Raw genomic sequence first — 115,343 nt, 5'->3', positions numbered from 1 at the left:
TCATGCCTTCGCCGACGAGTACGACCATGGAAAAGTCGCTGCGGATATGGACATCATCGGCATGCATTTCGGTTTGGATGCGCTGGACAATGCGCGCTTCTTTTTCCGGGGTCAATTGATGGCTGCGGATGATGACCGATAGATTATCGATGCCTGACGGAATGTGTTCATATGAAATTCCTTCATCTTCCAGAATCTGCAGCAAATTCCGGCCAAAGCCGATTTCGCGGTTCATTAAGTATTTGCTTACGTACAATGTGGAAAATCCGCTGTCAGCTGAAATGCCAGTGACGGGCCGTTTGCTGTAATCGCGTTCTTTGACAATCATCGTGCCAGGGGCGGCAGGGTGATTGGTGTTTTTGATGCATACTGGAACGGATTCCTTGAAGGCGGGCATTAAGGCTTCGTCATGGAAAACGGCGAATCCCGCATAGGAAAGCTCGCGCATTTCCCGGTACGTCATCTTTTCGATTTCGACGGGATTGGCTACGGTATGCGGATTGGCTGCAAAAACGCAATCGACGTCGGTAAAGTTCTCATAGAGTTCCGCTTTCACGGCAGCCGCTAAGATGGAACCGGTGATGTCGGAGCCGCCGCGCTCGAAAGTGCGCAGCGTGCCGTTTTTGGTGAAGCCGAAGAATCCGGGGAATACGCTGACGGCTTCACTGTTTCTGAGAGTGGCAAGGCGCTCGTATGCTTCCGGCAATGCCTGGGCGCGCTTCGGTAAGTCGTTGACGATCAATCCTGCATCACCCGGGTTTACATACTTGGCCTGCAAGCCGGAGGCAGCGAAATAAGCGGCAATCAGTTTCGCGGAATTGTCTTCGCCGCTCGCTTTGATGCGGTCCATATATAATTCCTGATTGCTTTTATCAGCACTCAATCGATTCCAGAGATCGGTTTGGATGGCTCGGATGACAGCGGGATCAAGATTTAACTCTTCAGCGATCTGGGCATACCGCTGTACTACTTTTTCAAGCGGCGCTTCGACCCTTTCACCGGCAAGTGACGCCCTGCCAAGCTCGATAAGAAGGTCGGTAACTTTGGTGTCACCGCTGAACCTTTTGCCGGGAGCTGAAACAACGACAATTTTACGGCTTGGATCGCTTTGGACAATCGCCGCCACTTTTTTGATCTGCTCTGCGCTTGCTACGGAAGTTCCGCCGAATTTACATACTTTCATCTTATCAAGTCCCATCTTTTTCGGAATGGATTAAGGGTTGTTTTAATTTAGATACAATACTATAATGTCTTTATGGGAAAGACAAGTGTTTTTTCACAGTGTACATAATGTAGGGGGAATGGTCAATGAAGAAAGAAATTTCAATCGGCTTGTTGGGGCTAGGAACAGTGGGAGAAGGCGTGGCGAAAATTTTGCATCAGCACCAGCAGGATTTACGCCATAAACTGGGCGCAGAAGCTGCCATCAAAAAAGTCCTGATCAAAAACAGGAAAAAGGAACGGATGGCTGTTCTTGATCCGGCTGTCTTTACGACTGATATTGATGAAATTTTAAACGATTCTTCATTGGATATCATTGTAGAAGTGATGGGTGGAATCGAGGGCGCCAAGGAAGCGATTGAAAAAGCGCTTAAAGCAGGCAAGCAGGTGGTCACAGCCAATAAAGATGTAATGGCGGAATTCGGTCCGGAGCTGTTGAAACTGGCGGATGAACAGAAATGCGATTTATTCTATGAAGCGAGTGTGGCAGGGGGCGTTCCCATCATCCGCACATTGGAAGATGGACTGGCTTCCGACCGGATTACAAGTTTAATGGGAATTGTCAACGGCACGACAAACTTCATCTTAACGAAAATGAAAAAAGAGAATATGACTTACGAAGCGGCATTGGCCGAAGCGACACGGCTGGGATATGCAGAAGCGGATCCTTCGGCGGATGTCGATGGATTAGACGCCGCACGGAAGATGGTCATCTTGTCATCGCTGGCGTTTTCAACAGTTGTCCATTTGGATGATGTGCTGGTACGCGGCATGAAAGAAATACGCGACGGCGATTTGGAGCTTGCGGAAAAATTCGGCTATACGATGAAAATGGTCGGATCTTCAAAGAAGAACGATGAGGGCATCGAAGTGGCAGTAGAACCGATTTTCCTACCTGATTCGCATCCGCTTGCAGCGGTCAATAACGAATTCAATGCCGTATACATACACGGCGACGCTGTCGGCGAAACGATGCTTTACGGACCCGGTGCCGGATCGCTTCCTACAGCGACGTCGGTCGTTTCGGATATTATCGCAGCTTGCCGCAACCTGCAATTAGGAGTCAACGGCAAACGTGCCCACGCCGCTCAGCATGAACGCGTCATCAAACCGGACAACAGCTGCTATGCGAAATATTTTTACCGTTTGCTTGTGAAAGACGAAGTGGGTGTGTTATCCGAGCTGACGTCCATTTACAGCAACAATGATGCAAGCCTGCAATCGGTCATGCAGCATCCGGCAGAAGTCGACGGCAAAGCGGAGATTATTTTATTGACCCATCGGATTTCAAGGCAGCAGCACCTGGATTTACTCCGGAATTTAGAAGGGACGGCGAATATCATCAGCCATTACCGCATCGAAGGGGAGGAAACAGCATGAGATGGCCTGGATTGATTGAACAATATAAAGAATGGCTGCCGGTAACAGAAAAGACACCGGCATTGACGCTTCAGGAAGGACATACGCCCTTGGTCCATTTGGAGAAATTATCGGAACTATGGGGTATCCAGCTGTACGTTAAGCTTGAAGGCGCAAATCCGACGGGTTCGTTCAAGGACCGCGGCATGGTGATGGCAGTGGCCAAAGCGAAAGAAGAAGGGAAGACGGTATTGATCTGTGCATCGACAGGCAATACATCCGCTTCCGCTGCTGCCTACGGGGCGCGGGCAGGCATGCGGACAATCGTTGTCATCCCGGAAGGGCGCATAGCGCTCGGGAAATTGGCACAGGCCAAAATGTACGGCGCAGAAATTTTGGAGATCAAAGGCAATTTCGATGAAGCTCTTCGTATGGTCAGGGAAGTCGGACAGGAAGCGGGCATTGCGCTGGTAAACTCCGTCAATCCGTATCGTCTGGAAGGCCAAAAAACGATTGCGCTCGAAGTGATCGATCAGCTGGACGGGGTGCCGGATGTGTTTGCACTGCCTGTCGGCAATGCCGGCAATATCTCGGCTTCATGGAAAGGGTTCAGTGAATATGCGGCGAGAACGGGTGCGGAACGCCCAACTCTTCTCGGCGTGCAAGCGGCGGGGGCAGCTCCGATCGTCAATAACGAAGTGGTCGATAACCCCGAAACAGTGGCGACAGCAATACGTATCGGGAATCCTGCCAGCTGGCAATTGGCGTTAAACGCATTGGCGGAATCAGAAGGAACTATTTTAGCGGCGACAGATGAAGAAATTCTGGAAGCCTACCAATTGATTGCGGCGACAGAAGGGATTTTCGCGGAACCGGCATCGTGCGCTTCGATTGCAGGCATTAAAAAGCAAGTGGAAAATGGCATGCTTGCTAAAGGTTCAACGGTAGTGGCCGTGTTGACCGGCAATGGCCTGAAAGATCCGGATACGGCGATTTCGGTCAATGAACATAAAGCACTTCTTGTACCGGAAGATATGGAACGCTTTTGGGAGGATTTAAAGAAAGGTGTGAAAGCATGAGTGTGAAGGATTTTTCTGTCATGGTCCCGGCATCCACTGCTAATCTCGGACCGGGATTCGATTCGATCGGCTTAGCACTGGACCTCTGCATGACTGTCCAAGTCACCAAAGCTTCCGCCTGGTCGGTGGAATATTTAACGGAAAGCTATCAATCCTTATCCGGCACATCCGATAATTTGCTCGTCACGACAATTCAATATATAGCAGAGCGCTACGGCAAAGAAATGCCAACAGCAAAACTGGAAGTGACAACCGATATTCCCCTCGGCAGAGGACTTGGCAGCAGTGCATCAGCCATCGCCGCAGGCATCGAAATTGCGGATCGTTTGCTGGCATTGGAATTGTCGATGCAGGAAAAGCTGGTCATCGGCACGGAATTGGAAGGCCATCCGGATAATGTCTCGGCTTCATTGCTTGGTGGATTGACGATTTCCCATTGGGATGGAAAAGAGCTGGCAATCAGCCATATTAAAAACGTGGATATTGCTGCCATCATCCTGGTGCCGCCAGTTGAATTTCTGACTGCCGAGTCCCGAGGCTTATTGCCGCAGGAACTTCCATACACTGCAGCCATCCAAAGCAGTGCGGCGGCCAATGTGTTTTCCGCTTCGGTCGCTGTCGGTGACTGGAAAACCGCTGGCCGGATGATGGAAAACGATCAATTCCATGAGCCTTTCCGAAAAGGCAGATTTCCAGACTTTGACGACATCCGAGCGACCTGCAGAGAACATGGCGCTTATGGCTCGGTAATCAGCGGTGCGGGGCCGTCTTTGTTCATCGCGATTGAACCGGGACAGGAACTCCAGCTGGCATCAGTATTGAAAGAACAATATCCGCATTACGAATGCCTTGTTACCAAACCGGCTCGCAGCGGAACCCGGTTTTGTGAAAAAGTAGTGTGAGTGATGGAACGTGAGTCCGGTATTATACCGGGCTTTTTTTATTGGGCATTAATAAAAATAGACTTCACAATAAAGTGACATATTACCCATGAGTAATACGTTATTTTTTAAAAATGCAGGGTGACTCAGGGGAAAAGTAATGATATGATTATCTTTATTTATTGGAATATTCAGTTTTTTAAGTAGATTTGATTGTGTTAATAGGAAAATATAGAAAGAAGGAGTGCAAAAAATGTTCCCAGTCTGGAAAAGGATTTTCGATGTTTCGGTCTCTTTGGCAATTATTGTCACGTTGGCGCCTATATACCTTCTATTATGTATTTTCATCAAACTGGATTCCCCAGGACCGATTTTATTCAAGCAAAGGCGCATTGGAATCTGGAAAAGAGAATTCCATATTTTAAAGTTCAGGACGATGAAAATCGATGCACCGAAAGATATGCCGACCCACCTGCTGGAGAAACCGGATGCTTACATAACACGTTCAGGTAAATTTCTGCGTAAGACGAGCCTTGATGAGCTGCCTCAATTCCTCAATATCCTGAAAGGGGAGATGAGCCTCATCGGGCCGCGGCCGGCTCTGTGGAATCAGTTCGATCTTATTGAGGAGCGGGATAAGTACCAGGCGAACGACGTGCTGCCGGGTTTGACGGGATTGGCACAGATCAACGGGAGAGACGAACTGCCGATCGAAGTAAAGGCGAAGATTGACGGGGGGTACGTCGAGCACATGAGTACGATGCTGGATTTAAAGATAATGGTGTGGACTACTGTGTACGTATTCAGGAGGGAAGGGGTCAAGGAAGGGGAAAAAGCTGCACCGAAACTATAAACATATAATAATTGGAAAAAGCGCTTAGGCAAGGCTATGATTTTCGGTAGATAGTAATGCGTGAAGAACCTGAAAAATCCAGCAATGGAGCGGGTTCTTCATGCATTTTTGTTTTTTCTTTCAGATAGCCATCATCGTGCAGATGGCTATCTGTCAACTCCATGCTATTTGACTATAATGTTGTTATTCGGTATTCTTAATAACTATATATCAAATAAATCGTTAACAGGAGGCAACATGAAGAAAGCTACAAAAGTCTTTTATATCACATTTGCGCTGGTGATCTTAACGGTCGTTTTCGGTGTTGCCGCACCTGACATTTTCGAAGAAGCCACAGGCAACATAAGATCGTTCATCAATACAGCTTTTGGCTGGTATTATCTCGTGATTATGGCTGTGCTTTTAATACTGGTATTTGTCATCATCGTCAGCCCTTACGGAAAAATCCGTCTCGGCAAAGACCGTGACAGACCGGAATTCTCCACGATTACCTGGATGGCTATGCTGTTTTCAGCCGGAATGGGGATCGGGCTCGTCTTTTACGGTGCATCCGAACCTTTATCGCATTTTGCAAGTCAGCCTGCGACGGCAGAAGCGGGAACAGATGCCGCGTTTAAGGAAGCTCTTCAGCGTTCGTATTACCACTGGGGTATCCACGTTTGGGCTATGTATGGCATCATTGCGTTATCCCTTGCCTTTTTCCAGTTCCGCAAAGGCGAACCTGCGTTAATTTCGTCCACATTGAAACCCATTTTCGGAGACCGCATGAACGGGCCGCTCGGCACATTAGTCGATATTCTGGCTGTTTTCGCAACTGTCTTCGGTGTAGCGACTTCGCTCGGTTTCGGAGCTGCACAGATTAATGGAGGAATCTCCTATTTATTCGGGGTACCGCAAACGGAATGGATGCAATTGGTGATCATCGGCGTCGTCACTTTGCTGTTTATCATTTCCGCCTGGTCCGGATTGAATAAAGGAATCAAGTATTTGTCGAATACCAATATGGTATTGGCCATCACCCTATTGATTCTTGTATTGATTCTCGGTCCGACGATTCTTATTTTGAATATGTTCACCGAAACATTCGGAGGATATCTTCAGAATCTGATAAGCCTGAGTACCCAGTCGGCTCCGCTTAATGCGGAAAACCGCAACTGGCTCGATGGCTGGACGATTTTCTACTGGGCATGGTGGATTTCCTGGGCGCCATTTGTCAGCATGTTTATCGCACGTGTCTCCAAAGGGCGCACCATCCGCGAGTTCCTGATCGGTGTCGTGCTGGTACCGACCATTTTCGGCTCATTTTGGTTTGCCGCTTTCGGTGTAACAGCAGTCGATATTCAGAAAAAAGGCGTGGATTTAACGGCTCTGCCGATTGACCAGACGCTTTTCGGCATGTTCAATGAAATGCCGATGGGAATGCTTCTCTCCATTTTAGCTATTCTGCTGGTCAGCACCTTCTTTATCACATCCGCCGATTCAGCGACTTTCGTGTTGGGAATGCAGTCAACAAACGGTTCGTTATTGCCAAGCAATCAGATCAAAATCCTGTGGGGCGTTGCGCAGTCGTTGGTTGCGGCAATCCTGTTATGGGTTGGCGGACTGGCGGCTGTTCAGAACACGATCATCATAGCGGCGCTGCCGTTTTCGTTTGTCATGATTCTGATGGTCATTGCGTTGTTTAAAGCATTGAAAACAGAATTGGCTTCGATGAAGCTGAAAAAATAACAGAAGATAAAAATGGCCGCATCCGGGTAATTTGGATGCGGCTTTTGTAATGAAATTTTATTCATCATTGTTTTTCACTGCTCAATGGAATGATCGGATTTTTCTCAAAAACCACATAATCTTCACGTTGAAGCTGCGCGATGGTTTCATTGTCCATTAATCCTAAAGCCTCCAGTTCGGATATGCTGACGGCAGCGGGGTAGCTACGACGTTTTAAGTTGCCGAACCTTTTTTTATTGTACAGCCGGTTCATAGAGAGGATGACGTAAAAGACAATGAAGATGGCGAGCCCAAGAATCACCAGATTACGGATATCACTGTTGATTGTATTGAAGGATGCATTGACGATTCGTGTCAGGCTGTTATCGAACCCGAACGTTGCCGACAGGAAAAAGATGACGACAAGCAGGCTGTAGCCCCAGAAAAACAAGGTGAACAGAAGGTCGATGCAGGCGTGGAACCAGGAGCGGTTGCCGACGATCAGGAAGTTTTCTTCTTCATGCCGCGGTCTGGGCTGTGCCATACTGCATAACCTCCTTTCAGACGGGATGAGATGGCGCGCGGAACGGCTGCCATGACGACAGCTGTGTTAACCATCCAGTAAATGGCCGGATACCAGGCTGCCCAGAAATAGTATTTTAGTACAGGGTTGTAGCGGGAATCGATCAGCAGCGCGACAAATAACTGGATCAGACTGATGAATACCAGTGCAAACGAAGTGATGGTGAACCAGATGAGCATCTGTTGAAATGTTTCAGCGGTAAACAGCAGCAGCAAAGTGACGAATAGCCAGCAGAACGCCCAAATGATGCTGATCCATTGTTCAAGGTAGATCAGCCAGATTCTTCGTTGCTTCCAGGTGAACAGGACGCGCCAATGGCGTATAATGACTTCCTGTCCGCCTTGAGCCCAGCGTACAGGCTGTTTCCATATGCCGGACAGGGTTTCGGGTACGAGCATCCAGCAAATGGCGCGTGGTTCATAGCGGACATCCCAGAATTTTTTCTGAAGTTTCCAGCTGACGGCAATATCTTCCGTAATCATATCGCGGTCCCATAGGCCGACGTCGACTAACGCTTTTTTCCGGAATGCCACAACGACTCCGGAGACGGTCATTACTTTCCCGAGCAGACGCTGCGTCCGTTTGATCGCGCCGATAATGGAGGCGTATTCGTCCAATTGCATTCGGCTGAGCAGGTTGTTGCGGTTGCAGATCGCCGGATTGCCGGTAACAGCTCTGAGCCTTTCACCGCATTTAAAGAAATGATTGATCAGATAATAAGGGGCAGTATCGGATAACAGGGCATCCGATTCGACGCAGACGAGATATTCGGAGCGGGACGCGAATAAGCCGACTTGCAGGGCATTCGCTTTGCCGCGGTTTTCCATCAATTGAATGGCTCTTACACTTGGGTGCCGCTCTGATAATTTCTTTATCAGTTCACTCGTCCGGTCTGTCGATCCGTCATTGATCAAAATGATTTCTTTTTTTAGGATATGACAGTCCCGTAAGGTTTCGGACAGTTTCTTCAATCGTTTCTTCTTCGTTATAGCAGGGAACCAATATGCTGATCATCGGCCAGTCGATTTCCTCAAAATTCAATGTATCGTTTTTCTGCTCTTTTGTGCGGATAAAAAGAATCGATCCGGCCATCCAAAAAAATTCATGGATGTCCTCCTGTAAACGTTTCACGTATAGTTTTATCTCTATTACTATACTCGAAAAGTTATGGAAGTATCATTAAAAATTTGATAAGTTTTATAAATAATATGAGATCTTGAATAGAGAGGGTTATCAGGGCGTTTGGGACTGCTCTTCTACCCGGGTCCAGCTAGCATAGAAGAGTTTTTGATCGGAAGAGGACAAAACATGTATATCCTGCAAAAACAGTATGTATGACAAGTTATGGAATAATAGTTATGCGCCGTTAGTAAACGGGAACTTCCTTTTAAAAATTTGTCAGCGAAGTTCCACCCAGCCGTTTTTTAAAGCTTGGACGACAACCTGTGTGCGATCTTTCAGGCCCATTTTCCTTAAGATGGTGGAAACATGGTTCTTGACCGTCTTTATGCTGATATCCAAAGCTTCGCTCAAAGCTTTATTGCTGCAGCCATCTGCCAGGAGTTGCAGAACTTCAGCTTCACGGGCCGTGAGAAGATGATATGGCATTTTGATTTCTGTTTGAATGAAAGCGCCTACATTTTCATCGAGGGCAAGCCTGTTGAACTCAGTCAAAAACTCCTTCGTGATTTTCGGATGGAGATAAATCCCTCCATTGATGACCGTTTTTATGGCATCGGCAATGGAAGCGGAATCCATTGCTTTCAATAGATAGCCGGAAGCTCCCGCTTGAATAGTCTGGGAGACATAGTGGAAGTCATCCAAAACTGTGAAAATTAGTACGACTGACTGCGGAAAGTGCTGAATAAGTTCCCGTACTGCTTCGATTCCATTTTTTCCTGGAAGATTTAACTCGGTTATAACAACATCAGGCTGATGTTCCTTATATAAAGGAAGAAGTTGTTCTCCATTTTCCCCTTCAGCTGCTATATGTATCCTGGAATCTGTTTCCAGGACACGCTTCAGACCTTCGCGAAAAAGAGGATGCGGTTCAATGACTAATACATCGATTTGTCGAACATAATTTGAATTCATTTGTAAGTGGTTCTCCTTTTAATGGTCTATTGACTGAAATTATATGATTACCAATATAAGTATAACACAAAAAAATTTGTATAAATTTGTATGTTTATTGGCGACAGAAAGGTACCTGAATTGTAAGACTATAAATAAAAATGAACAGCCCTGGTCATCCAAGTGATTGTAGCTTAATACACGATGAATTATCAGACATTTCGTTCCATTGTTGCTATACTGTTTAAAATCTTTTAAAAACTGGCTGCAAGAAGGTGATTGGAATGCTGGAAGAATTGATCAGGAAATGGTTGAAGAAGATAAAACAGGAGTGGAAAACGGCTTTTTTAGCAGCGGCGATTTTCGGGTTGCTGACGCATCTGTATATTTTCACAAATTACATGCCGCATCACGATGGCATCCTCAGCATTTATACCCCGCAACAGGGATTTCAGATGGGACGTTTTTTCCTGACACCATTCAGTGGAATCGGCTCTTATTTTGATCTGCCCTGGCTCAACGGTATGCTGTCTGTTTTCTTCTTGGCGTTGACTGCAGTCGCGCTGACGGAACTTTTTCGGTTGCAAAAGACACTATCTATCATTCTGACAGCCGGACTGCTCACCACTTTTCCGGTGATTACTGCCACACTGTCGTACACATTCACAGCTGACGGCTATATGGCGGCTTCGTTTGTGACGGTGCTGGCACTGCTGGTTGCTTCGAAATACAAATACGGGTTTCTGCCGGGCGCATTCTTGCTGTACATGGGCGTCAGTGTCTACCAGGCCAATTTTCCATTCTTGCTGACTGCGGCTACAGTGTTTCTGATCAATGAAATTCTGTCTTACGGCATAAATTCGAGAAAAGTTATAAGTTATATTGCCCGTTTCGGGTTATTGTCTTTAATTGGCATGGGACTGTATTATCTGACATTCAAGCTCTATACGGATGTTTTCTCAGGGGAATTGCTGGAGTACCAAGGCGTGGATGAAGTCGGCAGCAGTTCAGCCGGTGTTCTCGAAATTATCCCGCTGATAAAGGAAGGAATGGTCGAGTATTTCTTCAGGGGCATTCCGGCGGATGTGCCAACGAATCTGTTTGAAGTGCTGAATGTTCTTTTGTTCATTTTAATTGTACTGGCAATCGTGGCAGCGGTGGTCGAAAAACGGATTTACGAAAGCGGCTGGAAGCTGGCCGTTGTGATGGTATTGTTGTTCAGTCTTCCATTCTCGGCGTACAGTCTCTTTTTTATCTCGCCTGATATCTGGTATCATTTTCTGATGATTTTAGCGGTGATTGGATTTTATCTGTTGCCGGTGGTGATTTACGACAAATTAAAAGTTCCTTCAATATTATTAAAAGTCACTTCCTGGAGTACTGTACTCCTCTTTGCCGTCATCATTTTCAATTTTGCCATTATCGCCAATATCTCATATTTGAATATGGAACTGAAATTCGAGAAATCGCAAGCACTGGCGCTGCGAATTCTTGACCGGGTGGAGCAGACAGAAGGGTTCGATGAAGATACGCCGATTGCAGTTTACGGCAGCGTCCCTATTGAATCGGAAATCTCAACTCTCGTCAGCCAGAAAATTCCGCCGCTTACAGGCCCGCTGCAAAGAATCATGTTGCAGGATGCACGGCATTTCCAGTCAATGATGGACAATTTTTTTGGCGTCCCTTATGAATTTATCCTCGATGAAGAGGATCTCCAGGAAATCGTCCAAAGCGCTGCCTATGAAGAAATGGAAGCGTGGCCGGCTGAGTCGTCCGTCCAGATGAGCGACGGTGTGCTGATTATTAAATTGGAAGAGTAATTGATGAGCATGGCATAGCCGAATAGCCGTATCCGGAAACCTCGCAAGGCATATTCTTCGTTAAAGCAAGGGACCAATATGCTGATCATCGGTCAATTGACTTCATCAAAATTCAATGTATCGTTTTTCGGCTCTTTTGTGCGGATAAAAAAAATCGATCCGGCCATCCAAAAAAGCGCCATAATAAACGGGTACCAAAATACAAAAGCAGTTACCAGGCCGTAGGAGCCTGAAAAGAGCTGGGAAAAATTCATGGATGTCCTCCTGCGAAACGTTTCAAGTGATTAATTCAGCTTTATCACTGTACTGAATTAGAAGAAAACATCAAACTTTTTCTTTCAGTAAATCGTGCAAATGCCGGCAATGGGCAGCTGTGGAATTAGATAAAAGGATACTGTTGCATTACTGCCTGGCTAACAGCAGCATGTAGTAAGGTGTACAGTTGTGTTATACTTTTTAATATAAAAATGCAGTATTTAGTATTAAAGGTTTATCAATTGTTTTTAATAAAGAATTGAACTTCAAAAAAGTGCGATGAAAAGGTGATTTTATGCAAGTTAAAAAAGCGATTATACCGGCTGCCGGCTTAGGGACCCGTTTCCTTCCGGCAACAAAAGCCATGCCAAAGGAAATGTTGCCGATAGTCGACAAACCGACTATCCAATACATTGTTGAAGAAGCGATTGCTTCGGGGATTGAAGATATCATTATTGTGACAGGAAAAGGGAAAAGAGCGATTGAGGATCATTTTGACCATGTGTATGAACTTGAAGATGCCTTGTTGAAAAAAGGCAAAATGGATATGCTCGACTCGATTATGAGCACTTCTAAAGTGGAAATCCATTATATTCGGCAAAAGCAGCCGCTCGGACTGGGGCATGCCATTTGGTCGGCCAGAAAGTTTATAGGAAACGAACCGTTTGCTGTTTTATTGGGCGATGACATTGTGGAGAATCCGGAACCCTGCTTAGCTCAATTGATGGGACAGTATGAAAAAATCGGCAACAGCATTATAGGCGTTAAACAAGTGTCTGACGAGGATACACAGCGATATGGAATTATCGATCCCGTGTCCCGAGACGGCAAATTGATGGAAGTCAATAAATTCGTCGAAAAGCCTGCCAAAGGGACAGCTCCTTCGAATTATGCAATCATGGGCCGCTATATTCTGAATCCTGAAATTTTCGATATTTTGGGTGAGCATACAGTAGGAGCAGGTGGAGAAATTCAGTTGACGGATGCTATTCAAAAGTTGAACGAAATCCAGGGAGTTTACGGTTATGAATTTGATGGCCGGCGTTTCGACGTGGGAGAGAAGTTTGGGTTTATTGAAACAACGATTGAATTTGCATTAAAGCGTCCGGAATTGCGGGATCAGTTACTGGAATTATTCGAGCAAAAGTTGAAAGCGGCTTACGAAAGCCGTCGGTTGTAATCAAGGATTAAGCGCTGATGATGGCTAATATTTGATTTTTCTCAAAATGTTGTCAAAAAAATGTAATTAAATACATAAATTTATGATAGTATGATTAATGGTAATGATGATATTATTGTATCTTTGCAGCACACCGGAGGTTAGTTATGGATGGAATCAAGCTTCCATTCTGATAAAACAGCGGCTTCCGGATTAATGCTTCTAGGCCAAAGCTTGATTGGCGTAAAGGCAATGGAAGAGAGGATTCTTGTGAAACTAATTACTATAATGATACCTGCATATAACGAAGAAGAAGTTTTGCACCAATTACATTCGCGTCTGACGGACGTGTTGAGTGAGCTTGTTGGTTACGAATTTGAAATGCTTTTTGTAAATGATGGAAGCCAAGACCGGACATTGCCAATTTTAAAAGGATTGAGAGAAATGGATCCCAGAATATCCTATGTCGATCTATCCCGGAATTTCGGTAAAGAGACGGCTATGCTCGCAGGTTTCGACCATGCAAGAGGGGATGCTCTTATCATTCTGGACGCTGATCTCCAAGACCCGCCGGAACTTATCCCCTTGATGATTGACTTGTGGGAACAGGGATATGACGATGTCTTTGCGAAAAGAAATTCCAGAACGGGAGAGACCTGGTTTAAGAAATGGACTTCCAAAAAGTTTTACCAGATACTTCAGAAGGTCTCTCATATTGATATTGAAGAAGATACGGGGGATTTCCGCCTGCTTGATAAGCGTTGTGTGGAGGCATTGCGGAAAATGCGGGAAACACAGCGTTATACAAAAGGGATGTTCAGCTGGATAGGCTTCAACAAAAAGGAAATCATGTTTGACCGGGATGCACGTGCTGCTGGCACTACTAAGTGGAATTATTCGAAGTTGTTTGATCTGGCAATTGAAGGGATCACTTCATTTACAACTGTTCCGCTGCGCCTTTCTTCTTTCGCCGGGTTTATCGTCTCATTACTGGCATTCCTTTATATTCTTGTAATTGTTTTCAAAACCATTTTCTTTGGAGAAGAAATTACCGGTTATCCATCTACAATGAGCGTCATACTATTTTTGGGTGGTATTCAAATGCTTTCACTCGGAGTGATCGGCGAATATTTAGGACGAATTTTCAATGAAACGAAAAACAGGCCATTGTATTTCGTGAATGATTATAATGGAGAAAGAAAATTTATCAGTTCGCCGGTGGAATCTTCAGAACGTGTAATTGAAAACCGGGATTATGTCCTGTCATCCATAGAAACTTCAGAATTGACAAGAGAATACCAGTTGAATGAAAAAAAATAGAGAAATAGTCAATTATATTATTATGGGTATTTTAACGACCGGAGTAAATATTGTCAGTTATTACGTATTGACTGAAGCCGGGGTTTTGGATTACCGGATTGCCACTGTGATTGCTTGGGCCGTTTCCGTATTATTTGCTTATGTAACAAATAAGAAATATGTTTTTGGGTCCCGAACTTCCGGCTTGAGAGAATTGCTGCATGAAGTCAGCAGCTTCTTTTTCTTTAGAATACTTTCTTTAGGCATAGATTTCATCATGATGATAGTGTTGGTGGAATTGGTCGTGATGGATGACTTCCTCGCAAAAATCATAGCGAATGGGGTAGTCATTGTCTTTAATTATGTAGTAAGCAAACAAATTATTTTTAAAAATTCGGTGTCAGCCAAAAACTGAACCGGCAGCTGAATAATGAATAAGAAATAGCCGCGGCTTTCGAAGGAATATCGAGAGCTGCGGCTATTTTAGTTATTCACTGAATTTGATGACCACTATATCTCCGAACAGCTGAACAGAACTTTCGGCTGGCCAAGGTTCCATGCTTTCAAATGTGTCGCTGGCGGCAATGAGCGCATATTCGTCCTGGCTGGCAGTTTTGTAGTTGACGCCAAACTGGTTTTGCATCATGTAGAAATAATGATATGGAAGCGGAAGAAGATAATTTCCGCTGGATCCGGTCATACTCGGGATGCTTTGTGGAATGATTGTGTCGGTGAGATTGGATTCAAGTGTGTTTCTGCCGAATATCGCCAGTTTATCTGCTTCCTCAAGTCCATTCACCTGCTCAATTCGGTCAATCACCCGGTTCAAAGCGAAAACGGTACTTTCATATTTCAGGTGAAGATTATAATATGAGATATTCGCTATAATGGCGAAGTTAAATACGACGAGCAGGGAAACGATGACAGTGATCCACGAAAAGCTTTTATTGGTAAATGCAGCGAATGAAAACTTATCATATATCAGAATAGGAAGCAGGTAGAAACTGAGCACTGACAGCACCATTAACATATGGTAAATCACATCGGCCGAAACAAAGTATAGACAGTAGGCCGAGAAAGGCAAACTCAATAACATCAGCACCGTCAGTATGGAAAAGGGAAGGCTGCGATAGACTTTGTTTTGATAAAAAGTCAGGGCAGCCCCCGCAATGATCAACAAAACGACAAAGAGGTTCAGTATTTCAAACAGATTTACAGGCATATCCGTGATAAAGCCCCTGAAGAAAAATGTCTTTACCGAGTCGATCAATTCCTGGACTGTGAGGGAAAGGCTTTGCGAACTTTCACCAATGTTATTAAGCCCCTGGTAATTTGATATTTCACCCGCGAACAGGCGGTTATAAAGGTAAAAAGTGATTCCGTACAACCCCATACCGATGACGGCAGTTGCCATAAAGCGGCCCGTGGTGATTAAAAATACTTTTACGGAAACGTTTTTCGTAAGTGCCTCCATTAAAAGGAAGATGGTGGCCAGAGTCAATAGAAATGGCAAGTTCGCCTGATAGACGCCTACACCCATGTAAAATAAGACGGCTCCAGGAATAAATCCATACTTATACTTTTTAGTGACCAAGAGCGCAAGTGCGGTGACGAGTGATCCTGCCATATAACCATCAGCTGTGAACATATAAGAAAACGTGGCGCTGATGGTCGGGAAAGTGACGACCAGGCCGGACACAAGGAAAATGGAAAGGGCTTTTCTGAGCTCAAAGAATTCTGTGAGTATCACGGCAATAAGGGACAGGTAAAAAATCGCCAGGACACCGATGACTACCGGGATGTCAAAATAAGAGCTGATGCCGGCGAAGGGAGATAAAAAGAATCTGCCCAAACTGAATTTCTCCTGAGGGCTGTATGTATTTACTATGCCATCGTGGTTCGGCAAACTATTTGTGAAAACGAATATGTGGGTAAGTAAACCGATGATGAATGCAGTAAAGAATGCAATTTTCCATTCGGGTTTTATCTGGGTCTTCCACTTGTTCAATAAATGTTCAGGCATGTTTTTCTCCTTTTTCTTGGGATGATGTGGGACGTAAGAGTCTATTATACCAGAAAAACTTTGCCGAATAACATACCTGTGACATGTTCAGTGAAAAGTTTATAAATCAGTGGAAGAGCAGAGAACACATGAAATCCTGGTCTATCGTATGCGGAGGCAGGCTGCCTGTCTTCCTGGTAAATGATTTCTTCAAGAGAAGGCAAAAAAAGGAAAGACCCGGCAATGTTGCCGGGTCTTTCCTTATAGAGTTCAAAGTTAAAATGTCCACCGGTTATTCACGGTTGCAATCAGCACCCATTCACCGTTGCTGTTTTTCTCGAATACTATGTTCAGCCTCTGACAGTCCATTTCCTTCGCCGTGAGCTTTGGCAACTTTCCTGAAGCTTTCATAAATCATCGGGACTGTAGACTTTAGAGATTAATCTCCTCGCAGATGCACCATTGGAAAATTCGTTCCAATGGTCCCTGTAACGGTTGATTTTATTGTAGTCAATATAGGGATCTTTGATGTGAGCAATCACTTCTGCAGTTGTTCTGGCAACCGGGCCAGGGAAGAATGAATCATTTATGGACCACAAACCTTGGGTATCGTTGTATGCTTCCAAATCATAGGTAAAGAATATCATTTTCCTTTGCAATAGAGAGAATTCAACAGGGATGGAGGAGTAATCGGTCACTAAAATATCACTGGCGAGTAAAAGGTCATTGATTTGCGGGTAATCGCTTGCCAAAAGTACGCGCGGATGAACAGGGATCCGGGCTGCTTCATGAACAGAGGGATGGATTCGAATCAATAAGACATGGTTGTCATCAACTGAATCGAGAAAAAGCTTTATATCATATTCCATATTCATTTTACGAAGCCCATCTTTCCGGAAAGTCGGAGCATATAATATGACTTTTTTCCCTTTTAGCTGTGGATAACGGGCATATACTCGTTTCAAAGCCTTTTGCTTTAAGTTTTCGTCAAAGTAAAAATCGGTTTGTGGCACTCCTGTATATAGAAAATGCTTTTGGCTTAGATGGAAAGCTTCTGAGAAGATATCCGCCATATGCTGCGAGCCGACCGGTATATATTGGAACTGATTATAGACTTTTTGAAATCTTTTTTTCGCTCTGGCGCTTCTTTGAAAGGTTTCGGGATCGCTCCAGCCGAATTTTTTTACAGCTCCGGCCGCGTGCCATAATTGTACGCATTTTACTTCTTTTTTAAATTGGACAGCTGCCAATGCCCCTACGTAATTATCGATGAAAACGTATTTTGATGTCGCCAGGTGATAAATGGTATGGAGAAAATCTGATAAGTTTACAGTGTCCGTAGAGTAAAAATTTTTTTGGTCGGTAGGTATGACCGAGAAATCCTCTTTGCATTTAGGGCTGTTTATGAACACAAGCGGTTGCGAACTGGATATCGCTAATTCTCTGCCAATATAAAATGCATTATCTCCAAAAGTGGAAAGGAAAACAGTTTTGTTTTTTAAAGGCAATAATTTAAAAAGTGAAAACAGAAACTTGAATACAGCAAGGTATAAAGCAATTAGGATTTCTTTCATCAGCGTTTGTGGTATAAATCTGTTTTTATTTTTGTTGTGGAGATGCCATCAGTCCTTGGCAGGTATATAACTTGGCAATGAGATGATAATTCGTCGAATTTCCCTTCCCAGTCAGAGCCCATGACAAAAATAGCCACCTGGTTATCCCGGATATCCATTTCCTTTTGGGCCCAGTCATTTTCAGGAATAACCTCATCCACATATTTAATGGACTCCAATAACATTTTTCGGTCCTCATAGGAATGGTAAGCAGCCTTTCCTTTTATGAGATTAAATTCATCTGTTGACAGACCGACTATCAGATAGTCACCGAGCTGTTTTGCCCCTTTTAAGATATTTATATGACCATGGTGCAATAAATCGAATGTACCGTAAGTGATGACCTTTTTCATAGATTAACTCACTCCAGTAAACGTTATTTTATTAAATGTAATAAAATGTTGTCATTATATAATATATGTTATCATTTAAAATAGCTAATGAAAATAATAAGCAAAAGAGGAAAAATTATGGTCCTATCCAATGAAATCCAAATTACAACCGAAAATGAGTACGCGATTGAGTTTTCACTGTTTCCGGAGGAAACAGTTTTTCAGGTTGGTTTGGAAGATCTTGTTATTGGGGAAACTTCCGTTATAGGCAGCATAATGAAAGAGGACCAGGTATTATTCCTGAAAGATTTCAGCGCGGAATCCTATACTTTTTATATAAAAAATAATCGGATACTAGCCGGCAGCCTTTCTTATAACTTGAATTTTTTGCCTGGAGCCACCTCTTTTGCGTTCGAATATGAGGCTTATATAAAAGGAATTTCCTTAAAACAAACAAATGAAACCTCAGTTTCTCTTTTTACTTCGGCAGAACAGAAGCTCTACACTTTTAATGACATTGCGGCTTATGAATCTCCTGAACACAGAATTCCAGTAGACTTGGAAATGACCTCTGTAGAATCCCGGTACCTCCTAGCAGGAAAAATAACTTATGGCCAATTCAACACATTCTTGATATATGACTTGTTTAGAAAAGAAATGATCACCCGGAATTTTCGCTTTAATATTCTGTCCAATAAAGCGGGTCTGGACATTAGATTGAAAGGGCCTGAAGTACTTGATGTCTCCTGTAAGGAAGACCGGGCGGCAATTGATTTCATGAAAATAACCGGTAGAGGAGTAAAGGTCTTCGATTTTTATCAATTGGAAGAACATCGCGAAAAACATTTGCTTGCTTCTTTTTCGATTAATGATTTGAAATATTATATTCATAACAAGCAGAATGGCATTTATCTCACAAAAGGAAATGCTTCAAAAATCAGTGGCTATGAGTCAGATTTGAAAGCATTATTCACCAGCAAGCATCTGTTTCTGTATGGAAGAAGTACACATTATGCCTATAAAGCCAGCAATGACTACGACAATTTATATATCGACGGCAGGGAAGAGGCCATTGCAACATTTAAAAGACCTTGGAAAATTAATTTTTTCAGGCGTTTTGGTTTTTTTAAGATTCCGGTTTCGGCAATTGCTGCGGCGGATGAACAACAGCGTGCCCTTTATATTGGAGATGATACCCAGCCCTTGCATCCCTTAAAATTAAATATGGATTACAATAAAGAAAAGATAGTGTCCCTTAAAAAAAGAGAAGGCGATGTGCTTCTTCTTGTTTCCTCAAAACGTGGCAATGTATCCATCGGAACAAGCCTCCATCCGGAAGAATATACCTTGCAAAAGAGGATGCATAACTGGTTCCGCGAATTGAAAAACAATAAAAGAGTGCTGCAACTGTTCAAAATCCTATTCGTATTAATCGGACGTTTACCCAAAACACAAGATATGGTCATCTTTGAAAGTTTTCATGCCAAGCAATACAGTGATAGCCCGCGCGCAATCTATGAGTATATGAAAGAGCATCACCAGGATTATCGTCTGCTGTGGAGCATCGACAAAAGTGCTGAAAACATGTTCAGGGAATTTGGGGTACCTTATCTGCGGCGTTTTACAATTCCTTGGTTTTTTCACTTTCCCCGTGCAAAATACTGGGTGAATAACGTCCGGTTACCGGCGTGGATGCCCAAACCGAAAGACACAGTATACATCCAAACTTGGCATGGAACTCCGCTGAAAAAACTTGGCGTCGATATTGAGGAAATTCATATGCCCGGCACCAATACTAGTGCCTATAAGAGGAATTTTGTTCTGGAAGCACGGAAATGGGATTATCTTGTATCACCTAATACTTATTCGACAGAGATTTTCAGAAGGGCTTTTCGTTATCCAGGCAAGATTATCGAGTCAGGATATCCTCGGAATGATGTGTTGTCCAATCATTCAGAAACCCTTGCCAGTAATTTGAAAAAGAAACTGGGGATACCCGAAGATAAAAAGGTCATGCTTTATGCGCCGACTTGGCGGGATAATGAATTTTATGAAAAAGGGAAATATAAGTTCGAGTTTCAATTCAATTTGGATAATTGGAAAAAAGAATTTGGAGATGAATGGGTTTTATTGTCCAGAATGCATTACTTAGTAGCTGAGAACTTTGATTTTTCTGCTCATGCAGGCACAGTCTATGATGCATCCTCATATCCAGATATCCGGGATCTTTACTTGATCTCAGATTTACTGATAACTGATTACTCCTCCGTGTTTTTTGATTTTGCCGTATTAAATCGGCCGATAATATTCTTTATGTATGATTTCGAACTGTACCGTGATCAATTAAGAGGATTTTATATTAATATTGAAGAAGAAGCACCTGGGCCGATCGTTGAAACGGAAAAAGAACTGTTCTTGGCGATAAACAGCCTGAAGGATTCGAATGTTCAATCGGATTCCAAATTTAGCGGGTTTAAAGGTAAATTTTCTTCATTGGAAGATGGCCATGCTACCGAACGGGTAGTAAAAGCTTTTTTGGAGTAACGTGACAGAAAAAAGAGTGGGTGAGGAACCAGGATGAATTCAATGATGAAAATAATAAGGGAACAACTCCGCTACTTCTATTTGGTAAGAAGGCTGTCTGTCTATGAATTACGGAGTTTGACAAGTGGAAATTATTTGGGGATGGCCTGGGAAATTATTAATCCCGCTATCCAGATAACGATTTACTGGTTTGTTTTCGGATTCGGAATCCGGCAAAGGGAACCTATTGGCGATATTCCTTATTTGCAATGGATGCTTGCCGGAATCCTGGTATGGTTCTTTATTACCCAAGCTGTTATGAAAGGGTCCAAGTCGATTTACAGCAAGATAAAGATGCTGGCCAAGATGAATTTTCCAATGAGTGTCATACCGGGCTATGTAATTTTCGCCCAGTTCTATCCTCATCTGGTTATCCTGGGTCTGGGCATGGTTTTCCTGCAATTTATCGGCTATCCAGTATCCATATACTACATTCAGTTGCCGCTTTATATGCTCAGTCTGCTCGCATTCCTGTTTAGCCTCGTGTTGATAACTTCAACGTTAACAACCATTGTCCGGGATGTCCAAATGCTGCTCCAGTCAATAATGAGAATGCTTCTGTATTTATCTCCGATACTTTGGCCGCCGACACTATTGCCGGAAACGTGGCAGCCTTATATGAAGCTCAATCCTTTTTATTATATAATTGAAGGATACCGCTATTCTTTACTTGGTGAAGGGTGGTATTTTCTTGAGAATCCGGTTTATACTGCGTATTTTGCAGGAGTAATACTGTTGACATTCTTTATCGGTTCTTATCTGCATATTAAATTCAGAAATCAATTTATTGATTTCCTTTAAAATGGGAAGTGATGCAAATGGCAAAGTCAGTGGATGTTCAGCATGTATCGAAACGCTATAAACTTTATAAAAAAAGATCGGAACGCATTCTGGACCTGATCATCCCTGCCAAAGAGTATGGAGAAGAATTTTTTGCGCTGCGGAATATCTCTTTTCAAGTGGATGAAGGAGCGATTGTAGGACTTATCGGTATAAATGGTTCAGGTAAATCGACTTTGGCCAATATAATCGCCGGAGTCATCCCGGCAACGTCCGGCAAAGTAGTAAGCAAAGGAAACGTAGCGCTTATTGCGGTGAATGCAGGACTGGATAATAAATTGACTGGCAGGGAAAATATTGAGTTGAAACTTCTGATGCTGGGTTTTTCAAAACAGGAAATTGAAGAGATGGAAGAAGAAATCATTGAATTTGCCGAAATTGAAAAGTTCATCGACCAGCCTGTAAAAACATATTCCAGTGGGATGAAGTCCCGGTTAGGATTCTCAATTTCCGTGAGAGTGGATCCTGACATTCTGATTATAGATGAAGCACTGTCCGTCGGCGACAAAGCCTTTGCTGAAAAAAGCCTTAATAAAATGATGGAATTTAAGGAAAAAGGAAAAACGATGTTTTTTGTCAGCCATTCCATTTCACAGATGAGGAAGTTTTGTGATGAAATTGCATGGTTGGAATTCGGAACACTTAAAGAGTATGGCAATGCAGACATCATACTTGAAGAGTACGAGAAGTTCCTAGAGGAATATAAAGGAATGTCAAAAAAAGAAAAAACGACTTACCGATATGAAGTACTGCAAAAACATGCTTCTGAAAGAGAAAAAATCCTTTAAACGGCTTTGTTTAAAGGATTTTTTATTCGCTTTTTATATCAACTTTTCCATTAACTCTGGTTGAAGCCAATTGTAACTCTATAAATGCTTGCATATTACGTCACGCTTTGGTTATTTTAAAACCCAGATTGGAGTTGAGCGTCGTATAGAAGTTAAGAAGCCGCTTGTCGATTTGAAGCTGTTCCGGCCGCAGGATATTAATTTTCCGGTAGACATCATAGCGGATAAAAACTTCGAAACTTTTTGTCGGCAATTTGTCGAGTTCTGCGACTTCAATGGAAATGCTGGCGATGCGGCTTTCGTCCGGCTGGAGCGTAAAGGCGTATTCTTCGTTGACGTCCTGGCGGTTCCGGAAGACTAGTTCTTCGACTTTATCGATTTCCTCCCCGAAAATCTGCACGGTGAGGTGATAACTGTCGCCTTCAAAATAACCGCTTTGGTAGATGGCGAGGAGCGGGACCCGGATGTTTTCGGCCAATGTACCTTCAAAAGGCGTCGTTATATAGGGCAGTCCGTCTTTGATGATGTGTTGCTTCTGCTTCGTCTTCTTATTCCAGCGGATGAGATCGATCATTTGCTGGTAATCTTCCTGCAGGAACAATCGATAGACGGTCCGGTTAAACGGGTGGAAGAAGTTATCGGAAATCTCGTAGTCCAGGTCGCTGGCGGTAGCGAGAACTTCCCGGAACTTGTCGAAATAATCTTCCTTGGTTTCGCTTTTCAGGAAATGCTGCCGGTCGAACAGCCGTGTGATGCAGTCGAATTCATAGAGCCGGTTCAAAATCATCTTTTCCTGCTCTTCCGGAAGCTTTTTCTGTTTTACATACTTGATCACCTGGATATTGGTGTCCGTCTTTTCCATAACCGTTGTCTTTGATGTCAATGAACTCTCATTTTCATCGAGCCGATTGGCGTAGTAGGCGACTTTTTTGGTCGTGGAAATGGTCGGGCAATTGATCAGCACATCGATGAAAAATTGCTTGTCCTCCGCAAATTTCAGATGGGGGAAGCGTATATTTTTATCCAGCAGCAACTTCCTTTTCATCATCCGGGCAGTGGGGCCAAGATGCTGGAAGATATGTTTGATCGTAAAAGGGGACACGCTCCGCCTCTCAATAGCCGATTGATGCTCTCCCACAATCTTAAAACCGCCGGACTCCGCTTTCATCGTTCTTCCGGCGACATAATTATCCCCGGTTTCCTTCGCCAAATCGTACAGCGCTTTGACGCCTTCTTCATGGAGCCAGTCATCAGCATCAAGAAACGTCACCCAGTCCGTTTTTGCCAGTTCAATCCCGAGGTTACGGGGAGCGGCGGGGGAACCGGTATTTTTCTTCAGGAAGACAGCTTTGATATTCGGATATTTTGCCGCGTAATCCCAGATGATTTGCCTAGAGCCGTCAGTTGAATGGTCATCGACGATGATGAATTCTATGTTTTTAAAACCGATGGACTGATTGATGACCGACTCGATGGTCTTCTCGAGAAAAGGCTCGGCATTATACACGGGCGTAATTACTGTCACCAGCTTTTTCCCGGCGAAAAATCCTCCTCTATTTTTGATGTAATAACCTTCTTCGTTGTACAGGGTATCCAATTGTTCGATCATGGCGCTCGCTCCTTTGCAGATGGTCTGTCCGGGGCAGTACTTATATAGAATGGATTACCCGATATGCGGTTTTTTAGTCGGAATGGCGGACAGGATTTTCAGCAATAAAGTTCCAAAAAGTAATTTAACTGAATAATCAGATTTAATTGTATCTATTTACATGAATTAGGATTATGATAAAGGCAAAGAGATGAACGGCAAGGGAGGAGGGAAATCAATGGAAGCCACCTTCGGACTGATACCAATGCTGATCGTGTCAATCTTCGCGGTAATTGGCATCCTGTCCTATTTTTTCATGCACCACTGGCCGAATTGAAGCTGAATCGGTAAAAGCCGTGCCGGAAACCAATGGTTTCCGGCACGGCTTTTGTGTTTCCCTTTCGCAATTAAAAAAGACTAGTTTAAATAACTGGACAGGGTTATAATCAATTAAACATAAAAAACAGAAAATTCAGTACACGAATAAAAATATAAGAGAGTAGGATGATGAATATGCATCCCTATCAGAAATATAAAGAGAAGCTGGAAAAAGGACATAGTAAAAGTATGGAAGAAGTGATCCGGGAATTATACATCGAACGTGATGAAGGGCCATCGGTAACAGCACGGGAACTTGGCATTCCCCGGCAAGCCGTCCTGCATTTTATACATGAATACGATCTGCGTAATGAAAAACATGAAAATATGGCTAAACATAATAAGCTTAAACAATAGGTTTATCAACATGCTGCAATTTTAACCATGCTGTATCTGATTGTCATTTTGGACCCTGCAGTGAAAAATGACCCTGATATTAAGGAAGACCCGGCAAATTTAATTGCCGGGTCTTTCTCATTACATTCAATTCACAAACTAAATCGTCCAGCGGTCATTCACAATCGCAATCAGCACCCAATCACCATTGCTATTTTTCTCGAATACCATGTTCAGGCTCTGCCAGTCCATTCCATCGTATTCATCGGTGCCGGGATAGTAGAACTCGACAACAGTCGCCTCAGGATATTTTTGGTGAATCAGCTCCTGTGTCATCGGGTGTTCGCTGCGTCCATAGCGCTCTTTGGCGTTATAGTCTGCTTCCATCAAATACTCATCATAATACTCGGCAGGTGTCAGATTGATCTCAAAACCACTTCCATCTTCGTATCCCCATAAATAATCATTCGAATCATTCATGAAGCCGGGAAGCTGCGCTTTGGTGAAAGTGACACCGCCATTGTCAATGCAGCCGCCAGCGTACGGGCAGAATGTCAATCCTTCCGAGGAGCTGACATATGCGGCAACATCTTCAAAATCTTCGGCCTGCAGTTCTGCCAGAATTTCATTGGCTGTCATCAGCAAGTCTTGTTTTTCAGGAATGAAACTCGGCTCGATGGCCCGTGCCAGAAAAGCCGCAAACTGTGCGCGTGTCACTGCAATGTCCGGACGGAATGTATTGTCAGGATAACCGCGTGCAACACCTTGCTCAGCGAGTCTCGACACGGCATCAAATGCGTAATGCCCTTCATTCATATCCCGGAAGTTATTATCCGCTGCATCCGGGAAGTGGAGGGCGCGGTCCAGCATCGTAACTGTCTGGGCACGTGTCACAGTCCAATCCGGGCGGAAGTAATTGTGCGGGTAGCCTACAATAATCCCTGTATCAACGGCAGAAGCGATGTAACCCGAGAACTCATGGCTGACTGATACATCCCGGAAACCTGGGTCACGTGGCGAGTCATCCAGATTCAATGCACGTCCAATCATCGCGACGGCATGCGACCGGATTACTGGATCGTCTGGCCGGAAGGTGCCATCTGTGTGGCCATTGATGATTCCTTCTTCATGCAGGAACGCAATTTCCAGGGCAAATGGATGGTCACCGGGCACGTCATCAAACAGTACAATCGCTTTGGCAGGAGACGAAAACGAACTGATCATCAGGATGGCAGCTGCGATTAAAGACAAAAACGTCTTCATAATCTATCCCTCCCTGTTTGTTTTCATTTTATCATATCAGTAATCAATAAGTAATAATTAATTATTATTATAAATAAAATATTGACAATTGGGAATGTGGATAATAGGGGAGACATTAAATGTTTGGGCATTTCACCTTTCATTTTAGTAGTAAGGTTTTTGGAATGAAAAAATAATGAAAGTGCTGCAAGAAAAGAGTGAATATACAGAAAACGGGTGCATTATCTGTTGGCAGCTGTTAAAATGGAGGCAACAAATAAATGGAACGGAGGAGATGAAATGACAAAGAAGTGGACAAGTGTGCTGATTGTACTGCTGTCATTGCTGCTGGCTTTCCCTGCTGCCGCCGCCTCGGATTTATCGGAAGACCATCAATTCTATGAGGAAATCACGTATCTGATGGACAGGGGTGTCATCGAGGGCTATCCGGATGAAACGGTTCGGCCAGATGCAGAAGTGACTCGGGCTGAAGCAGTCGTGATGATTGGACAATTGATGGATTTTGATGAAACGCGAAGAGCGACGGAGTTCAGTGACGTACCGGTGAGCCATTACGCCAGCGGCTATATCGCGGAAGCTGCGGAAGCAGGATATGTGCTAGGGGTTGGGAATGATTTATTCAATCCTGAAGCTCCCATTATCCGAGGCGATATGGCGCTGATCATGGAGCGGGTATTTGACCTTGCCCACACGATCGATGTGTCGTTCACGGATGTGCCGCAGGATGCTTACTACGCAGAAGCGATCAGTAAGATTTTGGCGATCAATATCACGAACGGTTATCCCAATAACACATTCCAGCCGCAAGAAGAAGTGACGCGTGGCCAATTTGCAGCTTTCCTTGCACGGGCGCTCGAGCCGGAATTTAAAAATGACGCGGTCATAGAAGGCTCACATCAAAAAGACAAAACCAAAGTCTACACCTACGAAATGGCGGATGGCACAACAGCAATCCACCGCTTTGAAGATGTGCCGGACCGTGGCGATTTGACTTACGGTTATATGTGGACGGTGGAAATGGACGGCACCGACAATGACTATGAATATCTCGAGCTTGAAAACTATGACTTTTTTGCAATCGGCTACCCATATTCCGAACGTGATTTGAGTCTCGTTTACCCAGTTGAAGTCGGCAAAACTTTTACAACCGGATTGGGCGATCAAGCCATCACGCTTGAAATCACGGATGTCAATGTAACCGTGGAAACAGCGTACCAGACTTTCACCAACGCAACAGAAGTGACAAGCCAGGATGACGGTTCCAAATATTACATGGTGGAAGGCTTTGCCTCTGTTAAATCTGTCGATGCCGATGGAGAGGTTCAAAGCGAATTGGTGAGTGTGGAATAGAAGAATATGCAGTCTGATGAAGAAACAGGAAAAAAATAGCTCCTTCAGTATTGGCTTTTGCCGCCGCTGGAGGAGCTGTTTTTATAGCAGTTTAGAAAAACTGCCTCAAATCATTAAACTGTAACTTTTGATTTCTCCAATTCTTTGCCTAGTAGTTTCGCCAGCTCCAGCATACCGAATTTGCCGGCAGCCGCTTCCGCGTCCGAATTGTAATTCGTATTGGTGTTGACGTCGTAAGTGAAAATCTCCCCCGCAGCATTGCGGATAAACTCGATCCCCGCTACGGCAATGTCGTTTTGACGAAGGAACTCTTCATACTTCGCGATGATCGGATCATCAAATCCTTCGACCACCTGGAATTTCGGTGTCTCTTCGGGCTGCTCGCCGACTGGGCAGAACAGGTCGTCGATGCGGCAGGCATCAGCCGGGCACAACTCGAATCCTTCCGAAGTGTCCACTTGTACTGCATAGACGAATTTTCCGCCGACAAATTCACAGCGAGTGATGAACGGCTCCGGCGCCTGGATGTATTCCTGGATCAGCGTGATACCATCGATTGACGGATCAAATTCGCCGCCATCGAGGTATTCCTTGAGCGCATCAATGGAATGGAACAGGCGAACGCCAAGCCCTTTACCGGCACGGTTATGCTTAGTGATAAAAGATGGTGCGTCCAGTTTTTCCGCGGCCGCAATAATCTGTTCACGCCCATTGGCTGCAATGGTTTTCGGCGTGCGGATGCCCGCCGCGTTCAGCGCCATATACTGGTTGACTTTGCTGACTTCAAGGCGCAGCGCGCGCGTGCCGTTAAATACGGTGCGTCCGTGATGCTCGAGCCATGCCAACAGCGAAGCGGCCATTTCCGGTGCATAACGGTGGCCGCGAGTGTGTGACGAAGCACTCATGCGGCTGTAAAATACGCCTTCAGGAGGCGTGTCATTCAAATCGACCAATCCTTCGTTGATAAACCAGTCCTCATAAGGCAACTGGAGTTCATCCAGCCGTTTAAACAAATGCGTTGTCCATTCTTCATTTTCGTGGATTACATATATTTTTTCAGTCATCTAAAAACTCCTTAGTTCGAAAGCGCCTGCAGCGCTTCGCGTTTTTGTTCAACCAGCGGCATCACTTTTTTCGAAAAGCGTTCCATTTCCTCCAGCTGCGGTGAAAACTGCAGCAGCAATAAATCAAGGCCGGCCTCTTCATAAGCGAGGATACGGTCGGCAATCTGTTCCGGTGTTCCAATCAGATTCGGGCGCAAGCCGCGGTTGGACACCGAATAATCCTCCAATTTTACTTGCTGCTCCAGCTGTGATTTACTGACGAAATCGTCATAGCCGACATAGCCGCTCGACTCTTTCATATCCACAATGCGCGCGTATTCCGCAGCGACTTCTTCTTCCGTATCCCGGCATACGACATAAGCCGCCATTCCGAATGACTGAAGCGGCGATTTGCCGGCTGCTTTACGCAAATTCTTCATGTCATCGATTTTCGCCTGGATTTCTTCAACCGTGCCGCCGTGCATTACGTAAGCGTCGCAGCCTTCCACAATCGACTTCTTGCCGCGCGGACTTTCGCCCCCAGCGTACAGAATAGGGTTCGGGCGTTGAACCGGTTTCGGTGAAAGCCGCGCATTCTGGATATCATAGTATTTCCCTTTGAATGAAAACTCGTCTTGCGTCCACATGCCTTTCATTACTTGGAGGAATTCATCCGTCCGTTCGTAGCGTTCGTCATGCTCGGTAAACTGGCCGCCGTATTGGCGCGCTTCTTCCGCCCACCAGGCAGACACGACATTCAGCGTGAAACGGCCATTCGAAATCCGGTCGATATTCGCCGCCATTTTCGCCGTCACCGCCGGGTTATGGAAAGCCGGACGGATTGCCGTCATAATCTCAATCTTCTCCGTCACTGCCGCAAGTCCAGCCGCCGTTGACCAAGCCTCCAGCGAATCAGCTTCCATACCTTTAATATCATTCAAATTCAATTCAGCGATCAGCGTCGTATCATAACCCCATTGTTCAGCCGACTGCACCACTTGTTTCGCATAGTCAAAAGTCGCCGGCATATTCTCATCTTCCACATTGCGCAGCCATCCGCCGAATATCGGCAGCCAAAATCCATATTTCATCTATCATCGATTCCTTCCATAAAGAAATTTTGTTCTCAAATAATTCACTCAATTAGAGTATGAAATCATTATACAATAAAACCTTTTATTCTGACCAGCTAACTTGGTTATAAACTTAAAAAATTTTAGAATATATAGTCTTTGTATATTTATCAAATGTCGGATAGACGGATTTGCATCAATAACTGTGAACTAAACAGAAGTCGACTAAATTTCTTTGAATGTGTAATAGATGATTTAGGTTATAAATGGAAATGAAAAAACTAATTAGTATATTTTGCCCATTTTTAAAATAAGATAAAAGTCTATAATTCTTATATGTAAAAAAAGTATAAAGGACTTAAGTATTGGTATTTTGAAAATGTCAATATTCAGTTAGACTTTTTATCAAATTTACATAAATTCATGACTTATTTAAATAAAGCTTTGAATAATTTAGTTGAATCAATAAAAGTAAAAGTGAAAAAACCCCTTGTGTAAGGAATTCTATATTGCTTATGTCTATGATTATTAAAGCTAGTGGAGGTCAACATATTGAAAATGACAGAGGAAGAAAACGAATTGATTATGAAATTGAAAGGGGAGCAGACACAACTGGATGCTGCATTCTATAAGGATATGTTTGAAGTGATGGTTCAGCATTCACCTGTTAGCATGTATATCTTAAATGACTGGTCTTTCTCGTACGTAAACAAGCATTTTTGTGTACTGACTGGCTATTCAGAAGAGGAAATGCTAAATGATGAAAAGCAGCTGAACAAACTTATCCATCCAGATGACTTATTCATAGTAAAAGATAGAATTCTTAACAGTGAAGAAAACCAAGAGACCTATGCACGTTACCGATTGCGGCTATACAAAAAAGATGGTGAAATGATTTATATTGAGGTTCATTCGAAAAAGATCTTTAAAAATGGACAATCCTTCCTGTTCGGTTCCGTATTTGAAGTGACAGGGGAAGTTATTGCAGACCTCAAGCTTAGGGAGAACCAGGAACGCTTTGAATCCCTTTTTTATAACAATCCTGATGCAGTCTTCACCTTTGACCTGGAAGGCAATTTTACAGATTTAAATCCAGCGTGCGAGGAGCTTACGGGGTATTCCAAACAGGAATTGATGGAGATGAGTTTCTCGCCATTTATCGTACCCGAAGATATGGAAGTTACCCAAGAATATTTTGGGCAAGCAGCAAAAGGGATTCCTAATAATCATGATATTACAATGCTTGATAAAGATGGCAAGCGAAAGAACATTGAAATCACAAAATTCCCAGTGAAACAGGCCGGAGAAATTGTCGGGGTCTATGGCATTGCAAAAGACATTACAGAACGAATTGAACATAAAAAAGTCATGGAGGAACTTATTTTCTTCGATTCACTGACAAAGCTGCCGAATCGAAAGTTATTTGAGGACCGTCTAACACAAATATTAAATTTTTCAGAACTGAACGGAAAGCCGACTGCTGTCCTTTTCCTCGATTTAGACCGCTTCAAGTTCATTAACGATTCATTGGGCCACCATCTGGGAGATGAATTTTTAAAAATTGTTTCAAAAAGATTGTCAGAGAATGTCCGGCTTACAGATACGGTCGGAAGATTTGCCGGAGATGAATTTGCCATTCTGCTGCCGAATACTGGAGAGGAAGAAAGCATTAAAATGGCTGAACGCCTTAACCAAGTACTCGTGGAGCCTTTTGATATAAACGGTCATTCCTTGTCTATTTCGGCAAGCATCGGCATCGCTTTTAGTAAAGGGATTGGAGAAAGTGTCGATGAACTGGTCAAAAAAGCGGATATAGCCATGTATCACACAAAAAAATATGGAAAGAACAGTTTTACCGTTTACTCAGAGGAGCTTGACCAAAACACTGCCTATAAACTGGCAATTGAAGAAGGGCTGAGGTCAGCAATCGACCACCAGGAATTTGTTCTTCATTATCAGCCTATAACAAATTTGAAAACCGGAGAACTTAGTGCAATGGAAGCGTTGATCCGCTGGAATCATCCGGATTTGGGGATGGTGCCACCTGATCAGTTTATACCGGTTTCCGAAGAAAGCGGCCATATCATTTCAATAGGCACTTGGGTTCTACACACCGCCTGTTCACAGAACAAGGCTTGGCAAGAAGAAGGGATACACCCTTTTAAGATTTGTGTGAACATCTCGACAATTCAGCTGCAGCACCCGAATTTTTTACAGACAGTTAAAAAAACACTCGAAGAAACAGGACTGGATGCTGAATGGTTGGAGCTTGAAGTCACAGAAAGCATTTTAATGGAAAATACTGAAACACTTAAAGAAAGTCTGGCGAACTTAAAGTCCTTAGGCATTTCAATATCCATCGATGATTTTGGAACAGGTTACACTTCACTCAGCTATTTAAGACAGTTCTCCTTTAATCGTGTAAAAATCGATCGCAGTTTTATCGGAGATATCAGCCACGATTTAAACGGTAAGGAAATTACATCGACCATCATATCGCTGGCTCATAAATTGAATATGGATGTCACTGCCGAAGGAATTGAAGATGAAATACAATTGACTTATCTAAGGGAAGAGAATTGTGATGGAGGACAAGGTTATTTCTTCAGTCGCCCTTTACCAGTTGAAATGCATAAACTGACTAATACACCCAAGAAATTTTGGTAGTGCCAAACGAAAAATAGCACCCATATATTAGCGTGGTAGTACTGATAGAGTGAATGTACCGATTAAGAGTGGGATTTTCTTATATAATATGCCGTATCCAAAGCCTCTAAGGCTCCCGGGTACGGTTTTTTATGTATTTTATCCCGAGCGGTAAATAGGCATTATTTGTGGGTGACTGTCATATGATTTAGATGTAACCAATTCACAAGTTCTAACGTCTAAACGAATAAAGAGGAGACTTGCCATGAAGAAGCTTTTACTAATATTGCTAGTGTCAGGCGTTCTTTTGCTTATTACTAACCTCGTCTTCTCATTCCATGACTTTAAAGAAGTCCCGGTCCAGCTGGAAGTATCGGTTTATGATTCTGCGAACGATGAATTTGGAGAAGCAGTTTTGATTGATGATCAGGAAGAAATTGAGGATTTTATACAATCAGTCAATAAAGCCGGTCATGAAAATGGTGCGTACGAAGTGACGCGATTTGAAGATTATAAAGTAAGGATGGTTTACAAGGATGGATCAACTGATACTTTAAGATTGTGGCTGAATTTCGGTGACGACTTTGACATGTTTCAAACAGATAAGACAGTTGGAATTTATAAGCTGAAAAACGATGGAGCAAGAGAGGTTATTCGGGAGATATTAGAGTAGCGTCTTGAGATTACCGGTTGCAAAAACAGCATGTTATCCAAAGCCAAAACCCCCACAACACCGCATTTTTTTGATGTTTTTCAATTGACACCAAACTGATTTTGAATATAATTTTTATTGAAAACAGATTACACACAAAAAGGGAGGGATTGGCCAAACGGTTCAGATCAGGATAATCGGAGAGTTGCCGTAGCCAATGGTTTTAAAAACTATTCCAATGGAGGCGAGCCAGCTATGAGAAGATTATTGCCAAGCAAACGCGACGATTTCTTCCCAAGTTTGTTTGAAAGTGGATTTGAGACCGATTTGTTCGACCGGTTCTTCCGGGAATCCCATTACCCAAATGTCGACATCAAGGAAACCGATAATGGGTACGAGATGAAGATGGACGTCCCCGGCTTCTCCAAGGACGACGTGAAAGTCGAGTACCGCGACGGCTATCTGGAAATCGAAGGTACGCGCGAAGAAAATAAAGAATCGAAAGACGAAGACGGCCACTACATCCGCAAAGAGCGGTCATACGGTTCCTTCAAGCGGAGCTTCTACGTAGGCGACATCGACGACGATGCAATTACCGGATCGTTCAAGGACGGCATGCTACAGCTGGAAGTTCCAAAATCGCGTGACGACGAGAAGAAAAAAGGAAAGCAGATCCGGCTGGAGTGAGTGACCGCATGAATAGCGAGTTTTAAAGCTGCACCCGTGTTGTGGGTGCGGCTTTTTGTTTTTAATCGCTTTTTGCCTGCGATAAGCATGTAATTTTTTGGGGGGTGTGAGAGGGTGATTTGGCTTTGGAGTTGGGTGGAGTGGGGAAGTTTTCATCTAATGGATAAACAGGAGAAAGTGGTGATGACTTTTAGTGTTTTTTAAAGCTTTTAATCGCTTTTCGCCTGCGAAAAGCATCAAATTGAGGTTTTGGGTGAGTGTAAGAAGGTGATTTGGCTTTGAAAGGAGGGTTGGAGGCTAATTTTGGGGAGGCGAAATAGCTTGTAGAAATTATTTCAGCGTTCAGGAGAATAATCGGGCGCTCAGGAGAATAATCGGGCGTTCAGGAGAATAATCGGGCGCTCAGGAGAATAATCCGGCGCTCAGGGAAATAATCGGGCGTTCAGCAATTCGGGCATAAAAAAACGCCGTTTTTAGACGGCGATCATGATTATTCTTTTATTCGATATCGTCGTGACTTGGTTTCACCAAACACTTCAAAGTCATACTGAACCAAAATCCTTTTCGCTACATCAGAAGACTCCAACAAACAAAACTCCCTAAATTCTTTATTCGTAACACTGTCATCCACAAACGAAAAATACTCCTGCAGCGCAAAATGATGAGCAGTCGAATTTTTCGCCCCGCAGCGGAGGCACACCCAATTCCGTTTACTGCGCACCACTTGGTATCCCTTGCAACTCGCGCAATAGACGCCTTTTTGCAAGTCGCTATATGCAATTTGATACGTTTCACATAGCGGCCTTCGCACATATGGCGAGTGACTGGCCTCGATTAATCGCTTGATTTTATTGACTTTCAAAGGTGTAGGATCTGGAGGAAGGGAATGAAGGATGTTGTAGAGATAGTCGTTCATCTGATACGTTTTGCAAATCGGCGCGCCGGACGGCTTCGAGTGGAACAGACACTGATTTGCTGTATACACAATCAGTCCCTTCACACGGACATCGATTTTCCGCTTCCTGAGCCAGCGCCTCAAAAACAGTATATTCTTGTTCAGCTGAAACACCGGATTATCCAGAATCAGCCGCTGCCCTTTCGAATCCATGCGAATAAATTCACCCGTCTTCTCATCGAAGTGGAGATCTTCGCTGACATTCTTCGAGTCGAGGATGATTATGCACTTTTCCGTCATTACCAGCCCGTCAAACTGCGTCTTCCAATCGCCGTCTATCAGGCCGATGTCCCATAACGCCGCAAAATTCTCGTCCAGGTGAAACTCCTGAAATTTTTTCCGCATCTTATTTTCCCCACGCTCGCCGGCCGTTTTGCGATGCAGCTGATTTTCGAGGTATTCTTTCCTGGGGTGCTTTTCCGGCGGCCTTGCAATAAAATACTTAATGGCCTGTCCCTGCGGCAAAATTTCAATCGGCTCTTTTATAATCGCCACCTCTTTCTGTCATGTGAATAAATTATAGCATTCCGAAACGATATTATTTAAAAATTCTAAAAATAATTTAGCTGAAGTAAAGCTTGGCTTTTACGCTTTTCGCCAGGGCGAAAAGCATCTATTTGTCACTTTCTTTCAGTATTTGAGTTAGTGGGAGTGGTTTTTTCTCTTTAACCGATAAAATGACGGCGATTTTCCTTTTGAAAAGGGGCGGGGAGGATTAATCAGGCGCTCAGGAAGATAATCAGGCGCTCAAAAAAATAATCGGGCGTTCAAAAAAATAATCGGGCGCTCAGGAAGATAATCGGGCGTTCAAAAAAATAATCGGGCGCTCAGCAAATCCCCCCAAAAAACACACCACAAAAAAACCCCCGCAAGCCGAAGCCCCCGGGGAAAATAACACAACATCACACAAACACACTCTCAAATTCTAAAACAACCCAATAGCTTCACCATCAGGCCCAACATCCATCTTCAACGCCGCCGGCTGCTTCGGCAAGCCGGGCATCGTCATGATGTCGCCCGTCAAACACACTAAAAAGCCCGCGCCAAGTTTCGGCATAATTTCACGGATCGTCACCGTAAAGCCTTCCGGGCGGCCGAGCAGTTTCGGCTGATCGGACAGCGAGTACTGCGTCTTCGCCATGCAGATCGGCAGGGCATCCCAGCCAAATTTCTTCAATTCCACAAGCTGCTTCTGCGCTTTATCGGTCAGTTGAATATCAGCGCCGCCGTAAACTTTCTGCACAATCACACGAAGTTTCTCTTCAACTGAATCGCTTTCCTCATACAGCAGAGAAAAGTCTTTCGGCCGCTCCAATTCCTCTTTCACGAGACCGGCAAGTTCCAGACCGCCGGCGCCGCCTTTTTCCCATACATTCGTCAGCGCAACACGCACGTCAGCCGCCTCACACCACGACATAATCTCCGCAATTTCTTCCTCGCTATCGGCAACAAAACGGTTCAATGCCACCACCGGCTCAACGCCGAACTGGCGAATCGTATCCACATGTTTGGCCAGATTGACCATGCCGCGTCGCACTGCATCCGCATCCGCGCCACCAAGCAACGATTTCTCAACTCCGCCATGCATCTTCAACGCCCGCACCGTCGCCACAATCACGACCGCATCCGGATGGAAGCCGCCTTTGCGCGATTTAATGTGCATGAATTTTTCAGCACCCAGATCCGCGCCGAATCCCGCTTCAGTAACCACAATGTCCGCGAGCCGTCTCGCCGTGTTCGTGGCCATCAGTGAGTTGCATCCGTGCGCGATGTTCGCGAATGGTCCGCCGTGAATGATGGCAGGCGTGCCTTCGATCGTCTGCACCAAATTCGGTTTGAAAGCTTCCTTAAGCAATAAAGTCAACGCCCCCTCAACACCTAGATCACGCACCATAACCGGTATTCTTTCATACGTATAACCAATCACCATGCTTGCCAGACGTTCCTTTAAATCTTCCAGCGACGTCGCGAGGCACAGCACGGCCATAATTTCAGAAGCCACTGTAATATCGAAACCGTCCTGACGAGGGATGCCACCAGACGGTCCACCAAGCCCAATCGTTACTTGGCGAAGCGCGCGGTCGTTAATGTCCAAAGTACGCTTCCAAGTAATTCGCCGCGGATCGATGTTCAAGGAATTGCCTTGATGCAGGTGGTTATCAATAAAAGCCGCCAACGCGTTATTCGCAGACGTGATGGCGTGGATATCGCCGGTGAAATGCAGATTGATGTCTTCCATCGGAAGCACCTGTGCAAATCCGCCACCCGTCGCGCCGCCTTTAACACCCATAACTGGTCCGAGTGAAGGTTCGCGCAAAGCCACAATTACCGATTCGTTCAATTGCTTGAATGCATCAGCAAGTCCGACTGTCACCGTGGATTTCCCTTCGCCCGCAGGTGTCGGGCTGATTGCCGTCACCAGCACGACTTTCCCTAAACCGACAGCCGCCGGCAATGAATTGACATCTATTTTCGCTTTGTATTTTCCGTATAATTCCAGCGCTTCATCCGGAATTCCGGCCCTTTCCGCAATTTCCTGGATGGGCAAAATCTTCGCATCAGCAGCAATCGATAAATCCGTAAACGACATTCATTTTCCCACTTTCATTTTTTATTTATTATAACCATAATGCCTTAACGAAAAGAACACCAGCGCTTTTACCCGAATACAATGAAAAATGGAAATACCCGCTAACCGTTGGCTATTGCCGCCATAAAACGGTATCATAAAATTATCTACAATTAAGATTTTTAAGAAGGGGGCCCACCCATTGCCTTATCAATTACGTAAAAACTTCAAACTGTTCACCTTGAATTCCAACCCCGATTTAGCGCAGGAAATTGCAGATTTGCTCGACGTTAAGTTGGGCAAAAGCTCGATCACCCGTTTCAGTGATGGGGAAGTCCAGATTAATATCGAAGAAAGTGTCCGCGGGGCAGATGTTTATCTGGTCCAGTCGACCTCCCAGCCGGGCAATGAACATGTGATGGAGCTCCTCATCATGATCGATGCGCTGAAGCGTGCATCCGCTAATACCATCAATGTGGTCATTCCTTATTACGGCTATGCGCGGCAGGACCGGAAAGCGAGTTCACGCGAACCGATTACGGCAAAGCTTGTAGCTAATATGCTTGAAAAAGCAGGCGCTACCCACATCATCACACTGGATTTCCATGCGCCTCAGATCCAGGGATTCTTCAATTTGCCGGTCGATCAGCTGCGCGGCGGCAAGATTCTAAAGAAACACTTCGCTGATAAAAAACTGGAAGATGCCATTGTGGTAGCACCGGACAACGGTGGTCTGGGACGGGCACGTAATTTGGCGGATCATCTGAATGTGCCGATTGGCTTTATCGATAAACGCCAGGAAGAGCCTGGTGCACCTGAAACCGTAAATATCGTCGGTGACATCAAAGGCAAGAACGTCATCATCATTGTGGATATCGTCGATACCGCAACAACGATTTCGCTTGCTGCCGATATGCTCGTGGAAAACGGCGCGAAAGCCGTTTACGCCTGCTGCACGCACCCGGTTCTCTCAGGTGAGTCGATTCAGAGCATCGAGGATTCGGCTCTAACCGAGCTTGTAGTCACCAACACCATCGACGTGCCTGAAGAAAAACGCACACCGAAAATTACGATTCTTTCAGTAGCGCCGTTATTGGCGGAAGCGATTGAACACGTCCATAACGAGAAGCCGGTAACGCCTTTATTTGAATAGGTTTTGAAGGCGAAAGGATACAAATGAAATCTGAGGGGACGGTAAAAATCGTTCCCTCATTAAAAAAACACCCTCCGCTAAGCTGTTGGTATTTCCATACCAGCTTCTCAGCAGAGGGTGTTTTGTTATTTCAACTTAACATCAGATCGAATCTAGGTTGGGTGCAATCCGTTTTTTTGAAGCCTGTTCATAGGAATAGGCAAGCTCAACCAGACGCGCTTCGCTGAAGGCTTGCGCCGTGAAAGTTACGCCGACCGGATGGCCGTTGCTTGTGTAACCGGCTGGAACAGTAATTGACGGGTAGCCGGCTTTTGCAGGCATGCCGGCGCCGCGGTTATCCTGGAATAAGAGGGCGTCCAAATTGTATTTGGCTAATGCGGCATCTATGCCTTCGACTTTTGCCGTCCGCAAATCGGTTTCGCGGTGTTCCAGGTATCTTGGGTCGGACGGATCATCACTCATCGACTGTGATTTTTCCAGTTCCGCCTGGCCGAATTTCATGCGGCGCTCCGGATCCTGTTTATTGAATTCGATAACGTCCGCCAAAGTTTTGACAGGGACGTCATCGGACACTGTGCTCAAATAGGCATTGACGCCGCGCTTGAATTCATACCAAAGAACGTCTGATTGGAAAGGCTCTACGGGAATCGTCACTTCTTCGACGGTTGCACCAAGCGATTTCATGAGTTCAATCGCCTGGTCGATGATTGCGCGTTCTTCCGGCTCTTCGTCGTTTAAGAACGATACATCGACGCCAATCCGTGCGCCTTCCAATCCGTCAGTTTTTAAATGAGGCGTGTAATCGGTCAATGCTTTTTCGGCGCTTGCTTGAGTTGCCGGATCGCTCTCGTCGACGCCGGTCAACACACCCAGCATAATCGCCGCATCCGTAACAGTGCGTGCCATGGGACCGGCTGTATCCTGGCTTTCAGAAATCGGGATGATGCCTGAGCGGCTGATGAGGCCGACCGTCGGCTTGATGCCGACGATGGAATTGGCACTGGCAGGGCTTAATATCGAGCCGGAAGTTTCGGTGCCGACACCGACAACCGCAAAATTCGATGCGATGGCTGCACCCGTTCCGGAACTCGAACCGCCGACATCCCCGGCTTTAAATGTGCTGACGCCGTAAGGATTGAGAACCTGGCCGCCAAGTGAGCTGTAGCCGCTCGGCACTTCATGCGCCATAAAATACGCCCATTCGCTCAAATTGACTTTGCCGAGAATGATGGCGCCGGCTTGTCTTAATTGTGCCGCCACAAATGAGTCTTGTCGGGCTAAATTGTTTTCAAGAACGATGGCACCGGCTGTCGTCGGCATGGCGTCCGTCGTTTCGATATTGTCTTTTAAGAGGACCGGAATTCCGTGTAAGGGCCCCTGACCATCCTGTCCGCGCATTTCATCCAGCTCGGCAGCGATTTTCAGTGCGTCGGGATTGAGTGTCAGCACCGAATTGATCTTCGGACCGTTCTTATCGTATTTTTCAATCCGATCGAGATAGCTTTTCACCAGCTCGACTGAAGTGAGGCGGTTTTCCTTGAAAGCCTGCTGAATTTCATTGATTGTCGTTTCGTTTATTTCGAATGTAGTTGTTCCCATCTGCATGCCCCTTTGCTGATTAATAAAATCCTAATGTTAGTGTACACTATTTGGGTTTGTTGGATGCCAGAATATTGTTTGCTTTAAAATGTGCCTTAATTTATTGTGGAAAAGGGTAGTATAAGTATTATAGAAGAAATCCCTGGGCAAGAGGTGGTACATAGATGATCAATGTCATTGGCATTACACACGACAATAAATTAGAGGCGGATGTTCCGCTGGAGCAAGTGGATTTTTCACGGTATCAATGGTTCTGGACGGACTTTGATCAGCCGACGGATAAGGAGCTCCAGCATTTGGCGTATACGTTCAAGTTTCACCCGCTGGCAATCGAGGACTGCATTCACAGGCTGCAGCGGCCGAAACTGGACTATTATGATGACCATACATTTTTTGTTACGCATAATGTGCGGGAAGAAGAGATGGATCTGGTGAAGGAAGAATTGGACTTTTTTGTAGGCGATCAATTTATCGTCACATTCCATTGGCACGCTTCCAAGGAAGTGAAGCAAGTTTGGGACCGGCTGCTGGCTCACCGGAATCTTGATAAATGGAATCCGTTCTACGTGTTTTATGAAGTGTTAGACAAAATCGTCGATAATTATTTTCCGCTGGTATATGAAATCGAAGAAAGCCTGGCGAAAATCGAAGACAATACACAGAATAAATCGATGGACGTGCTCATGACAGAACTATTCGATTCCCGCTCACTGCTGCTCAGTTTGCGGCAGACCGTCAATCCGATGCGCGACCTGCTGTACCGGATGCTGAATTCCCATCATTTAAATGAAATCCAGGACCGCCGAGAATACTTCTCGGATATTTATGACCATCTGCTGAAGCTGTCAGAAATGGTTATGTCGAACCGCGAATTGACGGCGGATATCCGGGACAGTTATCTTTCCCTTAATTCGCATCAGACCAATAACGTCATGAAAGTCCTGACCATCATCACGTCGATTTTCGCGCCGCTCACGTTCATCGCCGGAATCTACGGAATGAATTTCGAGAACATGCCGGAGCTGACGTGGCAATATGGCTACTTTGTCGTATTGGGGATTATGGGGATTGTTGCTGTAGCGATGTTTGGGTGGTTCAGGCGGCTGGGCTGGTTTAAGTAGAGGCGAGCGTTGTGGGTTTATTTCTGGGAATATTATGAAATAAATAACTAATGAGTTATCCCTTCAAAACTGCTTTGCGATGGGGAGTTCGAGCTAGAAATCTCTAATGGTCTTCCGTCAAGAAAGTGGACACGCCTATTTGCTCTTTTTTACTTTCCAAATCGCTACCGCACTTGGTTTGGTCGGACAGTCGATGGCATTGGTTCAAATCGAACCAATGCCCTCAACCGTCATTTTGATCATGAAACGAGTATTTGGGTGTACAAAAAATTGTGCGCTTTCTCGTAATTGTTGGGTGACAGATAACCGAGTGTGGAATGGCGGCGACGTTGATTATAGAAGCTGTCTATATACCAGCCGATGGCTGCTTGCGCTTCGGCACGCGTCTTGTAGCGGGTTCGATAGATCAGTTCTTTCTTTAAACTGGCATGAAAAGATTCAATGCAAGCATTGTCATAAGGATCTCCTTTTCGGCTCATGCTTACTTGAATTTGTTTTGTCCCTAAACATTCGACGTACTCATCAGAACAATATTGAGAGCCCCGATCGGAATGATGAATCAGTGTCTCATCTGGGTTTCTGAGCACCATCGCCTGTTCTAAGGCTCCGAGAGGAAGCTCAGTTTTCATGGTGGCATCCAGACTCCATCCGACGATTTTACGGGAGAAGAGATCCATTACGCTCGCCAGGTAGAGCCAGCCTTCCATCGTCCAGATATAGGTGATATCGGCAACCCAGGCCTTGTTCGGTGCTGCAACTTGGAACTTGCGCTCCAATAAATTCGGATAGACAAACTGCTGATGCGCCGAATCCGTCGTGACTTGGAATTTCGTTTCGTGTAGCGCACATAAGCCCAGGTTTTTCATGTACCGGCCTACGGTTCGTTCGCACACCGAATAACCCCACGCCTTCAGATCCTCGTAGATGCGGGGGCTGCCGTAAATGCCATGGCTTTCATGATAGGAACGGGCAATTTTTTGCTGAATCTCTTCCCGTTTGGCCCGCTTTTCCGAAAGCAGGCCAGTGAATAAGCAATTGTGCCATTTGTAGAATCCACTTTTGGATACACCAAGGACGCTGCACATCTTCACGACGCGATATTCATTCCGGTGTGCCTGGATGAATTCAAAAATCACGTTTGGTCTTTGTTGAAGACACGCATGGCCTTTTTTAGGATCTCGACCTCTTCATCTCGCTCTTTTAGACGCCGTTCGGTGTCTGCGAGTTGTTTCTGTAAGTCAGAGTTGCTCATCAGCCGCTCGCTGTCTGGATTCGCCAATCGTTCTTTCTTTTTCCGGTAATCAGCTGCCCAGCGGCGGATCGACTTTTCATTGAGCTCCATTTCGTAAGCCAGTTGTGTCGCTTTTCTTCCATCGTCTACTATCAGTTTGGCGACATATTCCCGAAACTCAGGTGTTTTGTGTTTTTCCATGTTCGACACGTCCTTTGGATTAGTAGTTTCAGTATGTCGAAACTCATTTGGTCGTGTCCACTTTTAAGTCTAACCCCACTAATGGACAGTATTTCGGTACTAATGGACAGTATTTGGTCCATAACGGACAGTATTCCACTCGCAACGGACAGTATGTCCAAATAATGGAAATTTGAGCAGCCGTAAGCTGACTCAAACCCCTTCAAAACCCCAGAGCCAAAGACAAATGGATGCTTTTCGCAGGCGAAAAGCGAAAAACCAACAATACAACAGGGATGAAGACCGTTTCACAATACTTTAGTCCATATAAAAAATCCGGATGAGTGATCATCCGGATTTTTCTATCACCGTACATTCATTTCAACGGGATGTGCACCTTTGCGTCGGTCTTTATTCAAGGCGTTAATCTGTTCCATTTCATCCGCTGAAAGTTCGAAGTCGAAAACGTCGAAGTTTTCTTCGATGCGTGACGGAGTGACAGATTTCGGAATAGCAATAGTGTTGTTTTGCAGGTGCCAGCGAAGCACGGCTTGAGCTGGCGTCTTGCCATGGGCTTCGGCAATTTTGCGGATGGTTTCATCCTGCAGCACTTCGCCGCCTTGCTCCAGTGGGCTCCACGCTTCCACATAGATATTGTGTTTTGCGCAGAATTCCTTAAGTTCATTTTGTGCCAGGTATGGATGGCATTCCACCTGGTTCAATACCGGCGGCACGTCGCATTCCGCAAGGAGTCGCTCCAAGTGCTCAATTTCAAAATTGCAGACGCCAATCGCTTTGACGCGGCCATCGTTATACAATTTTTCCATCGCTTTGTATGTATCGATGTAGTCATCGAATTCAGGCGTCGGCCAGTGAATCAGGTAAAGGTCAACATAATCAAGCCCAAGGCGCTCCAAACTTTCATCGAATGCGCGCAAAGTATTTTCATACCCTTGGTCACTGTTCCAGACTTTGGTGGTGATAAACAGATCTTCACGCGGCACTTTGGTGTCTTTCAGTGTTTTTCCAACACCGATTTCATTTTTATAGATCATGGCGGTGTCGATCGAAGTGTATCCTGTTTCCAGTGCTTTCGCTACGGCTTCCGTCGCTTGAGCATCTTCCACTTGCCATACGCCAAAACCGAGCTGTGGCATTTTTAAATTATTGTTCAACGTAACATAATTCATCAGGCATTGCTCCTTTTCCATTTTAATCTTGCTAATGGTAAACTTACCCTTAAATTTTAAACGATAAGCTTTTTTCTGGCATTTAATTTGAATTAGGCTGAGGGAGTTGAATTAAGCGGGTGAAAGCAACTCCAAATTTTGTCAGGCTAAATGAAAGCAGCCAGTAATATTTTCCTGTATACTTGGATAGGTCATATAGCATAGTTAAATACGGTTTTATGCAATTATAAATTTCTTGCAAACCTTGCTGACGATGTATAGGAGGGATAATCATGAAAAAACTTATGCGAACGATATTATTGTCATTCATAGGATTGCTGGTGCTCGGCGGTGCAGGGTATTGGTTCGTGCAGGACTTTTTCGCTGACGACGGCGGAGAAATCAGTAAAGTTGCTGAGGAAATCGAAGAGCGCGAGGTTAGTGCGGAGACGACAGACACGACGCAGACAAAGAAATCCGTGGATAAAGCGGATGCCGATATGGACGAAGAACGTGTGCAGATTTATCTTCACCAAATGACGCATCAGAAAATTGTTGCTGACAAGAAACGCGGGTCAGTTGAAATGTCCGAAGAAAATATCACGAATATGCTGAAGATTGTCAAAGAGAACTACGATTATTATGAGCACAGCGATTTTTACGAACAGACGCTTTTGGCGTGGCAGGATGGCGACTTCAGCAAAGCGGTGTCGGTTCATAATACTATCTGGAACTGGCATAACGGTACAGTCGGACGGGCGACCGGATTGATGACTGCGGAGCAGGAAGAGGAGTATGTGGCAGATCATTTTCGGTGAGTAAGAGAGAGCTTCAGCTTTTCATAGATAAATGGGATGCCACTTTTTATCCTGATGTTATAAAAAAATTTAACATGCAATATTCAAGAACATGCAAAAAACCCGTGCCCTTCAAATCCGGTTGATTTGAAGGGCACGGGTTTTTTGTTTTATTCATGAAAGCTTAATTAGTCTGTTGTTTGGCGTTATTCTTCACAAGCACTTTCAAGCCTTGCGCCATATCGGAAGCCAGTACGTAATTGCGATCCACGAATACACCCCAGACATCTGCCTGGTCAGGCGCATATTGGCCGATCTGTTTCGGATTGGCTGGGTCGGTGATATCAACCGCATAGACACCGCCGGCATAATGGCTTAAGTAAAGCGTGTTGCCATGGACTTTCGGATCATGCACTGTATTGGCGAACGTCGGTCCGTCTTCAACTTTCTCAGTCAAATCTGTTTTAAACTCACTCAATAAAACAGGATTCGCTTTATCCTTGATATCAAAGATTCGCGTATAGCCATAAGATTCCTCGTATCCCGGACGCACAGGGGAAGAGACTTCCCGGGTTTCAATCAGCACATTGCCGCCTTTGGCCAGTGCAGCCGAATGCGCAGAGCCTTGTTGATTCGAGGCATAGTCAGTGTTGCTCAAGTAAACGGGATTCTCAGGGTCTGTAATATCAAAAATGATGGTACCGAGATCCCACATGGAGACATAAGCATATTGCGCATTATTGTCGGTGATTACACTGTGATTGAACACCGGGCGGGTTTTGCCATCCGGCGCATTCCAGTGGTAACCATTGAAGTCGGCAGGTACATCGTCAAGAATCCGCGGATCGAATTCCCAGAGTGTTTCCGGTTCAGCAGGATTGGAAACATCGACGATGGTAAAGTCTTTATGTTCGCCGTGGCTGTAGTAATCAGCATATGGATTGGAAGTAAGTACAAGTGCCTTGTTGCCTTGCATCGTCAAATAGAGTTCATGGGTTCCACGTGTGTTTTCATAAGTTTCCCAGTAGCCGAGCTTTTCGGGATTGGTGGGATCAGTCACGTCATACAGAAGGAAGCCGCCGGAAGTATCCTCCGCATTGCGGTTCAGCTGCTGGACGCTGACAACGGCCAGGTCGCCTTTGAAGTCAGGTGTATTGATGCTTTTGACAATGACTTTTTCCTGCCACGTATTTTCTACATCCTCGTTTGCGAAGACAGCGACTTCCACTGGGTTAGCGGGGTCTTTCAAGTCAAAGACCCGGACTCCGCCGTTGCCACCGTTGGCTGTATGGGTGCCGACATAAGCATAGCCTTTATGGGCGAATACATCAGCTGTATTATTCTGGACGCCGTCAATTTCTTTCAACTGTGCGGCGCCAGCTTCCTTAAGGAATGAAAGATTTTTGGATCCTTCCACTTTTGCTTCGCCTAAGTTAGCGATTTCTTCATTGGAAAACACTTCGTGCTCTCCCTTGGAAACACCCGAGCTATCAAGTTCATCGTGCGCAAAAGCGGAAGGCACCGCTGAAAGCGCAAGTACTGCAGCAAGCATTACACTGGCAAATGGCTTTTTGATCGTCAATATATTTCCTCCTTTTGGAAAATTAATTTTTATACATTTTTATTCTTATAAATGGAAATAGGTTATACAACAGCCTTTCATTAAATAGTTTGAATATTTGTGAAAATAAACCATATGATACAGATGAAAAGCAGACTACTGAACCACAAAAGGAAAAATCCAATGGTTCATTTGACGGTATGGCAAGAGAATAACCGGGATGTTTGGTGTTAGTAGATGAGAGGAACGGAAATACTTTCACATCATTTATGAGATAAGAAGCAATTACCGGATATCACGTTTAATGTTTTTAAACAGGGGAAAAAGATTATATCCTATAAATATTTCTGGAAATTATTTCATTATTGAACAGGAGGAATTTGAGATGGATATACATCCACTCTTATTGATAGTAATAATTTTCACGATCAGTCTCAGTTTTGTCACCTTGTCGACAATTCGTATGATTTTGACGCTGAAAGGGTATCAATATTCGGCAGCTGGTTTGTCGGTACTGGAAGTCATCATTAATCTTCTTGGTCTTGGACTGGTCCTGGATAATGTCGGGAATATCCAGAATCTACTGGCTTACGCGCTTGGTTTTGCTTCCGGCATCGTCGTAGGTTCGAAAATTGAAGACAAGTTGAGCCTGGGGTACGTTACAGCGAGTGTCATTTCGCAGGATAACAGTGGAGCACTTGCGATGCAATTGCGTGAGAAAGGCTATGGTGTAACCGATTGGGAAACAAACGGTTTTGAAGGGAAACGCAGTTCGCTGCAGATCCTGATGCCGAAAAAACAGGAAGTCAATCTCTATAAGACAGTAAAAGAACTGGATCCAAACGCGTTTATCGTGGCTTATGACGCGAAAACGATTTACGGGGGATTCTGGATCCGGGCGATCAAGAAACGGAATATTGTGAGGTAAATTGAGCAGATGACTGTTAACCGTATGAAAAAAAAAGTAATAACGCCTCCCCTGTTTTCGGCAGGGGAGGCGTTATTACTTTTTGTGAAGTTTGAGGTGTATTGCATATACTGAATTTGCTGGATTAAGGAATGAAGTTCTGGGTAATAGCCAGACAGTAGGTCAACAGCGCTTTTTAAAAATACTGTTCCATAGCGCGGAGCTGATTCCGGCGATGGCCATGCTGGCTAGAACCGGGTGTTTCTCAGCCATTAAATATAAGCTTTTTTTCCGGACCACTCCTTTATTGGTACCGCGTTCATGCATGCCGTAACCAGGTTCGTAAAGGGCGTTGTCAGTGACTGAGCGAGACGGGCGATCTGCTTGCTGGGTTCGGAACATAGTGAGCTCCATGAATTTATCCATGAAACGAGGTGCGACATTGCCGACGAAAGCACCGAATTTCGCCTGGAATCCGACGAACATATCCCGTTTTGGATGTTCTGCTGCAAACAGGATGGCATCAGCCACTGCTTCCGGTGCATACATCATGCCGATATGGGCTGGCTGCTTGTCGAGATAACTGCGGGCGTGTTCATTATAGGGGGTGTCGATTCTGCCGGGGCGGACAAGCGTGACGGATACGGGTGCTTTTTCCTTTTCCAGCTCCATCCGCAGGTTTTCCGTCCAGCCATGTACAGCGAATTTGCTGGCCGAATAAGTGGACTGCAGGACGACGCCCCTGTCTCCGTAAACCGTACCCACATTAATTAAAGCACCAGGAACGCCTCTTTCCTTGAAATGATTGACGGCGGCTCTTGATCCATACACCACACTCCAGAAATTCGTATCGAAATCCCGCTTCATATCTTCTATTGTTACATCCATGGCTTTTCCAAAAATAGAAACTCCTGCATTATTTATCCACGTGTCAAATCGGCCATATTCGCTTAAAGCTGCCTCTGCAATCCGGTTGATATCTTCTTCATTGCCAACATCGGCTTTTATCCAAACTGCAGAGTGGCCTTGGTTTCTCAGTTCTTCTGTCAGCTGTTTAAGCGCTGCAGCATTTCGCGCTGCCAACACCAGCTTTGCACCTTTGGCAGCCGCCATACGTGCTGTTGAAAGTCCGATGCCGCTCGAAGCACCGGTAATGACAACCACTTGATCCTGCAGTTTCTTTAAAGAAAGTTTCTTAAATTCTCCATGCTGCTCACTGGCCGGGGCGGAAGTTTTTTGGTTCGGCATCATTAAACTCCTCCTTAAGCTTGATTTTCTACTCTACCCGCTTTCTGGCTGGAATAAGCAGGGGGAGTGCGGCAGTTTGGAGAAGTGAATTTTCTTGGTGACTATCACCGGGATACGCCCTGGCGCATTCTGTTATTTCTTCACCTGCGAAACCGTCATGCCATCACCGACCGGCAGGAGCAGCGATTCCAATTGCGGATGCTTCACCACCGTTTCATTGAATGACTTCATGATTTCTGTGTTTTGGCGCGGCTCGATGGCTGAGTCTGCGACACTGCCGCCCGCCAGCACGTTGTCTGCGACGATGATTGCGCCAGGCTCTGCCAGTTTGATGCAGGCTTCGAGGTAATTTTTGTAGTTTCCTTTGTCGGCATCGATGAAGAAAAAGTCGAAGCTTTCGCTCGATTCGCTTAGTTTGTTGAGGCTTTCCAGAGCAGGTCCTGTCAGGTAATTGACCTGATTTTCAAAGCCCGCTTTTGATAGGTTGCTTTTCGCCAGTTCAGCGTAGCTTTCTTCAAGTTCAAGTGATGTTAATTTTCCTTCGGAACCAAATCCTCTCGCCAGGCAAATCCCACTGTATCCGCCGAGAGCTCCGATTTCCAGAATGTTTTTCGCGCCAGAAATGGAGACAAGCATCGTCAATAGCTTGCCGGAAGCAGGCGGTACGGAAATTTGTCGCATGCCATGTTCTTCGATGGATTTGATGACCCCTCCGAGAACTTCGTCTTGTTTAGTGAATACATTATCGATATATTGGTTAATTTTTTTCATCTACTTCAAATCCTTTCTCTGCATGTGGCTAGGGTATTGGCCTTCTCTATCAAATTCTTCAACAATTGCAATAAAACCTTCTTCGATAAAGACCTAAGAAAAGCCAGAAAAGCGGTTTTACCCGCAATCCTGGCTTTCTGCTGGTTATTTCTTTTTTTTATTCTCATCATCCGGAGCTAATGGCGCGGTATTGTTTGCGACAAACGGGACAGGCGAAGATGTTTCGTCATGCCGTTTTTTATTATCATCAAATTCTTCTTGAATGTCCAAATTGGCTTGAGTGGCTTCATCTTCAGCACGATTCTTTTTATCGTCTTTCATCCGGATCTCTCCTCACGTAATTTTAATTGTCGGCGCAGCCAGTGGAATTGCGTACTTCACATCGGCTTGGGTGCCCAGCCGATGCGTATTAAGACTGAAATGATCGATTGACTCGCCTATGTTTCTTGCTTGATCTCGCAGGTTTGGGTCAACGAATGGCACGTAGTCAATTGAAATCATCGCTTCCGAAATGTCGATGACCCGAACGGCCTGCTCGTCCAGCACCGCTGCAATCTGCAGGAATGTCCATTGTTCACGCGCCGCAATGGAGTTGAAATGGTTATGGCCGTTAATATATAGGCCAGCGTTCTGTTTTTTATTCAATATATCCCACATGGGAATGTCGGGTGAAATGGAACGTTTTACTTTGCTGGAATTTTTAGTGGTGCCGTAAACCGGATGATGGCCGAAAACGAGCAGCGGGCGTGTGCCGGATTCTTCAACGACATCGGCGAGCCAGTATTGCTGTTCAAGACTTAAGGTTCCGCCCCAGTCTTCATAGTTCTGCTCCTGTGCCGTGTCGAGAAAGGCCAGCACCGCGGAGTCAGTCGACAAGGAATGAAAGCGGTCCTGCTTTGTAATCTGCAGCACTTCTTCGCGCCGCATGGCATAGAGGTCATGGTTTCCAAGGACATGGACAAAAGGCTTCTGGTGTTGGTCGATAATTGTATAAATTCCTTCCAGTTCATCCCGTGTGCCGAAATTAGTCAAGTCACCGATGGATACATAAAGGTCAGCCGGTACCGAGAAAAAATGCGCCATAAAGCTTTCATAAAAGATTTGCCGTTTCTGCTGTGACAACACATATTCCTCTTTGACCGTCGGATAATGCAAGTCGCCAATCACTGCAATTTTCATGCTTTCTCCAGCTCCTTTCATTCTCTTGCCAGCTCTATTATCCCAATGGTTTGTGAAGGGGGTGATACAGCGGTGTTAAGAATTGTAAAGGACATGCTGTCACCATTCCTCGATACGGATTATTTTGCAGCCGAAAGGGTAAAGAGAGAGTAAAAGCTTGAATGGGAGGAATTCACAATGGCAAGAAACGATAATGGCGACAAATCAATGGTCGATAAAATTCTGGATAGCGTCAATCAAAAAGAAAATATTGACGGTGAACGCCACGATCACCGTGATCGGAATGAAAAGCATGTGATCGAAAATGAACACGAGAACGCGCCGGATGAAGGAAAAGAAGACGTGCCGACAGAAGACAAGATTATTCGGGATCCGGAGACCGGGGAAGAAACTTTCATTAAAAACGACAATAAGAATTGGAAACTGAAATAAAGCAAGGTATGCGGGACCGCTATCGATACAAATCCGATGGCGGCTTTTTGATTCCGGTGGCTGGCAGAAATGAGTATAAGAAGAGTTGGGGATGCAAAAAGTGAGCAGGATAAGATCCATGGAAGTCTCAATTAGAATGGATTGTGATTTTCGGGTTTATTTGGCATGGATTAAGAGAATACAGAGTAAGGAAGACATCCTACATATATGTCAAAAAAGATGAATGGAAGGGGACATGAAACGATGAGTATGCAAAAGATCCAGACCAACGATTTGGTGAGGGACGAATACGGCAACCATTACCTGGTGGTGGGGACGAACGAAGAGGAAGGCACATTGAAGAATATTCAAGTGTCGAACCTTTGGTATGAACAGGCTTTCCGTGAAAGTTTTGAAGAGGCAAGTGCTGGCAAATCAATCGGCATCCAGCTGCAGGAAAAGGTGAACAATTATATTGAAGAAATGGAGCGAAACGAGCGTCCGATTTATGGCATCCGCGACCTGATTGTGAATCAGATCGATGTGTATGCCGTGGACATTACGAAACCACATCCGAATAGCGTGTTATAAGAAAAGAATTCAGCTTTTCAGCCATTTTCGGCAGACTTTTGTGTCTGTTGGGGATGGTTTTCTTTTTTTAGGGAGGTTTTTTTCAAGATAGATGACCGTAAGTGGGGATACTTTTGCTTACGGTGTATTTGTGCGCAACAAAACAACTATGCGTTTAAATTGATAGAAAAATGATATCATCATGAACTCACTGATTACCGATTCGGGGTCTCATTTACCCAAGGTCAAGCCATGGTAATGGATGCATTTCGCCCAGAACCAGGCGAAATGCGAAAAATCTCAAGCCCTTAGCGGATGGCTTTCGCAAAGCGAAAACCATCCTTCTTTTAAGGAAGCTTTCGCGGACGGCGAAAGCTTTTTCCATCCTTCTGGTCTTTTTAAAACCGTATAAAAAGAAAATAGGCAGTATAAAGCAAAAAGCTGCGTTGTTTTCCTGTTTTATTACTACTGTCTTGCTATTTCATGACAATATTCATAAGATATAGGTAGAAGATGTAAATTCAGGGGGTGTGTATTGTGAAGTTGAATATTGAGCAGCGACGGATAGTGGAGCTGGAGCCGTCAGGGCCGATGCTGGTAAAAGGGGTAGCGGGATCCGGGAAGACAACGGTTGCAATCCGCCGGATAAACTTTTTAAAGGACCATTATTGCCATGAAGAAGATGATCGGATCCTATTGGTTACTTATAATAAGACTTTGCTTCATTACATAAAACATCAATATGCTCGAATGGCTGATGCTGACCAGATGGAAGCGGCGCGTTTTTTCTCTTCGGATGCGGAAGTGGAGATTGCGACGATCGACAGCCTGATGTTCAAAGAGTTCAAGCGTCATGAAAAGCGTATAGGCAAGCGGTATGAAATCGCGAAACAAGAACAGGCGAGAAAGACAATAATTTTGGCAATCCATGAAGCGAAGAAATCGTATCCGGATGTAAAATTGCTGACGCCGAAAAACAGCAAATTTCTGATGGATGAAGTGGAGTGGATTCTGGCTTGTTCAATGAATGATGTGGAAGCTTACCAGTCTGCTGACCGTGTCGGTCGTGCTTCAGGGGACGGAGGGACACCTCAAAAACTGTTGAAGAATTCCCGGCTTCGTGCTGCAATTTTTGATGTTGCCCATCATTTTATGGAGCTGTTGGCGAAGGACGGCCTGGTAACTTTTAAGCAAATGAATTTGCTTGCGCTTGAAGAAGTGCGGCGAGGAAATACCAATCGCTATACGCATATTATTATAGATGAAAGCCAGGACCTTACCCGAGTACAGCTCGAATTTCTAAACGAACTTTACCGGGAGAAAAACCATTCATCGCTTATGTTTGTGGCGGATAATACGCAAAGCATCTACCCGCAGTCATGGCTTGGAAAAGGCAGGCCATATACAACGATAGGTTACGATATGAGCGGGAAGTCCAGGACTTTAAGCAAGAATTACCGGACCACAACAGAGATCTCGACAGCTGCATTTAATCTGATTGAGAGGGATGAAAATATCCAGTCGAATGTGGATTTCGTTAAACCGGCATTGATTGACCGGCATGGCCATCCGCCGATTTATCGTTTCTTCAATACTCCAAAGCAGCAGGCAAAGTTTATCGCTGAAGAAATTACTGTGCTCCGTAATGATTATGAGTTGTCCGATATTTGCGTTGTCGCCCGCGGCAATCGCCATATCGAGAGCGCCGCGGCTGATTTGGAACTTGCGGGCATTCCCTGTGAAATTTTGCAGAATCAGAACCCTGATTTCGAATCCGATAAAGTGAAACTTGTGACGATGCACTCCATTAAAGGCCTCGAGTTTAAGGTGATTTTCTTGATAGACCTGAACAAAGGGTTAATTCCGCAAGAGTTGTATGAAGACGAAGAGGATCAGAAAACGATTGAAACGGATGAACGTAAATTGCTGTATGTCGGTATGACTCGCGCCAATGAATTATTATATATGTCATCAGTGAAACTGCCATCGAAATTCGTTAAAGAAATCAACAGAAACCATATGCGAATGAAAAAAGATGCAGCGCTTCGCCCATTTGAGTCGATCAGCATGGCCAATTATCAATTGACTGAGCAGCTGGTTGATCTCCATTCGAAAGAGGAAGTTGTCCGCCAATGGCTGATCCGGGAACTCCGTGAAGTTTATGGGTATCCTTATGAGCTGTTGGAGTTGGAGTACAAAGTCCAGCAGTTTTCGAAAAAGGGTTATTGTGATATCGCCGTAAATATTTATTCCGGTGGAGAATCGCGGCCGTACATTATTGCAGAAGTGAAGAGTTTTGGAACCGGAATCGAAGATGCACTTGTGCAGTTGAAATCTTATATGGAAGCAGACAGCCGGGCATTTTACGGAATCGCAACGGACGGACTGGAAGTCAAAATTATCGACAGGCAAGGAGAAGAAGTACAGGACTTGCCGAAATGCCGTTCGCAATTTCTGCCAGATACCAAAAATAAACGTCTATACATGAATCTGAAAAACGGCCGTCAATATGAGTATGCAGTGGAAAATGATGTGGCCGATCAAATCGAAATAAAAGAATCCGGCGAGGATGTTTTATTGCAGGTCCACGAAACTATTGCTGTTCCGTTGATCGGAAATGTAGCTGCAGGAATGCCGGCGCTCGCTTCCGAAGACTATGAAGCGATGAATTATTTGCCGCGTGAATGGGTCGTGTCGCCAGCAGATACTTTTTCCCTGACGGTGACCGGTGACAGCATGACGGGAGCAGGAATCGATAAAGGAGATATCGTCATCGTTCATCAGCAAAATACGGCTACCAGTGGAGACATTGTCATTGCTGTAATCGATGAAGAAGCGACCATGAAAAAATATATGCCAATGGGAAGCAATATCCTATTGATGTCTGAAAACCCCGATTATGAACCAATCTTGATGAGGAGTGAAGATGTTCATATCAACGGGCGTGTGATTGGAGTATTGAAGAAGTGAATGAAGATAAAAACCCGCCTAAATTTCCCGGGAAATAACCGATGCCTGAAATGTTTAGACTCGCGCCAAAATGTAAAAACAAATAAATAAGAAATAAATTTGAGAAAGGAGATTTTAAGATGGCAGTGCATGAACTGAAAGATGTACAGATGACCCGCAGCGGGGAATCAGTCGATTTTGTTCATGGCTATTTGGTGGAAAGTGAATTGGAAGGAAAAAAACTTTTTGATATGACTCTCAAGAATGTTGTTCAATATGAGATGTTTCGGACCAGCCAGATGGACGAAGAACGGGTCCAGGTTACTTTCACGACTCTCGATGATCAGACAGGCAAGGCAGAGATGGAAGTTCGGACCGTAAACAAACAGGACCCCGATGACAATATTGTGGAACTCGTGACAATGGACAATATTGAATTTCATTAAGCAAAATAAATCCTTTAAAAAGCCGTCCCTCGACAAAAGAGGGACGGCTTCTTTAATCCAGTTATTCTTTCTCCATGCCAACTGCAAACCCAAGATACATCAAGGCATTGCGTGCTTTGAATGTAGTGGACAACGCCAGGCGTTCGAGTTCGGACTGGGTCATCTGGTGTTTTCGGAGGTCGCCCGTTTTTGCGATTTCCTCCTGTTTCGTAATGACCTGCACGAAACTGCGCTCCATTTGGTCACGCAATTGGAGCGAACGGATCATGGCGAGGTTCTGGGATTCAGAGCGTTCGTAACCGTAGATTTCTTTGGACAGCCAGTACAATGCCTTGAGTGCGCTGTTTTTGGTGTCACGGATAAACGGCTTCAACGGATTTTTCGGATGTTCTTCTTCGAACCAGATGCGCTGCATGACCGCATGCTGGTTTTTGATATCGAGCTTGTAGTAATGGTTGACGAATTGAGCGGTTTTATTGAATAGCGTGAAGGATTCACGGTAAACCGTCTTCAACTGTTCATTGCGCATCGGTTCGGATTTATCGAGTTCAAGCGCGTCGTACAGTTTCTCGCGATGCGCCGTGAATTCGGCAATAAGTGAATTCATGAATGCCTCGAGGAACACGCCGCGGTCTTTATCCTGGCCTTTGTAGCGGTAGCGCAGTGTATCGAGTTTCATTGTGCCTTCCGGATCGACTTCGTTATCGTGATTGAGCAATAAATGCTGCTTTGCGCACCAGTCGCGGTATTCTTTCTCGCGCCCTTCGAAAAAGTTCGGCTTGTAGTTCGCCGTGACATCGACGGGACCGATTTCATCCAGCATTTTCTGCGCCAGTTTGAGGCGGTCCGCGTAAAGCGCGCGGCCATTGGTATCAGTAATCCCTTCGGCTCCCTCGCTCAGCAATTCCCGCGCCTTATGAAGCGCGTCGGCTTTTTCTTCCTTGCCGGTCAGGAATGTGGAATAAAACAGGAGACCCCAGCCTCGTTCCGCTTCTTTCCGCTGATAGGACGGATCCTCGTTTTCATGCTCGACCATCTGTTCGAGCACATGCAGGCCATCCATTGAACGGCCGACATATATCAGTACTTCTGCATAGTTCAGGCAGATCTGATTCCAGATTGTCGGCGGCACTTTGCCACGGAATTGAAAGAACAAACTTTCAAACAGGAAGAGCTGGCGCTGCTTCATCGGGCTATTCCACTCTTTCTGCAATTGGTGGCGGATCCCCAGCTGGCTTGATTCGAGCAGAATTGCCAGCGGATAAGCAGCCTGGCCTTCCAGGCGTTTTTTCAAATGGTCGAGTATATCTTTCAGCTTTTCCGGTTCCGTCTTTGTTTTTTGGAACTCCTGCAAAAGCATTTGAGTCGCTTGGTATAAATCCTTTAATTCGAATTGCCCGTAATCATCTGAGTGGGCAATTTCCTGTAAATTCGTCATCGGGAAGCCTCCTTGGGTGTTTGGTCCATATTTAAAGAGATTCATGGTGTCACGTTTCACGTTCACTTTCTATTGTAACGAAAAGGGAGGTGAAGGTCACCAACTATTATCAGAATTGTGTGGAAGTAATAGAGGTGACTGTCCCCCAGCAGACAATTAAGGTATTATAAATAGGTATACATAAAATTCAGGCATCTCAGAATAAACTAATAAGAATACAGGGGGCAACAAGATGATCATATTTCCTAAGCCGACAGTGGAGCAGTTTTTCCGTACATATACAATTTCCGATTTTACAGTAAGCCGTGATGAGCAGCGGTTGATTTTCAGTTCGAATCTGAATGGCAATGTGAATTTATGGGCAATGGATTTGCCGAGCGGATTCCCTTATTTATTCGCACAGCGGAATGAATCAGTGAGCTTCATCAAAATCGATCCGGAAAACCGTTTTGTGCTGGCCGGCTACGATAAGGACGGGGATGAAAACCACCAAATCTATGCGTTGCCTTATGAAGGCGGGCTTCCGCAGCCGCTGATAACAGGCGAGCTTGACGAGAAGTATTTCTTCTCTCACTTGAGTGATGACGGCAAACGCCTGTATTACATGACTTCAAACGGAAATCCGACATTCCTGAATACGCGCGTCCGCAATCTGGAGGACGGTTCCGATACGCTTTTGCTTGAAGGAGAGGGAGGAGTTACGGAGCTATCGGCGGTATCTGACAATGAAGAAGCGTTTGTTTATTCACGTGCATTCGCCAACACTTACGTAACGTCATTCGTGAAAATTGGCGATGAAACGCATAACCTGACGCCTGATGCATCACAGGTGCACATTGCATCGGACCCGGTGTTCACGGATGATAACACGATTTATTTCGTGACGAATTTTGACAGCGAGTATAATTATGTAGCGAAGTTTGAGATCGAAACGAAAGAGTTTTCACGCGTAGTGTCCATCGAGGATGAAAGCGTGGAAAGCTTGAAATGGCATAAGGAAAGCGAGACTTTTTATATCACGACGGAAAAAGGGGTATCCGACTACCTTTATCGTGCGGATCTGAAAATGGAGGATCCGGTCAAATTGGAAGCGCCCGCGGCCAGCATCGATAAAGTGCTGGTGACGAAGTCAGGTGCCGTATATCTATTGGGCCGCAGCGCGACTGTGCCGCATAATATTTTCCGTTTGGAAGGCGGGACAGAATGGACGCAATTAACGAAGAATAATGTCCTTGGCCTGGAATCGGAAGATATGGTGGAACCCGATGTGGTCACCTATAAATCATTTGACGGCATGGAAATCGAGGCTTTATTGTTCAGAGCCAAGCCGGAACACGACAACGGCCATACAATTTTCTGGCCGCACGGCGGACCACAGGCGGCGGAACGCAAAATTTTCCGGTCGATGTTCCAATGCTTCCTGAACCGGGGTTACTCGATATTTGCACCGAACTTCCGCGGCAGCACGGGCTACGGCGCGTCGTTCGTCAAACTGGTGGAGCAGGACTGGGGCGAAGGGCCGCGGCTCGACTGCCTGGCGGGAATCGAATGGCTGTTTGAAGAAGGAATCAGCGACCGCGAAAAATTATTCCTGGTCGGCGGAAGCTATGGCGGTTATATGGCGCTGTTGCTGCACGGACGCCATCCGGAATATTTTAAAGCCGTCGTCGACATTTTCGGCGTATCCGACCTATTCACGTTCTATAATTCGGTGCCGGAACATTGGAAGCCGATGATGGAACGCTGGATCGGCAATCCGGAACGTGACAAAGAACGCTTCATCAAAGACACGCCTACGACGTACCTCGACGGCATGGTCAAGCCGATGCTTGTTATACAGGGGGCGAAGGATCCGCGTGTCGTGAAGGAAGAATCCGACCAGATTGTTGCTAAGCTGCAGGAAGCCGGCCGCGCCGTTGAATATCTGGTGCTGGAAGATGAAGGGCATGGCTTTTCGCGGAAAGAGAATGAAATCGAAGTTTACAGCCGGATGCTAGATTTTTTAGGGAAGCATCAGGGGTGAATTGAATAAATATTAGGTAGAAAACCGGTGCCGGCGGATTGAAATCTGCTGGCATCGGTTTTTTACTGGGTGAAAAGCGTTGAAAGATGCAACTTCCTGCTGACAGGAAAGATTTACTTGTGCAGAATCAGGTTTATTTGCTCAGAATCGAATTTGTTTGCGGTAATCTGGATTTACTTGCGCAGATTTGAATTTGTTTGCGCAGAATGATTTTTATTTGCGTAGCGATACTTTTCTGCTCATTAGATAGTCTGTTTTTAATAATATTTTGATATCCTCGTCCTCGCACGAATAAAAAAGACCCCACATCAGCGGAGCCTTCATTCATTCCTTATATCTCTATCCCAAATCCTAAAACGCACCCGATCCGCCGCCACCGCCGCCGACTCCTGTTCCTGTTCCGGATCCGGCAACGCCGCCGCTTGCGCTGGCACTGGTGGTAGTACCTGCGGAAACGAAGATGGCCGTCATAAAGATCGGATTCATGACAAAGCTTGAACCGTCCATCTGCGATTCGGCAGAAGTGAAGACAGCCGCTTTGCGTTCTGCCGTTTTCTGGTCGCTGCCAAGCAGGTAGGCATAAGCCCGCTGCTTTTCATCTTTCGTCAAACGGTTCCATTGTTCGGCAGGCAATTCTTCCATTGCCGTTTTTAATTTTCTCCAATTGCGCCGCACTTCATGTCCTTCGAAAGTGATTGGTGAATAGCCGATCGCAAAGCCGAGCGCCAGCATCGCCAGCACAATGGACACTGCCATCCACGGGAAGATTTCGTATATGCCCGTATAGATGGCGAGCCCGATAAACAGTACACTCATGACGCCGGCTGCCCAGCGTAGCGCCGGATGTTTTTCGTGAAAATCCTTTGCTTTCACTTCGGCACTGACTTCTTTATTCCATTTATCAATCGCTTGGTTATAATCAGCGTGGTTGTCCTCATTCTTCGCATATTCCTCGACTTGTTCAAGCGTGAACTCGCGGCCGTCACCAATCTGGTTGAACAGCAAACCGATTAAAGTTTCTTCATGCGCATGATCGGTCTTCCTGCTGATCAGTTCAAAATGGTCCTCCGACAGCTGCTGGACATTCCCTTTTCGCATCAGCTCCATGATCGCCGCCGAAATGACATTTGGCGACAGGTAGATGGAATTAGTGAAATGGAGCAGCGCGGGAATGCTCATCGATTCCTTCGGCACGAAAAATTCATACGGATAATTATTGATCTTCCGTTTCCGCTGAGCGGAACGCCGCCATGCCAATAAAATCCCGGCGAGCAACAGTGCGCCGGCTATTGCAATGGAGGGAATCCCGATGTTTTTGGCGGTTTGCTGATTCTGCGCGAAAATCGCCGCTTCGTTTTCCAGCTGTTCACGGTCTGCCGCCAAGTCATCCCGGATCGTTCCGTCCTGAGCTGTTAACGCCGAGAAAAGTTCCGGTTCAAAAATCGCGCGGACAGTGACGTTTTCACCGTCTGGAACATATTCCAATTCAAAAATCGCCGCGCCTTCATTTGTAATCATTTCTGTGTTATAAGCTTCGTCGTATCCGAGTGCCGCAGTGCTGTTGGACTCAGCAGGCGGGAGAACCGAAATCGTCATGTCACCGTATTCACTCTCGTTGCTTTCATCAACAAACGACCAGTAAAACTGTGCGCCATCCTCGAATTTCTCTATGGCACCGACAATTTGGTAAGTCAATTCGACCTGGATCGTCTCGTCGTCCTCACCAGCCCGGTAAATCTTATAGACGCCGTCATCCATTTCTACTTTCAGCGGATTGTCATTTTCGGTGGCTGAGAAATTTTCGATGGTGGTGCCTGTCTGTTCGATCAAGCCGCGCGTGATGCCTTCAAAATCATCTTCAAATTGATAAATGAAGTTTTCCGTTACATCCACTGTGCCGTCTTCATTCAACTGCGCATCGATCTGGACTTCAGTAATTTCAAAGTCGACAGCGAGTGCCTGCGTTGGAATCAGCAGCACCAAAACGAACGCCAGCAGAAATGGGAATATTTTTTTGCCTGTCATGATCCATCACCTCTTGCATAGTAATACGGGCGAAGTGGATGAAGGTTTCACCAGAAATTTTGAGGGTGGCCGGCTACCGGCTACCATATAAATTTAAAATATATCAAAATTAAATACTTTGAATAATATGGATGTTATTGGGCAGCTGCTTTATAATTCACCTAAAGGTATTATGAGAGAACCGAAAAGAGGAGAAAACTACCATGAAAAAGCAGACGATTTTCAAGAAAGCTGCATTGTCCATAGCTGCCGTAGCCCTGCTTGCTCCGTTTATGCCGCATATCGACAAGTCAGGACTCACTTCCAATAAGGCAGAAGCCGCTGCCACTTTTCCGGATATAAAGGATTTCAAGGCGGAAATCGATTATCTGACCGGTTTTGAAATCATTCGCGGATACCCCGATGGCACGTTCCGGCCGACAGCCAGTATCACCCGGTTGGATGCAGTTCGGATGATTTTGCGGGAGATGGAAATTGTAAATCCGGAAGCCGCCAATCCAGGATTTGCAGATATGAACTCGAAGATGGAAGGCTTTGCTGAAGTGGCAAAAGCTGTGGAAATCGGTTTTATTGATGGTAAAAAGACTAGAGATGGCAAAAAAGTTTTTGATCCGAAAGGCCAGCTGACGCGTGCTGAAATGGCGAAGATCCTGACTGAGGCTTATGCGCTCGATGCCAATAATAAAGTTGAGTTCGTCGACGTCAACATGGGCCATTGGGCAAACGCATATATCAGCCGATTGGCCACTGCCAAAGTGACGGTCGGTTACCCGGGCGGTTATTTCAGACCTGAAAGCAGCCTCGAACGCCAGCACTTCGCTGCGTTCATGGCGCGTTTATTGAACCCGGCGAAATTCCAGGCAGGGCCTGTGGTGATTCCGCCACCGAAGTATCCGGCGCCGCCGACGAATACACCAGGGAAGTATGTTGATGGCATTCTGGTCGTCAATAAAGTCTACGCATTGCCGTCGACTTATAACCCGGGAATCATTCCGGTCGCACAGCAGGGTGTCAATGCAATGGTATCAGCGGCAAAATCGAATGGCGTCTATTTAAGCGTCATCAGTTCATACCGCTCATATTCCTATCAGTCTACGCTTTATAATAATTACGTGAAGCGCGACGGCCAGGCAGCGGCCGACCGTTACAGCGCACGTCCCGGCCACAGTGAACACCAGACGGGTTTGGCGTTCGATTTCGGCGGAACGAACCAGAACCACTGGCTGGAATCTTCGTTTGCCGATACGTCAGAAGGCAAATGGCTGGCAGCCAATGCGCATAAATACGGTTTCATCCTGCGCTATCCAAAAGGCAAGGAAAGCATAACCGGCTATATGTTCGAACCGTGGCATTTCCGCTACGTGGGTTCCGGTGAAGCGCCGAAGATCAAAGAAAGCGGCAAAACGCTGGAAGAGTACCTGAACGTTAGAGGAAGTTAAGCGGAAATTTTAAAATTTCCACTGTAAAACGGCATTCACTTTCAAGTGGGTGCCGTTTTTGAATTGGGTGGAAAATAGGTGCTTCGATGCTGAATGCCCGAATATTATCCTGAACGCCCGATTATCGCGCTGAATGCCCGAATATTATCCTGAACGCCCGATTATCGCGCTGAACGCCTGAATATTATCCTGAACGCCCGATTATCGCGCTGAACGCCCGAATATTATCCTGAACGCCCGATTATCGCGCTGAACGCCCGAATATTATCCTGAACGCCCGATTATCGCGCTGAATGCCCGAATATTATCCTGAACGCCCGATTATCGCGCTGAACGCCTGAATATTATCCTGAACGCCCGATTATCGCGCTGAACGCCCGAATATTATCCTGAACGCCCGATTATCGCGCTGAACGCCCGAATATTATCCTGAACGCCCGATTATCGCGCTGAATGCCCGAATATTATCCTGAACGCCCGATTATCGCGCTGAATGCCTGAATATTATCCTGAACGCCCGATTATCACGCTCAATGCCCGATTCCACGGCCACCGGGTGACTGCCAACTCTAAAAATGGTATACTAGCGGGAAAATGTCCTATTTTTCAATACATATTTGGCATTAAAAATGATGAAAAGAGTGTAGAGTTACCATGAAAATACCTAAACTTAACAAAACGGCTACGAGAATTTTAACACTTATCTTTATGGTCGCGCTGCCGCTTGTGACATTGATAGCAGCCGAGCTGATTGTTCGGAAAGTGTTGACGCTGCCGATCGGTCAATGGTACACCGATTTTGATAAGCGCGTTTACGTTAACGTATTACTTGTTCTGGCACTGTTCAATATTTTCTATATTCTGCCGCGTCGGTGGTATATGCTCTCAGGTGTTATTCTCAGTACTTTGCTGCTGATTTTCGCATTCGCAAACAAAATTAAAATGGAACTCCGCAGTTCACCGGTTGCGCTTGGAGATTTTTATTTGCTGGATGAACTCGGCGGCTTTGAATTGCCGGTTGATTTCAATATATTTTTATTAGTGCTGGCAGGGATTGGATTGCTGTCGGTTCTCGCGGTAATTTTCCTGGCAAGTCCGCAGCTAAAAGAGAATTGGTTATTAAAAATAGCTGTTTTTTGTTTATCCGCATTTTTCCTTTTCGCTTTATGGACAGATAAACCTTTTTCTCCAATGCAGGAGGCCAATTTCCAGACTTCCTGGTGGAAGCTTGAAGTTGCTCTTATGCAAAATGGTGTTCTTGGCAATTTTGTCTTGCTTGCTAAGGAAGCGGAAGTTGAACCGCTGGAGAATTACTCTGTCGAGATTCTGAATACGATCGGGGCGGAATACGAGCCGGCTCCGGCTGATAATGACGGGGAAAAGCCGAATGTCATTTTCCTCATGAGTGAATCATTCGTTGATCCTTATTTCTTCGGTGAAGAGCATTTCAAACAGGACCCGATTCCGAATTTCAGAAAATATTTTAATGAATCTTTGCACGGTTACATGTATTCTCCCGAGTTTGGCGGTGGTACAGCCAACGTCGAATTTGAAGCTTTGACAGGTTTCAGCATGCAATTCATGCGTGCAGATTTTGTGCCATACCAGTTGTTTGTCAAAAAACCTTTGCCATCTGCTGCTTATACATTCCGTGCTGCGGGTTATGAAACCACCGCAATTCATACTTATTTCGGCTGGTTCTATCAGCGGGAGACAGTTTACAAACAGCTGGGATTCGATCAATTCATTTCCGGTGATTTCATGGATCTTGACCGTCCAAACAATTCCTCCCAATCATTCCCGGAAGACAAGCACATCACTAATTCCGTGCTTGAAACTATCGATTATACTAAAGGTCCTGATTTTATCCATGCGGTCGCAGCCGAAGGGCATATGCCCTATTTGGAAAAAGGAGAATCGGAATTCGTGAAAGAAGGCGCCTTGCCACCTGAAACACAGCCGTATCTAAATTATTACACCGATGTAGCGAATAATATCGATGAAGAGCTCGGCCGGTTCATCGAAAATCTGGAACAGCGAGATGAGCCTTCGATTGTCGTTTTCTTCGGCGATCATTATCCTGCTTTCCCGAACGGCAATGAGTTATACGGTGCTAACGGTGCAGGTATTGTGGATGATATGCTGAATAATTATGATGATTATGTCGCCACGCACAAAGTTCCTTATTTCGTCTGGCAGTCGGAGGGCAATGAAGCTCAGGAACTCGATATTTCGCCGAATCAATTTGGTCCAATCACCATGGAAATGGCGGGAGTAGAAGGGAATACGTTTACTGCCATTCTGGATCGCATGCGTGAAAAGGATGAAGCGGTCATTCCTTATGCGCAGTGGAAATCGCAGATGGGCGATAATTCAAAGGAAATGGAAGACTTGGAAGTCATACAATATGACTGGCTCCACGGTGAGCGCTATTCCGCCGACTTGTTGCCCAATATGGAATTTTCACCAGTTTCCGATTATCATCTCGGACTTTACCCTGAAATGGCCGTCCAGCGTGTAACAGAAAAAGGCACTCTTTATGAAATCTTCGTTGAAGGTGCTCCAAAGTATGCTAAATTACTTGTTGATGGTGAAGAAGTCGAAGAAATAGCCTGGCGTAAAGCGGAACCTGGAGTGGCTGCTTTTTCTGTCAGCCAGGATCGCATCAGTGCAGGAGCAGACGTTCAATTCGCAGTTCTCAATTCCCGCGGTGCGATGCTCAGCCAAACCGAATCATTCAATATATCGACAATGCTGCAGGAATAGTTCCAGTGGCTCAATAGAAAACTCGCCAAGCGCATTAGAAACCCCTGATACCTTCTGGATACCGGGGGTTTTTCTCTCTATTGTAAAAGCCCCACGCTAGCGCGCCTCTTCAATCTTAGCCAATAACTGTTCAAAGGAACCGGCTCTCTCCTGAGAAGCCGGTTTTTTTATGTTATTTCTATGAATTTTCATAAAATATCGTAAAATTCAGAAATTTTGTTGACAATTCCTGAGTTACTTGTTAATTTAATAGTTATTAAGTTGTGGAGCCACGGATTTTTTCTTTTTACCCCTTTTAAATTTAGGACTATATAACTTATTTATGGAAATTTAAAGGGATTATGAAGGGGTTAATTGAAAGTAGCTACGTGAAATCAAGGAGGTCTGGGAAATGGAGAAGGTTGACCAGAAGAAGATTCTTGTACTCGGTGGGACAAAACATATGATTAATGTGGTGGAAACCGCAAAGCGGATGGGCATGTCACCAATTGTGGTCGATAATGTCATCGGTTCACCGGCTAAAAGCTATGCCGACAAATCTTTCAACACGAGTACAGCCGATATTGAAGGCTTGGCGAAGATCGTCCAGCAAGAAAAGGTGGACGGTGTATTCACAGCCTTTGAAGATATAAATACCTGGAATGCTGTTGCCCTGTGCAAAAAAATGGACTTGCCATTCTATGCGACTGAAGAGCAGTTGGGCATAACGTCGAACAAAGATAAATTCAAGGAAATCTGCCGGCGCTTTGATGTTCCTGTCATTGAAGAAAAAGAACTGGCAGGCGAACTCGAAGAAACAGCTGTTGCGACGTGGGAATTTCCAGTCATCATCAAGCCGGTTGACAGTTATGCCAGCAAAGGCATAACCGTTTGCTATGATACTGAGGAAGTTAAAGAGGGTTTCGCCAAAGCGATGGATTTTTCAAAATCGAAAAAAGCGATAGCCGAACGCTTCATCGATAATTCTTACGGCGTCCAAATGTTCTATACGATACAAAACAGCAATATCGTCCTGACGGCGGTGTGCGACCGATACGTCTATAAACATTCCAAAGAGCATCCGCCACTGCCGACGGCTATGGTGTTTCCTTCAAAGCACCAGGATACATTCATCGAAACGCTGGATTGGAAAATCCGAGACATGATCAATGGCATCGGTATTGAAAACGGTACGGTTTTCATCCAGTCGCTTTATGAAGACGGCAATTTCTATATTTATGAAATGGGCTTCCGCCTCAGCGGGGAGCAGCATTACCACATCATCGAAAAGCAGACGGACATCAACATCCTCGAAATGATGCTTGATTTTGCTGTCAGCAACCCGATAGATAAATATGATTTGCGGGATTATGACAACGGCCATATGCCTTTGCCGTCCTGCAATCTGCCGATTCTTTTAAAAGGCGGCATCATCGGTGAAATCTGCGGACTCGAAGAAGTCAAAGCGATGCCGCAAGTGATTTCCTGCGTCATCAATGTGGACCAGGGCGATGAAGTCGTCGTCACGGGTTCCTATACGCAAATGTTCGGCCGCTTCAATATTGTCGCGAATTCGACAGCTGAACTTTATGAAACAATTGAAAACGTCTATAATACCTTGCAAATTGCCAATCAGGCCGGTGAAGATATGCTGTTGACAAAATTTGTGCCGGAGCCGCTGCCAATTGGACAGGAATAAATAAGGAAGTGACAAGGAGCGGCAAATGTGCTGCTCCTTTTTTGCAGGATAAAAAATTTATTGGCATTGGAAGCGGGAATCTATGTCCAGACTCCAGCGGCCCAGCCCCTCGAGTCGCTTCGGATTTGCCGCCAATGGCAAAGAACGCCAAGTAATTTATTGAGCTATAGGGCTGCTCCTGCATCGCTGCGCTGCTTCGTCGCAAATAGATGGCTCAAACTACCTTTGAGCCATCTATTGCTTGTCGGGGCTTAACGGGCGCTTGCGCTTTTCTAAAGATGATATAATGGAAAACAGCTGTTTAATTGACTGAGAAAAGGATGTACATAGATGAAAAATAAATTAATAGCCTGGGTCGCAGTTGCCAGCTGGATGAGCATCATTTTCATCCTGTCCCATCAGCCGGCATCTGTATCAAGCGACCTCAGCTCGGGCATCACCGAATTTTTATTGGGCATAATCGCTGACTGGTTCCCTGGAAGTGATTCCCGCGTAGAGGAATTCCATACATTGGTGAGAAAGAACGCCCATTTCATTGCTTATTTTATATTGGGTGTTTTGTTGGTGAACGCTCTTGGCAGATGGGGAGAGTTAAAAGGGAGAGTTCTCATGGGCGCTTTTGCCATTTCGGTATTGTATGCAGCGTCTGATGAATTCCACCAGCTGTTCATCGCAGGAAGAAGCGGTGAAGTGCGGGATGTGCTCATCGACAGTGCAGGAGCAGCCACAGGCATTGTCATCTGCTGGGCAGGCAGCCTTGTTGCCCAAAAAAGAAAAGATGGTAAAAAGATGAAAGGCTGATGGGGTTTTTCTCCAGATAAATAATATATCGAAAATTTGGCTGCAGGTTAACTGCTGGATGATTGAACTTTGTCTATAGATTGTCATATCAAAAGCCCGTACAGAAAAAATTTCTGTACGGGCTTTTGATTTTTGGTTTTTTGCTTATCTGATAAAAGTCGTCACATAGGAAGGGCGCGGGAAAATATTCGGAACTTTGTCAATGCCCTCGTCGGTGCCGCGTTTTGCGTGGGCGCTGCCATAAGCATTTGACTGCTGCCAATTCTTGAAGGATTGCTCATCTTCCCACAGCGTGAGGATGACATAAGTATCTGAATTAAGTGGACGTAGCACGCGGATCGCTTTGAAACCGGGTTCGTCTTCGATTTTGCGGGCGCGATTCTGGAATCTTTCCTCAAATCGTTCCTTGCCTTCTTCTGTTACCGGAATATTGTTGAATACCGCAAAGTAACCGGCATTGATATCCCCGCTTGCATCGAGAATCTGATAGGCGTCAACTTCGGGTAACAATGCAGCTCCTTCCGTTTCATACATCAGGACTGCATCCTGTCCATTCATCAGGTAGATTAGCCGCGAATTCGGCAAACTGGCGACGTAGGCCATCGCCTTGTCGATATGGCCGCTCCATTTATGTAATTCCATGTCAAAAACCTCCTGCATTCATTTCTTACTATAATCTTATCGTTTTTATTTTCCTTTAGCCAATTTTTTTACCTTAGTTTAACCATAGGTGTTTAAAATCGGAAACTAAGCATAGTTCGAATTGTCATCAATCATAATAGGCGAGGTGAAAATATTGACGGATATTTATTTCAATAAAGATTATGGAATACTTTATGAAAAAATCGAGAATGGAAAATGTCAAAGCTTTGAATTTCAGAATGAGCTGGGATCGGTCCGGCATCTGTTTATCAAAAGGGAAATTCCCATACAGCTGGGGGGAGAGACATATTACGATTTGATCACGCCCTATGGATATGGCGGTCCGGTTATGCAGCCAGCGGAGGGAGCAGATAAAAAGGAATTGGCGCAGGCTTTTGTGCGGGATTTCGAACAACACTGCAAAAGGGAGAACATCGTCAGCGAATTTGTCCGGTTCCATCCTGTATTGAGGAACGCCGTGGATTTCGGCGAGTTCTATGATACAGTCTTTATGCGCAATACCATCCAGACCCGGCTTGCTGCGACAGCAGATCCCCTCATGAGTGAGTATTCGCCTTCAATCAGAAGGTATATACGTAAAGCTCTGAAGCAAGGTGTCGAGTATCGGGTTTATATGAATCCGGACAACCTCGATAAATTCCAGGAATTGTATCTGCAGACGATGGACCGCAATAAAGCGGACGACTATTACTATTTTGATGAAGAATATTTCAGTCAATGCCTCAATCTGCTGGGGCCGCAATTGGTAATGGTCGAAGTGACCTGGAAAGAGAAGGTCATCGCTATGAGCCTGAATTTTGCCAGTGACGGCGTGCTGCATATTCACCTGACGGGCAGTCTTGAAAATTACCATGATTTATACGCGCCGAATATTCTGCAGTATGCTTTGCTTCGGTGGGGTATGGAAAACAACATCGAACTGATCCATCACGGCGGCGGCCGGACGAACGAACCGGACGACAAATTATATCTCTACAAAAAGAAATACGGCCGCGTGCAGGAACTGGAATTCCATGTCGGCAAAAAGATTTGGAACAAGGAGATTTATGAACTTTTGTGCAAAGAAACAAATATGGAAAAGGAACCTTCTTTCTTTCCGGCGTATCGGAAAAACCTGAGGGTCAGGGAAGAGATCAAGTAAAATATGCAGCGGCTAAATATAAAACAGCATCCGAGTCTATTGCAGACAGACTCGGATGCTGTTTTTCATCTTTGAAGATAATTGGCTAACCCCGGTAAATCGGGAAATGTGCAGTGTTTGTTTCAGGATCCGCCGCAACTTTTGCCCGTGAAATTTTTTCATAGACAGCTGCATTCCTGATTTTTTTGCCGGTTAAGATATCCAGCGGCTCAGTCTTTGTAAAACCTCCCTTGAACCGGTAAAGCGGTTCTGTGCTGGCTCCCCCGAGATGCAATTGCTTCTTGCCGTTATCGACGCCCCAGCGGCATGCTTCGGACAGCACCAGGCTGTTGGCGGCAAACTTGAAATATGCCGGGTCATTGGCGGCGAGATGGTAATGGAGGTAATCGCCATGGTGGACCATCAGAGCTGTCGAGATCCGCTTGCCTTCATGAAGCGCGTTGATGATGAACTGTTTGCCTGCAAGCTTCCTGAAACTTTCTTCAAGAAAGCTTCTGCTGAAGAGATAATATTCCGGGATGCTGTTCCTTTTGGCCATCAGTTCATAGATGCGGCAGAAATCGTCCAGTGTCTCACCGGTGAAGTCAAACTCGATGGTAACTCCGTTCTTCAATGCACGCCGCACTTGCTGGCGCGTCCCGGATTTGAATTCATCCATGAAGTAATCTCCAGCCGACAAGTCGACGTACATTGCGATGCCGCGTTTGTCGATGCCATAAAATTCCCCGAAATGTTCGATATTGCCCACCCAAGGATTAAAGCGGATATATTCAGCAATGATCCGGTTGTCAGTGCAATACTGCTGGAAAGCCTCATCAAATGCTGCTGCCAGATCTTTTTCATGTCCTGGCTGGCATTCCGTAATAAGCGGGCCGTTCAGCCCGAAAGGTGTAATCGTATCAAAGTATGCAGTGGTGCCTGGCACCAGGCGTTTGATGAACGGGTAATGGATGCGTCCTAGGCTATGGGCGAATTCAAACGATACCGCAACCCCATCGTCCTGGCTTTCATATGCTTCCGCCCATTCCGGCAAAAAGAAGATATCGGGTATTCCTGTTTTTATGCTTACACTCAAAACTCTCTCTCCCTTCACAATGTTTCATTCTCATTTTCCATGCTAATAAAAGAGGGTTAAATCTGGGTAAAGTTATCAACTTTTATAAATAGAATATTCTGAGTAATTTTAACTCAGTTTTAACCTGGCTGTTGGAAGATACTCAAAACAGCATAAAAAACAATGTGGGGAGAGATCAGAGATATGTCGGAATTGTTCTTTACTCAGGATTACGGCAAGCTGTACGAAAAGATGGAAAAAGGAGTTTGTGAAGTATTCAAATTCAGCCATCCTTTCGGCATCGTGCATCATTTATTCATCAAACGGGAAATTCCTTATACAGCGGCAGGAGAAAAATTCTACGACGCCATTACGCCTTACGGCTACGGGGGGCCTGTCATCAAAAATTGCAAAAAAGGAGGAAAGACCGAGCTGGTCCGCCAATTTCAGCAGGCATTCGCAAATTACTGTAAAAAACAGAATATCGTTTCTGAATTTATCCGTTTCCATCCTATCCTGCAGAACGTCGAAGACTTCCGTGAATTTTATGAAACCGCCTATATGCGTGAAACGACAGGCACCACTTTAAAGGATCACGAAGATCCGGTCGCATCTGAGTTTTCCAAATCAGCCAGAAAGACTATCCGAAAAGCCTTGAAGGCCGGTGTTGAATACCGCGTAACCGTCAATCCGGGATCACTCGGGACTTTCAAGGAAATCTATTATGCAACGATGAAACGCCTCAATGCGGATTCCTATTATTATTTCGATGATAAATATTTCAGCAATTGCTTGAAATATTTTGGCGACAGGATTGTGCTGGTCGAAGCGCTCTATGAGGGAGAAGTTATCGGGGCGGAACTGCATTTCCTGTGCGGCAGTTTTATGCATACCCATTTGTCGGGGACAGTTGAAAACTGCAATCATCTTTCACCGGTCTATGTCATGACTTACGCTGCCGCACTATGGGGCAAAGAAAACGGCATTGATCTCATCCATGCCGGTGGAGGCGTAACCAATAATCCTGAAGATACTCTGTATCTTTTTAAAAAGAAATTCGGTCAAAATACGAACTTTCAATTCCATATCGGGAAAAAAATATGGAACCCGGAAATTTATAAACTGCTATGCGAAGAAGCTGAAGTCAGCACCGAGGAAGAATTTTTCCCTGCCTACCGGGCCAAAGCATCAAAACTGATGCCACAGGAAGAAGGCATACTGATCGAGCAATAGGAAGTGGAAAATTGAGTGTATAGAAAGAGTTGAGATAATCCCTGCTCAACTCTTTTTTGCATTCTTCCACGAATGAAATAATGGTGATGGAAATCCGATATTTGGATTATTTTTTGATGGAATTTACTTTTTTACGGAAAATAGGATTGTTCGGGGAGATTTCGAGGTATAGAATAAGAACAAACGTTCTTATTTGAGGAGGTAGTGACTTGAAGACGAAGGAATTGCCTGAACGGACTGTTGCCTGCCTTGATATGCGAAGCTTCTACGCCAGCTGTGCCGCCATCCAGGAAGGACTGGATCCGTTGGAAGCCCATATCGCTGTGGTCGGCAACCAGGAGCGGAAAGGCAGCGTCGTGCTTGCCGCGTCGCCGCGGATGAAAAAAGACTTTGGCGTAAAAACGGGCACACGGCTGTTCGAGATTCCGGACGATCCAAGGATTCGGCTGATTGAACCCAAAATGGAATTTTTTCTGCGGGTCTCCATGGCTATCACCGAACTCATTACGGAATTCGTGCCGAAAAAAGCTGTCCACGTCTATAGCGTCGATGAAAGTTTCATTGATTTTACCGACGTCGGTTCGCTATGGGGGGATACCGAAGCGCTCATTGCCCATATCCAGGACGCCTTGCTGCGGCAGTTCGGTCTGCCTTCTGCGGTCGGGGTCGGGCCGAATATGCTGCTCGCCAAATTGGCGCTCGACCAGGAAGGCAAAAAAATAGGATTTGCCAAATGGACCTATGACGATGTGCCTGAAAAATTATGGCCTCTCACGCCGCTCAGCGAAATGTGGGGAATCGGTTCCAGGACTGAACACACCCTCAACAGTATGGGTATTTTTTCGGTGGGCGATCTTGCCTGTACAGATGTTAAAACATTGGAAAATCGCTTCGGCATACTTGGCCATCAGCTTTACCAGCACGCAAACGGCATCGATTTGTCTGGCATCGGGTCACCGCTTGTGGCTGGACAGGTCAGTTACGGAAAAGGCCAAATTCTTTACCGCGATTACACAGAAGAAGAAGACATCATGACCATCATCCTCGAAATGTGCGAAGACATTGCCATGCGGACCCGGCAGGCCAGAAGGGCGGGACGCACCATCCACCTTAGCGTCGGCTACAGCAAGTCAGCGTTCGGCGGCGGTTTTTCCCGTTCGCGTTCTTTAGAGGAAGCCACCAATGACACCCTCCAGATCTACAAAGTTTGCCAGATGATTTTCAGCGAGCATTTTCAAAAGAAGCCCGTACGCCAAATCTCGATTTCGATCGGCAACCTTGAAGAGGAATCTTCCATGCAATTGAGTCTTTTCGAAGCACGCAAATGGGAAAAGCGGCGGCTCGGCGCAGCGATGGACCAAATCCGCAGCAAGTACGGCTATTCCGCTATTTACCGGGCAGTCTCCGGGACCGAAGCCGGCACCGCCATCGCCCGGACCCGTTTGATCGGCGGGCATCAGAAGTAGCGGCCGTCGATTATAAAAAAATTTACGGACCATAAGAAGCCAGTACAGGAATTCATTTTCCTGTGCTGGCTTTTTTAAAGGGGTAATTTTTGTTAAATTCAAATAATTCTTTATTCCTTAACCTCTTTTTAACCTGCCCTGCTTAACATAAGCCTTAATTATAAAATCTATGGTTTATAAAGGAGCGGTAGTATGGAAGTTGTTTTCATCACATTAGGATATCCCGATAACGGTCGGCACGGCAACCTTTACTACGATCTCATGCATGAATTCAAGCGAAACGGGCACGGGGTCACCGTTGTTTGCCAGACTGAAAAGCGGCACAACCAGCAGACAGAGCTGAAAGAAGTGGACGGTGTCCCGATCCTGAAAGTGCGCACCGGCAATGTCACAAAGACCAACCTGATGGAAAAAGGCGTCAGCACGCTGCTTCTGGAAGATCAGTTCATCAATGCGATCCGGACGTACCTCGGTGGCAAAAAATTTGATCTGATACTTTATACAACACCGCCGATTACATTCGAACGGGTCATTAAATACCTGAAAAATATGCACGGTGATGGAATGACGTATTTATTGCTGAAGGATATTTTCCCGCAGAACGCGGTGGATATCGGCATGTTGAAGGAAAACAGCCTGCTGCACAATTATTTCCGGAGAAAAGAAAGACGCCTCTATGAAATCAGCGATATGATCGGCTGCATGTCGGATGGCAACAGGCGCTTTGTGCTCCAGCATAATCCCGAAGTTCGGGCGGATAAAGTGGAGATTAATCCAAATTCCATCCATCCGGCTGACAGGTCCCTGAAAAAAGGGCGCACGCACATCCGCAGAAAACTTGGGATTCCGGAACATGCACTCCTGTTTCTCTACGGAGGCAATCTTGGAAAGCCGCAGGGCATTGATTACCTGATCCGCTCGATTGACCTTTACCGCAACCAGGACGATGTGTTCTTCCTGATTGTCGGTTCGGGTACGGACTATCCGAAAATCGAGAATTATGTTCAGCAGCGGAGACCTTCAAATGTACGGCTGGAGAAATTGATGGAGAAAGAGGATTACGACAAGGTGGTGGATTCGGCAGACATCGGGATGATTTACCTTGACCGGCGCTTCACGATTCCGAACATCCCATCGCGCTTGATGGCTTATATGGACCGCGCCAAGCCGGTTTTGGCAGTGACCGATCCACATACAGATCTGAAAGATATCATTTACGATGCTAGATGCGGTTATTACGCAGAGGCGGGGGAATTGGCTGAATTCAGGGATGCCATCGAACAGGTCAAACGGGACCGCGGAAGATTGCAGCAGCTGGGTGAGAACGGACGACGCTATTTGGAAAAAGAGTTCAATGTAACCGAGTCATACGATATCATCATGCAGCATTTTATCAAAGATGGGAGTGGGGAATATTGTTCAAAGACAAAATATTACTCATCACAGGCGGCACAGGGTCTTTTGGAAACGCCGTAATGGAGCGCTTCCTGTTCACGGATATCAAGGAAATCCGGATATTCTCAAGAGATGAGAAAAAACAGGATGACATGAGAAAACGTTATAACAACGACAAGTTGAAATTCTATATCGGCGATGTGCGGGATCTGGCAAGCGTAAAATATGCCATGAATGATGTAGATTATGTGTTTCATGCGGCAGCGCTCAAACAGGTGCCGTCCTGTGAATTCTTTCCGATGGAAGCGGTCAAAACCAATATTATCGGTACGGAAAACGTTCTGAACGCATCAATCGGCTGCGGTGTCAAAAAAGTCATTTGCCTGTCGACCGACAAAGCGGCGTACCCGATCAATGCGATGGGCATCTCGAAGGCGATGATGGAAAAAGTGTTTGTAGCGAAAGCGAAGACGGTGTCTTCCGAGAAGACGCTGATCTGCGGCACACGCTATGGCAATGTGATGTGTTCAAGAGGATCGGTGATTCCGCTGTTCGTGGAGCAGATCAAGTCGGGCAAGCCGCTGACAGTGACTGATCCGCATATGACTCGTTTCCTGATGAGCCTTGAAGACGCTGTTGAACTGGTTGTCTTCGCTTTCCAGAACGCCAATGCCGGCGACATCATGGTGCAGAAGGCACCTGCTTCGACAATTGAAGATCTGGCTCAGGCATTGAAAGAATTGTTCGATGCGGACAATGAAGTCAAAATCATCGGCACGCGCCACGGCGAGAAGGAATTTGAAACGCTGCTGACCCGTGAAGAACATATTGTCGCTCAGGACATGGACGGCTTCTACAGAGTACCGGCCGACAGCCGCGACTTGAATTACGAAAAATACTTCAATAAAGGCGACGAAAAACTTTCCACAGAAAGAGAGTATAACTCGCATAACACGAAAAGGCTCAGTGTAAGTGAAATCAAGGACTTGCTGCTTCAACTGCCGTACATCCAGGAAGAATTGAAGGCCATTAATCCGGCACTGCCGGCCACTGTCAATTACGGTATTCCGAGTTGAAAATCCTGGTTACCGGCGCGGAAGGCTTTGTCGGCAGGAACCTGGCCGCGGAACTGAAGAATCAGGGGTACGAAGATTTATTGCTTTATACCAGAAAGAATACGGCCGCCGATCTGGAAAGATACGCACAGGAATGTGATTTCGTCTTCCACCTGGCGGGTGTCAACCGCCCCGAAAAAGAAGAAGACTTCCTGAAAGGCAACCATGACCTGATTTCAGAATTATTATCATTTCTGAAAAAACACGGTAACCGGTCACCGGTTGTTGTCACTTCATCTATTCAGGCTGAGCGGGATAATCCTTACGGCCGCAGCAAAAAAGCCGGGGAAGATGTGGTGTTCGAATACGGAAGGCAAACAGGAAACGATGTATTCGTATACCGGCTGGTGAATTTATTCGGCAAATGGAGCCGGCCGAATTACAACTCGGTTGTCGCCACCTTTTGCCATAATATCGCCCGGGATCTCGAAGTGCAGGTGAATGATCGCGGAGCAGAACTCCAATTATGCTATATAGACGATGTGCTGGAAGAGTTTAAGCGGACACTCAAAGGACAGCCGACAAGGGATGGCAAGTTTTGCAGGGTTCCTGAAACGCATAAAATAACCGTTAGTGAACTGGCTGACAAAATCAGGCTTTTCAAAGAAAGCCGACGGAATCTTGAGCTGCCGGATATGAAAGATCCTTTGACAAAGAAATTATACAGCACTTATTTGAGCTATTTGCCGGAAGACCGCTTTTCCTATCAATTGAAAGTGAACAGTGACGATAGGGGATCGTTTACCGAATTTCTCCGCACCAAAGGGCACGGCCAGATATCGGTGAACCGTTCCAAACCCGGCATCACCAAAGGCAATCACTGGCACCATACGAAAAACGAGAAATTTCTGGTGGTGAGCGGCAAAGGGGTCATCCGGTTGCGGAAAGTCGATTCGGATGAGGTCATTGAATACTTTGTCGACGGCAAGGATATGGAAGTCGTCGATATACCTGTCGGCTATACACATAATATCGAAAATCTGGGTGATACCGAAATGATCACCATCATGTGGGCAAATGAGCTGTTTGATCCGGAAAAACCGGATACGTATTATATGGGGGTTTAGCATATGGAGAAATTGAAGGTCATGACAGTGGTGGGCACAAGGCCGGAAATCATCAGGCTTTCAGCGGTCATCAATAAGCTTGAGGCTTCAGAAGCCATCGACCACATACTTGTCCATACCGGGCAGAATTACGATTACGAATTAAACGAGGTATTTTTCAAAGATTTCAATCTGCGTAAGCCGGATCATTTCCTGAATGCCGCAAATGGTGCTGCCATCGAGACGATTGGAAATATCCTGGTGAAAATTGATCCGGTGCTGGAACTGGAAAAGCCTGATGCGTTTCTGGTGCTCGGAGATACAAACAGCTGTCTGTGCGCAATTGCTGCCAAAAAGAAAAAAATCCCGATTTTTCATATGGAAGCCGGCAACCGCTGTTTCGATCAGCGGGTTCCGGAAGAGACCAACCGGAAAATCGTCGACCACGTGGCGGATATCAATTTGACGTACAGCGATATCGCGCGCGAATACCTTCTTCGTGAAGGCTTGCCGGCCGACCGCATCATCAAGACAGGCAGCCCGATGTTCGAAGTGCTTGAATCACGAAAAGTGGAAATCAGCGAATCGGATATCCACGAGCGGTTACAGCTTACAAAAGGGGAATACTTCATTGTTTCTGCCCACAGGGAAGAAAATATCAACTCTCCTGAAAACTTCAGTGACTTGGTGGAAAGCCTGAATGCAGTAGCAGAAAAATATGCACTTCCGGTAATCGTCAGCACACATCCCCGGACGCGCAAGATGATTGAATCGGAAAAAACGGAATTCCATCCACTTGTGCAGACGGCAAAGCCTCTTGGCTTTATCGATTACATCAGCTTGCAGCTCCATTCAAAAGCAGTGCTGAGCGACAGCGGCACAATCAGTGAAGAATCATCGATCCTTGGCTTGCGGGCGCTTAATATCAGGCAGGCGCATGAACGTCCCGAAGCTATGGAAGAAGGCAGTGTCATGATGGCAGGTCTTAAAAAGGAACGGATTCTCCAGGGGCTTGCGGTGCTGGAATCGCAGGAAATGCAAACCTTGCGGCCCGTGCCGGATTACAGTATGCCGAATGTATCGGACAAAGTATTGCGCATCATCCTTTCTTATACAGATTATGTAAATCGGACAGTATGGCAGAAGAACGGCGAAAAAAGGAGGGCATTGGCGTGTATCGATTAAAGGAATTACTCCGTATGTTTGCACAGAACTCAGCCCATGGAAAAAAACTTTGGACTTTTCTGGTCAAGGTGAAGCAGATTGTGCACAACGACCGCAGATTCCGGAGGCTTCCGCGGAATATGACAGTTGCGCAGTTCATCGAACAATTAAATAAAAAAGGCTGCCGATACGTCATACTTCGGTGGTTCGAAGATCTTCCCCATGTCGAATACGGAGGGGATATCGATCTTCTCGTCCATGACGATGACGCAGCCATATTGGACAGTATACTGACCTGGTCGCCGCGAAAAGGTGGTATCCCCTGCGATGTCTACAGTGTCAGTGGATTGCCGAGTTACGCCTATAAAGAAATCGCTTATTATCCGCCAGTTATCGCCCAACAATTGCTGGAGCGGGCGGTGCAGCACGATTCAGGCGCCAAAGTTCCATCTGAGAGCGATTATTTTTATAGTCTCGTATTCCACGCGCTTTACCACAAAGGATATGAATCAGGATTATCTGAGGATGGTATCCAGGCCCCGAAAGTAACCGAACCGGGCCATGATTTTCAAACTATTTTAAAAGAGATGGCTGAAAAGCACGGTGTCGCTGTTGACATCAATATGACTGCACTGGATGCGTTACTGGAGGAAAAAGGCTGGCGGCCTACGTTGGATATGCTCGAAAAACTGGGCCATGACAATGAATGGTGTACGAAACTGACCAATGAAATTTTGAAGGATATGCCAGAAGTGCCCGGCCTGGCGGTATTCATTATCCGGGAAGAGGCAGCTTCACCGGCTGACGAGCAAAACGTAAAAGAAGAGCTAGAAAAACATGGTTTCCAAATTGTCAGAAGCAAAAAATTGAATGAACAGGAAAAACAGCATGCTGCCCAGCAATTGCGGGGGGGAAATTGGGGAGAAAAATCAAGTGTGCTGTCCGGCGGATTGCCGGCGACGATCGTCACGGCAATCGATTTCAATCCGATCGAACCTTCAAGTGAGCTGAAGAATAAATATCCGCTGCTCGATAACCGGCGGATTGCAGATGTCAAAAAGGACATGCGAGAAAAGTATTTTAAAAATATTATCCATTCCAGCGACAGTGCACGGCAGGCCGCCCATTACCTCGAAACGGTCATGCCGGATGAAACAGCTGAAGTGCTGGAAGCAGCCAGGAGAGAACTGGCTGCCCGCCAATCGGCTCCAACAGGGATTCTGCTTGAAAAAACGATGTGAAAGAAATAAAAGGAGGTTTGCTGATGAAGATTGCGCTGGTGTGCCCGTCGAATATACTGTTCATGCCGTACGTGGGCAATTACACAAAAGTGCTTGATGACAGCGGGATTGATTACGATGTCATTAATTGGGACCGCAATGGCACAGAAGATCCGAATAATCCATTGAAGTACCGGGACAGTAAGACAGCCCTCCAAAGGGGATTTATCGATTATCTTAAATTCAAAAATTTTGTGCTGAGAATTCTGAAAAAAAATAATTACGATAAAATCATCGTCTTCGGTATCCAACTATCCTATTTTTTGAAACCTTACCTCTTAAAGAAAAAAAGAGGCAGTTACATTTTGGATATCCGGGATCATAACCGGATTCTGAAGGCATATGACATCCGGAAGGTGGTGGAAGGCTCGGCTTATACGGTCCTTTCTTCACCGGGCTTCAAAAAATGGCTGCCCGACAGCCAAAAATATTTGATCAGCCATAATACGACCATCGACAATGTTGAAGAGCTGAAAGATTGCGGAAGCGCCTTCCTCCAGAAGGAAAAAGTAAAAATCGCTTTTATAGGCGCTTTGTCCGATTACCAGGTGAACATCGATTTCATAGATTCAGTCAAAGATTGTAAAAAAGTCGAACTCGTCTATCACGGAGAGGGTCTTTTCAATAAAGATCTGGAAGCATACATTACACAGAATAAAGTAAGGAATGTGGTCTTGACCGGCCGCTATACAAAAGAGCAGGAAAATAGCCTGTATGATGATTCAGATCTGATACACGGGCTGCGGTACAACGAAAATATAAATTGCAAAACTTTGCTTCCGAATCGATTATACAATGCAGCCTTGCACGGCAAGCCGCTGATTGTGGCGGAAGATTCCTATCTTGCGGAACTGACGCAGCAATATGGGCTTGGGCTGGTGGTCGATTCGCTGGCTGATCTGGAAAAGAAAGTCGGCAATTATTTAGCTGAATTCAATTTCGAAGAATATAAAGAAAAGCGCAAAGCTTTTTTTCAAAAAGTTGTTGAAGACAATCTGCTGTTCAGGGACAGCATCAATAAGTTTCTAAGATTCTAAAAAACTTCTCGAAGAAATGGCAGGGCTGGCTATGATCATATATATTGCATTCTTAAGTGTCATATTCGGATTATTGCTGTTCGAATTGGTGGCCACATGGAAAATATCCTATAGCGGAAATTTATCTCTCGATAAGGGAAGGTTTGTTGAACCTTCCCCTTTGGCAGAGGGAGTTCCGCAGCAAGGTCCGCAGAAAGCGGATGGCACCTATACGGTGACACTGATTCTGGCCTGGACTGTGATTTTCCTGTTTTCGTCGCTTCGCTATAATGTCGGATGGGATTACGAAGCTTACTATGCAACGGTCCGATATAACCTGGTAACAAATATCGTCAGCAACGGGGAACTGGCGACCATCTTCCTGATTGAACTTGCCAGGGATATGAACATGACCAATCTGTATTTTTTCCTCAATTCATTGATATTCATTATGCTCGTTGCTTTGACTGTTAAAAGATACAGCCAGGATTACTGGATCAGCATCATTTTCTTTGTCTGCTTCCCGCTATTCTTCCTGAATTCCTTGAGTGTGATACGGCTTTTCACAGCTCTTGCCATTACGTTCTACGCGTTTAAATTCATCGAGCGGGGGCAATTGATGCGGTATCTGATTGCGGTGGCATTTGCCGGCATGTTCCATGCTTCGGCGTTTATCGCCATAGCCTTCTATTTTATCCGCAACGTCAAGCTCGACATTCTGAAGCTGGTAGTCGTGCTGTTCTCTCTGCCTTTTGTCGGCAAGGTGGTCAACTCATTCGTCGTCGCATACTTGCCGACTTATGCTCCCTATACGGAAGCGGCGGGAGGGCAGGAAGGGACAAAAGCGATTTTCGTTCTGCTGTTCATTGGTGTTGTAGCCTTGTTCCTTCGCGATAAAATTTTGGAAAATGACCGAATCGCCAATATGTATTTTAACTTCTATTTCGTTGGACTGGGAATTTACCTGATGTTCTTTTCCCAAGGAACTATGGGGCACCGGTTATCACTGTACGGCACATTTTTCTCGCTCCTGCTGATTCCAAAAATTGTGTCATTGTTTAACCTCGACAGCAACCGCGTGTTGCTGAAAGTCGGGATCTCCCTTTTCAGCATTGTGATTTTCCTTTATATCGTTTATGTAGGAGCTGCTACATACGTTCCGTACAAGACGATTTTCCAGATAAGGTATTAGCAATTCATACAAACGCGGAAGGTGTGAGGATAGTGCCAAAAGTTTCAGTGATAATGCCTATTTATAATAAAGCGGCAAGGCTCCGCTTCAGCATCGAATCTGTACTCCAGCAGACTTTTAAGGATTTTGAACTAATCATGATCAATGACGGATCAACCGACAGCAGCCATGAAATAGCACTCGAATATAAGAGAAAAGATTCAAGGATCATCTATTTCAAGCAACGCAACCAAGGTGTTTCCGTTACCCGCAATAATGCGATCGACCTGGCAAGAGGTGAATATATTTCCTTCTTGGATGCCGATGATATTCTGCATCCTGATTTCCTGTCGAAGATGGTATGGAAAGCCGGCGGTGAAAACGTCTGTTATTGCGGACATTCCTACGTGACGGAAAAAGGGAGAAAGAAAGCCAGGCTCAATTTTGCGGAAGGCGATATTCTGGAGAAATTCCTGCTCAACACGTGCAATCCACATTTGAATTCATGGCTTATCAAAAAATCTTTTCTCGATGAGTACGGCATCCGTTTCAGTCCGGGAGTCAGCTGGGGAGAAGATATGATTTTCTTTTCCAAAGTGCTTGTGAACGATACGGAAGTGCTGGCGGTCCGGGATTACCTGACTGAATACCATATCGGCCAGCCGGGGAGCCTGAGTGAGAATTCGATGGACAAGATTAAAAAAGATATTGAATGGATGGAAGCGGTTAAACAGTATATTTACACCCGGGTGAAGGATCAAAAAAGAAGAAACGAAGCGATTGCGGCCATCGACTCCTATCGCATTGCCGGTGCGATCCTTTATCGGCTGGACCGCAACAGCAGCCTGCTCTATAAAGAAGATATCAAGGAGCTGATCAGCAATTATGATGATTTCATCCGGATATTCAATCTATCGAACGGTATCCGGAGTATCAAGCTCATGCTCGTATACTTAAAAATGCGCGTCCAGCTGTTATTGTGAAAACGCGTTCCAAAGAAATGAGGTGAAAAGATGAAGAGATTGGTGGAATATTATAATCGAAAAAAGAAAGTTGTTGATGGCTTCTTAGAAAATCAACAATTCCTTTTTCCAGGGAGTTATCGCTTTGACGAATCCTTAACATATATCCATCTCGATGATAAAAACATTTCGAAAAAATCCAATGAATTATTCAGCCAGGGACTCCCAGTCATAAATTTTGTCAATGGACGATCTTTCACCAAAACGACGATGACAAAAGCGATGGCTATTTACTTTAATAAAAAATTATTCATTGAGCATAAAACAAAAACTAACTTTAAAGGCAAAGTCTATTTGCCCGGAGGAAACGGGAATGATGTGAAAATTTTTGATTTTGAAAACAAAGAGATCCTAATAGCTTTTAGTGATAGAGGGACTTTTAAGAGAAAAGTAGCTTTTTATAAGCAATTCAGCCCTCATTTTCCAGTACCTCCAATAATCGATATCATTGAAACTAGACAGATGATTATTGAACGCTATACAGACTATAAGGCTAGCTCTTACTGGGATAATTACGATTTTAATTTCGTTGTAAATGAAATTTTCCGCAGGTACTTGGAGTATTTCGAAAAAGTGGTATCCTACGGAGATTTCCAATGGGTGACCCCTGAAGAGATTTGGGGAGAATTACCTTTAAAAAATCAATTTCTTGAGGACATCTTTAATGGAATAAGCTATGATTTGCTGAAAACGCCATTTGTCACTGTTAATATCCACGGAGATCTTTGGTCTTCGAATATTCTGATTGATAAGGAAGAGTCCAATAAAGTCTTTTTCATAGACTGGGAGTTAGCAGGGAAATTGTATCTTTTTTATGATTTCTTCGGCTTTATGTGGAATGAAGCCATAAATAATAAACGATATTCATTTATCAGAAGTTATATGAACGGAGACTATGACGACTATTATTCCCATGCTTTTGAACTTTTCGGTATGGAGTTTGAAGCAGAAAGAAAAGATGAATATTTAAATATTTTCTTTTTGAACATGTATTTGAGGAGATGGACCAAAACAGAACCTCTACATCTTGAATGGCTCCACAACGAATATCGGAAATTCATGGAATACGTGGTTTCACTTGATGCACTGCCTGATATGCCCTGGCGAAAGTAATAAATTTCAAGTTAGAGAGCGGAAGTGAGAACATATGAAAAAAACAATCATTGCCCTAATGGCGGTAACTATCATTGTCAAGATTACCAGCCTGATCAAGGAAATCGTTTTTTCCTATTATTACGGGGCTTCCAATATAACAGATGCTTATATCATTTCATTGACGATTCCAGCAGTCATTTTTGCACTGATCGGTGCAGGCATCGCGACCGGCTATATACCTCTCTACAGCAAAATTGACAATGAGCAGGGAAAAGATGCAGCGATTGAATTCACAAATAATGTATTGAATTTTATCCTGCTGCTGTGTACGGTCATCGTGGTCGTCGTGTTCCTTTTTACAGAACCATTGATCTTCCTGTTTGCTTCGGGGTTTAGAGGGGAAACGCTCGAATTGGCAATCCTGTTTACCAGAATAAGCATCGTCTCAGTCTATTTTACTGGCATGCTTTATATTATGGATGCCAATCTCCAGGTCAATGATGCCTATAAAGTACCTCAGCTTGCTGTCATTCCGATGATTTTAATAACAACAGCATCCATTGCCTTGAGCGCCACTTATGGTGTTTACATATTGGTTTATGGCAGTGTGCTTGCCGTCATAGTACAGGCTTTGATTGTCATCGTTTATGCTTATAAAAAGGGCTATTACTATAAGTTTAGAGTAAATTTTAAGGATTTTTATTTGAAGCGGATGATCGTACTGTCAATACCCGTGATAATCGGCTCTTCGATTTACCAACTGAATATCATTATTGACAGGACGCTGGCTTCGCAAATTGCAGTGGGAGGCATTTCTGCTTTAAATTACGCCTTTAAAATTGAAACTTTCATCACGGGATTGTTCGTAGTGAGTATTGTCACTGTCATGTATCCGAGCATCTCGAGAATGGCGGTCGTCCGCAACTTCAAGGGAATGAAAGAGGCATTATCAAAATCTATTACTGCTATAAGTTTGTTTGTTGTCCCTGCCACAGTCGGGGTGATGATTTTCTCTCAACCCATTATCAAACTGGTATTCGGAAGAGGGGAATTTGGCGCAGAAGCGGTGGCAATGACTTCGATTTCCTTGCTCTTCTACGCTGTGGGTATGATTGGAATTGGCATCCACTCAACTTTGGTGAAAGCTTTCTACTCACTGGAAGATACCAAGACGCCAATGATAATATCGTCAATCTCAGTGGTGATTAACATCGTTTTTAATATTATCCTATCCAGATTCCTCGGAGTCGGTGGATTGGCACTGGCAACTTCCATAGCTGCTTTGACAGGTGCAAGTTTAATGTTTTATTGTCTTCGCCGTAAGATTGGTCCACTCGGTGCAAGGCAAATGCTCGTTTCATTTGCGAAAATCAGCTTTGCTTCCGTAATCATGGGCATCAGCGCCAAACTGATTTTCGAAGCACTGACTTTGGCTATTCATCAGAATATTGCGCTGCTGCTGTCGATTGCCGCAGCCGCAGGCATTTACTTTATGGTCATTCTATTTACTAAAATAGATGAGGTAAGCATTATTGCTGAAGAAATCAAAAAGAAGTTCCGCAAAGCGGATACAGCAGTTGAGCAAGGAAAAATCTAATACACCAGGAGGGAATTATTATGCAAATCAGAAAAGCCATCATTCCAGCAGCGGGACTCGGTACACGGTTCCTGCCAGCGACAAAAGCGTTGCCGAAAGAAATGCTTCCAATCGTCGACAAGCCGACTATCCAGTATATCGTTGAAGAAGCAATCGCTTCCGGAATTGAGGACATCATCATTGTCACCGGTAAAGGGAAGCGTGCGATTGAAGATCATTTCGATCATGCCTATGAACTGGAAGATACGCTTCGGAATAAAGGGAAGCTTGATATGCTCGATTCGGTTACGGAAACTTCCCAGGTGGAAATTCATTATATCCGCCAAAAACAACCGCTTGGACTCGGCCACGCCATATGGTCAGCGCGCAAATTCATCGGCGATGAACCATTTGCGGTTTTGCTCGGTGACGATATCGTTGTCAATGAAGAGCCATGCCTTGCTCAATTGATGAATCAATATGAACAAACGGGAAAAAGTATCATTGGCGTAAAACAGGTGCCGGAAGACGAAACGAGCCGTTACGGCATTGTCGATCCACTCGAGCGGGACGGTAAGCTGATGAAAGTACGTAATTTTGTCGAAAAGCCGGCACCGGGGACTGCGCCTTCCAATTGTGCAATCATGGGCCGCTATATCCTGGATCCGAAGATTTTTAAATACCTGGGTGAACATCAAGTTGGAGCTGGCGGCGAAATTCAATTGACGGATGCCATCCAGAAATTGAACGAGGAACAGCAAGTATATGCCTATGAATTTGATGGCCAGCGCTACGATGTTGGAGAGAAATTCGGTTATATCGAAACGACCATCGAATTTGCATTAAAACGCCCGGAGCTGCGCGATAAATTATTGGAACTTTTTGAAAAGAAATTGAACGAACCTTTGATTATGAAAGAATAACGGCAGTCTTGATGAAATATATGAAGTTGAGGCAATTGGCTGGAGGAGGGAAGAATCCTGCATGATGACGGAAAATTTAATAATAGGCGTTATTGGATTAAGGTTTGCTGGATTGCCGATTGCCAATGACTTCGCGAAGATGTATCCGGTCCTTGTTTATGACCTGGAAGGGGAATTTGATGGAGACCCGGATTTTGGGCAGTCACAACATAACGTGCTGAGGGGTTCGACAATTGAAATATTGGATAATCCGGAAAGGATTGCCGAAGCTGCACTGTTGATCATATCGGTGCCTGTCACCATCAGCGTCAGTAAGCATCCGGATTTATCGTTGTTATTGAAAGCCTGCGAAGTCGCCGGCAGCCATATGAAAAAAGGAGCGGTAGTGGTTATTTCATCAGCCGTATACCCCGGTGTTACGGAAGAAAAATGTATCCCTGTTCTGGAACGTTTTTCCGGATTGGAGGCTGGAAAGCAATTTTTTGTCGGCTTTTCCCCAGACGACTTACGTGAACAATTCGATAGCACGGCTGCCGCAAAACCCGCCAAAATAATTGCGGGACAGAACAGTTCGGTGCTGGATTATATTTCGGAAATTTATATGAATGTGTTTGGGCAAAGAGTCCACAAAGCAGAGTCGATCAGGGTCGCAGAAGCAGCTGAGCTGGTCAATACGGTCCAGCAGACAGTTAATACGGCTTTGATGAATGAGCTCGCTGCAATTTTCAAATTGATGGATATCGATACCCAGGATGTGCTGCGGACTGCAGCGGTAAAAAAAGATTTTTTAAGATTCAGCCCCGGATTTAGCGGCAATCACGGAAAAGCCCAGGATTCCTATCAACTGACTCACCGTGCACTTGCAGTCGGGCATCATCCGGAAATCATTCTTTCGGCTCTAAGGGTCAATGATGGCATTGGTCAATCCATTGCCAACTCCATCATCAAAGAAATGAACCAGCTCAGCCTGCCGCTGCAATCAGCAGCGGTAGTAGTAATCGGTGTAACCAATAAAGAGGATTCTGCGGTTATCGAAAAATCGAAAGTCTTTGACATGATCGAGGAGTTGCAGCAATTTGGCCTTCAACTCCAAGTGGCGGACAGCCTGGCAGATCCGGAACAGGTGGAGCTTCAATTCGGAATACGGCTGACGCCATGGCAGGAACTCGCACCTGCAGATGCTGTGATTCTCGCAGTTCCTCATAAGGAAATACGTGATGCAGGCTGGAAACCCATCCGGAAATTGTTGAAAAACGAATCCTCTATCGTGTTTGATATCAAGAGTGTTCTTAACAAGAAAAATAAACCGGAATCATTGAATTTATGGAGACTCTAGAAGCTATAAAAAGGGGAGGTAAAGCAATGGTCACTGAAAATTTACGATTTACACATAAACGTCGGTCCCTGTGGTCTGTATATCTCGGACGCCTGGCGGAAATCTTCTTTTCATCTCTGTTATTGTTTTTGCTTACACCACTTTTTGTTATCATCGCGATTGCCATAAAGGCGGAATCAAAAGGTTCCATATTTTTTACTCAGAAGCGTGGAGGAAAAGATGGGAAACATTTTATCATCTATAAATTCCGGACTATGTATAAAGCGAATGTAGATGTCCATAAGGTATTGGTGGATAACGACCCCCGAATCACAAAGGTGGGCAACTTCCTTCGGAAAACCAGTCTCGACGAGTTGCCGCAGCTTATCAATATCCTGAAAGGCGATATGTCCTTTATCGGGCCAAGGCCGACGGTCACAGGGCAGACAGATAATTATAACGAGTACCAGATGCAGCGTTTGCAGTTAAAACCTGGCGTGACGGGCTGGGCACAGATCAGCGGCCGTAACCTGTTGACTTGGGACGAAAAAATCGATTTGGATATTGAATACATCCAAAAAAAGAGTTTAAAGCTGGACTTCTACATTTTGATGAAAACTTTCGTCAAAGTGTTTAAATCCGATGAAGTCTATATTGCACCCAAAACTGATAAAAAATAAGGCAAGCGCAAGCCGGCAACTTCCGGCCAACGCTTGCCTTTTCCGTTTTAGGGTAAAGGAATAAAGAATACGGTTTTATTCATTTTTATTGAAGAGATAAATTATCTGATCGGAGGGGGATAAGTTATGGAGACAATTCTTGCAATATGCATCGGTCTCGCGCTGAGTGCGACTGTAGGCTTTCGGATATTTACCCCTTTGCTGATAACCGGAATTTTTGTCAGGATCGATTGGACCACTTTATCGGAAGGTTTCAATTGGATTGGCAGCACGCCGGCATTGATCGCTTTCGGTGCAGCTACATTATTTGAAGTTGCAGTAAATTACATTCCAGCAATCGGTTCCTTTATGAAAGTCCTTGCCACACCGCTTGCGGCAATCGCCGGCATACTGCTGACGGCGTCTTTTATCGGTGATATGAATCCGCTGCTCGAATGGAGCATCGCAATCATTGGCGGGGGCGGTATCGCAACAGCTTCACATACTGCTGTCACTGCAGTAAAAGGAGTCAGCGAAGCTGCATTTCTCAGTCCCGCCGTGGCGGCAGCTGAAGATGCCACTGCAATATTGGTGCCGATCTCGATTTTTCTCGTTCCTTTATTGGCGATCGTGTTTGTGGTGCTGATTCCTCTGGTGATTTTCCGATTCTACAGAAAGCGGGAGCGGAGGAGCGTATAGAGGGGAGGAAGTTTTCACTTTATCTAGTGGAGGCTTTTTCTTTGTGTAGGAGTGAAGTGGTGAAGACGATTTTTTATTGGTTAATTTATCATTATTAAGGGCGGATCTGCGGCTGAAAAGTGTAACCCGCACCCCAAACGCTTCGACCCGCACCCCAACCAGTTCAAGCCGCACCCCAAATATTTTCCCATAAAAAAGCCAGGCTTAATGCCTGGCTTTTAACACTTGTCTTTATTACCGGGGAATGATCAAGACCTGTCCGATGCGGAGAAAGTTAACATTCGTGATATTATTGGCAGCGGCAATTTTAGCAACAGTCGTGTTATAACGAACGGCGATGCTGTATAAAGTGTCGCCTGCTTTGACTGTATATTTGACCGTTGTGGCTGCCGGCGGTGTTGTGGTCGTGCCTGGGATTTTCAACACCTGGCCAATGCGCAGCAAATTGACGTTTGTGATATTGTTTGCGGCGGCAATCTTCGCAACGGTCGTGTTATAGCGGTTGGCGATAGAATAAAGCGTGTCACCGGCTTTAACAGTATAGGTTGTTGAAGTAGCTGGCGGCGGTGTTGGTGTTGGCGCTGTACTTGTGCCTGGGATTTTCAAGACCTGTCCAATCCGCAGCAGATTGACATTGGCGATATTATTCGCAGCTGCAATTTTGGCGACAGTGGTGTTGAAGCGCTGGGCGATGGAATACAAAGTATCACCGGCTTTAACGGTATACGTCGTGCCTCTGCTCGCTGGCGGCGATGACGGCAGGTTCAGCAATTGGGAAACTGTGACGAACGAATAGCCTTTCGCTTTGAGTTTGGTGATGATATTTGGCAATGCCACCGGAGTTCCCGGTGCCCCGGCGCCTGTGTGCATCAGCACAATGCTGCCTGGTACGATATTATTCACCACTTTATTGGTGATGGTGGTGGCGGAATCGCCGCGCCAGTCAATAGTGTCGATATTCCATTGAATAGTATAGCCGTATCCTGCTGCTCCGACTCCGGCCAGTACGTTCGGGTTCACCGCGCCGTATGGTGCTCTGAAAATAGGCTTGGTCGATTTGCCGGTTAGATTTTTGATAATGGTTTCAGTACGGTCGAGCTGTGATTTCATCTGGGAGGCTGATATGGTACGGAAATCCGGGTGGGAATAGGAATGGTTGCCGAGCTGATGGCCTTTGGCTGCAATGTTCTTAATCGCCTGTGGATGTTTTTCCGCTCCCGATCCGGTAAGGAAAAATGTAGCTTTGACGTTATGCGCTGACAGGATGGCCAGGATCTTATTAATGTTGGTCCCATCAGATCCGTCATCGAAGGTCAATGCAACTACTTTGCTGGACGTGTTGCCTTTGGTAACATAAATCGAACTGGCTGCATCAGACTGGCCGCTGAATGAAAGTAAACTGAACAAAACCAATAACATGACCGCTGCAATTTTACCGATTTTCGTCCCCACAAAACTCACCCCTTATTTATTTACACCAATAGAGTTCATTAGCGTATGTATAAAGTTATGTGAGCATTACTATCTATGTAATAGCATATTTATAGCCAGAGTTGAATGTCCGATAGGTCAATCCCATTATACCATAGCATCAGCAAATTAAATATAAGTAGTTAGACTTTTCTGATAACTTTATTTGTGAAACGATGCATAGCAGAAAGCGGTATGAAACTTCGTTACATGACAAATAATAGGTAGAAAGCTTGATTTATTGTTACGAGTGTTGTAATATAATTGTAATATAAAAGCTTATAGCATATAAGATGAACTTAAGATAAATAGAAAGCTCACTATATTTGCAAAGCTGTACTTACAATTACATTGAAAATTGCAGCTGTGTCAGTGTGACACAGCTATTTATTTTGTAAGAATAATTTACTGGGGGAACAGTATGTATTTGCGTGTTCTTATAATGTGTTTCATGATCTTATTAATTCCATTTACTGTGAATGCGGCGGATCCCGCCAATGATTTTGATGTTAAAGTTTTGCCTGCCGAAGGACAGCACAGTTTTTCGGAAGGTTATTTCCATCTGGATTCGGAAGCGGGCAAGACTTTGTCTCTTGATATCCGTATAACGAATAAAAGCGGGGAGCCCATCAATTTGTATGCACAGGCCGTTGATACGCAAACAGCCGACAAAGGTGGCATCATCTACAGCCTTGATGAAAGCTCCAAAGAACCGGACCATCACTATCTGTCGGATTTGATTGATATCCCGGAAACGGTGACCGTTGCGCCAGGCGCAGATGAAATTATCCACTTTCACCTTGCAATCCCTAGTTCTGCAAGCGGCACGCTTCTTGGCGGAATTATGCTGACAAGTATTGATGCACCTGATGATCTGTCTATGGAATCACTGAATAAAGGCGGAAGTAATTATACATTTGAACAGCCGGGACAACGTCTGGTAGCGATCAAATTGAATCTTCCTTCCAAGTCTGCTTCCGGATTTTCGTTGGGTGATGCGAAATTTAATCCTTTTGAAAATCAACTGGCACTGAAAGTGAACAACGGCAAATCTGCCGTAATCGAGAATGTCCAGGGTACTTATACCGTCATGGACAAAGACAGCGAAATTCTTGTCAGCGGAGTCATTAAACCATTCGCAATGGCACCAACATCCAAAATCAAATTCCCGGTTAACCTGAAAGGCAAAACCCTTGAAGAAGGAAAATACGTTTTGATGGTCAAAGGGAAAGCGGACGAAAAGGAATTTTTTGTTGAAGAGAAATTTACTGTAACAAAAAGTCAGGAAGCAGGCATTGTCAGCGAGACCGAGGCCGCTGCTTCTCCATTCAATCGGGAAAACATTTCCCGCACCATTGCAATAGCGCTGGTTTCCTTGTTTCTGCTGTTGCCGTTGCTGTTGAAGTTCGATAAAAGAAATGAAAAAAAGAACTCCCTGACATTTACAGAAAAAAATCATATGTAATATTTAAGCTGCGCCTGACTTGTTCAGGCGCAGCTTTTACTTTTTGGAAAAGGCTATTTGAATTTAATCGGAAAATGTTTTTGAAAAAAACCATCGGGTAAAGTACAATACACCGTTTTCATCAAACTGAAAAGGAGGAGCAGTGATGGCAGAAAATAGTAATAACAACGGCAACAATAATGAGTACTTTGAAGATCGGGCTGGAACAGAAGACGCACGGTATCACGTTGTCCCTCATGAAGAAGAAGGCTGGGCCGTCAAAAAAGAAGGCCAGGATCAGCCGGAATCGACTCACAAATCCAAATCAGAAGCAGTAGATGAAGGCAAACGACTGGCTCAGGAATCAGAAACCATGGTTTATATCCATAGTGACGAAGGGCAGATTGAAGAACAGGAAAACTATAAGAAATAAGCATGTCAAAATCCTGTGGAAGCGTAAAATTTTCCGCAGGATTTTTTACTTTATTTTTAATAAAATATTTTGAGAATTAGGGTAAACTGAAGAAAAGGAGGATTTTAAATGATACATAATGTGAAAAAAGAGCAGCTGGTGGCAACCTTTTCGATAATTGGCGCCGATCCGAAAACCGGAGAAGTGGGAGTGGCTGTCCAATCAAAATTTCTTGCAGTAGGTGCCGTTGTGCCATGGGCCAAAGCGAATGTCGGCGCAGTGGCCACCCAGTCATGGGCCAACATGAAATTCGGACCTGAAGGGTTGGAGCTTCTTGAAAAAGGCCTGTCACCGGACGAAGTCATCGAAAAACTGGTGGCTGACGATCCAGGCCGTAATCTGCGCCAAGTGGCGGTTATCAATGCCCAAGGTGAAGCGAGCGCATTCACCGGCGAAGAATGTTTCGACTGGGCCGGCCATAAAGTCGGCAAAAATCATTCCGCCCAAGGCAATATTCTAGTCAGCGAAGAAACCGTCGCCGCTATGAGCCGTTCGTTCGAACAATCGACCGATCCACTTGCGGAACGCTTGATCAAAGCACTGGCTGCAGCGCAACATGCGGGCGGCGACAGCCGCGGCAAGCAGTCCGCAGCCGTATATGTTTTACAGGAAGGGGCTGGCTACGGCGGTTACAACGATGTCAAAGTGGACCTTCGAGTCGACGACCATCCCGAGCCGATCGAAGAACTATTGCGCCTGTACGAACTCCATAAAGTATTCGGCGAAAGCTCCGACGAACAGCTTGCCATCGAAGGCGAACTGTTCGAAGAAATCAAAGGCCATCTCGTCCGCCGCGGCTTGCTCGATTCCACAGACCATGCCGGATACAATGAAACCGTCAAGGAAGCGTTGAAAACCTTCACCCTCCGTGAAAACTTCGACGACCGCTGGACGGAAGAGCGGCTGATCGACGAAGTGGTGCTGGATCATTTGCGGAAATGAATTAGGATAGTTAATGACTATGGGGAATAAAGAGTGAATGACTAGATAAAAGAAAAATGAACGAGTGGATTTAATTGAAGGGACCGGTTGGCTTAAGGGCTGATCGGTTTTTTTGTGGAAGTGGACGATTGGAAAGAGAATCTTCTTTTGGAAATATTTTCTATATATATTTAAGTGTTAATCTGGGGTGCGGGTTGAAGCGTTTGAGGTGCGGGTTGAACCGTTTGAGGTGCGGTTAGACATATTCGAGGTGCGTTTAGAGTATAATGCCTCAATTTTAAGTTGTCCATAAAATAAACTGTTTTATATTTCCAGGCAAAAACCAATTAGTTGCGCTCATAAAAATAAAACCACATATCCCATCCAAACCAAGAATCCTCCAAACCCACACCCAACACCATCCCACAAAAATAGGAGCCCTCCGACCGGAGGGCTCCATCCATCCATCTATCATTTGAACTTGAACTTGAATTTTTTCGCAAACTCAACTTCAATCTCTATCTATCTCTATCCAATCTCCAAATCCTATTTAACATCCTTGCGTCTGAACTTAGCAGTCACTTCATAAACAATCGGTACAATAACCAATGTCAGTAAAGTGGAACTGATCAAACCGCCGATAACCGTGATGCCGAGTGCTTGGGAAATCAAGCCGCCGCCATCGCCTTCTGCGCCAATGGCAAGAGGGATCAGCGCGCCTATTGTCGCCAAAGCTGTCATCAGGATAGGCCGGAGACGTGTGACGCCGCCTTCAAGAAGTGCTTCGCGCGTAGTGAGTCCCGCTTGCTCCATATGAATGACACGGTCGATCAGGACAATCGCGTTGGTAACTACGATACCGATCAGCATCAATACACCGATCAATGCGTTCACACTCAATGCTTCTCCCGTAATCCATAATGCTACCAATACACCGATTACAGTGAATGGCAATGAAAACAGGATAGCAAATGGTGCAAGTGCTCCGCCAAATGTTACAACCAATACGAAGTATACAATGGCAATGGCTGCAAGCATTGCAAGGCCAAGCTGCGAGAATGATTCGTTGATTTGTTCTGTGACGCCGCCGTGGTCGATTGATACACCGGACGGCAATTCAAGATCCGCGACTTCTGCATCAATTTCAGTTGTAATTTCAGCTGCGTTATTGCCGAGTACTTCCGCTGACAAGGAAGCGAACATTTGGCCGTCTCTGCGGTTGATCGTGTCAGGAGATTTTCCTTCTTCGACTTCCATTACATCTCCGATTGTTACTGTAGTTCCAAGAGCAGTTGGAATTTCAATGCCCGTTACATCATCGATATTCGAGTACTCAGTTTCTTCTGTTTCAACATATACGTTGATATCGTTGTCTTCATACTGAACTGTCGTCAAGACAGGAGCTTCGTCGACATCGCTTAAAGCCATGCCGATTTGTGCGGCAGTCAAGCCGTTTTCGCTCAATGCTTGCTGGTTCGCCACTAGAGTGAATTGATCATACGCTTCTGTCAAACTCGACTCAGTATTTTCCAGTCCTTCATGGTCTTCCATGATTGGCTGGATTTGATCGATTGCTGTTTGGATGTCTTCGATACTATCGCCGTAGACGAATAATTCAAATCCGCTTGCGCCCATAGCAGCAAAGTCGAGGCTGCTCCATTCGCCGGCTTCAGTAGAAGCATTCAAGTCTTCGATCAATTTTGTGCTTTCATCGCTGAATTCTTCAAAATCAGAATCATATTCGATATAGAATAATGCGGAATTATCTCCGCCTCCGCCCATCGCTGCCATCGGATTGCCTCCGCCTAGCGAATACTGGTACGAAGTGACGCCTTCACGGCCATCGATTGCGCTTTCCGCATCAAGTGCGATAGCTTCGACGTCTTCACGTGTCTGGCCCGGTTCAGGGCTGTATGTCGCCATGACCATTTTCTGTTCCTGTTCAGGAAGGAAAGTGACGCCGATTACCGGTAATAGGAACATACTTGCGGCAAGAAGGACAGTTGCCCCTCCGAAAGTGATGATCTTATGGTTCAAAGACCATTCCAATACGCGTTTATAGCCGGCTGCCATTTTGCCTGGTTTGTGTTCTTTTTTCGAGGCTTTATTGGCATCAAGATTATTCAATTGCTTGCTGTACATCAAATGCGCCATCATTGGCACAATTGTTACCGCCACAATTAATGAAGCGGATAATGCAAAGACCATTGCAAGCGCGAATGGCAGGAATAATTCACCGATTTGTCCGCTGACGAGTGCAAGCGGCAGGAATACCGCGATCGTAACGATAGTCGATGAGAAAATCGGCAGGAACATTTCGCGTGTTGCCTCACGGACCAACTCTTTGCCACGCAATTTTTCGCCAGGCAAGCCCATGCGGCGGTAAATATTTTCAATGACGACAATGGAATCATCGATAACCCGTCCGATTGCGACAGTCAATGCCCCGAGCGTCATAATGTTTAGCGTTATATCCATTTGGTTCAATAAGAATATTGCCATCAATAAAGATAAAGGAATCGATATGATGGAAATTAACGTCGTTTTAAAGCTGCGTAAGAACAGCAAAATGATAACGACAGCGAACAGGATTCCGAAGAAGGCTTTGCTGAGCATTGTTTCAACCGACTTCTCAATTGGTTCACCTTGGTCAAACGTTGTCGCAACCGTTAAGCCATATTCTTCTTCAACATCAGCAACGATGTCTTTGACGTCATTTACAACTTCTACTGTATTGGCATCAGGTGCTTTAACAATGGAGATTCCGATCGATTCTTCACCGTTTGTGCGGGAAATCGATTCCGCTTCACTGACAACTTCAATTTCTGCCAGTTCGCTGAGTGCTACAGTCGGTACACCGGCAGCGGCAGGTGTCTGAGGTGCAGCCGGCGTGTCAGCCGGTGCTTCTGTCGGTGGAGCCTCCGGTGTCTGTCCAGGAGCCGCAGGTGTTTCACCAGGTGCTCCGGCGCCAGGAGTCTGTGCCTGCTGCGGGATTGCCGGAATCTGCAGATTACGAAGATCATCGACTGTTGTGATGTTGCCGTCAATGACCAGGTTTTTCACTTCGCCGCCAAACTCGGTCAAACCGAGCGGGAATGTAAGATTCGATCCCTGGATCAATTGCTGGATCGTTTCCTGAGTCAATCCATATTGCGCTAACGCTGCAGCGTCAAAAGTCATGCTTACTTTCTGCATGCGCTGACCGGAAACTTGAGCGTCCGATAGGCCCTCGACTCCTTCGAGCATAGGCAGGACATTGTCTTCCACGCTGGCAGTCAATTCTTCCAGCGAACTTTCTGAATCACTGATGCTCAATGTTAAAATTGGAAAAGCATCTATACTTAAGCGTGATACCTGTGGCTCATTGGCTGCATCCGGAAGGGAAATTTCCGATAAGGCATCTTCCAATTCGCGCGTTGCTTCATCCATGTCCACTTCAAAATCATATTGGACTTGAATGGTTGATGCGTTCGCCATTGATGTGGACGTCGTAAGTTCAACGCCATTCATATTCTGGATCCGCTGTTCAAATGGAACAGTGATTTCGTCCATCACTTCATCCGGTGCAGCACCAGGGTAGACAGTTACAACAGTAACGGCCGGCAAAGTGATGCTCGGAATCGATTCCTGTTTCATCGTCAATCCTGCGTAAAGTCCTGCCACGATGACCATGATGGTCAAGATCCAGATGGCGAACTTATTATTTAATGAAAAATCGATAATCTTCTTCAACTATGACACTCCTCAGCGATGATTCTTCAATAGAAGAACTTCTTTTTCAATTTGCTTTTCCTGCGACAGATAATCCGTCAACGCTTCAATAAGAAATTCGCGCGGCTCATCCTGCAGCAGTTCCTGGCGCAATAAATCCAGAGACGCCAGCAATCGGGCTGTGTTTTTTGAATACAGCTTGATCTTTGTCTCCATGTCCGCGAAAAGGCTGTCGATGGAAAAGCCATTTTCGCTCGTCTCCGTAAAAACGGCTTCCATCGAGTCGAGCTGCATCGTAATCGCTTCAATGGAAGAAGCGATAAAGCGGCTCAATTTGTCGATGGACAATTGCCGATTTTCAAGGATGATCGTAACCAGATATTCTTTTTGTATTCCTTCAACAATTGTGGTCAAATCCTCCAAAAACGGCTCGATGCGGGAGCCGAATGCATCCAGCAGCATTTTTTTATGGAATTTTGAAGATGAACTGCGCATTTCCTGCATCAGGGAAGTCAATTGTTCATTGCCATCGGTCGGCATGTCCTTGAACACCATGATGAAGAAATCCCGATCACCCAGAATACTTTCCAACTCAAACGCCAATTTTTTCGCAAACGTTTCCTTTGGCGAGAGGCCTTCTGAGATATCCAAATGCTCCAGCCCTTCAAGCGTCTCAGCCTGGTAGCGCTTCAGAATGCTCACCAGTAAACTCTCTTTGGAATCATAATGCTTATAGAACGCACCTTTTGAGATATCCACGGCATGGGCGATTTCTTGAACCGATGTCTGATGGAAACCTTTAATGGAAAAAAGATGTACTGCCGCATTCATCAATTCCTGCTTTTTGTCCATTTGATCCCTCCTTGTAACTAATTGGTCACGTTTTGTGACTGCTTGGTCATAGCTTAAATCATAAAGTTAATAATTACCAAAGTCAATTTGATTGGCCGCGGATTATATGGAGAATTTGTGACTGGATTTAATGGATCTATATAACAATGAAGTATGTGGGACGGCTGGCAACTTGTCTCCGAAATAAAAGACTAACTTCACTAAATGAGGGTATTTCAATAATAAAAGTTCGTGATTACAGGGAAGGGGATGTGAAATGACTACAAAAATCAGTGAAGGGCCAAAAGTGGAAACAAGAAGGGAACAGCCCTATGTAGCAATACCTCTTGAAGTGGAAATTTTGGACTGGAATCAAGTCAGGGGACTGATTGATGAAGTTTACAGATGGCTGAAGCATCACAAAATAGAACCGGTCGGCGAACCATTCTACCGTTATTGGGTGATAGGTGGGATAGAAGAGGAATTCAATCTTGAAGTAGGAGTTCCAATCGAGAGAATGGTTTCTGGGGATGAGCATGTCATTACAGGTTTTATTCCCGGAGGAAATTACGCAACAGCAAAACATAAAGGGCATCCGGATTATTTGGAAGATTCGTTGTATGCGCTTGAGCAATGGGCGGTGGATGAAGGGCTCGAGCTCGACAAACGCTATGAAGGCGACACGGAAATATGGAATGGCCGATTCGAATTTTACCTGGACAAACCGGGAACAGGCAGGCTGGAGGAAATGACGATAGAAATTGCTTTTCTTTTAATGAGGGATGACGCTGCTTAATAGAACATATCAAAAGGCACCGGCGCACAGAGAGTTTTGTGTGGGCGGTGCCTTTTCGTATTGTCCAGACTCCGGCGGCCCAGCTCTTCGGGTAAAAGGCTGCTCCTGTCTCTGCATCGCTTCGCTAGCTTCGAGACATGAAAGGGCGTTGCATCGCTGCGCTGCTTCGTCGCAAAAGATAGCCCAAACAAGTTTGAGCTATCTCTCGCCGTCGCTCTTCTTATTGTCCAGACTCCGGCGGCCCAGCTCTTCGGGTCATAAGTCATCCCAGCTGCGTGGCAAAGACCGCCATTACGCTGGTCCGCCTTATGCCTTTCAGAGCTAAACGGGCACCGTCGCTTTTCTTATTTCCCAGGAAATAAATTTTACCAGAAAATAGTATGTTTTTTGACAATTTGTTTTGCTGCACAAAAAATTTCCGGTTATACATATTGAGAGTTTGGGCCAGCCAAACTGAAATCCAGGTGATTCGCTTTAAAAAAACCCTTATTCTATTCTGAATTTACCCGGGAATACTCGAACGTTCAGAAGGAATAAAATATGGAAGATTTTATTGGCACAGATAAATTCAAAGAAGTGGAAGAGCAATATGCACCGATGATTTCAGCGTTGATCCGTAAAGTGAATATATACCGTGATTTTGAACTTTACCGCCAGGTCGGTAAAGTGGCACTGTGGCAGGCTTGGATGCGTTTTGATGGAGAAAAAGGTGATTTTACGCCATTTGCGTTCAGGACAGTCCATGGCGCATTGCTTGATGAGCTGGCCAGGGAAGGGAAATACGCAAAGCTGTTTATCCTGTCGGAAGGCGGGCATTTCGATGAACTGGAGGCGCCACTGCGGGAAGAAAAACTTCCGGAATGGATCGAGAGTATAGATTTGAAAGAGAAGGAGCGTAAATTGCTGAAGGAATTATTCGTCGAAGACAAAGCGGTCAAGCAGCTGGCTGAGCTTTACGGAATATCAGTGGCAGGCATGAAAAAGAAAAGAGCCCGTCTGCTGGAGAAGATTAAGGATAGCGATTCATTTCGGAATCGTGACTAATTTTCTCGAAATAATTATTTGAGGAAAAAAGTTTTATGATCCTGAATTTCCTGTATAATAAGTTCCGCATAAGCCCTTTGGAAAGCAGGTGAAGTATTTGTTCGAAATGATGACCGGCATGATCAATAATATATTTTTCATCATTTTCCCGATTGTGCTTTACCAAATGCTGGCCGGAGCTGGTAAGCGTAATTTCTTTGTGGATTACCGGGTGACGATGACTATCCTGTTTTCTATTTCCATCATTTTATGTATGGTGTTTCCTTATCAAATTCTGACAGACGACTATATATTCGACTTGCGGCAAGTGCCGTTGATTGTCGGCGCCTTGTACGGAGGCCCAGTCATTTCTGCTGTGCTGTTCCTGGTTTCTGCAATCGGCCGGATTCTGATTGGCGGCGATGGAATGTATATTGCCGTGCTCAACCTTTTTGTTGTCGCTGCCGGAGTGCCATTCCTTCGTCCCGCATATATGCGGATGAGCAGAGGCAAGAAGGTCGCGACAGTATTCATAATTTCTATTCTCTCGTTACTGTTCAATATGTTTGCCGGCCATTTGCTGTTCGGTGATCCGATTCATGACATAATCAACATTTGGCTCATGCTTATGCTGAATCAAGGAATGATGATTGTTCTGACGGCGTTGTTGATCGAACATATTGTCCGGCAGGAGTTATTGCTAAACACATTGATGAAGCACGAAAAGCTCGAAAGCGTCAGCCATTTTGCAGCGGCGGTTTCCCATGAATTGCGGAATCCCATGCAAAGCATCAAAGGTTTTATTCAATTGATGCAGGCTTACGATTACAGCCGTGATAAGCAGCTGGAGTTCCATGAAACCATTCTGGATGAAATTAACTCGGCGGAAAGCCTGATTGATGATTACCTGATTTACGCCAAGCCGGTATACGGGGAGCTTGACCGCATGTCAGTCAATGATGAAGTGTGCGGCGTATTGAAACTTTTGGGGCCATATGCAAACAGCCTGGGTGTAGAGCTGTTTTGCCATCCAGCGGAATCCGAGATTTATATCCGTGGAGACCGTCAGAAGTTCCGTCAGGCGATGGTCAATATCATTCGGAATGGTGTCGAATCCATGCCTGAAGGCGGCGAAATGATAGCGCGCATAAAAGTGCAGGCATCAAAAGTGATTGTGGAAATTGCCGATCAAGGCGTTGGCATGACGAAGGAAGAAGTCGAGCGACTGGGCGAGCCGTATTTCTCGAATAAAATCAAGGGTACCGGTCTCGGCATGATGGTCACTTACAGCGTCATCCATCAAATGAAAGGCATTATTATCGTCAATTCCGAAAAAGGATTGGGCACGGTTTTTAAACTAGTGTTCCCAAGGCTGGAGTGAACAAAATAAACCGCCTGAGAAAAAGTGATTTTTCTCAGGCGGTATTTTTGTGTCCATATCAATTATCGGTTTTTTCCTTCAGCAGTTTAACAAACGGCATGACGGATTTCTCTTTTAATTTGGCTTCAAACATGATGTCCGCATCGGTGCCGTCGAGCAAAGTCAGCAGTTCCTCGAAATCTTTTTCAGATACAAGTTCATGATGGCGGAGGTCGGTGAAACCTTCCTTGCCGGTGCTGATATGGATTTTCGGAGTGCCGTAGCCTTCCCAGGTAGCTAAAATCTCAGCAAAATCCACAGCAGTTCCGTCATTATTGCAGTTATGGTGATGAATGTCGAAACAGATTGGCACGCCGCAAAGTTTATGGACATCCAAAACATCACGTATCGTAAATGTTTTATCATCATTTTCAAGACGAATTCTTTTCCGTATCCTTTCAGGCAATTTCAGATACGTATCGGCGAATTGCTGTTTCGCTTTTTCTTTGTCGCCATATGCGCCGCCTGTGTGGATGATGATATCGTTTCCTCCCATCAGCGAGATGAGCTTTTCATGATAATCAAGATCCTGGATCGATTTCTCGACCACTTCAGGTTTAGGTGAATTCAAAACTGTATATTGTCCGGGATGAACCGAAACCCGCATTTGATGGGTCTCTACGATATCACGTATTTGCCCGGCTATAAAAAGGAAATCCGGATCTTCCCACCAGATCCATTCATTTACCGGATGCGTTGAAAGCGGAACAATTGAACTTGACGCCCGGTAAAAATAAATGTCGTTTGCAAGATTCCAATTGATGATATCCAAAGTCGTCTGCATATTTTTTAAAGTAAGTTCTTTAATTTTTTCGGTACCTTCCACTTCCGCAGTAGCAACCCGCAAAGTCCGGAAAACGGTTTTTAATTCTGTATTCATACACGCATATCCTAATCTCATTCATATTCAACTCCTTGCCCACTGTATACCCGGATCTTTGTTACATTATCCTCACACAAGGGTATACTTATTGAAAAGTTGAAGACGGAGGGGAAACGATGAGAGCGGAAATTACACAGCTGGAGAAGGGTTACAAAGCCGTGTTCGAACGGCAGTTGGCACAGGGAACCGATAAAGTCTGGAGCATGCTGGCCGATAACAGCCGACTAAAACAATGGTTCGCCGAATTGCAGATTGCTGAACCAGGGAAGGGCGGCAAACTTGTTTTCGATATGGGCGATGGGAGTATTGAAGAGTTGGCGATCACCGATTACGAAGAAGGGCGCGTTCTCGCTTTTGAATGGTGGGATGACCATGTTCGTTTTGAAGTGGAAGAAGAAAATGGAGGGAAAAGTGTGTTGCGCCTGATTGAAACGATTGAGCGCATTACTGATCAGACGGCTAAAGACCTAGCCGGCTGGCATGTCTGCCTCGATGTAATCGAAGCAATTTTGAATGGCAGAGAGATAAATCGTGAGGAAGAGTGGCAGCATTGGCATGATGAATATAAGCGCCTTCTCGACAGTATGACTGTCGAATTCGAATAGAACCAGCTGACGAATCCGGCCATTGCGATGAGCCGGGTTTTTGTTTGGAAAATTTTCTTATTAAAATTGTTGAGGTGCGAAAATTGCGGTTTGAGGTGCGGAAATTGGTCTGCGAGGTGCGGTTATGAGCATTTGAGGTGCGCTTTTCACCGTTTGAGGTGCGATCAGCCTGATTTATGACAAATAAAAACAGTAGCCAACGTAATTTTCAGCAGCAAATTTAATTATGGATAATTTTAGAGTTATTTTAAATTTAGTTGCGCGATTTACCGAATTAGTTGCGGTCAGGCTCAATTTCTTCAAATAAAAAAAGGAACCTTCAAAAAGGTCCCTCTCCAATCTCATTTCCTCCTCGATTGAGATACATTTTTCGATGAAGCCGCCTCCGGTTTATGAAAACAGTCCAGCAAAATGTAGCCGAATACGATTCCCGCAATGGCAGCGATGGTTGTCATTGCATATTCGCTTGTCAACATGTACGACGGAATACGCAATCTCAGTGAAGTGAAAGGCAAAAAGGTCATCAATACTACGTAAAGGGAAGGCAAACCGACTGCCAGAAACTTGAACCAATCAAATCCAATTGCCCGACGTTCTTTTCTTTCCAGCAGGAATTTTGGCAAGCGCATCAAAACCCCGATTACCACAGGGAATAAAGCAAGAAACACGATAGGTGGTAATAAAATAAAATTCTGGCTGGCAGTTTCAGAAATATCTGCCTGGATAAGTGTTCCCATATATACAATAAAACCAATAACCAATGTCCAAATTAAATAATACAGAAACCTCTTCAAAATAAACTCCTCCTCTACGCAATTCTCTATCCGATAATCACTCTATATACTGAATACGAATTACATAGGGGAATGGTTTCATTATTCTGTAAATTCAACTGATTCATTTCAATCCGGCTTAACCAGTCTTCTTGTATATTTTCACGGCAGCCACTCACGTAACACGGAACTCGTATACTTGCTGGCCGGAGAATTCGCCTTTTTCATAAACACGTTCTGCGAATGTAATATTATCTTCATAATCCACCAGCAGCACAGTCGCTGATCGTGTACCGTAATCAGCTGTTTTGATGAAAATCGGAGACAGCATCCGTTCAAATTCCAGGCCGACGCCTGTCACTGGCAGATGTGGATCAGCGGCCTGTTCAGCATCTCGTAAAATTTCAAACAGGTCGTCTGGGTCGACGTTAACCCGATTCTCCAAGTAACTTTCCATACGTGATTTGCCTTTCAACACTTTTGGCCAGGGTGTATTGAGAAAATGATTGCTCAAACCATGGGTGCCCGGTGAAACTTCAACTATTTCCTGTTCAAGATTATTATAATAGAACAGTTTTTCCCTATCGCCCAACAGCACATTGAATCCTGTGTAAGCATCGGGTTCAAGGGACTTTAGAAAAGTTGCCGGATCCGAATCGGCAGCAAGATAATCTTTGACCAAAGCGCCTCGGGAAATCTTTCCTGTTTCCGGTAGGGAAGGATCACGGAAATTGGTCAAGGCAGCAAAACGGCCGGATTTTGTCACACCCAACCAAGTCCCCATTTGTGATAAGTCCCGTCCGGCCAAAATATCCGGCTGGTCGTCCCAAAAATGCGCTTCCTGGGCTGGCCGTCCGTAAAACTCATCGCGGTTTGCAGCAACGACTAATTTGTACTTGGGATGTTGTCTATACTGAAAGTTAATCAGACACATAGAAGCTGCCTCCTTTTTGTTTACATTATATAGAAGGAAACATTGAGAGGACAGTGCCGGGGATTATGTTCTCACCGGCGGGCGTTCCGGCCATATCCTGCAACTTCAAAATCTCTTACGATCTGAAGTCCTTGATCCACCTGGCGCAAAGCATTGAATGCGAGTTATTGGCCGAAGGGGTAGAAAGACCCGAAGAAGTATTATTTTTAAAAGAGCATTCCTGTACAGTGTTCCAAGGCTACTATTATAATAAACCTTTACAGATCAAGGATTTCGAAGAAAAGTGTCTCCTGAAATCTTCGCTTTTGCCATAAAATGAATAAAAATATTTATGGGTCTAAAGATTTATTTTAGAATGGAATCTGTTAAACTAGATGAAGGTATGTAAAAGGCGATTCCGAATACATCAGCAAGGGTGTGGGGATATATATGATTCAGGATGCAGCGAAGTTATCTATAGAAAAAGCCTTAATGGACGGAATCCAGGAAATGGTTTTTATAGTCCGTCTTGATGATGGCAAAATGATTTATGAATTTGTGAATCAGTCGGCTATGAAAAAAACGGAATTGGATCAATCGGCAATCGGCAAGACCTTCTATGAAGTTCAATCGTATGAATTGGCCGACAGGGTGCATTCCCAATATTTAAAAGTATTGGAGAGTGGCTGTTCCGCTATCTATGAAGACAGTTACGTGGATCCGGAAGGGAATATAAGACATTCAAAAACCCGGCTGACTCCGATGTTCAACATGGAGGGTGATTGCACCCATATCGTCAGCATCGTTCAGGATATTACCAATGAAATGCAAGCAAAACAGGAAAGTATAGACGCCTGGAAAAGTCTTGAAGAAAGCCGTTCCTATTACCATTCGCTGTTTGAACACAATGCGGATGCAATTTTGACATTGGATTTGAAAGGGCATATCAAAGGTGCCAACCCGGTTGGCCAAAAGCTCAGCCAGCATCCGATGGAAGAGTTGAATGGACGGCGTGTGCTGGATTTTGTTGTTCCTGAAGACCGCAGAAGAACCCTGAAGAATTTCCGTAAAGCAAAAAATGGGATATACACGAATTTTCGTGTCACAATCATTCAGAAAAATAATAACCGTTTAGGGGCGCTGGTGAAATTCATCCCCATTAAAATCCGGGAAGTGACTACGGGCTTTTATGTAATACTGAAAGATATGCGCGAACTTGATCAAATGGTTGAATTATATATGGAAAGTGAAAAGAATTTCAGGATAATCGCCGAAAATGCCAATGACGTAATTATACTGATCAACCACCGCCAGGAGTATCTGTATATTTCTCCATCGTTAAAGAATATCTTTGGCTATTCCCCAGGGGAATATGAAGGCAAAGAGCCGTTTCATAATGTCCATCCTGAAGACCTTGAAAAATTATACGGCACATTGAGTGCTTCTATAAAAAATGGCAGCATCTGCAAAATGCGGGTACGTGTCGGCCATATAGATGGGCACTGGATCTGGTCTGAATTGCATGGCACTCCAGTTTTTGATGACGAAGAAAAATACAGCCATATGGTGATGATTGTCCGAGACGTATCCCTGCAGAAGGATTATGAGACAAAGCTGGAATTCTACGCTTACCACGATCCATTGACAGGTTTGCCGAATAGACGGTATTTCCAGGAAACGCTGGAAAAAGCATTGGCTGATTATCACGAAAAAGGCGATAATTTTGCAGTGCTCCTTCTTGATATCGATAAGTTCAAGGGGATTAACGATAAGTGGGGACATGAAATCGGAGACGCAGTCATTCGTGAGTTTGGCAAGCGGCTGACAGCCGGCATCTATAAAGAGGATCTGGCAGCCAGGCTCGGAGGAGATGAATTCATCATTTTATTGCCTGGCGTCGATTCTGTAAAATCAGGAGTTCTGGTGATGAATAAAATCAGGCAGGCAATGATGAGTGAATGGAAGTTGGATGATATTGTTTTATCTGTTTCCACCAGCATCGGTATGACGATGCCAAACGAAAATTCGACTTTATCATCGATTCTGAAGGAAGCGGACAAGGCGATGTATGAAGAGAAGAACCTTAAAAAAAGAGATACTGTTATGGACCGTCTGTAAGGCTTGCTGCCTTGGACGGTTTATTTTTTTGTTAAAAATTGAATGAAGAATTAGGAAAAAAGTATTATTAGAATTTTCTGAATAAAAAATATTCACAATTCATGAGCTTAATGGTATGATAATCATAATTCAAATGCCTACTAAATTACCATAAAATGTATCTTAATATATTTAAGATTCTCTTTTGAAGCATCATGAATCCCTGTATACCAATACTTTTAGGGACTGAGTAAAAATAACTGGAAATTATTGTATAGAATTATTTGAATTTTTAGATAGTTGAGGTGTTTAGCGGATGGCCAAACTTTACATAAAATATCCGATTCCAGTTAAAATTTTTTTGGCACTGCTGTTATTAGCGCTTTTGGCAGAGCCGGGAAAAGAGTCAGCGCAGCCTGCAACTGCGGATGGTGCTGCAGTTTTGACTGATTCAGTGGATAAACTGCAAGTAAATCAATCAATTTTCACATTAAAAGACGCTCAAAATGCATACACAATCGATGAAGTGGCAACTCCGCCTGTCAAATGGAGTTTCATGCCGAATGATGAAGGCATCTTCAACAAGGGATTCACGGAAGCTTCCTATTGGGTCCAGTTTAATATTGTGAACCAAGCGCCGGCCAAAGATTGGCTGCTCGAATTGCCGATTCCCTCACTTGAACGTGCAGTCCTTTACTCACCTTCAGCAAATGGTACCTTTGAAGAAAAGGAGATTAGCAGAGAAGTTCCGGTGGCTGAAAGGGAATATTTCCATCGCAATCTGATTTTTGATCTGGATTTTGACGGACAGGATCAAGCAACTTTCTTTTTGAAAGTTGAATCAGATGGACCATTGCAGCTTCCTATGACAATCTGGGATGCTGAGGCGTTTCAAGCGCAAACGAGGTCGGTTACCGCTTTGGTGGGCTTATTGACAGGCATCGGAATCATACTTTCTGTTTATTATCTCGGCCAATTTGTCAGGCATCGCCAGAGAGTTTATCTCTATTTCCTGATTTTTGCTTTTTCGGTGTCTTTCGGGCTTGCGGCTATGGCAGGACTGACGCTTTCGTATATTTGGCCGGAACATTCCTGGTTAAATGGAACAATTGTCTATGCCAGTATCGGAGTAACCAGTATTTTCGCATTGCTTTATACGGAAAGTTTTTTGGATACAAGACGCCATTTCCCTGCTTCAAGGAATATTATCAAAGTATTGGTATGGGCCAATGCCGCTTTAATCATTCTTTTGTTCCTTTTTGAAGATATTATCAGGCAGCTGCTGCCGCTTTCGTTGATTGCCAGTGGCGCATTGATGCTCGCAGTATCGGCAGCAAGCTGGAATAAAGGAATAAAGTATGCACGTTATTATACAGCAGGTTCGGTGCTGTTCCTTCTCGGAACAGGCACAGCCATTTTCCAGATGTTTGGAGTAAGCCCTTTGAGCATGGAAGCGAAAAATGCGGTCTATCTTTCAATTGGAGTATCTATTTTCCTATCCGCTATTTCACTGTCGGACAAGGAGGCCGCCAAGATAAACGACAAGCTGAAAAGAGAGAAGAAAGCGGTTGAAAGGCAGCGCCTGGCGATGGAATCGCTGAAACATGCAAACGAACGGAAAGACGAACTATTGGCCATCACCTCACATGGTTTGCGGACTCCGCTATACGGCATGATCGGAATTGCAGAAACCTTGCAGGAATCAAACGCAGGAAGAATTTCGCCAGCAGTCAATCATCAGCTTGGCACTATTGCTGATAACGGAAAAAAACTGGCTCATATGATCAATTCCATCCTGGATTTTTCAAAACTGAAGCAAAACTCCTTGGACATCCATGTTGAACCGGTGAAAATCCATAAGCTGACGGAAAATGTCCTCGAAATTTGTAAACCATTAGTTAAAAATGAAAATGTGCGGATATATGAAACCGTACCGCACAATCTCCCGGAAGCAATTGCAGATCCGGATCGCTTTCAGCAGATACTTTATAACCTGGTTGAAAATGCAATCAACTATACAGATTCCGGAGAAATCGTGATTTCAGCCAAAAAATCTGGCAAACAAATTTTGGTTTCCGTCCGTGATACAGGAAAAGGTATTGAACAGGACAAGCTTTCCAATCTATTTGAAGCATTCCATAAAACAAGTGAAGAAAATAAAGATAATAAGTCAGGCACCGGCATCGGCCTCAATATCACAAAACGGCTGGTTGAACTTCATGGAGGATGGCTTAAAGTGGAATCGGCTGTGGGCACGGGATCAACATTCAGTTTCACATTACCCATCTATTCACCGAACGAAAGTGAAGAGGGTTACCCGCCTGAGGTTCAAGTGATAGAAGAGCTGAGTGCGGCAGAGATTACTGAAACTGTAACCGCCCGCAGAAAAAGCGGTGCCCAAATACGTGCACTAGTTGTGGAACAGGAGGAAGTAAACCGGCAAATGCTGATCTATCAACTGGAGCAGGAAGGGTATTCAGTGTACGGCGCCAGCGGAGGGATAGACGCCATCCGGTTATTGGAAGACCAGCCCATTGATCTGGTAATTCTTGATTGGTCACTTGAGGACATGAGCGGAGACGAACTGTGCCGCCATATCCGAAAAGATTACACATTGACGGAATTGCCGATTCTGATGCTCTCAGAACGTGCGGGCTTACGTGAGAAAACCGAAGCATTTACAGCTGGAGCAAACGATTACCTTTTGAAACCGTGTGATAAAGAAGAGTTTTTGCTTCGAGTGGATACGCTGTCGAATCTGCGGACATTGACCCAGGAAATCACGAGCTTGAACTATTTCCTGGAGCGCAATGTCAAAGAACGGACAATGGCACTCGAAATAACCAATATGAACCTTGTTACGGTAAATGATGAAATACAGGAGATCGAAAAATCCCGTAATGAGATGCTGTCGACGATTTCCCATGAACTTGGAACGCCGATTACGCTTATTCACAGCTATATCCAGGCAGTAAAAGAAAGCATCATTGACGAAAAGAATCCAAGGTACCTGGATATGATACACAATAAATTATTGATGCTGGAGCGATTGACGGAAGACCTGGTGGAACTGGCGAAATACAAATCAGGCAATATGACGCTGCGTTTTGAAAGTGTCCGTATCGGAGATTGGCTGGACAGGCTGATCCAGGGAATGGAAGCGGACGTCACACAGAGCGGACGGATATTTGAATACGTTGAAACCGGTAAGGAAGAATGGCAGGAAGACTATACTTTGTCCATAGATGTGAACCGGGTAGACCAGGTATTTTCAAATATACTTTGGAACGCCGTTAAACATACTTCGTCGATAGACGGAAAAATTTCCATCAGCACTGAAATTATCAGCCGCGGCAAGGAAGGAGCTGTGCTTGAGCCAGGACAGTTTGATGGTGAAGTGATTATAAAAGTTTCCGATACCGGAAACGGGATACCGGACGATGTCCTTCCCCACGTTTTTGACAGATTCTTTAAGATGGATGTTCCTAACAAGCAGCAAGGAAGCGGACTGGGATTGGCAATAGCGAAAGAAATCATTCTATCGCATAAAGGCGAAATCTGGGCGGAAAGTGAAATGGGGAAAGGGAGTACATTCTATATTGCATTGCCTTTGACGATATAAAACAGCTACAGGAGGGATAATATGAGTGAAGCCACTGTATTGATTGTTGAAGATGAAGAAGGCATCCGTGAATTGATCCGGCTGTTCCTTATAAAGAAAGGATATCGCATCATTGAAGCGGAAGACGGCTATGAGGCGATGGACCAGCTTACGAAAGAAGATGTGGACATAATCCTGCTTGATATAGAAATGCCCGGCATGAATGGGCTTAAGACGTGTGAGCAAATTCGCCTCCAGACAAAAGTGCCGATTCTCTTTGTCAGCTACCTGAAGGATTTGAACCATAAAATTCAGGGGCTGGATGCAGGAGGCGACGATTATATTACCAAACCTTTTGACTTCAATGAACTTGAGGCGCGCATAAAAGCGATCCTGCGGCGCAATGGCTGGACGAATGGGGAAGAAGATAAATTGGCTGTACTGGAATACGATGACCTCCAAATCCACCTTGACGCAAGGGAACTGTATGTTGCCGGCAAGCCGGTGAAATTATACCATAAGGAATTCCAGCTTCTTTTGCTGCTGGCACAGACGCCGAACAGGGTATGGACCGCGGAGCAATTATATGATCACGTGTGGGGCTATTATTCAGAAGGGGATATCCAGACCGTCAAAGTCCATATCAGCAATCTGCGGAGAAAAGTGGAAAAGGATCCTGCCAAGCCGATCTATATCCATACAGTCAGAGGCTTTGGCTATAAATTTACTGTTCAATAACTGGTTTGGATAGTGGGGGAAACTAAATGATAAAGATGGAAATAAGCTGTGGAAAAGCCATTCCGCAGCTTATTTTTTATGGTCAAAAATAAAAAAAATAACGTTTTTATAATTATTCGAATTATTAATCTAATTTAACTTGATTTTAACCTTGTCTATTTAGTATTGGCTTTAATGAACGAGGAAAAAATGTGAGATAAAGGAGGAATTATAGTGATCGAAAACAATTTTAAACTGCCGGAAGAAAAACGGATGCAGAACTTTGAAAGCCAGACTGTCTTCAAACGGCCGCAGCATGCCGACATAAGAGTGCCAGCCGAAACATCACTCGGACTGTCGGAAAATATCGCAGGGTCACTGACCTATTTATTCGGTTTTATTTCCGGGTTCATCATGCTGCTGGTAGAGCGCGAAAATCATTTTGTCCGCTACCATGCCCTTCAATCAATTTACATTTCCATCGTTTTTGTCAGCGCCTATTTTCTGCTGGGGATGATTCCCGTCATTGGCTGGTTCTCAAGTATGTTTTTGGCACCCGCAGGCCTTGTACTTTGGATTATTCTGATGATGAACGCCTATAAAGGAAAATATTCAAAAATGCTGTATATCAGTGATTTTGCAAATAAACAATTATGACGTGTCAGCAGTAAACTTTAACTAAAACTGAAACCAGAGGTGCATAAGATGAAGAACCCGTTAAACATTTTGGAGGTACTGAAAAGCATCAGAAAAAGAATTCCGCTGATTCTGCTGTTGATGATTACATTTATAGCAGCAAGCGGAGCCATCAGTTACACCTTGATGAAGCCGGTGTACCAGGCATCCACCCAGATTCTTATCAATCAGAATGACGCCGCCGCCCAGGAATTCACTACCCAGGATATCAATACGAATCTCCAATTGATTAGCACCTATAACCTCATCATCAAAAGCAAGGTGATTCTGAATGATGTTATAGCCGAGTTGAATTTGGATGAAACTCACCAATCGCTTAACGATAAGATTGCGGTCAGCAATGTCGAGAACACGCAGGTGATCACGATTGATGTAACCGATCCGACGATGGAAAATGCCGTTCTGATCGCGAACACGACAGCGAGCATATTCGAGGAAAAAATTCCGGATCTCATGAAAGTCGACAACGTCAAGATTCTGGCCTCAGCTGAAGTGCCTCCTGTACCAGCGCCGATTAAACCGGATCCGGTGATGAACATGCTGATTGGCGCAGTGCTTGGCCTGCTTTTCGGAGCCGGGTTGTCTATCTTGATTGATCAGCTTAATACCACTGTACGAACAGAAGAAGATATAGAAGAAATTCCGGGTCTTCAAGTACTGGGCATTGTCAGCAGAGTGACTGACCTTAAAAATGATAAGAAAGCAGAAGAAAGTTATAGAGGAAGGGAGATGGAACCGTATGTCGAACAAGAAAAAATCCAGCCGGCAAGCAGTGCGAAAATTGGTGGTACGTACTAATCCGCATTCAATATCAACTGAGCAGTATCGCACTATCAGGACAAATATTCTGTTTTCCATGCCGGCGGATGATATGAAAACAATTCTTTTCACTTCCCCTTCCAAAGAGGAAGGGAAATCAACGACCTGCTCGAATATGGCAGTCGTTTTCGCCGAATCAGGCAAACGAGTGCTGATGATCGATGGTGATATGAGGCGTCCGACTTTGCACCATACTTTCCATATGAGCAATAAATCAGGTCTTTCCAATCTGTTGCTGGGTAAAGGCCGGCTGGCGGATACGATCAAAAAGAGCGGTGTTAAAAATTTGGATTTGTTATTATGCGGACAAATTCCAGGCAATCCAGCCGAACTGCTGCAGTCTCACGAGATGGATGTCCTATTGAAAGAAGTGAGAGAAATGTACGATCTTATACTTATTGACTCACCTCCGCTTCTCGCGGTGGCTGATTCAAAAATTCTTGCCAATAAATGCGATGGTTCAGTACTTATCATCAATACCGGCAAAACAGAAAAAGCCAGTGTTGTAAAAGCGAGAGATGCACTGGTGACCGCAAAGGCATTCGTCATCGGCGTTGTGTTGAATAACTTCGATTTGGCAAAAAATCATTCTTACTATCAGAATTACGGCAGTTAAATCACGAAAATGAAAGACGAGATGAGGTAATGATATTGACGATTAAAAGAAGATATCTTTTGTTATTCACAATAGATTCACTGATTCTTCTTTCATCCATATTTCTTTGTTTCCTGTTCCTTTATCCGTACGAGAACGTATTCAGCAATGAGATCCTGCTGATCAGCATGACCACACTTTTCATCGGTTACCATTCGTTCGCCTGGCATTATGGCCTTTACAAAAAAATGTGGATCTATGCATCCATTGAAGAACTGAAGTCTCTTGTTAAAGCAGTCACGCTGACTCTATTTGCAACGATGGTAATGCAATTCGCCTATTCGGGGCATCTTTACACACGCACGCTGATGCTGACATGGATGCTCCTGATCCTGTTATTGGGTGCCTCACGAATGTCACTGCGGATTTACAATGAATGGATGATCAACCGTGAAACAACGGATAAGAGCCGGACTTTGGTCGTCGGAGCTGGGCAGGCGGGAAGGATGATTGTAAGACAGATGCAGCAAAATCCCGAATGGGGGAGAAACCCTGTCGTTTTTGTGGACGACGATCCCCGGAAGTGGGGGCTCGAAGTCTATGGGCTGCCGGTAGTGGGGAGTCTCAAAGATATCCCTGAAGTGATCAGCCCTTACCATATCGATCAAATTGTGATTGCCATCCCTTCAATGTCAAAAAAAGAAATGGCAGAGCTCACGAAGCTATGCATTAATTCCGGCATGAAAACGCAAACGATTCCGAGAATCGAAGATTTGATGCTAGGAAAAATTACTGTCAATGATATCAGGGATGTGAAAATTGAAGATATACTGGGCAGGGAAGAAGTCAAGCTGGATATGGAAGCCATCAAGGAAAAATTGAAAGGCAAGACGATTATGGTTACTGGTGCGGGAGGCTCCATAGGTTCCGAAATCTGCAGGCAGATTGCCAACTTCAAACCATCCAGTATCCTATTGCTCGGCCATGGTGAAAATTCCATTTATACGATCGACAGAGAATTGCGGGCGAAACTTCCAAAGAGCATCAAATTGGTTCCAATCATAGCAGACGTGCAGGACCGAAAAAGGATTTTTAACATCATCGAGTATTATAAGCCCGACGTCATCTATCATGCTGCAGCCCATAAACATGTTCCGCTAATGGAAGCAAACCCATTGGAAGCTGTAAAAAATAATATTATGGGAACAAAAAATGTAGCAGAAGCAGCTGATGCATTCGGCATTGGAAATTTCGTCCTAATTTCGACTGACAAAGCAGTCAATCCGCCCAATATAATGGGGGCCACCAAACGTTTTGCTGAAATGATTGTCCAAAATCTGGCCAAGAACAGTGACACGACTTTTGCAGCTGTGCGTTTCGGAAATGTTCTCGGCTCCAGAGGGAGTGTTGTTCCTCTATTCCGTGAGCAAATCGCCAACGGGGGTCCAGTTACAATAACAGATCCGGAAATGACGCGTTATTTCATGACGATTCCTGAAGCTTCCAGACTCGTTATTCAAGCAGGGCTGCTGGCTTCCGGCGGTGAAGTGTTTGTTCTGGATATGGGGGAGCCGGTAAAAATCCTGGACTTGGCCCGCAATATGATCCGGCTTTCAGGCTATGAGGAAAATGAAATCAGAATACAATATACGGGCATGCGCCCAGGAGAGAAACTTTACGAAGAGCTGCTTGATGACAGTGAAATTCAATCGGAAAAAGTATATCCGAAAATCTATATCGGAAAGGCCACACCTATCAGTGAAATCGAGTTGAGTGCAGTATTGAATAAACTGCCGGAAATGACAGAAGAAGAAGTAAAGGAAAAACTTCTTAGCCTGGCAAACCGGAACCCGAGACCGGTCGAAAAGCCGGTAGACAATCTGGAGAAACAGTGGAAGCCCAAAGAGGAGTTCGCTTGATCCCGAACAAACCGCTTATTTGCAAACAAGCTCACCAATAGTGTGCAGATTGAGATTCAAATCAGTTTAGGAGGAAATGCGGATGCGTAACCTGCAAAGTCGAATATATGAAAATACGCCGATTTTTGTCCAAAACGTTTTGACGAGCTGGAACGGTTACCGTAAGACGCGCAGCCGCTACGGCAACCTGTATTATTCCTTTCTGATCGAGTTGGAGAAACGGCAGTATCTTAATGAACACCATGCAAAAAAGTACCAGGAACAGGAACTCCAGCGCCTTCTGCGCTATGTGACCGAAAAAAGTCCATTCTACAAAGAATTCTATAAAAACATTGATATTGAAAAGATCAGAACAGTTGAAGATTTAAAAACGCTTCCTGTTCTTGATAGGGAAATACTGCTTCACAATATCCAGGATATTTATACCGTGACCGAAAATACAGCCGCAGAAAGTGGGGTCACCTATGAAAAAGGGAATGTCCTTAAGCTGCTTTTCACTAAGGAAGATGTCCAAAAGAAAAAGGCATTCCTGGATTTCTTTAAAAAACAGCATGGGGCAGTGAATCTTGAGATGAAGAGAGCCTCATTCAGTTCAAGGCATATCATACCGGACAATCAGCCCGGAAAGATTTTTTGGAGAGACAATTACTTTGTCAGGCAACGGATTTACTCGAGTTATTATTGCACACAGGAAAATGCGGCCACCTATATCGAGGACCTGGAAAAATACAAACCGGATTTCATCGATGGACTGCCCTCAGCAATTTATGAATTGGCAAAGTTCATCAATCGCAATAAGCTCATCCTTACATTTAAGCCGGTAGCCATTTTTTCGGTAGCGGAAAATGTTTTACCTGAATGCCGGAAGGAAATTGAGGAAGCTTTCGATTGTCCGTTGAGGGACCGCTACAGCTCTTCTGATGCAGCCCCGTTTGTAATGGAGTGCGTAAAAGGGAGAATGCATTATAACTTATATTCCGGTGTAATCGAAACGACAGAAGAAGGAAAGATGATCGTTACGAGTTTCAATAATTATGGTACCCCGTTAATCCGCTATGACATAGGCGATAGAGTGGAATTTCCCGAAATAGATGCCGGCTGTGAATGCGGTTCTGTCCATCCTGTGTTTGAAAAAATTTTCGCCAAGCCATTCCGGCAGCCGCGTTCTGTCAGCGATGGAAACTTATCGACAGGTTACTATCCGGATCCCGTCCATAAAGTTCAGGGTACACTGAATAAATTCCATCTATTCAGCAATAAATTCTTACTTTTTAAAGAAGGAAGCGGCAATACCTGGTTTTCATCCATCACCAAAAAAAGCGCAATCGATTAACGACTGGATATATAGAAGTGTATGCTGAGCCATAATTTTTGAAATGAGGTGCTAAGATGAAATTGTTAGTGACAGCTATTCCATATTCCATCCCAAGGTCAAAAAGCAGGAGAGGTGCAGCTGCGTTATGAAGATATTGCCTTCTGCTGAAAGTACATTTGCTGCCCCGTCTCCGGCACCGATAAAAGAAGACTCCAAAATCCTGCTCTCATCACCGCATATGACAGGAAATGAAATGAAATATATAGAGGAAGCATTCCGCTCGAACTGGATTGCACCAATGGGACCGAATGTCGACAAGTTTGAAAAAGAATTGGCCAATTATACCGGTGTCAATGCTGCAGCTGCTCTTAGTTCAGGGACTGCGGCTATCCACTTGGCACTCCAAATTATTGGCGTTAAGCCTGGGGATAGAGTATTTTGTGCCTCATTGACCTTCATTGCCAGCGCAAATCCAATTTTGTATCTTGGGGCAGAACCGGTCTTTATCGATTCGGAAGAAGAAACCTGGAATATGTCACCCCGTGCACTTCGCCGGGCATTTGATGATGCTCTCTCGGAAAGGAAGCTTCCGAAAGCAGTCATAGTAGTCAATCTGTATGGCCAAAGTGCAAAAATGGATGAATTGATGGCAATTTGCAACGAGTACCGCGTTCCGGTGATCGAGGATGCGGCTGAATCTTTGGGCTCACGCTATAAAGACAAAGCAAGTGGGTCATTCGGCAAGTTTGGGATCTTTTCATTCAATGGCAATAAAATCATCACCGCTTCAGGTGGAGGGATGCTGGTCTCAAACAATGAACAGGCGATACAAAAAGCCCG

99 protein-coding genes (2 of these 99 cut by a window edge) are annotated in these 115,343 nt (G+C 44.9%); 64 read left to right on the top strand and 35 right to left on the bottom strand.

What is annotated here, in order from left to right:
- Nucleotides 1–1,183, bottom strand: partial view of an aspartate kinase gene (locus DP120_RS08615; protein ID WP_112223218.1) — the 5' portion only. The gene continues 182 nt to the left of window position 1, outside the view; the window shows 1,183 of its 1,365 coding nt (coding positions 1–1,183); its start codon is at nt 1,181–1,183; its stop codon lies beyond the left edge, outside the window.
- Between the two features lie 125 nt (nt 1,184–1,308).
- On the opposite strand from DP120_RS08615, the gene DP120_RS08610 reads away from it, so the two are divergent.
- The 4 genes from DP120_RS08610 to DP120_RS08595 all read left to right on the top strand — a co-directional run bounded on the left by DP120_RS08610 (nt 1,309) and on the right by DP120_RS08595 (nt 5,393).
- Complete coding sequence (locus DP120_RS08610; protein WP_112223217.1) at nt 1,309–2,601, top strand: homoserine dehydrogenase; 1,293 nt, start codon at nt 1,309–1,311, stop codon at nt 2,599–2,601.
- Entirely contained in the window at nt 2,598–3,659 is a 1,062-nt protein-coding gene (thrC, locus tag DP120_RS08605) for a threonine synthase (protein ID WP_112223216.1), read from the top strand. The genes DP120_RS08610 and thrC overlap by 4 nt, the downstream gene beginning before the upstream one ends.
- Nucleotides 3,656–4,561, top strand: a complete 906-nt coding sequence (gene thrB / locus DP120_RS08600) for a homoserine kinase (RefSeq protein ID WP_112223215.1) — start codon at nt 3,656–3,658, stop codon at nt 4,559–4,561. The genes thrC and thrB overlap by 4 nt, the downstream gene beginning before the upstream one ends.
- 232 nt (nt 4,562–4,793) lie before the next feature.
- Complete coding sequence (locus DP120_RS08595) at nt 4,794–5,393, top strand: sugar transferase (RefSeq protein ID WP_112223214.1); 600 nt, start codon at nt 4,794–4,796, stop codon at nt 5,391–5,393.
- 34 nt (nt 5,394–5,427) lie between these two features.
- Here DP120_RS08595 and DP120_RS18780 read toward each other — a convergent pair whose 3' ends face one another.
- Nucleotides 5,428–5,556 carry a hypothetical protein gene (locus tag DP120_RS18780; RefSeq protein WP_276310399.1) on the bottom strand — a complete coding sequence of 43 codons (129 nt, stop codon included), beginning with the start codon at nt 5,554–5,556 and terminating at the stop codon, nt 5,428–5,430.
- 74 nt (nt 5,557–5,630) lie between these two features.
- Between DP120_RS18780 and DP120_RS08590 the strand changes: the two genes are divergently transcribed.
- Nucleotides 5,631–7,121, top strand: a complete 1,491-nt coding sequence (locus tag DP120_RS08590; protein WP_112223213.1) for a glycine betaine uptake BCCT transporter — start codon at nt 5,631–5,633, stop codon at nt 7,119–7,121.
- Between the two features lie 64 nt (nt 7,122–7,185).
- Here the strand turns inward: DP120_RS08590 and DP120_RS08585 are convergent, their stop codons facing one another.
- From DP120_RS08585 to DP120_RS08575, 4 genes are all read right to left on the bottom strand, one after another.
- Complete coding sequence (locus tag DP120_RS08585) at nt 7,186–7,644, bottom strand: PgaD family protein (protein WP_112223212.1); 459 nt, start codon at nt 7,642–7,644, stop codon at nt 7,186–7,188.
- The gene (gene pgaC / locus DP120_RS08580; RefSeq protein WP_240611994.1) at nt 7,602–8,654 is read right to left on the bottom strand and encodes a poly-beta-1,6-N-acetyl-D-glucosamine synthase; all 1,053 of its coding nucleotides are present in this window, start codon (nt 8,652–8,654) and stop codon (nt 7,602–7,604) included. Before pgaC ends, DP120_RS08585 begins: the two co-directional genes overlap by 43 nt.
- Nucleotides 8,587–8,814 (bottom strand): glycosyltransferase family protein, encoded by a 228-nt coding sequence (locus DP120_RS18690; RefSeq protein ID WP_240611993.1) that lies wholly within the window; start codon nt 8,812–8,814, stop codon nt 8,587–8,589. Before DP120_RS18690 ends, pgaC begins: the two co-directional genes overlap by 68 nt.
- A gap of 267 nt (nt 8,815–9,081) precedes the next feature.
- On the bottom strand, nt 9,082–9,777 hold the full coding sequence (locus DP120_RS08575) for a response regulator (RefSeq protein ID WP_112223211.1): 696 nt from the start codon (nt 9,775–9,777) through the stop codon (nt 9,082–9,084).
- A 263-nt stretch (nt 9,778–10,040) separates the two neighbouring features.
- Here DP120_RS08575 and DP120_RS08570 point away from each other — a divergent pair, with 263 nt between their 5' ends.
- Nucleotides 10,041–11,576, top strand: coding sequence for a glucosyltransferase domain-containing protein (locus tag DP120_RS08570; protein WP_112223210.1), 1,536 nt, complete (start codon nt 10,041–10,043; stop codon nt 11,574–11,576).
- A 92-nt stretch (nt 11,577–11,668) separates the two neighbouring features.
- Here DP120_RS08570 and DP120_RS18415 read toward each other — a convergent pair whose 3' ends face one another.
- Nucleotides 11,669–11,830 (bottom strand): hypothetical protein, encoded by a 162-nt coding sequence (locus tag DP120_RS18415; RefSeq protein ID WP_165843747.1) that lies wholly within the window; start codon nt 11,828–11,830, stop codon nt 11,669–11,671.
- Nucleotides 11,831–12,126: 296 nt separating this feature from the next.
- On the opposite strand from DP120_RS18415, the gene galU (DP120_RS08565) reads away from it, so the two are divergent.
- From galU (DP120_RS08565) to DP120_RS08555, 3 genes are all read left to right on the top strand, one after another.
- A complete protein-coding gene (galU, locus tag DP120_RS08565; RefSeq protein WP_112223209.1) occupies nt 12,127–13,011 on the top strand; it encodes a UTP--glucose-1-phosphate uridylyltransferase GalU in 885 nt (294 codons plus the stop codon).
- A gap of 249 nt (nt 13,012–13,260) precedes the next feature.
- Nucleotides 13,261–14,310, top strand: coding sequence for a glycosyltransferase family 2 protein (locus DP120_RS08560; RefSeq protein ID WP_112223295.1), 1,050 nt, complete (start codon nt 13,261–13,263; stop codon nt 14,308–14,310).
- Nucleotides 14,311–14,332: 22 nt separating this feature from the next.
- Nucleotides 14,333–14,704 (top strand): GtrA family protein, encoded by a 372-nt coding sequence (locus DP120_RS08555; protein WP_240611992.1) that lies wholly within the window; start codon nt 14,333–14,335, stop codon nt 14,702–14,704.
- A 72-nt stretch (nt 14,705–14,776) separates the two neighbouring features.
- Here DP120_RS08555 and DP120_RS08550 read toward each other — a convergent pair whose 3' ends face one another.
- From DP120_RS08550 to tagD, 3 genes are all read right to left on the bottom strand, one after another.
- Complete coding sequence (locus tag DP120_RS08550) at nt 14,777–16,312, bottom strand: glucosyltransferase domain-containing protein (protein WP_112223207.1); 1,536 nt, start codon at nt 16,310–16,312, stop codon at nt 14,777–14,779.
- Nucleotides 16,313–16,698: 386 nt separating this feature from the next.
- Entirely contained in the window at nt 16,699–17,865 is a 1,167-nt protein-coding gene (locus tag DP120_RS08545; protein WP_240611991.1) for a CDP-glycerol glycerophosphotransferase family protein, read from the bottom strand.
- Nucleotides 17,865–18,257, bottom strand: coding sequence for a glycerol-3-phosphate cytidylyltransferase (gene tagD / locus DP120_RS08540; RefSeq protein WP_112223205.1), 393 nt, complete (start codon nt 18,255–18,257; stop codon nt 17,865–17,867). The genes DP120_RS08545 and tagD overlap by 1 nt, the downstream gene beginning before the upstream one ends.
- 1,338 nt (nt 18,258–19,595) lie before the next feature.
- On the opposite strand from tagD, the gene DP120_RS18605 reads away from it, so the two are divergent.
- From DP120_RS18605 to tagH, 3 genes are read left to right on the top strand one after another with little or no spacing between them, the layout of a single operon-like run.
- A complete protein-coding gene (locus tag DP120_RS18605; protein ID WP_112223294.1) occupies nt 19,596–20,780 on the top strand; it encodes a CDP-glycerol glycerophosphotransferase family protein in 1,185 nt (394 codons plus the stop codon).
- A 33-nt stretch (nt 20,781–20,813) separates the two neighbouring features.
- On the top strand, nt 20,814–21,620 hold the full coding sequence (locus tag DP120_RS08530) for an ABC transporter permease (protein WP_112223204.1): 807 nt from the start codon (nt 20,814–20,816) through the stop codon (nt 21,618–21,620).
- A gap of 17 nt (nt 21,621–21,637) precedes the next feature.
- Nucleotides 21,638–22,447: a teichoic acids export ABC transporter ATP-binding subunit TagH gene (gene tagH / locus DP120_RS08525; RefSeq protein ID WP_112223203.1), complete on the top strand. Its 810-nt coding sequence runs from the start codon at nt 21,638–21,640 to the stop codon at nt 22,445–22,447.
- 100 nt (nt 22,448–22,547) lie between these two features.
- Here the strand turns inward: tagH and DP120_RS08520 are convergent, their stop codons facing one another.
- Nucleotides 22,548–24,056, bottom strand: coding sequence for a glycosyltransferase family 2 protein (locus DP120_RS08520; RefSeq protein WP_112223202.1), 1,509 nt, complete (start codon nt 24,054–24,056; stop codon nt 22,548–22,550).
- A gap of 492 nt (nt 24,057–24,548) precedes the next feature.
- Here DP120_RS08520 and DP120_RS08515 point away from each other — a divergent pair, with 492 nt between their 5' ends.
- The gene (locus tag DP120_RS08515) at nt 24,549–24,770 is read left to right on the top strand and encodes a hypothetical protein (protein ID WP_112223293.1); all 222 of its coding nucleotides are present in this window, start codon (nt 24,549–24,551) and stop codon (nt 24,768–24,770) included.
- Between the two features lie 138 nt (nt 24,771–24,908).
- Here the strand turns inward: DP120_RS08515 and DP120_RS08510 are convergent, their stop codons facing one another.
- Nucleotides 24,909–26,012: an S-layer homology domain-containing protein gene (locus DP120_RS08510; protein ID WP_112223201.1), complete on the bottom strand. Its 1,104-nt coding sequence runs from the start codon at nt 26,010–26,012 to the stop codon at nt 24,909–24,911.
- A gap of 279 nt (nt 26,013–26,291) precedes the next feature.
- Between DP120_RS08510 and DP120_RS08505 the strand changes: the two genes are divergently transcribed.
- The gene (locus tag DP120_RS08505) at nt 26,292–27,362 is read left to right on the top strand and encodes an S-layer homology domain-containing protein (RefSeq protein ID WP_112223292.1); all 1,071 of its coding nucleotides are present in this window, start codon (nt 26,292–26,294) and stop codon (nt 27,360–27,362) included.
- Nucleotides 27,363–27,475: 113 nt separating this feature from the next.
- On the opposite strand, the gene DP120_RS08500 is transcribed toward DP120_RS08505, so the two are convergent.
- Nucleotides 27,476–28,426 (bottom strand): ATP-grasp domain-containing protein, encoded by a 951-nt coding sequence (locus tag DP120_RS08500; RefSeq protein ID WP_112223200.1) that lies wholly within the window; start codon nt 28,424–28,426, stop codon nt 27,476–27,478.
- Between the two features lie 11 nt (nt 28,427–28,437).
- Nucleotides 28,438–29,496 carry an LLM class flavin-dependent oxidoreductase gene (locus DP120_RS08495; RefSeq protein ID WP_112223199.1) on the bottom strand — a complete coding sequence of 353 codons (1,059 nt, stop codon included), beginning with the start codon at nt 29,494–29,496 and terminating at the stop codon, nt 28,438–28,440.
- Nucleotides 29,497–30,036: 540 nt separating this feature from the next.
- Between DP120_RS08495 and DP120_RS08490 the strand changes: the two genes are divergently transcribed.
- The 3 genes from DP120_RS08490 to DP120_RS08480 all read left to right on the top strand — a co-directional run bounded on the left by DP120_RS08490 (nt 30,037) and on the right by DP120_RS08480 (nt 33,463).
- Nucleotides 30,037–32,145, top strand: coding sequence for a sensor domain-containing protein (locus tag DP120_RS08490; RefSeq protein ID WP_112223291.1), 2,109 nt, complete (start codon nt 30,037–30,039; stop codon nt 32,143–32,145).
- Nucleotides 32,146–32,431: 286 nt separating this feature from the next.
- Entirely contained in the window at nt 32,432–32,797 is a 366-nt protein-coding gene (locus DP120_RS08485) for a YhfM domain-containing protein (protein WP_133257379.1), read from the top strand.
- Between the two features lie 234 nt (nt 32,798–33,031).
- On the top strand, nt 33,032–33,463 hold the full coding sequence (locus DP120_RS08480) for an Hsp20/alpha crystallin family protein (RefSeq protein ID WP_112223197.1): 432 nt from the start codon (nt 33,032–33,034) through the stop codon (nt 33,461–33,463).
- A 490-nt stretch (nt 33,464–33,953) separates the two neighbouring features.
- On the opposite strand, the gene DP120_RS08475 is transcribed toward DP120_RS08480, so the two are convergent.
- Together DP120_RS08475 and DP120_RS08470 are read right to left on the bottom strand one after the other, a co-directional pair.
- Nucleotides 33,954–34,913: a nuclease-related domain-containing protein gene (locus tag DP120_RS08475; RefSeq protein WP_133257378.1), complete on the bottom strand. Its 960-nt coding sequence runs from the start codon at nt 34,911–34,913 to the stop codon at nt 33,954–33,956.
- A 430-nt stretch (nt 34,914–35,343) separates the two neighbouring features.
- On the bottom strand, nt 35,344–37,008 hold the full coding sequence (locus tag DP120_RS08470) for a formate--tetrahydrofolate ligase (protein WP_112223195.1): 1,665 nt from the start codon (nt 37,006–37,008) through the stop codon (nt 35,344–35,346).
- Nucleotides 37,009–37,189: 181 nt separating this feature from the next.
- On the opposite strand from DP120_RS08470, the gene DP120_RS08465 reads away from it, so the two are divergent.
- The gene (locus DP120_RS08465) at nt 37,190–38,140 is read left to right on the top strand and encodes a ribose-phosphate diphosphokinase (RefSeq protein ID WP_112223194.1); all 951 of its coding nucleotides are present in this window, start codon (nt 37,190–37,192) and stop codon (nt 38,138–38,140) included.
- Between the two features lie 141 nt (nt 38,141–38,281).
- Here DP120_RS08465 and DP120_RS08460 read toward each other — a convergent pair whose 3' ends face one another.
- Complete coding sequence (locus tag DP120_RS08460; RefSeq protein ID WP_112223193.1) at nt 38,282–39,739, bottom strand: amidase family protein; 1,458 nt, start codon at nt 39,737–39,739, stop codon at nt 38,282–38,284.
- 164 nt (nt 39,740–39,903) lie between these two features.
- Between DP120_RS08460 and corA the strand changes: the two genes are divergently transcribed.
- A complete protein-coding gene (gene corA / locus DP120_RS08455; protein ID WP_112223192.1) occupies nt 39,904–40,860 on the top strand; it encodes a magnesium/cobalt transporter CorA in 957 nt (318 codons plus the stop codon).
- A 239-nt stretch (nt 40,861–41,099) separates the two neighbouring features.
- Here the strand turns inward: corA and DP120_RS08450 are convergent, their stop codons facing one another.
- From DP120_RS08450 to DP120_RS08440, 3 genes are all read right to left on the bottom strand, one after another.
- Entirely contained in the window at nt 41,100–41,996 is an 897-nt protein-coding gene (locus DP120_RS08450) for an IS3 family transposase (RefSeq protein WP_112223191.1), read from the bottom strand.
- Nucleotides 41,993–42,292: a transposase gene (locus DP120_RS08445; RefSeq protein WP_112223190.1), complete on the bottom strand. Its 300-nt coding sequence runs from the start codon at nt 42,290–42,292 to the stop codon at nt 41,993–41,995. Before DP120_RS08445 ends, DP120_RS08450 begins: the two co-directional genes overlap by 4 nt.
- Before the next feature lie 344 nt (nt 42,293–42,636).
- Nucleotides 42,637–43,461, bottom strand: coding sequence for an aldo/keto reductase (locus DP120_RS08440; protein ID WP_112223189.1), 825 nt, complete (start codon nt 43,459–43,461; stop codon nt 42,637–42,639).
- A 272-nt stretch (nt 43,462–43,733) separates the two neighbouring features.
- On the opposite strand from DP120_RS08440, the gene DP120_RS08435 reads away from it, so the two are divergent.
- Nucleotides 43,734–44,258, top strand: a complete 525-nt coding sequence (locus tag DP120_RS08435; RefSeq protein WP_112223188.1) for a DUF6241 domain-containing protein — start codon at nt 43,734–43,736, stop codon at nt 44,256–44,258.
- 163 nt (nt 44,259–44,421) lie between these two features.
- Here DP120_RS08435 and DP120_RS08430 read toward each other — a convergent pair whose 3' ends face one another.
- Complete coding sequence (locus DP120_RS08430; RefSeq protein WP_112223290.1) at nt 44,422–45,789, bottom strand: LVIVD repeat-containing protein; 1,368 nt, start codon at nt 45,787–45,789, stop codon at nt 44,422–44,424.
- A gap of 394 nt (nt 45,790–46,183) precedes the next feature.
- Between DP120_RS08430 and DP120_RS08425 the strand changes: the two genes are divergently transcribed.
- On the top strand, nt 46,184–46,726 hold the full coding sequence (locus DP120_RS08425; RefSeq protein ID WP_112223187.1) for a DUF2179 domain-containing protein: 543 nt from the start codon (nt 46,184–46,186) through the stop codon (nt 46,724–46,726).
- Between the two features lie 162 nt (nt 46,727–46,888).
- Here the strand turns inward: DP120_RS08425 and DP120_RS08420 are convergent, their stop codons facing one another.
- The 4 genes from DP120_RS08420 to DP120_RS08410 all read right to left on the bottom strand — a co-directional run bounded on the left by DP120_RS08420 (nt 46,889) and on the right by DP120_RS08410 (nt 49,903).
- Nucleotides 46,889–47,953, bottom strand: coding sequence for an SDR family oxidoreductase (locus DP120_RS08420; RefSeq protein ID WP_240611990.1), 1,065 nt, complete (start codon nt 47,951–47,953; stop codon nt 46,889–46,891).
- A 132-nt stretch (nt 47,954–48,085) separates the two neighbouring features.
- The gene (locus DP120_RS08415; protein ID WP_112223185.1) at nt 48,086–48,724 is read right to left on the bottom strand and encodes an O-methyltransferase; all 639 of its coding nucleotides are present in this window, start codon (nt 48,722–48,724) and stop codon (nt 48,086–48,088) included.
- Nucleotides 48,725–48,868: 144 nt separating this feature from the next.
- Nucleotides 48,869–49,045 carry a hypothetical protein gene (locus tag DP120_RS18405; protein ID WP_165843746.1) on the bottom strand — a complete coding sequence of 59 codons (177 nt, stop codon included), beginning with the start codon at nt 49,043–49,045 and terminating at the stop codon, nt 48,869–48,871.
- A gap of 12 nt (nt 49,046–49,057) precedes the next feature.
- A complete protein-coding gene (locus DP120_RS08410) occupies nt 49,058–49,903 on the bottom strand; it encodes a metallophosphoesterase family protein (RefSeq protein ID WP_165843745.1) in 846 nt (281 codons plus the stop codon).
- A gap of 177 nt (nt 49,904–50,080) precedes the next feature.
- Between DP120_RS08410 and DP120_RS08405 the strand changes: the two genes are divergently transcribed.
- The 4 genes from DP120_RS08405 to DP120_RS08390 all read left to right on the top strand — a co-directional run bounded on the left by DP120_RS08405 (nt 50,081) and on the right by DP120_RS08390 (nt 54,279).
- Nucleotides 50,081–50,335, top strand: coding sequence for a hypothetical protein (locus tag DP120_RS08405; RefSeq protein WP_112223183.1), 255 nt, complete (start codon nt 50,081–50,083; stop codon nt 50,333–50,335).
- A 243-nt stretch (nt 50,336–50,578) separates the two neighbouring features.
- Nucleotides 50,579–50,905 carry a hypothetical protein gene (locus tag DP120_RS08400; RefSeq protein ID WP_112223182.1) on the top strand — a complete coding sequence of 109 codons (327 nt, stop codon included), beginning with the start codon at nt 50,579–50,581 and terminating at the stop codon, nt 50,903–50,905.
- Between the two features lie 516 nt (nt 50,906–51,421).
- A complete protein-coding gene (gene lexA / locus DP120_RS08395) occupies nt 51,422–53,854 on the top strand; it encodes a transcriptional repressor LexA (protein ID WP_112223181.1) in 2,433 nt (810 codons plus the stop codon).
- A 119-nt stretch (nt 53,855–53,973) separates the two neighbouring features.
- Nucleotides 53,974–54,279: a hypothetical protein gene (locus DP120_RS08390; RefSeq protein WP_112223180.1), complete on the top strand. Its 306-nt coding sequence runs from the start codon at nt 53,974–53,976 to the stop codon at nt 54,277–54,279.
- Between the two features lie 61 nt (nt 54,280–54,340).
- Here the strand turns inward: DP120_RS08390 and DP120_RS08385 are convergent, their stop codons facing one another.
- Nucleotides 54,341–55,717, bottom strand: a complete 1,377-nt coding sequence (locus DP120_RS08385) for an LA2681 family HEPN domain-containing protein (RefSeq protein WP_112223179.1) — start codon at nt 55,715–55,717, stop codon at nt 54,341–54,343.
- A gap of 232 nt (nt 55,718–55,949) precedes the next feature.
- Here DP120_RS08385 and DP120_RS08380 point away from each other — a divergent pair, with 232 nt between their 5' ends.
- Nucleotides 55,950–57,740 carry a S9 family peptidase gene (locus DP120_RS08380; RefSeq protein ID WP_112223178.1) on the top strand — a complete coding sequence of 597 codons (1,791 nt, stop codon included), beginning with the start codon at nt 55,950–55,952 and terminating at the stop codon, nt 57,738–57,740.
- A gap of 351 nt (nt 57,741–58,091) precedes the next feature.
- On the opposite strand, the gene DP120_RS08370 is transcribed toward DP120_RS08380, so the two are convergent.
- A complete protein-coding gene (locus tag DP120_RS08370; RefSeq protein WP_112223176.1) occupies nt 58,092–59,765 on the bottom strand; it encodes a DUF2207 domain-containing protein in 1,674 nt (557 codons plus the stop codon).
- Between the two features lie 203 nt (nt 59,766–59,968).
- On the opposite strand from DP120_RS08370, the gene DP120_RS08365 reads away from it, so the two are divergent.
- The 4 genes from DP120_RS08365 (at nt 59,969) to DP120_RS08350 (ending at nt 66,449) form a co-directional block, all read left to right on the top strand.
- Nucleotides 59,969–61,204, top strand: a complete 1,236-nt coding sequence (locus tag DP120_RS08365; protein ID WP_112223175.1) for a D-alanyl-D-alanine carboxypeptidase family protein — start codon at nt 59,969–59,971, stop codon at nt 61,202–61,204.
- A gap of 654 nt (nt 61,205–61,858) precedes the next feature.
- Complete coding sequence (locus DP120_RS08360; RefSeq protein ID WP_112223174.1) at nt 61,859–63,970, top strand: LTA synthase family protein; 2,112 nt, start codon at nt 61,859–61,861, stop codon at nt 63,968–63,970.
- A gap of 391 nt (nt 63,971–64,361) precedes the next feature.
- Nucleotides 64,362–65,648, top strand: coding sequence for an ATP-binding protein (locus DP120_RS08355; protein ID WP_112223173.1), 1,287 nt, complete (start codon nt 64,362–64,364; stop codon nt 65,646–65,648).
- 330 nt (nt 65,649–65,978) lie between these two features.
- On the top strand, nt 65,979–66,449 hold the full coding sequence (locus DP120_RS08350) for a VanZ family protein (protein WP_112223172.1): 471 nt from the start codon (nt 65,979–65,981) through the stop codon (nt 66,447–66,449).
- Nucleotides 66,450–66,593: 144 nt separating this feature from the next.
- On the opposite strand, the gene DP120_RS08345 is transcribed toward DP120_RS08350, so the two are convergent.
- Nucleotides 66,594–67,091 carry an antibiotic biosynthesis monooxygenase family protein gene (locus DP120_RS08345; protein ID WP_112223171.1) on the bottom strand — a complete coding sequence of 166 codons (498 nt, stop codon included), beginning with the start codon at nt 67,089–67,091 and terminating at the stop codon, nt 66,594–66,596.
- 121 nt (nt 67,092–67,212) lie between these two features.
- On the opposite strand from DP120_RS08345, the gene DP120_RS08340 reads away from it, so the two are divergent.
- Nucleotides 67,213–68,253 (top strand): GNAT family N-acetyltransferase, encoded by a 1,041-nt coding sequence (locus DP120_RS08340; protein WP_240611989.1) that lies wholly within the window; start codon nt 67,213–67,215, stop codon nt 68,251–68,253.
- Between the two features lie 85 nt (nt 68,254–68,338).
- Here DP120_RS08340 and DP120_RS08335 read toward each other — a convergent pair whose 3' ends face one another.
- Entirely contained in the window at nt 68,339–69,328 is a 990-nt protein-coding gene (locus tag DP120_RS08335) for a GNAT family N-acetyltransferase (protein ID WP_112223169.1), read from the bottom strand.
- A gap of 183 nt (nt 69,329–69,511) precedes the next feature.
- On the opposite strand from DP120_RS08335, the gene DP120_RS08330 reads away from it, so the two are divergent.
- From DP120_RS08330 to DP120_RS08255, 16 genes are all read left to right on the top strand, one after another.
- Nucleotides 69,512–70,540 (top strand): GNAT family N-acetyltransferase, encoded by a 1,029-nt coding sequence (locus DP120_RS08330; protein WP_112223168.1) that lies wholly within the window; start codon nt 69,512–69,514, stop codon nt 70,538–70,540.
- A 254-nt stretch (nt 70,541–70,794) separates the two neighbouring features.
- Complete coding sequence (locus tag DP120_RS08325) at nt 70,795–72,006, top strand: Y-family DNA polymerase (protein ID WP_112223289.1); 1,212 nt, start codon at nt 70,795–70,797, stop codon at nt 72,004–72,006.
- A 192-nt stretch (nt 72,007–72,198) separates the two neighbouring features.
- Nucleotides 72,199–73,482, top strand: a complete 1,284-nt coding sequence (locus DP120_RS08320) for a glycosyltransferase family 4 protein (protein ID WP_112223167.1) — start codon at nt 72,199–72,201, stop codon at nt 73,480–73,482.
- Complete coding sequence (locus tag DP120_RS08315; protein WP_112223166.1) at nt 73,422–74,477, top strand: polysaccharide biosynthesis protein; 1,056 nt, start codon at nt 73,422–73,424, stop codon at nt 74,475–74,477. The genes DP120_RS08320 and DP120_RS08315 overlap by 61 nt, the downstream gene beginning before the upstream one ends.
- Entirely contained in the window at nt 74,474–75,583 is a 1,110-nt protein-coding gene (locus DP120_RS08310) for a capsular polysaccharide biosynthesis protein CapF (RefSeq protein WP_112223165.1), read from the top strand. The genes DP120_RS08315 and DP120_RS08310 overlap by 4 nt, the downstream gene beginning before the upstream one ends.
- 3 nt (nt 75,584–75,586) lie before the next feature.
- The gene (gene wecB / locus DP120_RS08305) at nt 75,587–76,747 is read left to right on the top strand and encodes a non-hydrolyzing UDP-N-acetylglucosamine 2-epimerase (RefSeq protein WP_112223164.1); all 1,161 of its coding nucleotides are present in this window, start codon (nt 75,587–75,589) and stop codon (nt 76,745–76,747) included.
- Nucleotides 76,735–77,967, top strand: coding sequence for a hypothetical protein (locus tag DP120_RS08300; RefSeq protein ID WP_112223163.1), 1,233 nt, complete (start codon nt 76,735–76,737; stop codon nt 77,965–77,967). Before wecB ends, DP120_RS08300 begins: the two co-directional genes overlap by 13 nt.
- 23 nt (nt 77,968–77,990) lie before the next feature.
- Nucleotides 77,991–79,043 carry a glycosyltransferase family protein gene (locus DP120_RS08295; RefSeq protein WP_112223162.1) on the top strand — a complete coding sequence of 351 codons (1,053 nt, stop codon included), beginning with the start codon at nt 77,991–77,993 and terminating at the stop codon, nt 79,041–79,043.
- Between the two features lie 31 nt (nt 79,044–79,074).
- The gene (locus tag DP120_RS08290) at nt 79,075–80,214 is read left to right on the top strand and encodes an EpsG family protein (protein ID WP_165843744.1); all 1,140 of its coding nucleotides are present in this window, start codon (nt 79,075–79,077) and stop codon (nt 80,212–80,214) included.
- A gap of 32 nt (nt 80,215–80,246) precedes the next feature.
- Nucleotides 80,247–81,176, top strand: a complete 930-nt coding sequence (locus tag DP120_RS08285; protein WP_112223160.1) for a glycosyltransferase family 2 protein — start codon at nt 80,247–80,249, stop codon at nt 81,174–81,176.
- Between the two features lie 30 nt (nt 81,177–81,206).
- Complete coding sequence (locus DP120_RS08280) at nt 81,207–82,328, top strand: phosphotransferase (protein WP_112223159.1); 1,122 nt, start codon at nt 81,207–81,209, stop codon at nt 82,326–82,328.
- Between the two features lie 34 nt (nt 82,329–82,362).
- Nucleotides 82,363–83,907 carry a murein biosynthesis integral membrane protein MurJ gene (murJ, locus tag DP120_RS08275; RefSeq protein WP_112223158.1) on the top strand — a complete coding sequence of 515 codons (1,545 nt, stop codon included), beginning with the start codon at nt 82,363–82,365 and terminating at the stop codon, nt 83,905–83,907.
- Between the two features lie 20 nt (nt 83,908–83,927).
- Entirely contained in the window at nt 83,928–84,809 is an 882-nt protein-coding gene (galU, locus tag DP120_RS08270; protein ID WP_205854518.1) for a UTP--glucose-1-phosphate uridylyltransferase GalU, read from the top strand.
- Nucleotides 84,810–84,873: 64 nt separating this feature from the next.
- On the top strand, nt 84,874–86,145 hold the full coding sequence (locus DP120_RS08265; protein WP_165843743.1) for a nucleotide sugar dehydrogenase: 1,272 nt from the start codon (nt 84,874–84,876) through the stop codon (nt 86,143–86,145).
- A 26-nt stretch (nt 86,146–86,171) separates the two neighbouring features.
- Nucleotides 86,172–86,804 (top strand): sugar transferase, encoded by a 633-nt coding sequence (locus DP120_RS08260; protein ID WP_112223155.1) that lies wholly within the window; start codon nt 86,172–86,174, stop codon nt 86,802–86,804.
- 126 nt (nt 86,805–86,930) lie between these two features.
- The gene (locus tag DP120_RS08255; RefSeq protein WP_112223154.1) at nt 86,931–87,482 is read left to right on the top strand and encodes a DUF4126 domain-containing protein; all 552 of its coding nucleotides are present in this window, start codon (nt 86,931–86,933) and stop codon (nt 87,480–87,482) included.
- Between the two features lie 234 nt (nt 87,483–87,716).
- Here the strand turns inward: DP120_RS08255 and DP120_RS08250 are convergent, their stop codons facing one another.
- Complete coding sequence (locus DP120_RS08250; RefSeq protein ID WP_233786165.1) at nt 87,717–88,934, bottom strand: LysM peptidoglycan-binding domain-containing protein; 1,218 nt, start codon at nt 88,932–88,934, stop codon at nt 87,717–87,719.
- A gap of 469 nt (nt 88,935–89,403) precedes the next feature.
- Between DP120_RS08250 and DP120_RS08245 the strand changes: the two genes are divergently transcribed.
- The 3 genes from DP120_RS08245 (at nt 89,404) to DP120_RS08235 (ending at nt 91,810) form a co-directional block, all read left to right on the top strand.
- Nucleotides 89,404–90,417, top strand: coding sequence for a WxL protein peptidoglycan domain-containing protein (locus DP120_RS08245; RefSeq protein WP_165843742.1), 1,014 nt, complete (start codon nt 89,404–89,406; stop codon nt 90,415–90,417).
- Between the two features lie 145 nt (nt 90,418–90,562).
- Complete coding sequence (locus DP120_RS08240) at nt 90,563–90,829, top strand: DUF2188 domain-containing protein (RefSeq protein ID WP_112223152.1); 267 nt, start codon at nt 90,563–90,565, stop codon at nt 90,827–90,829.
- Nucleotides 90,830–90,937: 108 nt separating this feature from the next.
- Nucleotides 90,938–91,810 carry a DUF1028 domain-containing protein gene (locus DP120_RS08235; RefSeq protein WP_112223151.1) on the top strand — a complete coding sequence of 291 codons (873 nt, stop codon included), beginning with the start codon at nt 90,938–90,940 and terminating at the stop codon, nt 91,808–91,810.
- 525 nt (nt 91,811–92,335) lie between these two features.
- On the opposite strand, the gene DP120_RS08230 is transcribed toward DP120_RS08235, so the two are convergent.
- Both DP120_RS08230 and DP120_RS08225 read right to left on the bottom strand, forming a co-directional pair.
- Nucleotides 92,336–95,521: an efflux RND transporter permease subunit gene (locus DP120_RS08230; RefSeq protein ID WP_112223150.1), complete on the bottom strand. Its 3,186-nt coding sequence runs from the start codon at nt 95,519–95,521 to the stop codon at nt 92,336–92,338.
- 12 nt (nt 95,522–95,533) lie between these two features.
- Nucleotides 95,534–96,352, bottom strand: coding sequence for a TetR/AcrR family transcriptional regulator (locus DP120_RS08225; protein WP_112223149.1), 819 nt, complete (start codon nt 96,350–96,352; stop codon nt 95,534–95,536).
- 256 nt (nt 96,353–96,608) lie between these two features.
- On the opposite strand from DP120_RS08225, the gene DP120_RS08220 reads away from it, so the two are divergent.
- From DP120_RS08220 to DP120_RS08210, 3 genes are all read left to right on the top strand, one after another.
- Complete coding sequence (locus tag DP120_RS08220) at nt 96,609–97,127, top strand: GyrI-like domain-containing protein (protein WP_112223148.1); 519 nt, start codon at nt 96,609–96,611, stop codon at nt 97,125–97,127.
- Between the two features lie 540 nt (nt 97,128–97,667).
- Complete coding sequence (locus DP120_RS08215; RefSeq protein WP_112223147.1) at nt 97,668–98,171, top strand: sigma-70 family RNA polymerase sigma factor; 504 nt, start codon at nt 97,668–97,670, stop codon at nt 98,169–98,171.
- Between the two features lie 106 nt (nt 98,172–98,277).
- Entirely contained in the window at nt 98,278–99,531 is a 1,254-nt protein-coding gene (locus DP120_RS08210; RefSeq protein ID WP_240612000.1) for a sensor histidine kinase, read from the top strand.
- A gap of 58 nt (nt 99,532–99,589) precedes the next feature.
- Here the strand turns inward: DP120_RS08210 and uvsE are convergent, their stop codons facing one another.
- The gene (gene uvsE, locus DP120_RS08205; RefSeq protein WP_112223145.1) at nt 99,590–100,471 is read right to left on the bottom strand and encodes a UV DNA damage repair endonuclease UvsE; all 882 of its coding nucleotides are present in this window, start codon (nt 100,469–100,471) and stop codon (nt 99,590–99,592) included.
- A 98-nt stretch (nt 100,472–100,569) separates the two neighbouring features.
- On the opposite strand from uvsE, the gene DP120_RS08200 reads away from it, so the two are divergent.
- Nucleotides 100,570–101,058, top strand: coding sequence for an SRPBCC domain-containing protein (locus DP120_RS08200; RefSeq protein WP_112223144.1), 489 nt, complete (start codon nt 100,570–100,572; stop codon nt 101,056–101,058).
- A 341-nt stretch (nt 101,059–101,399) separates the two neighbouring features.
- On the opposite strand, the gene DP120_RS08195 is transcribed toward DP120_RS08200, so the two are convergent.
- Both DP120_RS08195 and DP120_RS08190 read right to left on the bottom strand, forming a co-directional pair.
- Nucleotides 101,400–101,852 carry a hypothetical protein gene (locus DP120_RS08195; protein WP_112223143.1) on the bottom strand — a complete coding sequence of 151 codons (453 nt, stop codon included), beginning with the start codon at nt 101,850–101,852 and terminating at the stop codon, nt 101,400–101,402.
- A 154-nt stretch (nt 101,853–102,006) separates the two neighbouring features.
- Entirely contained in the window at nt 102,007–102,765 is a 759-nt protein-coding gene (locus DP120_RS08190) for an NRDE family protein (protein ID WP_112223142.1), read from the bottom strand.
- Nucleotides 102,766–102,830: 65 nt separating this feature from the next.
- Between DP120_RS08190 and DP120_RS08185 the strand changes: the two genes are divergently transcribed.
- The 10 genes from DP120_RS08185 to DP120_RS08140 all read left to right on the top strand — a co-directional run.
- A complete protein-coding gene (locus DP120_RS08185) occupies nt 102,831–103,079 on the top strand; it encodes an EAL domain-containing protein (protein WP_112223141.1) in 249 nt (82 codons plus the stop codon).
- Between the two features lie 115 nt (nt 103,080–103,194).
- On the top strand, nt 103,195–104,862 hold the full coding sequence (locus DP120_RS08180; RefSeq protein ID WP_112223140.1) for a diguanylate cyclase domain-containing protein: 1,668 nt from the start codon (nt 103,195–103,197) through the stop codon (nt 104,860–104,862).
- A 295-nt stretch (nt 104,863–105,157) separates the two neighbouring features.
- A complete protein-coding gene (locus tag DP120_RS08175; protein WP_112223139.1) occupies nt 105,158–108,463 on the top strand; it encodes an ATP-binding protein in 3,306 nt (1,101 codons plus the stop codon).
- A gap of 21 nt (nt 108,464–108,484) precedes the next feature.
- A complete protein-coding gene (locus DP120_RS08170; RefSeq protein WP_112223138.1) occupies nt 108,485–109,180 on the top strand; it encodes a response regulator transcription factor in 696 nt (231 codons plus the stop codon).
- Nucleotides 109,181–109,393: 213 nt separating this feature from the next.
- Nucleotides 109,394–109,816 (top strand): DUF4870 domain-containing protein, encoded by a 423-nt coding sequence (locus DP120_RS08165; protein WP_205854517.1) that lies wholly within the window; start codon nt 109,394–109,396, stop codon nt 109,814–109,816.
- Between the two features lie 48 nt (nt 109,817–109,864).
- Nucleotides 109,865–110,653, top strand: a complete 789-nt coding sequence (locus DP120_RS08160) for a YveK family protein (protein ID WP_112223137.1) — start codon at nt 109,865–109,867, stop codon at nt 110,651–110,653.
- Nucleotides 110,640–111,290, top strand: a complete 651-nt coding sequence (locus DP120_RS08155; RefSeq protein WP_240611987.1) for a CpsD/CapB family tyrosine-protein kinase — start codon at nt 110,640–110,642, stop codon at nt 111,288–111,290. The genes DP120_RS08160 and DP120_RS08155 overlap by 14 nt, the downstream gene beginning before the upstream one ends.
- A 35-nt stretch (nt 111,291–111,325) precedes the next feature.
- The gene (locus DP120_RS08150) at nt 111,326–113,188 is read left to right on the top strand and encodes a polysaccharide biosynthesis protein (RefSeq protein ID WP_112223286.1); all 1,863 of its coding nucleotides are present in this window, start codon (nt 111,326–111,328) and stop codon (nt 113,186–113,188) included.
- 82 nt (nt 113,189–113,270) lie between these two features.
- Nucleotides 113,271–114,521 (top strand): phenylacetate--CoA ligase family protein, encoded by a 1,251-nt coding sequence (locus DP120_RS08145; protein WP_112223135.1) that lies wholly within the window; start codon nt 113,271–113,273, stop codon nt 114,519–114,521.
- Between the two features lie 127 nt (nt 114,522–114,648).
- A protein-coding gene (locus tag DP120_RS08140; RefSeq protein ID WP_112223134.1) for a DegT/DnrJ/EryC1/StrS family aminotransferase crosses the window boundary here: on the top strand, nt 114,649–115,343 show its 5' portion. Its footprint extends 505 nt past the window's final position; 695 of the gene's 1,200 nt are visible here — the first part of the coding sequence; the start codon lies at nt 114,649–114,651; the stop codon falls past the right edge of the window.

Origin of the sequence: Planococcus halotolerans (genome assembly GCF_003289955.1) — a bacterium.
Taxonomy (GTDB): domain Bacteria; phylum Bacillota; class Bacilli; order Bacillales_A; family Planococcaceae; genus Planococcus; species Planococcus halotolerans.
This window is presented reverse-complemented; position numbering and strand designations above follow the sequence as displayed.

Excerpts from the sequence above, each read along its gene's own strand:
- DP120_RS08610 (WP_112223217.1), top strand. The coding sequence starts at position 1,309 with ATGAAGAAAGAAATTTCAATCGGCTTGTTGGGGCTAGGAACAGTGGGA.
- thrC (WP_112223216.1), top strand. The coding sequence starts at position 2,598 with ATGAGATGGCCTGGATTGATTGAACAATATAAAGAATGGCTGCCGGTA.
- thrB (WP_112223215.1), top strand. The coding sequence starts at position 3,656 with ATGAGTGTGAAGGATTTTTCTGTCATGGTCCCGGCATCCACTGCTAAT.
- DP120_RS08595 (WP_112223214.1), top strand. The coding sequence starts at position 4,794 with ATGTTCCCAGTCTGGAAAAGGATTTTCGATGTTTCGGTCTCTTTGGCA.
- DP120_RS18780 (WP_276310399.1), bottom strand. The coding sequence starts at position 5,556 with ATGGAGTTGACAGATAGCCATCTGCACGATGATGGCTATCTGAAAGAA.
- DP120_RS08590 (WP_112223213.1), top strand. The coding sequence starts at position 5,631 with ATGAAGAAAGCTACAAAAGTCTTTTATATCACATTTGCGCTGGTGATC.
- DP120_RS08585 (WP_112223212.1), bottom strand. The coding sequence starts at position 7,644 with ATGGCACAGCCCAGACCGCGGCATGAAGAAGAAAACTTCCTGATCGTC.
- DP120_RS08575 (WP_112223211.1), bottom strand. The coding sequence starts at position 9,777 with ATGAATTCAAATTATGTTCGACAAATCGATGTATTAGTCATTGAACCG.
- DP120_RS08570 (WP_112223210.1), top strand. The coding sequence starts at position 10,041 with ATGCTGGAAGAATTGATCAGGAAATGGTTGAAGAAGATAAAACAGGAG.
- DP120_RS18415 (WP_165843747.1), bottom strand. The coding sequence starts at position 11,830 with ATGAATTTTTCCCAGCTCTTTTCAGGCTCCTACGGCCTGGTAACTGCT.
- galU (WP_112223209.1), top strand. The coding sequence starts at position 12,127 with ATGCAAGTTAAAAAAGCGATTATACCGGCTGCCGGCTTAGGGACCCGT.
- DP120_RS08555 (WP_240611992.1), top strand. The coding sequence starts at position 14,333 with ATGGGTATTTTAACGACCGGAGTAAATATTGTCAGTTATTACGTATTG.
- DP120_RS08550 (WP_112223207.1), bottom strand. The coding sequence starts at position 16,312 with ATGCCTGAACATTTATTGAACAAGTGGAAGACCCAGATAAAACCCGAA.
- DP120_RS08545 (WP_240611991.1), bottom strand. The coding sequence starts at position 17,865 with ATGAAAGAAATCCTAATTGCTTTATACCTTGCTGTATTCAAGTTTCTG.
- tagD (WP_112223205.1), bottom strand. The coding sequence starts at position 18,257 with ATGAAAAAGGTCATCACTTACGGTACATTCGATTTATTGCACCATGGT.
- DP120_RS18605 (WP_112223294.1), top strand. The coding sequence starts at position 19,596 with ATGCATAACTGGTTCCGCGAATTGAAAAACAATAAAAGAGTGCTGCAA.
- DP120_RS08530 (WP_112223204.1), top strand. The coding sequence starts at position 20,814 with ATGAATTCAATGATGAAAATAATAAGGGAACAACTCCGCTACTTCTAT.
- tagH (WP_112223203.1), top strand. The coding sequence starts at position 21,638 with ATGGCAAAGTCAGTGGATGTTCAGCATGTATCGAAACGCTATAAACTT.
- DP120_RS08520 (WP_112223202.1), bottom strand. The coding sequence starts at position 24,056 with ATGATCGAACAATTGGATACCCTGTACAACGAAGAAGGTTATTACATC.
- DP120_RS08515 (WP_112223293.1), top strand. The coding sequence starts at position 24,549 with ATGCATCCCTATCAGAAATATAAAGAGAAGCTGGAAAAAGGACATAGT.
- DP120_RS08510 (WP_112223201.1), bottom strand. The coding sequence starts at position 26,012 with ATGAAGACGTTTTTGTCTTTAATCGCAGCTGCCATCCTGATGATCAGT.
- DP120_RS08505 (WP_112223292.1), top strand. The coding sequence starts at position 26,292 with ATGACAAAGAAGTGGACAAGTGTGCTGATTGTACTGCTGTCATTGCTG.
- DP120_RS08500 (WP_112223200.1), bottom strand. The coding sequence starts at position 28,426 with ATGACTGAAAAAATATATGTAATCCACGAAAATGAAGAATGGACAACG.
- DP120_RS08495 (WP_112223199.1), bottom strand. The coding sequence starts at position 29,496 with ATGAAATATGGATTTTGGCTGCCGATATTCGGCGGATGGCTGCGCAAT.
- DP120_RS08490 (WP_112223291.1), top strand. The coding sequence starts at position 30,037 with ATGACAGAGGAAGAAAACGAATTGATTATGAAATTGAAAGGGGAGCAG.
- DP120_RS08480 (WP_112223197.1), top strand. The coding sequence starts at position 33,032 with ATGAGAAGATTATTGCCAAGCAAACGCGACGATTTCTTCCCAAGTTTG.
- DP120_RS08470 (WP_112223195.1), bottom strand. The coding sequence starts at position 37,008 with ATGTCGTTTACGGATTTATCGATTGCTGCTGATGCGAAGATTTTGCCC.
- DP120_RS08460 (WP_112223193.1), bottom strand. The coding sequence starts at position 39,739 with ATGGGAACAACTACATTCGAAATAAACGAAACGACAATCAATGAAATT.
- corA (WP_112223192.1), top strand. The coding sequence starts at position 39,904 with ATGATCAATGTCATTGGCATTACACACGACAATAAATTAGAGGCGGAT.
- DP120_RS08445 (WP_112223190.1), bottom strand. The coding sequence starts at position 42,292 with ATGGAAAAACACAAAACACCTGAGTTTCGGGAATATGTCGCCAAACTG.
- DP120_RS08440 (WP_112223189.1), bottom strand. The coding sequence starts at position 43,461 with ATGAATTATGTTACGTTGAACAATAATTTAAAAATGCCACAGCTCGGT.
- DP120_RS08435 (WP_112223188.1), top strand. The coding sequence starts at position 43,734 with ATGAAAAAACTTATGCGAACGATATTATTGTCATTCATAGGATTGCTG.
- DP120_RS08430 (WP_112223290.1), bottom strand. The coding sequence starts at position 45,789 with ATGCTTGCTGCAGTACTTGCGCTTTCAGCGGTGCCTTCCGCTTTTGCG.
- DP120_RS08425 (WP_112223187.1), top strand. The coding sequence starts at position 46,184 with ATGGATATACATCCACTCTTATTGATAGTAATAATTTTCACGATCAGT.
- DP120_RS08420 (WP_240611990.1), bottom strand. The coding sequence starts at position 47,953 with ATGCCGAACCAAAAAACTTCCGCCCCGGCCAGTGAGCAGCATGGAGAA.
- DP120_RS08415 (WP_112223185.1), bottom strand. The coding sequence starts at position 48,724 with ATGAAAAAAATTAACCAATATATCGATAATGTATTCACTAAACAAGAC.
- DP120_RS18405 (WP_165843746.1), bottom strand. The coding sequence starts at position 49,045 with ATGAAAGACGATAAAAAGAATCGTGCTGAAGATGAAGCCACTCAAGCC.
- DP120_RS08410 (WP_165843745.1), bottom strand. The coding sequence starts at position 49,903 with ATGAAAATTGCAGTGATTGGCGACTTGCATTATCCGACGGTCAAAGAG.
- DP120_RS08405 (WP_112223183.1), top strand. The coding sequence starts at position 50,081 with ATGGCAAGAAACGATAATGGCGACAAATCAATGGTCGATAAAATTCTG.
- DP120_RS08400 (WP_112223182.1), top strand. The coding sequence starts at position 50,579 with ATGAGTATGCAAAAGATCCAGACCAACGATTTGGTGAGGGACGAATAC.
- DP120_RS08390 (WP_112223180.1), top strand. The coding sequence starts at position 53,974 with ATGGCAGTGCATGAACTGAAAGATGTACAGATGACCCGCAGCGGGGAA.
- DP120_RS08385 (WP_112223179.1), bottom strand. The coding sequence starts at position 55,717 with ATGACGAATTTACAGGAAATTGCCCACTCAGATGATTACGGGCAATTC.
- DP120_RS08380 (WP_112223178.1), top strand. The coding sequence starts at position 55,950 with ATGATCATATTTCCTAAGCCGACAGTGGAGCAGTTTTTCCGTACATAT.
- DP120_RS08370 (WP_112223176.1), bottom strand. The coding sequence starts at position 59,765 with ATGACAGGCAAAAAAATATTCCCATTTCTGCTGGCGTTCGTTTTGGTG.
- DP120_RS08365 (WP_112223175.1), top strand. The coding sequence starts at position 59,969 with ATGAAAAAGCAGACGATTTTCAAGAAAGCTGCATTGTCCATAGCTGCC.
- DP120_RS08360 (WP_112223174.1), top strand. The coding sequence starts at position 61,859 with ATGAAAATACCTAAACTTAACAAAACGGCTACGAGAATTTTAACACTT.
- DP120_RS08355 (WP_112223173.1), top strand. The coding sequence starts at position 64,362 with ATGGAGAAGGTTGACCAGAAGAAGATTCTTGTACTCGGTGGGACAAAA.
- DP120_RS08350 (WP_112223172.1), top strand. The coding sequence starts at position 65,979 with ATGAAAAATAAATTAATAGCCTGGGTCGCAGTTGCCAGCTGGATGAGC.
- DP120_RS08345 (WP_112223171.1), bottom strand. The coding sequence starts at position 67,091 with ATGGAATTACATAAATGGAGCGGCCATATCGACAAGGCGATGGCCTAC.
- DP120_RS08330 (WP_112223168.1), top strand. The coding sequence starts at position 69,512 with ATGTCGGAATTGTTCTTTACTCAGGATTACGGCAAGCTGTACGAAAAG.
- DP120_RS08325 (WP_112223289.1), top strand. The coding sequence starts at position 70,795 with ATGCGAAGCTTCTACGCCAGCTGTGCCGCCATCCAGGAAGGACTGGAT.
- DP120_RS08320 (WP_112223167.1), top strand. The coding sequence starts at position 72,199 with ATGGAAGTTGTTTTCATCACATTAGGATATCCCGATAACGGTCGGCAC.
- wecB (WP_112223164.1), top strand. The coding sequence starts at position 75,587 with ATGGAGAAATTGAAGGTCATGACAGTGGTGGGCACAAGGCCGGAAATC.
- DP120_RS08295 (WP_112223162.1), top strand. The coding sequence starts at position 77,991 with ATGAAGATTGCGCTGGTGTGCCCGTCGAATATACTGTTCATGCCGTAC.
- DP120_RS08290 (WP_165843744.1), top strand. The coding sequence starts at position 79,075 with ATGATCATATATATTGCATTCTTAAGTGTCATATTCGGATTATTGCTG.
- DP120_RS08280 (WP_112223159.1), top strand. The coding sequence starts at position 81,207 with ATGAAGAGATTGGTGGAATATTATAATCGAAAAAAGAAAGTTGTTGAT.
- murJ (WP_112223158.1), top strand. The coding sequence starts at position 82,363 with ATGAAAAAAACAATCATTGCCCTAATGGCGGTAACTATCATTGTCAAG.
- galU (WP_205854518.1), top strand. The coding sequence starts at position 83,928 with ATGCAAATCAGAAAAGCCATCATTCCAGCAGCGGGACTCGGTACACGG.
- DP120_RS08265 (WP_165843743.1), top strand. The coding sequence starts at position 84,874 with ATGACGGAAAATTTAATAATAGGCGTTATTGGATTAAGGTTTGCTGGA.
- DP120_RS08260 (WP_112223155.1), top strand. The coding sequence starts at position 86,172 with ATGGTCACTGAAAATTTACGATTTACACATAAACGTCGGTCCCTGTGG.
- DP120_RS08255 (WP_112223154.1), top strand. The coding sequence starts at position 86,931 with ATGGAGACAATTCTTGCAATATGCATCGGTCTCGCGCTGAGTGCGACT.
- DP120_RS08245 (WP_165843742.1), top strand. The coding sequence starts at position 89,404 with ATGATCTTATTAATTCCATTTACTGTGAATGCGGCGGATCCCGCCAAT.
- DP120_RS08240 (WP_112223152.1), top strand. The coding sequence starts at position 90,563 with ATGGCAGAAAATAGTAATAACAACGGCAACAATAATGAGTACTTTGAA.
- DP120_RS08235 (WP_112223151.1), top strand. The coding sequence starts at position 90,938 with ATGATACATAATGTGAAAAAAGAGCAGCTGGTGGCAACCTTTTCGATA.
- DP120_RS08225 (WP_112223149.1), bottom strand. The coding sequence starts at position 96,352 with ATGGACAAAAAGCAGGAATTGATGAATGCGGCAGTACATCTTTTTTCC.
- DP120_RS08220 (WP_112223148.1), top strand. The coding sequence starts at position 96,609 with ATGACTACAAAAATCAGTGAAGGGCCAAAAGTGGAAACAAGAAGGGAA.
- DP120_RS08215 (WP_112223147.1), top strand. The coding sequence starts at position 97,668 with ATGGAAGATTTTATTGGCACAGATAAATTCAAAGAAGTGGAAGAGCAA.
- DP120_RS08210 (WP_240612000.1), top strand. The coding sequence starts at position 98,278 with ATGATGACCGGCATGATCAATAATATATTTTTCATCATTTTCCCGATT.
- uvsE (WP_112223145.1), bottom strand. The coding sequence starts at position 100,471 with ATGAGATTAGGATATGCGTGTATGAATACAGAATTAAAAACCGTTTTC.
- DP120_RS08200 (WP_112223144.1), top strand. The coding sequence starts at position 100,570 with ATGAGAGCGGAAATTACACAGCTGGAGAAGGGTTACAAAGCCGTGTTC.
- DP120_RS08190 (WP_112223142.1), bottom strand. The coding sequence starts at position 102,765 with ATGTGTCTGATTAACTTTCAGTATAGACAACATCCCAAGTACAAATTA.
- DP120_RS08185 (WP_112223141.1), top strand. The coding sequence starts at position 102,831 with ATGTTCTCACCGGCGGGCGTTCCGGCCATATCCTGCAACTTCAAAATC.
- DP120_RS08180 (WP_112223140.1), top strand. The coding sequence starts at position 103,195 with ATGATTCAGGATGCAGCGAAGTTATCTATAGAAAAAGCCTTAATGGAC.
- DP120_RS08175 (WP_112223139.1), top strand. The coding sequence starts at position 105,158 with ATGGCCAAACTTTACATAAAATATCCGATTCCAGTTAAAATTTTTTTG.
- DP120_RS08170 (WP_112223138.1), top strand. The coding sequence starts at position 108,485 with ATGAGTGAAGCCACTGTATTGATTGTTGAAGATGAAGAAGGCATCCGT.
- DP120_RS08160 (WP_112223137.1), top strand. The coding sequence starts at position 109,865 with ATGAAGAACCCGTTAAACATTTTGGAGGTACTGAAAAGCATCAGAAAA.
- DP120_RS08145 (WP_112223135.1), top strand. The coding sequence starts at position 113,271 with ATGCGTAACCTGCAAAGTCGAATATATGAAAATACGCCGATTTTTGTC.